At 49.3% G+C, this 115,343-nt stretch carries 96 protein-coding genes (2 of these 96 cut by a window edge); 62 read left to right on the forward strand and 34 right to left on the reverse strand.

The window, feature by feature from the left end; genetic code table 11:
- The 4 genes from MJ611_RS17820 to MJ611_RS17835 form a co-directional block, all read right to left on the reverse strand.
- On the reverse strand, nucleotides 1-2,965 hold the 5' portion of the coding sequence (locus MJ611_RS17820) for a TonB-dependent receptor (RefSeq protein ID WP_250431798.1). 287 nt of this gene lie to the left of the window's left edge; the window shows 2,965 of its 3,252 coding nt (coding positions 1-2,965); the start codon lies at nucleotides 2,963-2,965; its stop codon lies beyond the left edge, outside the window.
- A gap of 404 nt (nucleotides 2,966-3,369) precedes the next feature.
- Entirely contained in the window at nucleotides 3,370-6,501 is a 3,132-nt protein-coding gene (locus tag MJ611_RS17825; RefSeq protein ID WP_250431799.1) for a TonB-dependent receptor, read from the reverse strand.
- Nucleotides 6,502-6,710: 209 nt separating this feature from the next.
- Nucleotides 6,711-9,890, reverse strand: a complete 3,180-nt coding sequence (locus MJ611_RS17830) for a TonB-dependent receptor (RefSeq protein WP_250431800.1) — start codon at nucleotides 9,888-9,890, stop codon at nucleotides 6,711-6,713.
- 128 nt (nucleotides 9,891-10,018) lie between these two features.
- Nucleotides 10,019-10,660, reverse strand: coding sequence for a C40 family peptidase (locus MJ611_RS17835; protein WP_250431801.1), 642 nt, complete (start codon nucleotides 10,658-10,660; stop codon nucleotides 10,019-10,021).
- Between the two features lie 75 nt (nucleotides 10,661-10,735).
- Between MJ611_RS17835 and MJ611_RS17840 the strand changes: the two genes are divergently transcribed.
- Nucleotides 10,736-12,139, forward strand: coding sequence for an FAD-binding oxidoreductase (locus MJ611_RS17840; protein WP_250431802.1), 1,404 nt, complete (start codon nucleotides 10,736-10,738; stop codon nucleotides 12,137-12,139).
- Between the two features lie 92 nt (nucleotides 12,140-12,231).
- Here the strand turns inward: MJ611_RS17840 and MJ611_RS17845 are convergent, their stop codons facing one another.
- Together MJ611_RS17845 and MJ611_RS17850 are read right to left on the reverse strand one after the other, a co-directional pair.
- The gene (locus tag MJ611_RS17845) at nucleotides 12,232-12,525 is read right to left on the reverse strand and encodes a hypothetical protein (RefSeq protein ID WP_250431803.1); all 294 of its coding nucleotides are present in this window, start codon (nucleotides 12,523-12,525) and stop codon (nucleotides 12,232-12,234) included.
- A gap of 13 nt (nucleotides 12,526-12,538) precedes the next feature.
- Nucleotides 12,539-13,435, reverse strand: coding sequence for an alpha/beta fold hydrolase (locus MJ611_RS17850; RefSeq protein WP_250431804.1), 897 nt, complete (start codon nucleotides 13,433-13,435; stop codon nucleotides 12,539-12,541).
- Between the two features lie 153 nt (nucleotides 13,436-13,588).
- Between MJ611_RS17850 and asnB the strand changes: the two genes are divergently transcribed.
- The 3 genes from asnB to MJ611_RS17865 all read left to right on the forward strand — a co-directional run bounded on the left by asnB (nucleotide 13,589) and on the right by MJ611_RS17865 (nucleotide 17,894).
- The gene (gene asnB, locus MJ611_RS17855) at nucleotides 13,589-15,493 is read left to right on the forward strand and encodes an asparagine synthase (glutamine-hydrolyzing) (protein WP_250431805.1); all 1,905 of its coding nucleotides are present in this window, start codon (nucleotides 13,589-13,591) and stop codon (nucleotides 15,491-15,493) included.
- 97 nt (nucleotides 15,494-15,590) lie between these two features.
- Nucleotides 15,591-16,940, forward strand: a complete 1,350-nt coding sequence (locus MJ611_RS17860) for a UDP-glucose dehydrogenase family protein (RefSeq protein WP_250431806.1) — start codon at nucleotides 15,591-15,593, stop codon at nucleotides 16,938-16,940.
- Nucleotides 16,941-16,943: 3 nt separating this feature from the next.
- Entirely contained in the window at nucleotides 16,944-17,894 is a 951-nt protein-coding gene (locus MJ611_RS17865; RefSeq protein WP_250431807.1) for a UDP-glucuronic acid decarboxylase family protein, read from the forward strand.
- 172 nt (nucleotides 17,895-18,066) lie between these two features.
- Here MJ611_RS17865 and MJ611_RS17870 read toward each other — a convergent pair whose 3' ends face one another.
- Nucleotides 18,067-19,317, reverse strand: coding sequence for a tetratricopeptide repeat protein (locus MJ611_RS17870; RefSeq protein WP_250431808.1), 1,251 nt, complete (start codon nucleotides 19,315-19,317; stop codon nucleotides 18,067-18,069).
- Between the two features lie 108 nt (nucleotides 19,318-19,425).
- Between MJ611_RS17870 and MJ611_RS17875 the strand changes: the two genes are divergently transcribed.
- The 10 genes from MJ611_RS17875 to MJ611_RS17920 all read left to right on the forward strand — a co-directional run bounded on the left by MJ611_RS17875 (nucleotide 19,426) and on the right by MJ611_RS17920 (nucleotide 30,650).
- A complete protein-coding gene (locus MJ611_RS17875) occupies nucleotides 19,426-20,340 on the forward strand; it encodes a M20/M25/M40 family metallo-hydrolase (RefSeq protein ID WP_250431809.1) in 915 nt (304 codons plus the stop codon).
- A 246-nt stretch (nucleotides 20,341-20,586) separates the two neighbouring features.
- The gene (locus MJ611_RS17880; RefSeq protein ID WP_250431810.1) at nucleotides 20,587-22,839 is read left to right on the forward strand and encodes a sodium-translocating pyrophosphatase; all 2,253 of its coding nucleotides are present in this window, start codon (nucleotides 20,587-20,589) and stop codon (nucleotides 22,837-22,839) included.
- 95 nt (nucleotides 22,840-22,934) lie between these two features.
- Nucleotides 22,935-23,474 (forward strand): hypoxanthine phosphoribosyltransferase, encoded by a 540-nt coding sequence (gene hpt / locus MJ611_RS17885; RefSeq protein ID WP_250431811.1) that lies wholly within the window; start codon nucleotides 22,935-22,937, stop codon nucleotides 23,472-23,474.
- A gap of 129 nt (nucleotides 23,475-23,603) precedes the next feature.
- Complete coding sequence (locus MJ611_RS17890) at nucleotides 23,604-24,194, forward strand: adenylate kinase (protein ID WP_250431812.1); 591 nt, start codon at nucleotides 23,604-23,606, stop codon at nucleotides 24,192-24,194.
- Between the two features lie 46 nt (nucleotides 24,195-24,240).
- A complete protein-coding gene (gene obgE / locus MJ611_RS17895; protein ID WP_250431813.1) occupies nucleotides 24,241-25,233 on the forward strand; it encodes a GTPase ObgE in 993 nt (330 codons plus the stop codon).
- A gap of 298 nt (nucleotides 25,234-25,531) precedes the next feature.
- Entirely contained in the window at nucleotides 25,532-26,086 is a 555-nt protein-coding gene (locus MJ611_RS17900; protein ID WP_250431814.1) for a nucleotide exchange factor GrpE, read from the forward strand.
- A 3-nt stretch (nucleotides 26,087-26,089) separates the two neighbouring features.
- On the forward strand, nucleotides 26,090-27,235 hold the full coding sequence (gene dnaJ, locus MJ611_RS17905) for a molecular chaperone DnaJ (RefSeq protein WP_250431815.1): 1,146 nt from the start codon (nucleotides 26,090-26,092) through the stop codon (nucleotides 27,233-27,235).
- Between the two features lie 209 nt (nucleotides 27,236-27,444).
- Nucleotides 27,445-28,356, forward strand: coding sequence for an ABC transporter ATP-binding protein (locus MJ611_RS17910; RefSeq protein ID WP_250431816.1), 912 nt, complete (start codon nucleotides 27,445-27,447; stop codon nucleotides 28,354-28,356).
- Nucleotides 28,349-29,674: an ABC transporter permease gene (locus MJ611_RS17915; RefSeq protein ID WP_250431817.1), complete on the forward strand. Its 1,326-nt coding sequence runs from the start codon at nucleotides 28,349-28,351 to the stop codon at nucleotides 29,672-29,674. The genes MJ611_RS17910 and MJ611_RS17915 overlap by 8 nt, the downstream gene beginning before the upstream one ends.
- An 88-nt stretch (nucleotides 29,675-29,762) precedes the next feature.
- Entirely contained in the window at nucleotides 29,763-30,650 is an 888-nt protein-coding gene (locus tag MJ611_RS17920) for a ChaN family lipoprotein (protein WP_250431818.1), read from the forward strand.
- A gap of 511 nt (nucleotides 30,651-31,161) precedes the next feature.
- Here MJ611_RS17920 and MJ611_RS17925 read toward each other — a convergent pair.
- Nucleotides 31,162-31,509 (reverse strand): HesB/IscA family protein, encoded by a 348-nt coding sequence (locus tag MJ611_RS17925; RefSeq protein ID WP_250431819.1) that lies wholly within the window; start codon nucleotides 31,507-31,509, stop codon nucleotides 31,162-31,164.
- A gap of 159 nt (nucleotides 31,510-31,668) precedes the next feature.
- Here MJ611_RS17925 and MJ611_RS17930 point away from each other — a divergent pair, with 159 nt between their 5' ends.
- Entirely contained in the window at nucleotides 31,669-32,202 is a 534-nt protein-coding gene (locus tag MJ611_RS17930) for a DUF7935 family protein (protein ID WP_250431820.1), read from the forward strand.
- Nucleotides 32,203-32,295: 93 nt separating this feature from the next.
- Here MJ611_RS17930 and MJ611_RS17935 read toward each other — a convergent pair whose 3' ends face one another.
- The 4 genes from MJ611_RS17935 to MJ611_RS17950 form a co-directional block, all read right to left on the reverse strand.
- Nucleotides 32,296-33,384 carry an aminotransferase class V-fold PLP-dependent enzyme gene (locus MJ611_RS17935; RefSeq protein ID WP_250431821.1) on the reverse strand — a complete coding sequence of 363 codons (1,089 nt, stop codon included), beginning with the start codon at nucleotides 33,382-33,384 and terminating at the stop codon, nucleotides 32,296-32,298.
- A gap of 18 nt (nucleotides 33,385-33,402) precedes the next feature.
- Nucleotides 33,403-35,295, reverse strand: coding sequence for a phosphoglycerate dehydrogenase (gene serA, locus MJ611_RS17940; protein WP_250431822.1), 1,893 nt, complete (start codon nucleotides 35,293-35,295; stop codon nucleotides 33,403-33,405).
- Nucleotides 35,296-35,449: 154 nt separating this feature from the next.
- Nucleotides 35,450-36,586, reverse strand: a complete 1,137-nt coding sequence (gene bshA / locus MJ611_RS17945; protein ID WP_250431823.1) for an N-acetyl-alpha-D-glucosaminyl L-malate synthase BshA — start codon at nucleotides 36,584-36,586, stop codon at nucleotides 35,450-35,452.
- A 72-nt stretch (nucleotides 36,587-36,658) separates the two neighbouring features.
- On the reverse strand, nucleotides 36,659-39,610 hold the full coding sequence (locus MJ611_RS17950) for a glycoside hydrolase family 3 N-terminal domain-containing protein (RefSeq protein ID WP_250431824.1): 2,952 nt from the start codon (nucleotides 39,608-39,610) through the stop codon (nucleotides 36,659-36,661).
- Between the two features lie 417 nt (nucleotides 39,611-40,027).
- Here MJ611_RS17950 and mutL point away from each other — a divergent pair, with 417 nt between their 5' ends.
- From mutL to MJ611_RS17965, 3 genes are all read left to right on the forward strand, one after another.
- Nucleotides 40,028-41,854 carry a DNA mismatch repair endonuclease MutL gene (mutL, locus tag MJ611_RS17955; RefSeq protein WP_250431825.1) on the forward strand — a complete coding sequence of 609 codons (1,827 nt, stop codon included), beginning with the start codon at nucleotides 40,028-40,030 and terminating at the stop codon, nucleotides 41,852-41,854.
- 120 nt (nucleotides 41,855-41,974) lie between these two features.
- A complete protein-coding gene (locus MJ611_RS17960; protein WP_250431826.1) occupies nucleotides 41,975-42,736 on the forward strand; it encodes a rhomboid family intramembrane serine protease in 762 nt (253 codons plus the stop codon).
- 6 nt (nucleotides 42,737-42,742) lie between these two features.
- Nucleotides 42,743-43,654: a rhomboid family protein gene (locus MJ611_RS17965; RefSeq protein ID WP_250431827.1), complete on the forward strand. Its 912-nt coding sequence runs from the start codon at nucleotides 42,743-42,745 to the stop codon at nucleotides 43,652-43,654.
- Nucleotides 43,655-44,283: 629 nt separating this feature from the next.
- Here the strand turns inward: MJ611_RS17965 and mdh are convergent.
- Together mdh and tilS are read right to left on the reverse strand one after the other, a co-directional pair.
- Nucleotides 44,284-45,225, reverse strand: a complete 942-nt coding sequence (gene mdh / locus MJ611_RS17970) for a malate dehydrogenase (RefSeq protein WP_250431828.1) — start codon at nucleotides 45,223-45,225, stop codon at nucleotides 44,284-44,286.
- Nucleotides 45,226-45,389: 164 nt separating this feature from the next.
- Entirely contained in the window at nucleotides 45,390-46,724 is a 1,335-nt protein-coding gene (tilS, locus tag MJ611_RS17975; RefSeq protein WP_250431829.1) for a tRNA lysidine(34) synthetase TilS, read from the reverse strand.
- Between the two features lie 132 nt (nucleotides 46,725-46,856).
- Here tilS and MJ611_RS17980 point away from each other — a divergent pair, with 132 nt between their 5' ends.
- The 10 genes from MJ611_RS17980 (at nucleotide 46,857) to MJ611_RS18020 (ending at nucleotide 56,373) form a co-directional block, all read left to right on the forward strand.
- A complete protein-coding gene (locus MJ611_RS17980; RefSeq protein ID WP_250431830.1) occupies nucleotides 46,857-48,500 on the forward strand; it encodes an OstA-like protein in 1,644 nt (547 codons plus the stop codon).
- A 76-nt stretch (nucleotides 48,501-48,576) separates the two neighbouring features.
- A complete protein-coding gene (locus MJ611_RS17985; RefSeq protein ID WP_250431831.1) occupies nucleotides 48,577-49,419 on the forward strand; it encodes an outer membrane protein assembly factor BamD in 843 nt (280 codons plus the stop codon).
- An 11-nt stretch (nucleotides 49,420-49,430) separates the two neighbouring features.
- Nucleotides 49,431-49,757, forward strand: coding sequence for a DNA-directed RNA polymerase subunit omega (locus tag MJ611_RS17990; RefSeq protein WP_250431832.1), 327 nt, complete (start codon nucleotides 49,431-49,433; stop codon nucleotides 49,755-49,757).
- Nucleotides 49,758-49,762: 5 nt separating this feature from the next.
- Nucleotides 49,763-50,323 (forward strand): flavoprotein, encoded by a 561-nt coding sequence (locus MJ611_RS20660; RefSeq protein WP_317233153.1) that lies wholly within the window; start codon nucleotides 49,763-49,765, stop codon nucleotides 50,321-50,323.
- Complete coding sequence (coaBC, locus tag MJ611_RS20665; protein ID WP_317233154.1) at nucleotides 50,304-50,966, forward strand: bifunctional phosphopantothenoylcysteine decarboxylase/phosphopantothenate--cysteine ligase CoaBC; 663 nt, start codon at nucleotides 50,304-50,306, stop codon at nucleotides 50,964-50,966. The genes MJ611_RS20660 and coaBC overlap by 20 nt, the downstream gene beginning before the upstream one ends.
- Nucleotides 50,959-51,864, forward strand: coding sequence for a type IX secretion system protein PorD (gene porD, locus MJ611_RS18000; protein WP_250431833.1), 906 nt, complete (start codon nucleotides 50,959-50,961; stop codon nucleotides 51,862-51,864). Before coaBC ends, porD begins: the two co-directional genes overlap by 8 nt.
- Nucleotides 51,865-51,936: 72 nt before the next feature.
- Complete coding sequence (locus MJ611_RS18005; protein ID WP_250431834.1) at nucleotides 51,937-52,164, forward strand: hypothetical protein; 228 nt, start codon at nucleotides 51,937-51,939, stop codon at nucleotides 52,162-52,164.
- Nucleotides 52,165-52,270: 106 nt separating this feature from the next.
- A complete protein-coding gene (recN, locus tag MJ611_RS18010; protein ID WP_250431835.1) occupies nucleotides 52,271-53,950 on the forward strand; it encodes a DNA repair protein RecN in 1,680 nt (559 codons plus the stop codon).
- Between the two features lie 83 nt (nucleotides 53,951-54,033).
- Nucleotides 54,034-54,846 carry an enoyl-ACP reductase FabI gene (locus MJ611_RS18015; RefSeq protein ID WP_250431836.1) on the forward strand — a complete coding sequence of 271 codons (813 nt, stop codon included), beginning with the start codon at nucleotides 54,034-54,036 and terminating at the stop codon, nucleotides 54,844-54,846.
- Nucleotides 54,847-55,470: 624 nt separating this feature from the next.
- Complete coding sequence (locus MJ611_RS18020) at nucleotides 55,471-56,373, forward strand: glycosyltransferase (RefSeq protein WP_250431837.1); 903 nt, start codon at nucleotides 55,471-55,473, stop codon at nucleotides 56,371-56,373.
- 182 nt (nucleotides 56,374-56,555) lie between these two features.
- Here the strand turns inward: MJ611_RS18020 and MJ611_RS18025 are convergent, their stop codons facing one another.
- On the reverse strand, nucleotides 56,556-56,927 hold the full coding sequence (locus MJ611_RS18025; RefSeq protein ID WP_250431838.1) for a cupin domain-containing protein: 372 nt from the start codon (nucleotides 56,925-56,927) through the stop codon (nucleotides 56,556-56,558).
- Nucleotides 56,928-56,960: 33 nt separating this feature from the next.
- Nucleotides 56,961-57,191 (reverse strand): Kazal-type serine protease inhibitor family protein, encoded by a 231-nt coding sequence (locus MJ611_RS18030; protein ID WP_250431839.1) that lies wholly within the window; start codon nucleotides 57,189-57,191, stop codon nucleotides 56,961-56,963.
- 254 nt (nucleotides 57,192-57,445) lie between these two features.
- On the opposite strand from MJ611_RS18030, the gene MJ611_RS20590 reads away from it, so the two are divergent.
- From MJ611_RS20590 to MJ611_RS18050, 3 genes are all read left to right on the forward strand, one after another.
- Complete coding sequence (locus MJ611_RS20590) at nucleotides 57,446-57,835, forward strand: CsbD family protein (RefSeq protein ID WP_262921706.1); 390 nt, start codon at nucleotides 57,446-57,448, stop codon at nucleotides 57,833-57,835.
- A 175-nt stretch (nucleotides 57,836-58,010) separates the two neighbouring features.
- Entirely contained in the window at nucleotides 58,011-58,409 is a 399-nt protein-coding gene (locus MJ611_RS18045; protein ID WP_250431840.1) for a YtxH domain-containing protein, read from the forward strand.
- 237 nt (nucleotides 58,410-58,646) lie between these two features.
- A complete protein-coding gene (locus tag MJ611_RS18050) occupies nucleotides 58,647-59,069 on the forward strand; it encodes a YtxH domain-containing protein (protein WP_250431841.1) in 423 nt (140 codons plus the stop codon).
- 71 nt (nucleotides 59,070-59,140) lie between these two features.
- Here the strand turns inward: MJ611_RS18050 and lysS are convergent, their stop codons facing one another.
- Nucleotides 59,141-60,667 carry a lysine--tRNA ligase gene (lysS, locus tag MJ611_RS18055; RefSeq protein WP_250431842.1) on the reverse strand — a complete coding sequence of 509 codons (1,527 nt, stop codon included), beginning with the start codon at nucleotides 60,665-60,667 and terminating at the stop codon, nucleotides 59,141-59,143.
- Between the two features lie 235 nt (nucleotides 60,668-60,902).
- Here lysS and MJ611_RS18060 point away from each other — a divergent pair, with 235 nt between their 5' ends.
- The 15 genes from MJ611_RS18060 to MJ611_RS18130 all read left to right on the forward strand — a co-directional run bounded on the left by MJ611_RS18060 (nucleotide 60,903) and on the right by MJ611_RS18130 (nucleotide 84,419).
- Nucleotides 60,903-62,843 carry a DUF294 nucleotidyltransferase-like domain-containing protein gene (locus tag MJ611_RS18060; RefSeq protein ID WP_250431843.1) on the forward strand — a complete coding sequence of 647 codons (1,941 nt, stop codon included), beginning with the start codon at nucleotides 60,903-60,905 and terminating at the stop codon, nucleotides 62,841-62,843.
- A complete protein-coding gene (locus MJ611_RS18065) occupies nucleotides 62,840-63,541 on the forward strand; it encodes a 3'-5' exonuclease (RefSeq protein ID WP_250431844.1) in 702 nt (233 codons plus the stop codon). Before MJ611_RS18060 ends, MJ611_RS18065 begins: the two co-directional genes overlap by 4 nt.
- Before the next feature lie 763 nt (nucleotides 63,542-64,304).
- A complete protein-coding gene (locus tag MJ611_RS18070; protein WP_250431845.1) occupies nucleotides 64,305-64,862 on the forward strand; it encodes an NUDIX domain-containing protein in 558 nt (185 codons plus the stop codon).
- A 137-nt stretch (nucleotides 64,863-64,999) separates the two neighbouring features.
- Complete coding sequence (locus MJ611_RS18075) at nucleotides 65,000-65,794, forward strand: lysophospholipid acyltransferase family protein (protein WP_250431846.1); 795 nt, start codon at nucleotides 65,000-65,002, stop codon at nucleotides 65,792-65,794.
- Nucleotides 65,748-66,035, forward strand: a complete 288-nt coding sequence (gatC, locus tag MJ611_RS18080; RefSeq protein WP_250431847.1) for an Asp-tRNA(Asn)/Glu-tRNA(Gln) amidotransferase subunit GatC — start codon at nucleotides 65,748-65,750, stop codon at nucleotides 66,033-66,035. Before MJ611_RS18075 ends, gatC begins: the two co-directional genes overlap by 47 nt.
- Before the next feature lie 78 nt (nucleotides 66,036-66,113).
- Nucleotides 66,114-69,092 (forward strand): hypothetical protein, encoded by a 2,979-nt coding sequence (locus MJ611_RS18085; protein ID WP_250432026.1) that lies wholly within the window; start codon nucleotides 66,114-66,116, stop codon nucleotides 69,090-69,092.
- An 11-nt stretch (nucleotides 69,093-69,103) separates the two neighbouring features.
- On the forward strand, nucleotides 69,104-69,829 hold the full coding sequence (locus tag MJ611_RS18090) for an ABC transporter ATP-binding protein (protein ID WP_262921707.1): 726 nt from the start codon (nucleotides 69,104-69,106) through the stop codon (nucleotides 69,827-69,829).
- Nucleotides 69,829-70,380, forward strand: a complete 552-nt coding sequence (locus tag MJ611_RS18095; protein ID WP_250431848.1) for a cob(I)yrinic acid a,c-diamide adenosyltransferase — start codon at nucleotides 69,829-69,831, stop codon at nucleotides 70,378-70,380. Before MJ611_RS18090 ends, MJ611_RS18095 begins: the two co-directional genes overlap by 1 nt.
- A 30-nt stretch (nucleotides 70,381-70,410) precedes the next feature.
- Entirely contained in the window at nucleotides 70,411-71,484 is a 1,074-nt protein-coding gene (locus tag MJ611_RS18100) for a branched-chain amino acid aminotransferase (RefSeq protein ID WP_250431849.1), read from the forward strand.
- A 91-nt stretch (nucleotides 71,485-71,575) separates the two neighbouring features.
- Nucleotides 71,576-72,653, forward strand: a protein-coding gene (gene prfB, locus MJ611_RS18105) for a peptide chain release factor 2 (RefSeq protein ID WP_250431850.1) whose coding sequence is annotated in 2 segments (ribosomal slippage) — nucleotides 71,576-71,635 and nucleotides 71,637-72,653 — 1,077 coding nt in all. Because the reading frame shifts where the segments join, the coding sequence is not laid out codon by codon here.
- 633 nt (nucleotides 72,654-73,286) lie between these two features.
- A complete protein-coding gene (locus MJ611_RS18110; RefSeq protein WP_250431851.1) occupies nucleotides 73,287-76,478 on the forward strand; it encodes a SusC/RagA family TonB-linked outer membrane protein in 3,192 nt (1,063 codons plus the stop codon).
- A 19-nt stretch (nucleotides 76,479-76,497) separates the two neighbouring features.
- Nucleotides 76,498-77,886, forward strand: coding sequence for a SusD/RagB family nutrient-binding outer membrane lipoprotein (locus MJ611_RS18115; protein ID WP_250431852.1), 1,389 nt, complete (start codon nucleotides 76,498-76,500; stop codon nucleotides 77,884-77,886).
- A gap of 942 nt (nucleotides 77,887-78,828) precedes the next feature.
- Nucleotides 78,829-81,960, forward strand: a complete 3,132-nt coding sequence (locus tag MJ611_RS18120; RefSeq protein WP_250431853.1) for a SusC/RagA family TonB-linked outer membrane protein — start codon at nucleotides 78,829-78,831, stop codon at nucleotides 81,958-81,960.
- A 90-nt stretch (nucleotides 81,961-82,050) separates the two neighbouring features.
- Nucleotides 82,051-83,553: a RagB/SusD family nutrient uptake outer membrane protein gene (locus tag MJ611_RS18125; protein WP_250431854.1), complete on the forward strand. Its 1,503-nt coding sequence runs from the start codon at nucleotides 82,051-82,053 to the stop codon at nucleotides 83,551-83,553.
- A gap of 260 nt (nucleotides 83,554-83,813) precedes the next feature.
- A complete protein-coding gene (locus MJ611_RS18130) occupies nucleotides 83,814-84,419 on the forward strand; it encodes a ribonuclease HII (protein WP_250431855.1) in 606 nt (201 codons plus the stop codon).
- A gap of 83 nt (nucleotides 84,420-84,502) precedes the next feature.
- On the opposite strand, the gene MJ611_RS18135 is transcribed toward MJ611_RS18130, so the two are convergent.
- Both MJ611_RS18135 and MJ611_RS18140 read right to left on the reverse strand, forming a co-directional pair.
- Nucleotides 84,503-84,940: a response regulator gene (locus MJ611_RS18135; RefSeq protein WP_250431856.1), complete on the reverse strand. Its 438-nt coding sequence runs from the start codon at nucleotides 84,938-84,940 to the stop codon at nucleotides 84,503-84,505.
- A 55-nt stretch (nucleotides 84,941-84,995) separates the two neighbouring features.
- Entirely contained in the window at nucleotides 84,996-86,471 is a 1,476-nt protein-coding gene (locus MJ611_RS18140) for a sensor histidine kinase (protein ID WP_250431857.1), read from the reverse strand.
- 483 nt (nucleotides 86,472-86,954) lie between these two features.
- On the opposite strand from MJ611_RS18140, the gene gcvT reads away from it, so the two are divergent.
- Nucleotides 86,955-88,043: a glycine cleavage system aminomethyltransferase GcvT gene (gene gcvT, locus MJ611_RS18145; protein WP_250431858.1), complete on the forward strand. Its 1,089-nt coding sequence runs from the start codon at nucleotides 86,955-86,957 to the stop codon at nucleotides 88,041-88,043.
- A gap of 93 nt (nucleotides 88,044-88,136) precedes the next feature.
- The gene (locus tag MJ611_RS18150) at nucleotides 88,137-88,865 is read left to right on the forward strand and encodes a 2-phosphosulfolactate phosphatase (protein ID WP_250431859.1); all 729 of its coding nucleotides are present in this window, start codon (nucleotides 88,137-88,139) and stop codon (nucleotides 88,863-88,865) included.
- 152 nt (nucleotides 88,866-89,017) lie between these two features.
- Here MJ611_RS18150 and MJ611_RS18155 read toward each other — a convergent pair whose 3' ends face one another.
- The 4 genes from MJ611_RS18155 to MJ611_RS18170 all read right to left on the reverse strand — a co-directional run bounded on the left by MJ611_RS18155 (nucleotide 89,018) and on the right by MJ611_RS18170 (nucleotide 91,555).
- Nucleotides 89,018-89,344: a nucleotide pyrophosphohydrolase gene (locus MJ611_RS18155; protein ID WP_250431860.1), complete on the reverse strand. Its 327-nt coding sequence runs from the start codon at nucleotides 89,342-89,344 to the stop codon at nucleotides 89,018-89,020.
- A 23-nt stretch (nucleotides 89,345-89,367) separates the two neighbouring features.
- Complete coding sequence (locus MJ611_RS18160) at nucleotides 89,368-90,165, reverse strand: hypothetical protein (protein ID WP_250431861.1); 798 nt, start codon at nucleotides 90,163-90,165, stop codon at nucleotides 89,368-89,370.
- A 212-nt stretch (nucleotides 90,166-90,377) separates the two neighbouring features.
- Complete coding sequence (gene dtd / locus MJ611_RS18165; protein WP_250431862.1) at nucleotides 90,378-90,830, reverse strand: D-aminoacyl-tRNA deacylase; 453 nt, start codon at nucleotides 90,828-90,830, stop codon at nucleotides 90,378-90,380.
- 80 nt (nucleotides 90,831-90,910) lie between these two features.
- Nucleotides 90,911-91,555, reverse strand: coding sequence for a hypothetical protein (locus MJ611_RS18170; protein WP_250431863.1), 645 nt, complete (start codon nucleotides 91,553-91,555; stop codon nucleotides 90,911-90,913).
- Between the two features lie 138 nt (nucleotides 91,556-91,693).
- Here MJ611_RS18170 and MJ611_RS18175 point away from each other — a divergent pair, with 138 nt between their 5' ends.
- The gene (locus tag MJ611_RS18175; protein ID WP_250431864.1) at nucleotides 91,694-92,596 is read left to right on the forward strand and encodes an ATP-grasp domain-containing protein; all 903 of its coding nucleotides are present in this window, start codon (nucleotides 91,694-91,696) and stop codon (nucleotides 92,594-92,596) included.
- A 2-nt stretch (nucleotides 92,597-92,598) separates the two neighbouring features.
- Here the strand turns inward: MJ611_RS18175 and MJ611_RS18180 are convergent, their stop codons facing one another.
- A complete protein-coding gene (locus tag MJ611_RS18180) occupies nucleotides 92,599-93,474 on the reverse strand; it encodes a universal stress protein (protein WP_250431865.1) in 876 nt (291 codons plus the stop codon).
- 178 nt (nucleotides 93,475-93,652) lie between these two features.
- Between MJ611_RS18180 and MJ611_RS18185 the strand changes: the two genes are divergently transcribed.
- Nucleotides 93,653-96,364: a hypothetical protein gene (locus MJ611_RS18185; RefSeq protein ID WP_250431866.1), complete on the forward strand. Its 2,712-nt coding sequence runs from the start codon at nucleotides 93,653-93,655 to the stop codon at nucleotides 96,362-96,364.
- A gap of 381 nt (nucleotides 96,365-96,745) precedes the next feature.
- Here MJ611_RS18185 and corA read toward each other — a convergent pair whose 3' ends face one another.
- Together corA and MJ611_RS18195 are read right to left on the reverse strand one after the other, a co-directional pair.
- Entirely contained in the window at nucleotides 96,746-97,873 is a 1,128-nt protein-coding gene (gene corA, locus MJ611_RS18190) for a magnesium/cobalt transporter CorA (protein ID WP_250431867.1), read from the reverse strand.
- A 65-nt stretch (nucleotides 97,874-97,938) separates the two neighbouring features.
- Nucleotides 97,939-98,547 (reverse strand): IMPACT family protein, encoded by a 609-nt coding sequence (locus MJ611_RS18195; RefSeq protein WP_250431868.1) that lies wholly within the window; start codon nucleotides 98,545-98,547, stop codon nucleotides 97,939-97,941.
- A 103-nt stretch (nucleotides 98,548-98,650) separates the two neighbouring features.
- On the opposite strand from MJ611_RS18195, the gene MJ611_RS18200 reads away from it, so the two are divergent.
- The 6 genes from MJ611_RS18200 (at nucleotide 98,651) to MJ611_RS18225 (ending at nucleotide 103,736) form a co-directional block, all read left to right on the forward strand.
- Nucleotides 98,651-99,091: a sugar 3,4-ketoisomerase gene (locus tag MJ611_RS18200; RefSeq protein ID WP_250431869.1), complete on the forward strand. Its 441-nt coding sequence runs from the start codon at nucleotides 98,651-98,653 to the stop codon at nucleotides 99,089-99,091.
- Nucleotides 99,092-99,133: 42 nt separating this feature from the next.
- Complete coding sequence (locus tag MJ611_RS18205) at nucleotides 99,134-99,676, forward strand: hypothetical protein (RefSeq protein WP_250431870.1); 543 nt, start codon at nucleotides 99,134-99,136, stop codon at nucleotides 99,674-99,676.
- Between the two features lie 56 nt (nucleotides 99,677-99,732).
- Nucleotides 99,733-100,473: a YqjF family protein gene (locus MJ611_RS18210; protein WP_250431871.1), complete on the forward strand. Its 741-nt coding sequence runs from the start codon at nucleotides 99,733-99,735 to the stop codon at nucleotides 100,471-100,473.
- Between the two features lie 30 nt (nucleotides 100,474-100,503).
- Complete coding sequence (locus MJ611_RS18215) at nucleotides 100,504-101,601, forward strand: DegT/DnrJ/EryC1/StrS family aminotransferase (RefSeq protein WP_250431872.1); 1,098 nt, start codon at nucleotides 100,504-100,506, stop codon at nucleotides 101,599-101,601.
- A 2-nt stretch (nucleotides 101,602-101,603) separates the two neighbouring features.
- Nucleotides 101,604-102,563 (forward strand): glycosyltransferase, encoded by a 960-nt coding sequence (locus MJ611_RS18220; protein ID WP_250431873.1) that lies wholly within the window; start codon nucleotides 101,604-101,606, stop codon nucleotides 102,561-102,563.
- Nucleotides 102,564-102,758: 195 nt separating this feature from the next.
- Nucleotides 102,759-103,736, forward strand: coding sequence for an acyl-ACP desaturase (locus MJ611_RS18225; RefSeq protein WP_250431874.1), 978 nt, complete (start codon nucleotides 102,759-102,761; stop codon nucleotides 103,734-103,736).
- Nucleotides 103,737-103,812: 76 nt separating this feature from the next.
- Here MJ611_RS18225 and MJ611_RS18230 read toward each other — a convergent pair whose 3' ends face one another.
- On the reverse strand, nucleotides 103,813-104,091 hold the full coding sequence (locus MJ611_RS18230; RefSeq protein WP_250431875.1) for a DUF427 domain-containing protein: 279 nt from the start codon (nucleotides 104,089-104,091) through the stop codon (nucleotides 103,813-103,815).
- A gap of 164 nt (nucleotides 104,092-104,255) precedes the next feature.
- Here MJ611_RS18230 and MJ611_RS18235 point away from each other — a divergent pair, with 164 nt between their 5' ends.
- Nucleotides 104,256-105,356, forward strand: a complete 1,101-nt coding sequence (locus MJ611_RS18235; protein WP_250431876.1) for a vWA domain-containing protein — start codon at nucleotides 104,256-104,258, stop codon at nucleotides 105,354-105,356.
- Nucleotides 105,357-105,376: 20 nt separating this feature from the next.
- Here the strand turns inward: MJ611_RS18235 and MJ611_RS18240 are convergent, their stop codons facing one another.
- Nucleotides 105,377-105,562, reverse strand: coding sequence for a hypothetical protein (locus tag MJ611_RS18240; RefSeq protein WP_250431877.1), 186 nt, complete (start codon nucleotides 105,560-105,562; stop codon nucleotides 105,377-105,379).
- A 166-nt stretch (nucleotides 105,563-105,728) separates the two neighbouring features.
- On the opposite strand from MJ611_RS18240, the gene MJ611_RS18245 reads away from it, so the two are divergent.
- Nucleotides 105,729-107,246, forward strand: coding sequence for a sigma 54-interacting transcriptional regulator (locus MJ611_RS18245; RefSeq protein WP_250431878.1), 1,518 nt, complete (start codon nucleotides 105,729-105,731; stop codon nucleotides 107,244-107,246).
- A gap of 239 nt (nucleotides 107,247-107,485) precedes the next feature.
- Here MJ611_RS18245 and MJ611_RS18250 read toward each other — a convergent pair whose 3' ends face one another.
- Nucleotides 107,486-107,779, reverse strand: coding sequence for a hypothetical protein (locus MJ611_RS18250; RefSeq protein ID WP_250431879.1), 294 nt, complete (start codon nucleotides 107,777-107,779; stop codon nucleotides 107,486-107,488).
- A 157-nt stretch (nucleotides 107,780-107,936) separates the two neighbouring features.
- Between MJ611_RS18250 and MJ611_RS18255 the strand changes: the two genes are divergently transcribed.
- The 3 genes from MJ611_RS18255 to MJ611_RS18265 all read left to right on the forward strand — a co-directional run bounded on the left by MJ611_RS18255 (nucleotide 107,937) and on the right by MJ611_RS18265 (nucleotide 110,463).
- Nucleotides 107,937-108,674, forward strand: a complete 738-nt coding sequence (locus tag MJ611_RS18255; RefSeq protein WP_250431880.1) for a ZIP family metal transporter — start codon at nucleotides 107,937-107,939, stop codon at nucleotides 108,672-108,674.
- A 349-nt stretch (nucleotides 108,675-109,023) separates the two neighbouring features.
- Nucleotides 109,024-109,701 (forward strand): hypothetical protein, encoded by a 678-nt coding sequence (locus MJ611_RS18260; RefSeq protein ID WP_250431881.1) that lies wholly within the window; start codon nucleotides 109,024-109,026, stop codon nucleotides 109,699-109,701.
- Between the two features lie 69 nt (nucleotides 109,702-109,770).
- On the forward strand, nucleotides 109,771-110,463 hold the full coding sequence (locus MJ611_RS18265; protein WP_250431882.1) for a hypothetical protein: 693 nt from the start codon (nucleotides 109,771-109,773) through the stop codon (nucleotides 110,461-110,463).
- 162 nt (nucleotides 110,464-110,625) lie between these two features.
- Here MJ611_RS18265 and MJ611_RS18270 read toward each other — a convergent pair whose 3' ends face one another.
- The 5 genes from MJ611_RS18270 to MJ611_RS18290 form a co-directional block, all read right to left on the reverse strand.
- Nucleotides 110,626-111,813 (reverse strand): NRAMP family divalent metal transporter, encoded by a 1,188-nt coding sequence (locus MJ611_RS18270; RefSeq protein WP_250431883.1) that lies wholly within the window; start codon nucleotides 111,811-111,813, stop codon nucleotides 110,626-110,628.
- On the reverse strand, nucleotides 111,810-112,613 hold the full coding sequence (locus MJ611_RS18275; RefSeq protein WP_250431884.1) for a LamB/YcsF family protein: 804 nt from the start codon (nucleotides 112,611-112,613) through the stop codon (nucleotides 111,810-111,812). The genes MJ611_RS18270 and MJ611_RS18275 overlap by 4 nt, the downstream gene beginning before the upstream one ends.
- Entirely contained in the window at nucleotides 112,583-113,590 is a 1,008-nt protein-coding gene (locus MJ611_RS18280; protein WP_250431885.1) for a 5-oxoprolinase subunit C family protein, read from the reverse strand. Before MJ611_RS18280 ends, MJ611_RS18275 begins: the two co-directional genes overlap by 31 nt.
- Nucleotides 113,580-114,314: a 5-oxoprolinase subunit PxpB gene (gene pxpB / locus MJ611_RS18285; RefSeq protein WP_250431886.1), complete on the reverse strand. Its 735-nt coding sequence runs from the start codon at nucleotides 114,312-114,314 to the stop codon at nucleotides 113,580-113,582. Before pxpB ends, MJ611_RS18280 begins: the two co-directional genes overlap by 11 nt.
- A gap of 222 nt (nucleotides 114,315-114,536) precedes the next feature.
- The gene (locus MJ611_RS18290) at nucleotides 114,537-114,998 is read right to left on the reverse strand and encodes a peptidylprolyl isomerase (protein WP_250431887.1); all 462 of its coding nucleotides are present in this window, start codon (nucleotides 114,996-114,998) and stop codon (nucleotides 114,537-114,539) included.
- A gap of 185 nt (nucleotides 114,999-115,183) precedes the next feature.
- Between MJ611_RS18290 and MJ611_RS18295 the strand changes: the two genes are divergently transcribed.
- Nucleotides 115,184-115,343, forward strand: the beginning of a protein-coding gene (locus MJ611_RS18295) for a fasciclin domain-containing protein (protein WP_250431888.1). 491 nt of this gene lie beyond the right edge of the window; the window shows 160 of its 651 coding nt (coding positions 1-160); the start codon lies at nucleotides 115,184-115,186; its stop codon lies beyond the right edge, outside the window.

Consider the following 115,343-nt stretch of genomic DNA (forward strand, 5'->3'; position numbering starts at 1 on the left):
GCAGGCGCACATCCATACGGGTAGTATAAGGAGTAACAGCACCGTTACGCTCTGCATACTGGCCTCTTCTTGAGTTCAGGTACTCATCTTGGCTGATGTAAGCATCAAGCTGGTCCCATATCAATCCTGCATCACGTGTATCGTCTTTGCCTGCTACAAGTGCTATTTCGCTTGCATCACGCGGAATGTAGATCAGGTCGTTGCCAGATAAACCATCGCCGTTCAGGTCGCCCGAATAAGTATAAGAGAAACGGTTACCAGATGCTACTTCAAAGAAAGTTGAGATAGAAGTAGAAAGATGATTAAAGTAGTCTCTCTTGTAAGACAGTGCCAGAATGGCTCTGTGCTGGGTCAGGTAGTTAGAGTATGCTAACACGTTATCGTTCGGATCGCCGGAAATTTGGCGGTCTCTCCAGATAGACTGTGCAATAGAACCACCGTCGTTAACAGACTTCGAGTCAGAGTAAGTATAAGCAACGCTTGCAAATAAGCCACTTGTAAACGACTTCTGTAGCTGGCCAGTCAAAGAGTATGAGTAACCTTTATTGGTGTTCTCCATCACGATAGCATCAGATATGTTGCCATTTACACGGTTAAGGCCTACCAATTTAGAGTTCACATACACAGGGTTACCATTGTCATCTACTTTATAATAGATAGGGCGGTTATCAGCACCTTTCATGGAAGCAGAAGCGTTAGGTAAGTTAGCGTTCCTGTGGTATACCGAGTTAAGGTCTTTTGTATAGATACCTTCCAGGGTAGCTACCAGGCCAAATGGCAATTGCTTATCTACTGCCAGGTTGCTGCGGAATACCTGCGGGAATTTGAAGTTAGGGTCTGTAACAGCCAGGTTATAAGTAGCAGAAGCTGCACCGCCTTGTGGAATGTACGCTGTTACATCATCTGTAAACTTGTAGTTCTGTTTTGTATCCAGGAACGAGCCAAACAATACACCGTTGTTAGATGCCTGGTTAGAGATCCATACGAAAGGTACACGACCTGTGAAGATACCAGTTCCGCCACGTACTTGTGTGGTAGCATCGCCGGTTACATCCCAGTTAAAGCCTAAGCGAGGAGACCACAATACGCGTGTTTCAGGAGCTTTGCTAACATCTATTTTCTCCCCGTTACGGAAAGTAAGCGCTGCTGCAGCAGGGTTTTCTAAAAGGTCGGTGTTGATGATTGGCATATCAGCACGCAGACCTCCTGTTACTTTCAGGTTGTTTGTTGCTGACCACTCGTCCTGCACATAAAGGCCAAACTGCATGGCTTTGATAACTGCATACGGGAAGCCACCAGGCTGTGCAGAATATTGCAACTGGTATTCGGTAGCTTTTGCCGTGCCATTATTCACATCATCATAAAAATCCTGTAGCGATGCATAACGGTAGCGGCCATAGTAGTTAGGGGCAAAGCCGTTTCTGAATTTATAAGCCTCGTTTGCTGTACCAAGTGTAATAACGTGCTTGCCAGCGAAAATCGAGAAGTTGTTGCTCAGCTGGTAAACATCAGAATCTAAAACGTTGTTGGCAGAGAATGGCTCGTAACCGAATGATGTAAGTGTTGCCTTGTTACCGTTTTCGATATCAACAAGCGGGAAAATACCGCCACGGCTCTCACGGAAATCGCGGAAAGCAGTATAGCCGGCAATAAAGTTGTTCGCAAATTTATCACCAAAACGGCTGTTTAACTCAGCTATATACGAGTTAAGGTTGTTGTTGATGATGTAAGTAGAGGCTTTGAATGGAAGCGATGTAACGCTTGGCTGGCGGTTACCAGCCGGCGCTCCTGAGTTTGATGCAGGAATATCTTTCCAGGATTTCAGGTAGTTATACTTGAAAGAGAAAGTATGATTCTTGTTGATGTTCCAGTCGATCTTGGTGTTGATCTTGTTGTTCCAGGTCTCCATGTTGTAGTTTTCATATGGACCTGCATCGTAGTTGAATTTATCTTTCAGGAACTTGCTTAGCTGGTCTAACTGAGCTGCATCGGCAGCCGATACGTTAGAGCCTGTAAGGCCCGGACGAGAAGCCACGAAACTTGAACCTGGGCTTGACTGACGCTCCTGTTCATAGTTAGCAAAGAAGAATAACTTGTCTTTCAGGATAGGGCCACCCAAGCGGGCACCACGCTGCGAAAGTGTAAATTCCTGCTTTGGCATTTTGGTATCTCTCACGTTGCGGCCTACCAGTCTTTCGTCACGGCCAAACCAGTAAACCGAGCCAGAGAAATCGTTTGTACCTGAGCGGGTAACGGCGTTGATGCCTGCACCTGTAAAACCTCCTTGTCTTACATCATAAGGGGCAAGGTTTACCTGGATCTGCTCAATTGCATCCAATGATATTGGCTGTGCACTTGTTTGTGAACCAACGTTAGACTGCAGACCGAAAGAGTTGTTGAACAAAGCACCATCAATGGTAGTGTTGTTGTAGCTGCTGCTGCGGCCAGCAAAAGAGTTTCCGTTCGCCTGAGGAGTAAGACGCGTGAAGTCCTGGATGCTGCGGCTTAGAGTTGGCAACTTCTCAATCTGGTCGCGGGCAACGTTTGTGGCAGCACCTGTGCGGTCTGGATTGATTACATTGTCTTTTTTGCTTACGATCTCCACTTCGCCCAAAGCAATATCGCCTTGTGTAAGTTTGAAATCGAGGGACAGGTTCTGGCCAAGCTTAAGGTAAACATTATCCTGGCGCTGCTCTTGGAAACCAACATAGCTGGTTTTGATTGTGTAAGGACCGCCTACGCGCATGTTCTGCAGGTTGTAACGGCCATCGGCGTTGGTGCCGGCAACGTATTGGGTATTAGTTGGCGTGTGAATAGCTATAACCGTAGCTCCCGGTAATCCCATTCCACTGCCGTCTCTGATAACGCCGTTCATGGCAGAGGTGGTACTTCCTTGTGCCCAGCTAAACTGAGCAGTCAGCACTAATGCCAGAATAAGGCAAAACGTACTATAAAGTTTTTTCATAAAGGGGTTGATTGATTTTGGGCGCAAAAGTAGCTGGATGTATTTACATTACAATCTGGTAGAGATTAAAATTTTATTAACATTTCATTGTGTTATAACACTGAATGTAGATGGGGTAGGACTTACGGAATCAGGCATATTTATGTCTCTAAGAACAAAGCAGAGATTATTAAACTGCTGTAAAGCGCTGCTTGTTTATGGTTTTTGTTGCTTGAAGGTTAGAGACCGACTGTTTTAAGCTGAGGCAACACAAACTCAACCTCCTGTAGCAAATGAAGTAAGCGTACTTGCTATTCTGAAATACTAAACAGGCAGCAGTTATCTGCTACTATCATTGCAATCTTCCCATAAACAAAAAAGGCTCCGGAACCTGGAGCCTTTTTTGTTTAGTAGTATTTCTACAATTAGAAGATGTAACGAACACCTAACTGACCCTGCCATCTTGAGGCAAACGGAGATACATTGTATGCTCTGCTGTTAGGATTGTAAGTGAAAGTAGGTTCGTTTGTTGCTTTGTCTCTTCCTGCGTAACGTATCAGTTCATTCGCGTTGTTGTTAACGAAGTACTGACGGCCCCAATCTTTGTTGATCATGTTGCCTACGTTGAACACATCGAATGTTACCTGGAAAGTATGTTTCTTCTCAAGTACGCTTACGTAGAAGTCCTGCATCAAGCGCAGGTCAAACTGGTGTGTCCATGGCATACGGGCACCATGACGCTCCGTATACTGACCGCGACGAGACTTCAGGTACTCATCAGCTTCGATGAACGCATCAAGTGCTTCCCACTGCTCGTCAGCAGTTGCGATAACGTTTTTCTTGCTATCCAGCAGGTCAACAAGTCTGATTTCGCTTCTGTCGCGCGGAACATACATCAGGTCGTTTCCACGGTTACCATCGTTGTTCAGGTCCTGAGAGTACAGGTATGTAAATGGCTGACCAGACTGACCTTCGTAGAACAAGGATATTGAAGTTGCGAAGTTGTTAGCGTAACGGAAAGTATAACCTGTTGTACCTACGATTCTGTGACGTACATCGTAACGAGCATATTCCAGAGCCGGGTCGTTAGGGTTGTTCACGATCTGGTTGTATTCCCAGTTAGAAAGAGCTGTTGAGCTGGTACCGCTGTTTACATCTTTCGCCATACCATAAGTATAGGCAACCGAAGTGTTCAGGCCGTTAGTGAAGTTCTTGCGCAACTGACCAGTGATGCTGTAACGGTAGCCTTTGTTTGTGTTGTCCAGAAGGATTACGTTGGTATAACCACCGTTAACACGACGGGCAGAAGTTGAAGAAGCGTAAACATCACGCTTATCTACACCTGGAAGCGTGCCAGTTGGTTCTGTCAGGTTAAGGTTCTTGTAAACTACGTCGTTCAGTGTCTTGGAATAGATACCTTCTAAAGTAGCTACGATCTCGCCTGGCAGAGTATAATCAAAGGCAAGGTTGCTTCTCCATACCTGAGGAAGTTTGAAGTCTTCAGAAACTACGTTTACTTCAACAGTTTTGTCAGATGCACCAGCGTTACGCTGCTCTTCTACTTCAGTTACGAATTCAGCAGGGTTGTTCTGGAATACAGTTCCGAACATGGTACCTGTGTTAGTAAACTGGTTAGACAACCATACGAAAGGTACACGGCCAGTAAAGATACCAGTACCACCACGCACCTGGAATGATCTGTCTTCAGTAGGAGTATAGTTAAAACCAAAACGAGGAGCCCAAAGGATTTCACCACCTGGCGTGCGGTCTGTTCTAAGACCTGGATAAAGTGCACCAAAGTCTGCTTCGAACTTCTCATTACGATCAGGAGTATCCGGGAACACCGGAAGGTCAGCACGTAAGCCAAGTGTTAACTTCAGCATGTCAGATACTGTGTACTCATCCTGTGCATAGAAACCAAGCTGCATCGCATTGAATTCAGCAGCCGGAAGCGGGTTGTTCGGATCAAGTGAGTAAGTTGCCTGAACACGGCTGGCCTTACCTGTGTAGAAGTCTTCAAGGCTGTTAAAGTCCCAACGACCGTTCATGTTGTTGATGAACAGGTTACGGAATTTGAAGAATTCGTTGTGTGTACCAACTGTGATGTTGTGGCTACCTAACTGGTAAGTGAAGTTGTCAGTAAATTCAAAGATGTCCTGATCAAGCTCGTTAGCTGTAGATGAACGCTGTGCACCAAATTCAATAGTACCAACTGCGTCATTGATTGTTACCTGAGGGAACATGCCACCAGCGATGCTGCGGTTGTCTCTGATACGTGAGTAACCCAGGATCATGTTGTTAGACATGTTGTTGCCAAAACGGCTGTTCAGTTCAGCTACAGAGCTGTTTGTTTTGCTTTTGAACTGGTACGCATTGTTGCCAAGGCGCACATAGCTACGGCTTCTGGAGATGTTGTCATCAAAAGCGTCAACAAAGTTGTGACGGATTGTGAACTGATGGTTGTTGTTGATGTTCCAGTCGATACGTGCGAAAACTTTATTGCTTTCAGTTTTTCTGTCGATAGTTCCGAAAGAACCAACGTCATAACCATACGTGTCCTGAACGAAGTCAGCCAGTTGCTGTACAGTTGCTGCCGGAATCTGAGATTCTGCAGAGCCTGGAGCAAAACGAACCGGCTCAGAAATACGGGTAGCGTCGTAGTTGAAGAAGAAGAAAAGCTTATCTTTCAGGATAGGACCGCCTACACGTGCACCATACTGGTAGTTGCTGAACTCGTCAGCCTTTACTCTTGGGCCTTCTACAGCCTTACCAATTGTGTTCTGGTTACGTCCGAAGCCGTAAAAAGAACCTGAGTAATCGTTAGTACCTGAACGGGTAACGGCGTTGATACCACCACCTGTAAAGTTACCAAGCTTCACATCGTAAGGAGCTACTACTACTTGAATCTCCTGGATCGCATCCAGAGAGATGGGTTGCGTACCTGCTGAACCACCTGGTGTACCGCTGCCGGAAAGACCGAATACGTCGTTGTTCACGGCACCGTCGATGGTGATGTTGTTGTAACGGTTGTTTGAACCACCAATAGAGTTACCAGATGCCTGTGGCGTAAGACGGGTGAAGTCTTGCAAGCTTCTGCTAAGAGTTGGCAATTGCTCAATCTGCTCACGCGATACGTTTGTAGCAGCACCGGTACGGTTCTGGTTTAAAACATCATCCTGCTGACCAACAATCTCAACCTCGCTAAGCTGGCGGCTGTTTTCTGAAAGGGTAATATCAACGCGGCCGGTTTGACCTAAGCTCAGCATGATGCCGTCAACGCGTTGCTCCTGATAACCAACATACGTTGATCTTACTGTGTATGGGCCGCCTACACGCATGTTCTGGATGTTGTAACGTCCTTCAGCGTCTGTGCCGGCTACATACTGTGTGTTAGTAGAAGTGTGAACAGCAATTACCGTTGCGCCTGGTAATCCCATTCCACTCTGGTCTTTTACTGTTCCGCTCATGGCGGCAGTTGTTACACCTTGTCCATAGCTGTAGTGCATAGTCAGCACCATAGCCAGGAAAAGACATAGCGTACTATAAAACTTTTTCATAAAAGGGTTGATTGATTTTGGACGCAAAATTAAGTTGACTTTTACACTTTCCAACCTTTTATGTATTAATTTATTATTAACTATACAGGGGTTTTAGGCTTGTACAGAAGCATTTATATGATTATATTGCCAGCGTTAATTGAAGGTGAAACAACAAAAACGGCAGGATGAGAGTCCTGCCGTTTTTGTTGTTTATTGTATGTTATAGCCTAGTTAAAGAGGTATCGCAAGCCCAATTGCCCCTGCCATCTGGAGGAGAACTGGGAAATGTCGTATGACCTGCTGTTCGGGTTGAAGGTAAAGCGCGGTTGCCCGGTTGCCTGATCAAAACCAGTCAGTGTAATGATTTCCCTGGCGTTGTTATTCACGAAATACTGCCGTCCCCAGTCCCTGTTAAAGAGGTTGCCTACGTTGAAGATATCAAAGGTTAACTGGAACGTATGTTTGTTTTCGCCGGCCTCGAAGATAAACTCCTGCATCAGGCGCACATCAAACTGGTGTGTCCACGGCATGCGGGCTCCGTTGCGTTCGGCATAATCGCCACGGTTCTCATCCAGGTAATCGTCGCCGTTAATAAAGTTATCAAGTGCCTCCCACTGCTCTTCCGGGCTATAGGTTACACCCGAAGCCCGATCAGTGAGTGGCACCAGGTTGATATCTTCTCTGCTTCTTGGTATGTACAACAGGTCGTTGCCAAAGTTACCATCCCCGTTCAGGTCGCCGCTGTACAGGTAAGTGAAGGGCTGCCCTGACTGCCCCTCGTAAAACAGTGAGAGGGTGGTAGCAAAGTTATTGGCATAGCGTATCGTGTAGCCGCCTGAACCGATAAGGCGATGGCGTATGTCATACCTGGAGTAGCCCAGCTCGGGACTATTCGGGTTGTTCACGATCTGGTTGAACTCGTAGTTAGACAAAGCGGTAGAACTGGTGCCACTGTTTACATCCTTCGACTTTCCATAAGTATAAGCTATCATGGTATTCAGGCCGTTGGTAAAATTTTTCTGCAGTTGGCCCGTAATGTTGTAGCGGTGGCCTTTGTTGGTGTTGTCAAGCAGGATCACGTTGGTAAAATCCGGATCTACGCGTATACTTCGTGTAATGCGCCCTCTGGAATCCACTACAGGGTCACCTTCGGCATCGGTTACATAGTAAACGGCACGGTTGTCAGCTGGTCCGCGAAGTGTACCAGTCTGCGGTCCCAGGTTCAGGTCCTTGTATACCACATCATTCAGGGTTTTAGTATAGATACCCTCCAGAGTGGCAATTATGCCTAATGGAAGAGTATAGTCGGCGGCGAGATTGCTTCGCCATACTTGTGGCAATTTGAATTCATCTGTAATCAGGTTGATCTCAAAAGTTTGGCTTGCTGTCGGGTTAACGGCAATCTGGTTGTTCGGATCCGATATAAACTCAAAGCCCTCAGATGGTGCCCGTCTGTCGATGGTGCCAAGTATAAGACCGTTGTTAATAAACTGATTTGACTGCCATACAAAAGGCACGCGGCCGGTAAAGATGCCGCTACCCCCGCGTACCTGCAGCCCCTCAACAGTGGTAGGAGAAAAGTTGAAACCCAAACGCGGAGCCCACAATACCTGCCCGCTCGGGGTCTTGTCGGTTCTGTAACCAGGGAAGGATTCTTCGACTCCAATGTTACGTCCTGGCTGATCCGGGAAAACGGGGACATCGATGCGCAGACCCAGCGTCAGCTTCAGGGCATCGGTGGCAGTGTACTCATCCTGAACATAAAAGCCAAGCTGCATGGCGTTGAACTCAGCTGCCGGACGTGGATCGTCTGGGTTGAGTGAATAGGTAACGCGGGCACGGTCAGGGCGGTCTTCAAAGAAATCTTCCAGGCTTCGGAAATCCCAGCGGCCATTTAGGTTGTTGATGAACAGGTTGCGGAATTTGAAGAACTCGTTGTGCGTACCTATTGTAAAGTTGTGCTGGCCGAGTATGTAAGTAAAGTTATCAGTGAACTCAAAGATGTCCTGGTCCAGCTCATTGGCTGTAGAGCTGCGCTGAGAGCCAAATTCAAAGGTCCGGTCGTTATCCACGATCGTCACCTGAGGGAATAATGCTCCCAGCGTTTGCCTGTCCTCCCGGATGCGGGAATAGCCTAGTATCAGGTTATTGGAAATAGTGTTGGAGAAACGGCTGTTTATTTCCATCACCGAACTGTTGGTTTTGCTGTTGAACCTATAGGCGTTGTTGCCATACCTTAAAAAGTTGCTGCTTCTGGAGATGTTGTCGTCAAAGGCATCAACATAGTTGTGGCGCAGGGTAAGCTGATGCACTGTGCTCAGGTTCCAGTCGAGACGGGCAAAGTACTTGTCACTTTCTGTCTTTCTGTCTATGTCGCCAAAAGATCCGACGTCATAATCGTAGGTTGTGCTTACAAAGTCAGCGAGCAGCTGCGCCTCATCCAGCGTAATTCTCGACTCAGCCGAGCCAGGTGCAAAACGAACGGGTTCTTCGATGCGGTTGGCGTCGTAGTTAAGGAAGAAGAAGAGCTTGTCTTTAAGTATAGGGCCACCCACCCGGATACCGTACTGGTAGTTGCTGAATTCATCTGCCCGAACCCTTGGGCCTTCTACAGCCTTGCCTATAGTGTTTTCGTTGCGTCCGAAACCATACAGAGAACCGCTGAACTGGTTAGTGCCGGAACGGGTTACAGCATTAATACCGCCGCCAGTGAAATTGCCCAGTTTCACGTCGTAAGGAGCCACCACCACCTGGATCTCCTGGATCGCATCCAGTGAGATGGGTTGCGTACCTGCTGAACCACCTGGAGTACCGCTGCCGGAAAGGCCGAACACGTCATTGTTCACGGCACCGTCGATGGTGATGTTGTTGTAACGGTTATTGCTGCCTGCGATGGAATTACCGGATGCCTGTGGCGTAAGGCGTGTGAAGTCCTGGAGACTTCGATTTAGGGTTGGGAGGCGTTCTATTTGTTCGCGTTGCACGTTGGTTGCAGCACCGGTACGGTCTACATTGAAGACGTCGTTTCGAGCTCCTACCACTTCCACCTCGCCCAGTTCGCGGGCACTCTCCGATAGGGCAAGGTCCACCCGGGCTGTTTGGCCCAGGCTAAGGGTAATATTTTCGACCCGCTGCTCCTGATAACCTACATACGAAGTTGTGACGGTGTAGGGGCCTCCCACACGCATGTTCTGTATGTTAAAGCGCCCTTCTGTATCGGTGGTAGCAACGTATTGCGTACTGGTTGGGGTATGAATAGCTATAACAGTTGCGCCGGGTAAGGCAGTGCCGCTCTGATCCCTGATAACGCCGGTCATAGCGGCGGTTGTTGCTCCCTGTGCCCATACCAGCTGCGTAAGCAGCGTCAGCAGAAGGCCAAGCAGCATTCTTTCGTAAAAAATTTTCATAATACTTAAAGCAGTTTGGTTAACTAATTACCTATCAACTGCTTATAAGTACGTAGGTTTTAACTATTTTACCCGGTAAATAAATAAAAATTGGTGATTTAAAGTATTAAGATATAGGGAGTTATACTTTAAAAGGGTTCAGGGCGTACGGCTTTGATAAAGATTTTCTGATAATGCTCTGAGAACAGGTTATTTTCGATAACACCAAGCGAGGTAGAAGCATGAATGAATTTTATTTCCTGGTCGCTGACCACTTCTGTTACCATGCCCACATGGGTGATGTTGTTGCTGAACTTGTTGGCCCCAAAAAATACAAGGTCCCCTTCACGAATATCTTTTATGCGTACTTCACTGCCAAACCGGCTTTGCTCCTCCGAGGTGCGGGGCAGGATCACATCTATACTTTGGAAAGAGGTGCACAGCAGGCCGGAGCAGTCCATGCCTACGCGTGTGGTGCCTCCCCAGCGGTATGGGGTGCCGGTGTAGGAGCGTGCCGTTTTGATGACGGTCTCGATGTTTTGGTCTACCAGGCGCGGGTTGCTTATGCGGGTGCGGCTGGTGCGGTCTTTGGTGGCAATGGTTTTGTTGTGGCTTCTTCTGCGGGAAGCCTGCTTCCCGGCCTTACGTGCCTGGCGTTTTTCTTCCGCTATCTGCCGTGCTGACTTGTAGGTTTCGCCACGCTTGCTGAAAACTGGTTGCGACGACTGACAGGAAGCCATCACGATCAGGAAAAAGATAAATAAAAGGGAAGTGGTAAAAAGTGTTCTCAAAGCGTAAATTAGTAATAGGTAGTAAAACAAAGTATAACCAATGGCTAAATTAAACATTAGCCATACTATATAAAAATGAAATTTAACCCAGTTACTCCCGAAATAGCCGCAACGCTAGCTGGCATTGTAGGGCAGGAGCACGTAATAATGCCTGCCTCCGAAGACGACATGCAGCGCTACACGCACGACGAAACCGAGGACCTGCGCTACGTTCCGGAGATAGTGCTTAAACCTGCTAACGCTGACGAGATCAGTCGTATTATGCAAGTATGCCAGTTAAACAATATACCGGTTACGCCCCGTGGCGCCGGCACGGGTTTAAGTGGCGGCGCGCTGCCGGTGCACAAGGGCGTGGTGCTGTCTACAGAGCGGCTGAACCGGATTCTGGACATAGACGAGCGTAACCTGCAGGCCACCGTGGAGCCAGGCGTGATCACACAGGTGTTTCAGGAGGCAGTGATCGCGAAGGGCCTGTTTTACCCGCCAGACCCGTCGAGCCGGGGCAGCTGTTTTCTGGGTGGCAACCTCAGCGAGTCTTCCGGCGGGCCCAGAGCAGTAAAGTATGGCGTAACCAAAGATTATGTGCTGAACATGGAAGTGGTGCTGCCGTCAGGCGAAATTACCTGGACGGGTGCTAATGTGCTGAAATACGCAACCGGCTATAACCTGACACAGCTGATGGTGGGCAGTGAAGGAACGCTGGGTATTATCACTAAGATAGTGTTTAAGCTCATCCCGTTCCCGCCTCAAAACCTGGTGATGCTGGTGCCTTTCCGGAAGGAAGAAGAAGCCTGTGCGGCTGTTTCTAAAATTTTTATGGCAGGCATGGTGCCCTCAGCGCTGGAGTTTATGGAGCGAGAAGCCATCGAATGGGGACTCCGGTACCTGCAACAGCACATGACCATACCTGAAGATGTTCAGGCGCACCTGCTTGTTGAATTAGATGGCAACGACATGGACCTGCTGTATAAAGACGCGGAGCGGGTGTATGAAGTGCTCGAGCAGTTTGATATAGGCGAGATACTGATTGCGGATAACGAAAAGCAGAAAGAAGAGCTCTGGCGCCTGCGCCGGTGCGTGGGGCATGCCGTGAAAAGTAACTCTGTTTATAAAGAAGAAGATACCGTGGTGCCGCGCGCCGAACTGCCGGTACTGCTGAAAGGAGTGAAGGAGATCGGAGCCAGGTATAACTTCAAGTCGGTGTGTTACGGCCACGCCGGGGATGGCAACCTGCACATCAACATCGTGAAAGGCCATATGTCGGATGACGACTGGAACAACAAGCTGCCCGAAGGTATAAAAGAGATTTTCCGCTTGTGCGTATCCTTGGGAGGCACCATTTCCGGGGAACATGGCATTGGCCTGGTGCAGCGGCCATACATTGATATCGCCTTAAATGAAGTACAGCTGCGGCTCATGCGGGGCATCAAAGAGCTGTTTGATCCGAAAGGTATACTTAATCCGGGAAAGATATTCTAGCAACTTCAAAGTATAAAACAGCAACAGGCGCCAATTTATACTTGGCGCCTGTTGCTGTTTTATACTTTTCCTGTCTGCTCCAAAAGCAGGATCTAAGACTTCTTATTATCCGGCTTCTTTGCAGTATTCTCCTTTTTGTATGCGCTTTGCTGCTCGGCCATGTTCTCATCCAGCTCACGCAGGTTGTGCCACGACTCCATCAGGTTGCGGTGCGACTCGTTTAAAGGAGCCTGTTGCTGGGGTTCGGATTGGGGTTGGGGTTGGGGTTGCGCCTTTGCCGAAGGGTTATGCATGGTATAAAGCTGTTCCTGTGGCTGCTGCGCGTCCTTCTCGGTAGATTGATGAGCACGCAAAACAGCTTCTTCTAAGGATTTATTCGTCTTCATGGTGTACTAGGGGTTATTGGTGTAATTCAGGTTGCCGCTTCTTCTGTTCTTCTTTTATAAAGTTGTTCACGTAACTGGCTACTTCCTCGGCATTCTCTTCCTGCAGAAAGTGTCCACTGTTCTCGAAGTGCATCACGTAACATTCGTGGAAGAATTTCTTCCATTTTTGCAGCGCCTCTATTTTCACAAGCTTATCCTGCTCGCCCCAAAGTATGAGCGTAGGGATGTCCTGTATGCGTTTTCGCTGGCGCCATAATTCGTCGTACCACTTGGTTACGCCTACCAGCTCGCGAGCACAGGCAAGCGAACGCACATGCTCTTCCGGGTCTCCCAAGGCTTTGATGTATTGCTGCTGAATAGATTCCGGTAGCTTACTTTGTTCGCCAAACAGCTCGTGGACCAGCGTTTCGGTAGAGACGTTCAGTTTAGAGTGCAGGAATTTGCCCAGCGGGCCAACCAGGTACTTGCTTGCTTTACTATAAGTATAGTGGTTTGAAAGCGACCAGGTCCAGGTGTTCAGCATCACGATGCTTTGCACGTTAGACGGATGTTTGATGGCATAGGCCAAACCAATGGGGGCGCCAAAATCGTGTACCATCAACGTAATGTCTTTCAGGTTCAGGTGCTCCATCAGCGCTTCAAAGTTGGCTGCGTGGGCCCTGGGCTTGTAGCTGAAATCAGCAGGTTTGTCAGACAGGCCAAAGCCTATCAGGTCCATGGCGATGCAGCGGTAGTGTTTGCTGAGGATCTTGATTAGGTTTCGGTAAAGGAAAGACCAGGAAGGTGTTCCGTGGATCATCACGATCGGTGCTCCTTCCCCTTCATCTATATAATGCATTCTGCCCGCCTCTAACTCCAGATATTTCGATGTAAATGGATATTCTTTCGTATCCAGCCAGTCTGGTTTCATAACAATTCAGGGTGTTTGGTTTAAAGGTATACTTGAGACAGGTGTATGGGTTGTTAATATTGATGAAAAAGACCCGTGTTCTGACAAATTTTCAGGGCAGCGGACTTATGGCATACGGCAGGTTAAGTATAAATTGTACCTTTACAGGGAGCTATGTGTGGAATAACGGGGGTATTTGCATTTACAGAGGCCGGACGAACGGCCCTGGACAGGCTGCAGGCGGCTGCGGAGGCGTTACGTCACCGCGGGCCAGATGGAGCAGGCTTGCTGGTGCGCGGAGATGTAGGGCTGGCTCACCGAAGGCTGGCCATTATAGGTCTGGAAGAAGCGGCCTGCCAGCCGATGCAGGATGCCAGCGGGCGCTTTTCTATTGTGTATAATGGCGAAGTTTTCAACTACAAAGAGCTCCGCAGAAAGCTGCAGGATGCCGGTTATTCGTTCCGGACCACTTCCGATACGGAGGTGGTATTGCAGCTTTTCCTCAAAGAGGGGCCTGATTGTCTGAAGAAACTCAAAGGCTTTTTTGTTTTTGCGATCCACGACGCGCAGCACGATTCCCTCTTCATTGCCCGGGACAGGTTCGGTGAAAAGCCGCTGTTATACTATAAAGATGCAGATAAATTCCTGTTCGGTTCGGAACTGGGTGCGCTGCTGGAACTGGGTGTTCCACGTGAAGTGGATTATACTTCGCTCTACCAGTACCTGCAACTGACCTATGTGCCCGCACCGGCATCGATGTTAAAAGGCGTTAAAAAGCTGTTGCCAGGACATTTTCTATACATCCAGAACAATAAGGTGCAGCAGCAGATGTGGTATCGCCTGCCTTTTGACGCAGCTAAGGCGGCTACCAATCCCCTGAACTATCCGCAGCAGCAGGCAAAACTAAAGCAGGTGCTGGAGCGTGCCGTGGTTGATCGCCTCACGGCCGACATACCCGTAGGAGCATTTCTGAGCGGGGGCATAGATTCTTCTGTTGTCGTAGCCCTGGCTGCAAAGCATGTGCCCCATCTGAAAACCTTTTCAGTGGGTTTTAAAGACGCTCCTTTCTTTGACGAAACGCGCTATGCCCGTTTAGTAGCCGCTAAGTATAAAACAGATCATACAGAGATCAATCTTACCACCCAGGATCTGCACGGACATCTGTATAACATGCTGGATTCCTTAGGAGAGCCTTTTGCCGACTCGTCGGCGCTGGCTGTGTACGCCCTGAGCAGCCATGCGGGACGTGAAGTGAAAGCGGTGCTTTCCGGTGACGGAGCAGACGAACTGTTTGCAGGCTACAACAAGCACATGGCAGAGTTTCAGCTACTAAGAGGCGGCGCCAAAATCGAGGCAGTTGAAAAGCTTTCCTTTTTATGGGATGTGCTGCCCAAATCGCGCCAATCGTTTGCTGCAAACAAAATAAGACAACTACAGCGTTTTGCCGCCGGTGCCAGGTTAAACCCGTCGGATCGCTACTGGTTATGGGCTACCTGGGCAAATGAGGCAGAAGCAATTAATTTGCTCCACGACCGGTACAGGGCCACCGTAGCAGGGCGTTTATACCAGGCCCGCAAGCGCAGATTATTATCTTGCCTCGAAAGCAACCACTACGACCTGAATAGCGTACTCTGTGCCGACTGGCAATTGGTGCTGGGAAATGACATGGTACCCAAAATAGATTTGATGGGCATGGCCCACGGCCTGGAGGTTCGAAGCCCCTTCCTGGACCATCGGGTAGCCAAGTTTGCTTTTTCGCTGCCGGTTTCTTCTAAAATAGATGCCTCTATCCGGAAAAAGATCTTGCAGGACACTTATAAAAGTATGTTGCCCCCCGAGCTCTACAAACGCCCAAAGAAGGGGTTTGAAGTTCCTCTGGCCGACTTTTTAAAAAATGAGGCAGCTGACCTGATGCAGCAATATATGTCAGATGAGCTTATTATAGCACAAGGTATATTCGATGTACATCAGATAAAAAAGTTGCGCAAAAGCTTTGCAGCATCAGCGGCAGGGAGCGTGCAGACACAAGTATGGAGCCTCCTGGTATTTCAGCATTGGTGGAAAAAATGGATTATGTAACACCAACCTTCCTGCTTTAAGTCATATATTTGAAGCCCTTTACGGGAAGTTAAAAGTATAAAGTGTAAATTTGTAACCTCAACCTATTAGTTAAAATATGAGAATAGCTGTAGTTGGTACTGGATATGTAGGCTTGGTAACAGGCACCTGTTTTGCCGAAGTTGGTATTGATGTGACCTGCATTGACATTGACGTAAACAAGATTGAAAACCTGAAAAAGGGCATTTTGCCTATTTACGAACCAGGTTTGGAAGAAATGGTAATGCGCAACACGCAAAAAGAGCGCCTTTCTTTCTCTAACGACCTTGCAACCAGTATCCAGGGTTGTGATGTGGCTTTCATCGCAGTAGGTACACCTCCGGGCGAGGACGGGAGCGCCGACCTGAAGCACGTTCTGGCAGTAGCAAGAGCCATTGGACAGCATATGACCAACTACGTCGTAGTGGTTACCAAGAGTACCGTGCCGGTTGGCACAGCAAATAAAGTTAGAACTGCCATTGAGCAGGAATTGGAAAAACGTGGTGCAAACATCCCGTTTGATGTGGCCTCTAACCCAGAGTTCCTGAAAGAAGGTGCAGCCATCGACGACTTCCTGAAACCAGACCGTATTGTGGTTGGTGTTGCCTCGCAGAGAGCGGAAGAAGTGATGAGCAAGCTGTACAAGCCATTCTTGATGAACGGTCACCCGCTCATCTTCATGGACATTCCTTCTGCTGAAATGACCAAGTATGCAGCCAATGCCATGCTTGCAACCAAGATCAGCTTTATGAACGACATCGCCAACCTGTGCGAGATTATGGGCGCTGACGTGAACATGGTGCGCAAAGGCATTGGCAGCGACGTACGTATTGGTAACAAATTTATCTATCCGGGCATTGGCTACGGTGGGTCCTGCTTCCCGAAAGATGTAAAGGCCCTGATCAAAACTGCCTCTGAGAACGGATACGAAATGCGGGTGCTGAAATCTGTGGAGGAAGTAAACGAGAATCAGAAGTCGGTACTTTTCAACAAAATAAACAACCACTTTAAAGGCGAACTGGCTGGTAAAACGTTTGCGGTTTGGGGCTTGTCTTTCAAACCTAAGACCGACGACATGCGTGAGGCGCCGTCGCTTGTTATCATCAACAAACTGCTGGAGCAGGGTGCTAAAGTAAAGGCCTATGACCCGGTTGCCATGAAAGAGGCTTCTCACACGCTCGGCAATACCGTAGAGTATGGCAAAGATGAGTATGAAACGTTGATTGACGCGGATGCACTGTTGCTGGTAACAGAATGGCCGGAGTTCCGCTCTCCGAACTTCAACGTGGTAAGCAGACTGATGAAGGATAAAGTGGTATTTGACGGAAGAAACATCTACGACGCCGCCGAAATGCGCGAAAAAGGCTTCGTGTACTACGGGATAGGTGTAAAACAGCAAGTAGAAGAAGAAAAAGTTACACTAGGCTAAAACATGACCAAAAAACGCATTTTAATTACAGGTGGAGCCGGTTTCCTGGGTTCTCACCTTTGCGATAGATTCCTGAAAGAAGGCTATCATGTGATTGCGATGGACAATCTGATCACAGGCAGCCTGAGCAACATCGAGCACCTTTTCAAATTACAGGATTTTGAGTTTTACCACCACGATGTATCCAAGTTCGTGCACATACCTGGTAAACTCGATTATATCCTGCACTTTGCATCTCCGGCAAGCCCGATCGATTACCTCAAAATTCCTATCCAGACGCTGAAAGTAGGATCTTTGGGTACACACAACCTGCTTGGCCTGGCTCGAAACAAGAAAGCGCGCATTCTGGTAGCGTCTACGTCTGAAGTATACGGCGATCCGCTGGTGCACCCGCAGACGGAAGATTACTGGGGTAACGTAAACCCGGTTGGCCCACGTGGCTGCTACGACGAGGCAAAACGCTTCCAGGAGGCCATCACAATGGCCTACCACATGCACCATGGTTTGGAAACCCGCATTATCCGAATTTTTAATACCTATGGCCCACGCATGCGCCTCGATGACGGCCGTGTGCTGCCTGCTTTCCTGAGCCAGGCGTTACGTGGTGAGCCACTGAGCATTTTTGGCGATGGGTCGCAAACCCGCTCGTTCTGCTATGTGGATGACCTGGTAGAAGGCATTTACCGTTTGTTGCTGAGCGATTACCCGATGCCGGTGAATATTGGCAATCCATCGGAAATCACCATCAAGGAATTTGCGGAGGAGATCTGTAAACTGACCGGAGTTGAGCTGAAGGTAGAATACCAGCCACTGCCGAAGGACGATCCGCAGAAGCGTCAGCCGGACATTACAAAGGCAAAAGAAATTCTGGGCTGGGAACCGAAGGTTGATCGGGCAGAAGGCTTACGAAGAACCTTGGAATACTTTAAAGAGGCATTGCACGTGCCTGTATAATAATAAAAAGAAGAAGGCCCTTTGCGAAAAGGGCCTTCTTCTTTTTATTACTGGTAATACTTTCTATAGAAACTACGCCAAGTATAAACTAACTCTATAAGTATACTTCAGAAACAGATAATGGTAGTTTGCAACTGTAATTATACTTATTGTATGCTAGTGGGAAGTAGCACTACTTGATCTTCTTATTTGCCTTCAGAAACGCCCGGGCCTCTTTAAAATTAGCCGATTTCTTCTCTGTATTGTTCAGCACGATGGTATAGTAGCGTTTTGCAGTCACCAGGTCTTTCTCCTGCTTTGCTATGCGGGCCAGGTTCAGGTAAGAGTTGATAAAATAGCCGGATTCCCGCTCTCCGGTCATTTCCGCGAACATGATGGTGTTCTGGTAATACGCTTTCGCTTTTTCGAAATCTCGGTATTTGTTCTGGTTAACGTAGGCAAGTATGTAGGAAGCATAGCGCCCGCTGATTGCCTCATAGCCCGGCATCTTCTGATCGAGTTTGCTTAAGATGTCCAGTGACTCGCGCTCTGCCAGGGTAAAATGCCCCTGCACAAACAGCATGCGGGCATAAAAGCGCTGAAAATAAGCATTGTCGGGGTACTTGGTGGCCAGTTCACGCGAAAGTTTCATGGCCTCTTCCATGTTATTTTCCTCGTTAGCGTAGATCTTCATGAGGAAGTACTTGGATTCAGTACCCGTATAAAAGCCATTGTTGGCTACATAGCGAAGCTGTTTCAGGCCAAGGCGCTTGTCTCCGTCAGGGAAGAACACCAGCACCGGGCGCAGGAAAGGATAGTTTTCATGGATCCAAATGGAGTAATAGTTAAACAATGCCTCGCCGAAAAGGAACTCCGGGCTCAGGCCGTTGCCTGCCTTGGCGATCTCCATATACTCCAGTGCGCGTTTGCTGGCTACGGTTGCTTTGCGCCAGTTGCTGCGCTCGGAATGCAACCTGCCGGTAAAGCCATTGGCTGCTGCCAGGAAAAAGGCTGCCTCAACGTTTTTCTCGTCCTTATCATACAGCCGCTCTGCCTTTACAATGGCCGTATCCATGTAAGCGAAAAAAAGGTCGTCGTACTTGGTGGTTTGTATGTTGGTAGGAACAATCTTCCACCACTGGCTCAATCCTAATAAGAAATAGGGCAGGGGATGCTCCGGATAGCGGCGGCGCAGCGATTTAAATTGTTTTTCAGCTCGTTCATACTTGAAGTTATACATGTTATCAACCGCTCCCTCCAGCTCATACTGTATGTCTCTGTCGAGCAGGAGCATGCCTTTAACATTGCCTGCGCTCGGGATAACCTCGATAGATCCGATGGTAACCTCGCGCATGTTGGTGGTGTCAGGCTTCGCTCCTTTCCCCTGAGCCGAAGCAAGGGCGGGTAAAAGGCAAAAGAGCGAAACGTAAAAAAACTTCTTCATGAAAAATAAGTTTGTCCGAAGCAAAGGGTAGAGCTGTTTACTAATGATGCCAGACGCTAAAAGTACAACAAATATGCTAATTTTGAATCCCAAAAATAAAATATAGCGATGAGACTTCTTGAGCAACTTTGCAATATACATGCGCCATCAGGCAACGAGAAAAATATGTCAGAATTCCTGCTTAACTATATTGAGGAGCATAAAGTTCAGTGGAAAACACAGCCGATCATAGTTAAGGGCGAAGGATTTCAGGATTGTATTTTGCTGATATTCGGCAATCCCCGCACAGCCATATTCGCGCACATAGATTCTATTGGTTTTACGGTACGCTATGGAAAGCAGCTGGTCCGGATTGGCGGCCCTGACCTGGAGACAGGTTACCGCCTGGTAGGGGAAGACAGCCAGGGAAAAATTGAATGTACACTGCAGTACAACGAAGAGCAGGGAGAGCTTACCTATGAATTTGAGCGGGAGATAGAGCGTGGAACGGAGCTTGTGTTTAAGTGCGATTTCCGGGAAACAGAAGACTCGGTGCAGTCGTGCTACATGGATAACCGCTTAGGAGTGTGGAGTGCGCTGAAAGTAGCGGAAACACTGGAAGATGGCATTATTGCTTTCAGTGCCTGGGAAGAGCACGGTGGTGGATCGGTAGCTTACCTGGCCAAGTATATTTATGAAACCTACGGTGTTCGGCAGGCACTTATTTCGGATATCACCTGGGTGACAGAAGGGGTGTATCCTGGCAAAGGCGTGGTTATTTCACTCCGGGATAGCCTGATTCCAAGGCGTGCTTACGTGCAGCACATTGTGGGTATTGCTAAGGAATCCGGTATACCTTTTCAGCTGGAGGTGGAAGGGGCAGGCGGCAGCGACGCCAAAGAGTTGCAGCACGGGCCATACCCCTGGGACTGGTGCTTTGTAGGCGCTCCCGAAGACAATGTGCATTCGCCCGACGAAATTGTGCATAAAAAGGATATCGAAAGTATGGTAGCGCTCTACAAAGTGTTAATGGAGAAACTATAGTTACGCTATCCAGGAAGTATAAATTACCGGAGGCTGACCAGAAATGGTCAGCTTTTTTTATGCACAAAAGCTGTTTTTCTACGGGCGGATGTGCAGGAGTATGCGGCTTTTGCTATATATACCGCAACTTCCTGAGGTATAGCCTGCTGAGAGGAACTGCTTCCTGTGAAATCATTTGGAAAAGTCAACTCAATATCTTTTCTTTAATAGCTATATTAGTATTCTCTTCACCCTTAAACCCTTTCAATGGAACCTATTCTTTACGCTATTCCCGGATTTGGTCTGGCAGCGCTGCTGTATACCTTTATCCGGTCTGCCTGGGTGACAAAGCAGCCCCATGGCAACGAACGCATGAGTACCATTGCAAAACACATTGCTGATGGTGCCATGGCTTTCCTTAAATCAGAGTACAAGGTGTTGCTGTACTTCGTGGTGATTGCCTCTGTATTTTTGTTTTATCTCGGCTATACTGGTGAGAAATCGCACCCGCTTATTGTAGCGGCTTTTGTTATTGGTGCTGTGTTCTCGGCTACAGCCGGCTTTATCGGTATGCGCATTGCAACAAAAGCCAACGTGAGAACAGCTGAGGCGGCACGCAGCAGCCTGTCAAGAGCCTTATCGGTATCGTTTGCTGGTGGCTCGGTAATGGGCATGGGTGTGGCCGGTCTTGCTGTACTTGGTCTTGGCTCTTTATTTATTGTGTTCTACTACATGTTCGTGTACAGCACCGGCGCCGATGTTAACGGCATTGAGATGGAGCGGGCGCTGGAAGTACTCACCGGTTTCTCGCTGGGCGCTGAAAGTATAGCCCTGTTTGCCCGAGTTGGGGGTGGTATCTATACCAAAGCTGCTGACGTGGGTGCTGACCTAGTGGGTAAAGTAGAGGCAGGCATTCCAGAAGACGACCCGCGTAACCCTGCTACCATTGCCGATAACGTAGGTGATAACGTAGGTGACGTAGCAGGTATGGGCGCCGACCTTTTTGGCTCTTACGTGGCTACCATCCTGGCAACGATGGTGCTGGGACGGGAAGTGATCGTTGAAGATAATTTCGGTGGTTTGTCGCCGGTTATACTTCCAATGTTCATCGCAGGTCTTGGTATCCTGTTTTCCCTAATCGGAATGCTGTTTGTGCGGGTAAAGGAAGGCGGCAACGTACAAGGCGCCCTTAACCTGGGCAACTGGATTTCCGTGATCCTGACAGCTGTAGGTGCCTATTTTGCCATTCACTGGATCCTGCCTGAGTCGATGAACCTTCGTAACTTTGAATTCTCCAATACCGATGTGTTCATAGCCGTAATCGTAGGCCTTGTGGTTGGTACGCTGATGAGTATCATCACAGAGTATTACACGGCCATGGGCAAAAAGCCTGTTAACTCCATTGTACAACAGTCTTCTACCGGGCATGCTACAAACATTATTGCCGGTCTGGCCGTGGGGATGCACTCTACGGTTATGCCGATGATCGTGCTGGCAGCCGGTATCGTGTTTTCGTATGCGGCGGCAGGCCTCTATGGTGTTGCCATAGCAGCCGCCGGTATGATGGCTACAACCGCCATGCAGCTGGCCATTGACGCCTTCGGCCCAATAGCTGATAACGCAGGCGGCATTGCCGAAATGAGCGAACTGCCGAAAGAAGTACGCGGTCGTACCGATATTCTGGATGCCGTGGGGAACACTACTGCTGCTACCGGTAAAGGCTTTGCCATTGCTTCGGCTGCCCTTACGTCGCTGGCGCTGTTTGCCGCTTTCGTAGGTATAGCCGGTATTTCTGCCATCGACTTGTACAAGGCACCTGTACTTGCCGGCTTATTTATCGGCGCGATGATCCCGTTCATCTTCTCAGCGCTGGCAATTTCCGCGGTAGGCAGAGCGGCCATGGCCATGGTGCATGAGGTACGCCGTCAGTTCCGCGAAATTCCGGGCATAATGGAAGGTACCGGGCAGCCGGAGTATGAAAAATGCGTGGCGATCTCAACACAAGCCGCTATCCGGGAAATGATGTTGCCGGGTGCTATCGCCCTTATTGTGCCGGTTGTAGTTGGCTTTGGCTTGAAAGGCGTGTTCGAGGAAACCTCGTCAGCCGAGATTCTGGGCGGTCTGTTGGCAGGTGTAACCGTTTCGGGGGTACTGATGGCGATGTTCCAGTCAAATGCCGGCGGCGCCTGGGATAACGCAAAGAAATCCTTTGAAAAAGGCGTGATGATCAACGGCGTGATGGAGTACAAAGGCTCCGATCCGCACAAAGCTTCTGTAACCGGCGATACGGTAGGCGATCCATTCAAGGATACTTCCGGTCCAAGTATGAACATCCTCATCAAGCTGATGTCTATTGTGTCGCTGGTAATTGCGCCACACATTGCGCTGGAGCAGAAGCCTCCGATTCCGGAAGAACCAAAACTGAACCAGGAAACACAGCAGTTAAGCCCGGAAACCGGCAAATTAAACAGCGAAGCTGCAACTACGGTAAGTATAAAAGGGCTGGTAGTACGTAACTAAGCTAAGCAATTTATAGTTAAGATAAGCCCAACCTTAGCGTTGGGCTTATTTTTTATTATCCTTACCTTTGTCTGATTCATCAACTATACACCAACATGGATCCTCGTACGATCAAGCTGCACGATTGTGAATTTAGTACCTATATTTTTGAAGAGGAGATAATTGCCCGCATCAGCATGCTGGCCGAACAGATCGATCAGGACTATGCACACAAAAAGCCTTTGTTCCTGGCGGTGCTGAATGGTTCGTTTATGTTCGCCTCTGATCTATTAAAGCGCGTTACTATTCCCTGCGAGATTTCGTTTATTCGTTTGTCGTCGTACCAGAACATGCAGAGCACTGGTAAAGTGAAGGAAGTACTCGGGCTGACGGAAGACGTACATAGCCGCCATGTGGTGGTGCTGGAAGATATTGTTGACACCGGCCATACAGTGCACAACCTTCTGCAGCAGCTCAACGAGCGCGGACCTGCCTCCATCGAGGTAGCCACACTGCTCATGAAGCCGGAATGCCTGCAGCACGACCTGAATATTAAGTATGTGGCCCGATCCATTCCCAACGATTTTGTTGTAGGCTACGGTCTGGATTATAATGGCCTGGGGCGCAACCTGCGCGATATCTACAAGATCGTGTAGCAACTTAACTGAGCAGTATAACCTCTTTGGATTTTACTTAAAGTTGAGGGCAAAGCGCCTTTATTAGAAAAAGTTAAACAGTACTGTAATATTATACTTAATTTTGCCTTTTATTCTTAATCAGAAACTATGCTCAATATCGTCTTGTTTGGCCCTCCGGGAGCCGGGAAAGGTACACAAAGTCAAAAGCTGATTGACAAATACAACCTCATACACCTCTCGACAGGTGACTTGCTCCGTTCAGAAATCGCTGCCGGTACCGAGCTGGGGCTGAAAGCAAAATCACTGATGGATAATGGGCTGCTCGTGCCTGATGAAGTAGTGATCGGTATGATCGCCAGCAAAATACAGGAGAACAAGCATGCAAACGGTTTCATCTTCGATGGTTTTCCGCGCACTGTACCGCAGGCACAGGGGCTTGACAAGTTGCTGTTTGAGAATAATACCGAAATCTCCTGCATGATCGCCCTGAAAGTGGATGACGAGGAGTTAACTAAGCGTCTGCTGCTGCGTGGCCAGACCTCAGGCCGTCCAGACGACCAGAACGAGGAGTTGATCCGCAAGCGCGTGCAGGAATATAATACCAAAACTACCCCAGTGGCAGATTACTACGCCGGCCAGGGTAAGTTTTATGCGGTAGATGGCATCGGCGAGATCGACGAGATCTTTGCCCAGCTCTGCAAGCACATCGATTCTTTGCTGGAAAAGCAGAAGAAGTAAGAATAAGACAAAGCAAATAATCAAAGTATAATTACGCATACCCGGTTTGGCATCATCCAACTTTATAGATTACGTTAAGATCTGCTCGCGCTCCGGACACGGAGGGGCGGGTTCCGCACACTTGCACCGCGACAAGATGACTGCGAAAGGCGGTCCTGACGGCGGCGACGGCGGCCGTGGCGGCCACGTTATCCTGCGCGGCAACTCGCAGCTCTGGACGTTGCTGCACCTGCAGTACCGCAAGCACGTGATCGCCGAAAACGGTCATAATGGTGGCCCAAGCCACTCAACCGGAGCTCAGGGTAAAGATGAAGTGCTCGAGGTGCCGCTGGGTACCATCGCCCGTAATTCCGAGACCGGTGAGTTTATGTGCGAGATCACCGAGGATGGCCAGGAAATCATACTTACCCCGGGTGGCCGTGGGGGCTTAGGCAATGCCCATTTCAAATCTGCTACCAACCAAACGCCCCGCCACGCACAGCCTGGCGAGGAAGGTATAGAGGAGTGGGTGATCCTGGAGCTGAAGCTGCTGGCCGACGTTGGCCTGGTGGGTTTCCCGAATGCCGGTAAGTCTACTTTGCTGTCTGTTGTTTCGGCGGCCAAGCCTAAAATTGCCAACTATGCTTTTACCACCCTGGAGCCTAACCTGGGTGTAGTGGCCTACCGCGACTACAAGTCGTTTGTGATGGCTGATATCCCCGGTATCATAGAGGGCGCCTCAGAAGGGAAAGGCCTGGGAATTCGTTTCCTACGCCACATCGAGCGGAACTCCATGTTGCTGTTTATGGTTTCCTGTGAGAGTGCCGACATTGCCGGAGAATACAACATCCTGCTAAACGAACTGGAAAAGTATAACCCCGAGTTGCTCGATAAAAAGCGTATCCTGGCAATTACCAAGTCAGATATGCTGGACGAGGAACTGGAAGAAGAAATGCGCAAGACATTGCCGGAAGGCTTGCCAGCCGTGTTCATCTCCAGTATAACGGGTAAAAATATCACCCAATTAAAAGACTTGATCTGGGAAGCACTCAACAGCTAGACTCAGCCAGAATATGAAAAATTGGATCGGTAGAGGCTGCAAAGCTGTCTACCGATTTTTTTTAAATGTGTGAATGGGTGAATTTTGAATGAGTTAATTACTCTTTACTCCTGTTGTTATCCTGTAAAGGATCTTGTGGGACGGGAGGATAAGCAGTAACGACAAAGTATAAAATTGGGATTCTCCTACCTGATTCACTCATTCAGAATTAACCTGTGCCATTCTGGCACAAGCTTGCCTTTGGCAAGACAATTGAAAAGATAAAGAAGACCTATTAACCTAACTTTTTTAAGGCATTATGTCAGATAAAGATATTAAGAAAGAGCAGGAAAACGAGGAACTGCAAGAAAACACTGCCAATACGGAAGAAAACGGGCAGGATCAGGATCAGGAAGTCGCTTCGGAAGAAGGAGCTGCCCTGGCCGAGCTTGCAGAGATGAAAGATAAATACATCCGCCTGATGGCTGAGTTTGAGAACTTCAGACGCCGTACTGCCAAAGAGCGCATCGAGCTTTCCAAAACTGCTACACAAGACCTGATGAGCGAGCTGCTTCCTGTACTGGATGATATGGAGCGTGCCCGTAAGTCGATGGAAGAAACGAAAGACGTAGATGCCATGCTGCAGGGTCTGGAACTGGTTTTCCATAAACTGAAGCATGTAACGCAACAGAAAGGTCTGAAAATAATTGAGATTCATCAGGGCGACGAATTCAACAGCGATCTTCACGAGGCAATTACCCAGATACCAGCGCCGTCAGATGATCTGAAAGGCAAAATCATCGACGTGATCGAGAAGGGGTATACCTTGAATGACAAAGTGATCCGTTTCGCTAAAGTTATTATAGGAGCGTAAGCAATGGCTAAGAGAGATTACTACGAGGTGTTGGGGGTGGCCAAAGGTGCCAGCCAGGAGGAGATCAAGAAGGCTTACCGCAAGCTGGCCATCAAATACCACCCGGACAAAAACCCGGACGATCATACGGCAGAAGACAAGTTTAAGGAAGCTGCTGAGGCCTACGAGGTACTGAGCGACGACCAGAAGCGTGCCCGCTACGACCAGTTTGGTCACCAGGGCATGAACGGCGGCTTCGGCGGTGGCGGCATGAACATGGAAGATATCTTCTCTCAGTTCGGCGACATCTTCGGTGGCGGCAGCCCGTTTGAAAGCTTCTTTGGCGGCGGACGCCCAGGTGGTGGCGGTCGACGCACGCGCAAAGGAAGCAACCTGCGCATCAAGCTGAAGCTGAACCTGGAAGAGGTAGCTAATGGCGTAGAGAAGAAGATAAAGGTGAAGCGCCATGTGGCGTGCAGCACCTGTGGGGGCAACGGTGCCAAGAACGGTACCGACATGCAGACCTGTAACTCGTGCCAGGGTTCGGGCCAGGTGCGCAAGGTAGTAAATACCATGCTGGGCCAGATGGTTTCAACGCAAACCTGCCCTACCTGTAACGGTGAAGGCAGAATTGTAACCAAGAACTGCGACGTATGCCATGGCAGCGGCCGTGAGCTTCAGGAAGAAGTGATCACGATCAACGTGCCGGCCGGCGTAATGGATGGCATGCAGCTGTCTATGGGCGGCAAAGGCAACGTGCCGGAGCGTGGTGGTATACCAGGTGATTTGCTCATCCAGATCGAGGAAGAGCCGCACCCAACCCTGAAGCGCGATGGCAACAACGTGATATTCGACCAGTACATCAGCTTTGTGGATGCCGCACTTGGCGCTGATATTGAGGTGCCCACCATTGGCGGTAAGGTGAAGATCAACATCAAACCGGGTACGCAAAGCGGTGAGATCTTCCGACTGCGTGGCAAAGGTATCAAAGACATCAACGGGTATGGCAAAGGCGATCAGCTGATCCATATCAACGTTTGGACTCCGAAGAGCCTGAGCAGTGAGGAGCGTGCTACGCTGGAGCGCCTGCGCGATTCATCTAACTTTGCGCCGCACCCGGGCAAGAACGACAAAGGGTTTTTCGAGAAAGTTAAAGACTATTTCCAATAAGCATTACCCTCTATAGTTTAAATTTAGCTGGAGCCTGCCTTCCCTTTCAGGAATGGCAGGCTTTTTTGCGTAAAAGGATTTGTCTGCCGTAGCACGCCTCTTATCGGGTTCACACTGCCACTGGTCGATAAATATAGACTCTAACATATATAAAGTTGTCTCTTACTCGCATTAGAACTATTTTTGATCAACACTAAAGGTTATCAGCATTGAGCATCCTTAAAATAGACGGCGTATCCAAGCGTTACGCCAACCACACCGCCCTTGACCATGTAAGCTTCGACATCCCGCAGGGTTGTATCTTTGGCTTGCTGGGCCCCAACGGAGCCGGTAAAACATCCCTTATCCGCATCATCACCCAGATAACGGGTGCCGACACAGGCGAAATATACTTTAAAGGCGAGCGCCTGCGACCTGACCACATCAAAGACATGGGCTACCTGCCCGAAGAGCGGGGCCTGTACAAAAAGATGAAGGTAGGCGAGCAGCTGCTATACTTAGCCCAATTAAAAGGCCTGACAAAAGACGAAGCCCGGCAGCGCATCAAGGCTTGGGTGAACCGATTCGAGATACGCGACTGGCTCGACAAGAACATTGAAGACCTTTCGAAAGGGATGCAGCAGAAGGTGCAGTTTATTGCCACGGTGCTGCACGAGCCTTCGCTCATCATCCTTGACGAGCCTTTCTCCGGCTTCGACCCGATCAACGCCAACCTGATCAAGGATGAGATCCTGCGGTTGCGGGATAATGGCGCTACTATCATTTTCTCTACGCACCGCATGGAGTCGGTAGAGGAACTGTGCGACAACATCGCCCTCATCAACCGATCCCGTAAGGTGCTGGACGGGCCGGTGCGGGAAATCAAGAACGCTTACAAAACAGATACCTACCAGATCATAGGCAATGGCAAGCTCATGGTGCTGTCCCCGGACTTTGAGGTGCTGGAGCAGCACGAGAACCACGGTGTGTTCCGCGCTGCCATTAGGCTCCTGAATAACACCAGCCCAAACGACCTGCTCCGTTACCTGCTCGACAAAGTAGAGATACACTCGTTTGTAGAGCTGGTACCAAGTATAAATGATATTTTCATCCGAAAAGTAAAAGAACCGCAACATGCATAAAATATGGTTAATTGTACAGCGCGAGTACCTGACCCGGGTACGTAAGAAGAGCTTTATCATCATGACCTTCCTGACACCGCTGTTGCTGGCTGCCTTTATGGTAATACCTGCCTGGCTTGCCACCGTGTCGGATAGCGCCGATGTGGTGATGGTGCTGGACGAGAGCGGCAAGTTTGCCAACAAGCTGGAGAACAAAAAAGACCTGCAGTTTATGACGCTGCACGGCGATCTAGAAAATGCCAAGGAAGTATACCGCCAAACCGACAATACGGCGCTGCTTTACATTCCGCCCCTTGACATCGAAAACCCGGAGGGCATCAAAGTATACTCCAAGAAGAACACCAGCCTGCAGACCAAGATCCGGCTGGAGAACATGCTGGAGAAGGAAATCGAAAACCAACGGTTTGTAGCCTCCGGCATTGACCGTGCGCTGCTGGATAAAATGAAAGCCGAGGTATCTGTAACCACAGTAAAGCTGAGCGGCAAGGAGGAGGAAGACAACAACGCTTTCGTAACCTCTGGTGCGGGTATCATCGGGGCAGTGATCATCTACTTCTTTATTTTCCTGTATGGGGTGCAGATCATGCGCGGCGTGATCGAAGAGAAGACAAACCGAATTGTGGAGGTGATGATCTCGTCGGTGAAGCCTTTTCAGCTGATGATGGGCAAGATCATCGGTATAGCCGGTGTGGGCCTGACGCAGTTTCTGTTGTGGGTTATACTTTCTTCGATCGTTGTTACAGGAGTACAGGCTGCTTTTGGCATTGATGCGGCGCCAACGCCAATAGAGCAGATCGAGGCTGGGCGTGCAGAGGCAACAGGCGAGGAGGTAGTGCAAGAGCAGAACGATACAGCCATGTTAGCCGACGTCAGCAATGCCATTGCCAACCTGAACTTCCCGCTGCTCATTGGCTGCTTTTTGTTTTACTTTTTAGGGGGATACCTGCTGTACGGCTCATTGTTCGGGGCCATAGGCGCCGCCGTCGACAACGAGACCGATACGCAGCAGTTTATGTTCCCGATCACGATACCGCTCATAATATCCTTTATTATGTCGTACACGGTGGTGCTGAAAAACCCGGATGGACCGGTTGCCTTCTGGATGTCGGTGATCCCGTTTACCTCGCCGATCGTGATGATGGTGCGCGTACCGTTTGGCGTGCCAGCCAGCGAATTGCTGCTGTCTATGGCGCTGCTCGTGGCAGGCTTTATCTTCACTACCTGGATCGCCTCGCGTATCTATCGTGTTGGTATCCTGATGTATGGCAAAAAGATCAATTACAAAGAACTGTCGAAATGGTTGTTTTACAGAGTATAAACACCTGACCAAAGTATACCATAGCCGGTGCCTCAGGTGCCGGCTATTTTTTTGTATTTTGCGTTAGGTATCCTTATCGATCGTACTCATGAAGAATCTGATTATTCTAACCTTGTCGCTGCTGATGACAACTCTTTTCACTTCAACTGCTTCTGCACAGGATAAGCCCGCTTACCAGCTGTTTACAGCCAAAGGCAAAAGTATAAAGTATGGCAAAATGCTGGATGAGCTGGAGAAGGCCGATGTTGTGCTGTTCGGAGAACAGCACAACGACCCGATCGCGCATTGGCTGCAACTGGAAGTATCTAAAAGCCTGCACAAGGTTCATCAGCAGAATTTTGTACTTGGTGCAGAAATGTTTGAAGCTGACGTGCAACTGGTGCTGGACGAATACCTGGCCGGACAGGTACCGGAAACCAATTTTGAGCAGGAGGCCAGGCCCTGGCCCAACTATAAAACAGACTACAAGCCGGTCGTGCGGTTTGCCAAGGAAGCCAATATCCCGTTCATTGCTACCAATGTGCCGCGTCGCTATGCTGCCATGGTCTCTGCGGGCAGCCTGAAAGCACTTGATGGCATAACGGCAGATGCTAAAAAGTATATCGCTCCGCTACCCATAACTGTGGACATGAACCTGCCGGGCTATAAAAACATGCTGGCGATGTTTGGCAGCAGCAGCCACGGCAATACCCGCAGCGAAAACATTGTGCAGGCACAAGCCTTGAAAGATGCTACCATGGCGCACTTTATACTTCAGCAAACGGGCAGCAGCAAAAAACTGCTACACCTGAACGGCGCCTATCATTCCGACAACTTCGAAGGCATAGGCTGGTACCTGAAACAGGGTAATCCGCAGATCAAAACACTTACCATTACCACCGTGCTGCAGGAGGACCTGGAGAAATTACTTAAAGAGAACGAGCAGAAAGCAGATTTTATACTTGTAGTTCCAGCAAGTATGACGAGGACGTTTTAGGGAGTTCTGAGTTCTGAGTCACGAGTTGTCCAACCACCCCTGCCCCTCCTTGTCTAAGGAGGGGAGCTTGGTCTTACTTATACTTATACTACAAGTATAGTTTCATAGCTGCTGTTGGTCATCCCCCTGCCCCCTTCAAAGGGGGACTTGGTAGAAGTTGCATAGCAGCTTACGAAGCAGTGTTATTTCCAGTCCTTGAGTTGAGCGCCTATGCGAGTTTTTCCGGTATCGCGGCAGCGATATTGCGACGCAGGAGCAAAGGAAAAGCTCCCAGCGCGATGCCCGAGGACGAGGCCCCGCGGCCCTGAGCGCACCAAAGCTAAAGATGAAACGAGCAGTAGGTAAGGCTGAGGAATGAAAGTAGCTACAAAGCAAAGGCTTGCTTGCTACAAGTATAAACTTAAGCTATAGTATAAGATTTCTAGCTCTGCTCGAAATGACAAGTATGAAAACAACAAAGCCCGGCTTGTACAGCCGGGCTTTGTCTATCAAAAGAGAAAGAAGGTACTTTTTATGCTGAAAAAGAGCTGCCGCAACCGCAGGTGCTCTTCGCCTGTGGGTTGTTGAAAACAAAGCCGCGGGCATTCAGGCCATCCTGGAAATCCACTTCCATGCCAAGCACATACATTGCATGCTTCTTGTCCATGATCAGGTTCAGGCCATTGATGTTGAAAACCTCGTCAGAGTCTTTTACTTTATCAAAGCCCAGCAGGTAAGACATACCGGAGCAGCCACCACCTTGCACACCCACGCGCAGGCCGTATTCTGCAGGTACATTCTTTTCTTGCATAATATTTCTAACCTCAACCAACGCTCTCTCAGTTAGAGTTATAGGTGCAGTTTTAGTTTCTGTTGCCATAGTAAATGCTTTTCAATGTAGAGACACAAAGTTATACAAATTCCGCGTAAATATGCGCCTGCTGTCTCCTGTAATAGCTAAACAGCCTCAGGCCACAAATGATTCATGCAGACTTAAATTAATTTTTTACGATATTTATACTTTCTAAGAGCAACGAAAATGGACGAAAGCACAACAATTATACTTGATATACTGAAGATCACCATACCTGCACTTATTGTTGCAGGCGCCATGTACCTGCTGGTAAAGAAGTACCTGGACAAAGAACAGCGGGTACGCATCCTGGAACTACGTATGAAAAGCGCTGAAACAGTACTGCCGATCCGCCTGCAGGCTTATGAGCGCATCGTGCTCCTGCTCGAGCGCATTACGCCAAGCAACCTGCTGTTGCGTGTCAGCGGGTCCGGCCATTCAGCTGCCGATTACCACCGCATGCTGCTTACCGAAATCCGTAATGAATTTAACCATAACCTATCGCAGCAGGTGTACATGACCGAGCAGGCCTGGCAACAGGTAAAACAGGCTAGGGAAGAAGTCGTGAACCTGATCAACAAATCTTTCCAAAGTATGGAAGACAAGTCGAAGGGCACCGACCTGGCCAAACGTACCCTGGAAAACATACTTGCCTCCGAAGTAGACCCCACTGCCCGCGCCATCAGCTTCTTAAAGCAGGAGATAGGACAAGTTTTTTAAAGGTAGAGAAGTAGAAAGGTAAAAAGGTAAAGAGGGGTAAGGCTATACTTTATTATTTTTTACTTCTCTACCTTTCTACTTTTTTACCTTTTTTCATCCTACCAGCTCTTCCAACTTGTAAACAAGCGCCTGTACCTGAGCGACAGAGTGCGCCGGGAAATTGGCGATCCTTACCTGGTTTTCTTTACGGTTACCGTAGCCGCTGCCAATGGCCATGTCGTAGGGCGACAGGTGTTTGTTGATCTCTGATGTGGGAAGTATGGTGTTGGCCACGATGGTTGTTGTCGAGCGATGTGCCGGCTCCTGAACGGCAATGTCAAAATTGGTGCTGCGCTCCAGGTAATCGTAGATCAGGCTGGCTTTGGTCTCGGTTTCCTGCCGGATTAGGCCAATACCTTTCTTGTTCATCTCTTCTACCACCTGGCCCAGCAGGTAAATATTCAGTACGTTTGGTGTCTCCGGGGTCTGGTGTGCCTTGGCTTTGCTGAGCAATGAAGTGAGGCTGTGATAGGAGCCCACTGAAAAGCCATTTGCCTGCAATGCCTCAGCCTTGGCCATACATCGGTCGTTTACCAGCCATACTCCTAAGCCGGCCGGCAGTCCAAAACATTTCTGTACTGAGAAAAAGGCAGAATCTATCAGGCTATAGTCAATGTCCGGAATGGGCATGGAAGAGACAGCATCGACAAAGATCAAGGCGTCGCTGGTTGTTCTAGCGCGTACTGCGTGCACATCCGTTACCGGCATGCTCACGCCGGAGCTGGTCTCGTTGTGCGTCAGGGCGATTAGCTCTGCAGAAGCAGGTATAGCTATACTTTCCAGGTGAAAGCCTTCACCAAAAGGTACTTCATACTTGCTGGCTTTGCGCCCCAACTCCTGAGCAATCTCATAAAAACGGTCCGAAAACGAGCCGTTCACCAGGTGAAAGCTCTCTTGCTCCACCGTGTTCTGGATAGAACGTTCCCAGATCTCGTTTGCCGAAGAAAGAAACAGCACCTCATAGTTATCAGGCAGTTGTAGTAATTGTCGCAGCCCGGAAACCGCATGGGCATAGATATCCTTGAACTGCTGGCTGCGGTGCGAAATGCTGCCGATCTTGTTTTCCATGGCTGAGGCCATGTGCCGGGGCACAGTAGGATATAATTCGGAAGGCCCGGGAGTAAAAAAGACTTTGTTTTCCACGCTTTCTGTCGTTTTGGGTTAGTACAGGATCCGGAATTTGATGGTGGCTGGTATGCGCTTCAGATCATTCACCAGCTCTTTATTGTACGCTTTGTCGATATCCGTGATCACGTAACCGATCTGCTCGTTTGTTTTCAGGTATTGTCCCAGAATGTTGACCTGATTTCCTGCCAGCACGCTGTTTATGTTAGCCAGCACACCCGGCACGTTCTGGTGGATGTGGATGAGGCGGTGTGCATTCTTGAGCTCCGGCAGCTGTATGTTCGGGAAGTTAACGCTCTGGTAGGTATTGCCCGTATTGATGTACTCCATGATGCGGTTCGGAACAAAGGTGCCGATGTTCTCCTGCGCCTCGCTGGTGCTGCCACCTATATGCGGGGTAAGTATAACGTTGGGCAAACCGCGCAACTCGCTCACAAATTCCTCGGCGTTAGTGGCGGGCTCATGCGGAAACACGTCCACGGCAGCTCCTCTTATTTTGCCCGATCTCAATGCTTCTACCAGGCTCGGCATGTCTACCACGTGGCCCCGGCTCAGGTTCAGGAATATGGTTCCGTCTTTCATGGCGGCAAATTCCTCGGCACCCATCAGGTTTTTGTTACTGGCGCGGCCATCTACGTGCAGCGTCACGATGTCGGCAGTCTCCAGCAGCTGTTTTAAACTATGGCATTTGCGGGCATTACCCAGTTGCAGCTTTTCTACCACGTCGTAGTAGTATACTTCCATACCCATGGCCTCGGCCAGCACCGAAAGCTGTGCCCCAATGTTGCCAAAGCCCACTATACCTAACTTTTTGCCGCGCACCTCCACACTGCCCTGCGCCGATTTGTCCCAGATGCCCTGGTGCATTTTCGTACTCTTATCGAATGTATTGCGGCACAGCATGATGATCTCGCCCAAGGCAAGTTCCACGACGCTACGCGTGTTGCTGTAAGGTGCGTTAAATACGGCCACACCGGCATTCAGGCAACTGGTCAGGTCTATCTGGTTCGTGCCGATGCAGAAGGCGCCAATGCTCATCAATTTGTTGGCGTGCTCCAGTACCTTCTTGGTAACCTGGGTTTTAGAACGTATGCCAAGTACAGACACATTCTTAATGCGTTCGCAAAGCTCCTCCTCGCTCAGGGCACCGGGTACGGTCTCGATCTGGTAGCCCTCTAGCTTAAACAATTCCACAGCTTTGGGATGGATGTTCTCCAGGAGCAGCACCCGAATGCGGTTTTTGGGGTAGGAGATGGCCATGGGCAGCTGGTTCTGGTACAGAAATTCATCCAGGCTGGGGGCTACATGCTCTGCTTTGGCCACTACGTTGTCGCGCACTACGTTCTCGGTAAACGCATAGAACTTGTTGGCCAGACCTGCTTCTTTTATCTCATAATCGGTGTAGCCGTCGCCCAGCACATACACGTCGCCTTGCAGGGCGAGCGTCTCCAGCAGCTTTATTTTCCCCTTATCCAGGCACAGCACGTTCTCCTCATCAAACCCGATGATGTTACCATGTTCATCAAAGCGAAAGGTATTGGCAAACACGTTCTCTTCTTTGATGCCATACTCGGTTACGATAGGCGTGATGAATTCTTTGAACCCACTCGACACGATCAGTACGTTATCGGCGTATTCCCTAAAGAAGTCCTTGTTACGCTTTACCGACTCGGATACCCTGTTCTGAAGCCGTTGAATAAGTGCCAGCAGGTGCCGCTTGTTTGCCCTTAACAAAGAAAGCCTTTTGTGGAGCCCTTCGGTAAAGGAGCTTTTGCCTTCCATGGCGCTGTTGGTCAGGTTCCGGATCTCTTCCAGCGTCTGCTCTTTGTTAGGATCGTCGTGCAGGGCAATCTCGCCCAGTTCTTCCAGGGCCTCTACCTGTGTGAAGGTGCTGTCAAAGTCGATAATGAAATACTTGTCTTTGTGCATAAGGAAGCTGTTATAGTTTGGCTGTTGCTCACAGGGGGGCAGTAGGAAGGATGACCCTACCTGAGAAGTGACGGAGACTTACTACAAGTTAAACAAAAAATCCGGTAGCATTTTCTGTTACCGGATTTAAGTTAATTTGTTCTGTAAAAAGTAGTTAAATCGTGGCCAGTTGGGCAGCTATGATCTTCTGATAGAAGTTTTCGTACAGCGGCACGATCTTCTCAATGTCAAAATCATGTGCGCGGGCCAGGGCGTTCGCTTTAAACGTCGGCAAGTGTTCCCCATCCAGTACATACAGGGCGTGTTTCACCATGTCGTCAACGTCGCCGATGTTGCTTACAAAACCTGTAACGCCATTGATGTTTAGCTCGGGTATACCTCCGGCATTGGTAGAGATAACGGGAACCTCGCAGGCCATCGCCTCCAGGGCTGCCAGGCCAAAGCTTTCCTTCTCGGAAGGCATCAGGAACAGATCTGCAATTGAAAGCACCTCCTCCACGGCTTCCAGTTTGCCCAGGAAGCGCACATCGTTGCAGATGTTGAGCTCGCGGCACAGCTTTTCCATCTTAGGTCGGTCAGGTCCATCGCCTACCAGCAGCAGCTTGGACGGCATCTTTTCTCTTACACGGGCAAATATCTGGATCACATCTTCCACGCGTTTTACTTCGCGGAAGTTAGACGTATGCACCAGCAGCTTTTCATTGTTCGGGCTGATGGCCATCCGGAAGTGCTCTTTTTTCTGACGACGGAACTTCTGCAGGTTGATAAAGTTCGGGATCACTTCAATGTCACGCTCGATCTGGAAGAAATCGTACGTTTCGCTGCGCAGGCTCTCCGATACGGCCGTTACCCCATCCGATTGGTTGATGCTGAACGTTACCACAGGCTCAAAGGAGGCGTCCTTGCCCACAAGGGTAATATCCGTGCCGTGCAGGGTGGTGATTATAGGGATGTTGATGCCTTTCGTTTTCAGGATCTGCTTGGCCATATACGCAGCCGAAGCGTGCGGAATGGCATAATGCACGTGCAGCACATCCAGTTTCTCGAACCGCACAATGTCTACCATTTTGCTCGCAAGCGCTAACTCATAAGGCGGGTACTGGAAGAGCGGGTAAGAAGGAATGTATACTTCGTGGTAAAATAAATTCTCGTTGAAAAAGTCGAGGCGGGCCGGCTGGCTGTAGGTGATAAAATGTACCTGGTGGCCTTTCTGGGCCAGCTCTTTGCCAAGTTCAGTGGCTACCACGCCACTGCCGCCGAAGGTAGGGTAACAGACGATACCGATTCTCATAGTATATGTTTGGCTATTTGCTAAGAAAGCGCAGCCTATCCGTGCTGCGCTTTCTTAACTGTAAGCTCTGGTTTATGTTTTAGGTACTATGGCTTTATACACCAGGTCATGTATTCTGGTGCGGATATTATACTTCACAAGTTTAGAGTTCCCGGCATCCGGGTACACCCGGTTCGACAGGAAAATGTAGATCAGCTTGTTTTCAGGGTCTACCCAGGCGCCGGTGCCGGTAAAGCCGGTGTGGCCAAAGGTGCTGGCAGGTGCCAGGTTTGACGTAGGCCCGATTCCGTCCGGATCAGGCTTGTCCCAGCCCAGCCCGCGGCGGCTATTGGTATACTGTCTTTTGGAAAATTCCTGCACTACTTTGGTCGTGAAGAAGTTATGGCCGCCGTAATTGCCGCTCTGCAGGTTCATCTGCAATAATATCGCCAGATCGTTGGCATTGGAAAAGAGGCCGGCGTGGCCGCCAACACCGCCCATCATGGCCGCTCCCTGGTCGTGCACCGTACCCCAGATCAGGTTCTGGCGGAAATACCTATCGTCTTCTGTCGGAGCGATGATCTCGCGCGGATGTTTCAGCAGCGGGTTGTAGGTCATGGTGCTCAGCCCGAGTGGTCCGTAGAAGTTCTGGTCTAAGAATTCGTTCAACGGCTGGTTTAGTAACTTTTCAGCCATACGCTTCATGATGTAAAAGCCCAGGTCACTATACTCGTATTCGTATGTCTTGGCCCCTTTCTTCTTTGGCGTAAGCTTGGATTTAACTGTCCAGGCCCAAAGGGAGTCTTCCATCGTTTTGATGGAATAAATGCCAGGGATCACCTCGTTGGTATAATCGTCGTTGCGGGCACTGGCGTAGAACGTCTGCTTCAGATGCAACTGGTCTATGGTTTTCTGCCAGTGCGGCAGACCGGGCTTCAAACCAGCCTGGTGTGCCAGCACATCCCGGATGATCAGCCCTGACTTGTTCGTGCCTTTCAACTCCGGCAGATAAGTCGATACCTTCTCATCGAGGCTGATCTTGCCCTGGTCTTTCAGAAACATCACAGCCTGTAAGGTGGCAGCTACTTTGGTTATGGATGCGATGTCGTAGACAGTTTTGTTAGTTACCGGCTTTTTGGCATCGTACGTATACGTGCCGTACGCTTTGTTGAAGATAACGGTGCCATCCTTCACGACCAGCACCTGGGCGCCTGGCGTGGCCGCGTAAGCAATCGCCTCCAGCGCCACGTTGTCGATCTGCGCCAGTACCTTAGAATCCATGCCTACACTTTCAGGCACGCCATACTTGAGGCGGCCTAAAGTAGGGGTAACGATGCCCATGCCGGCTTTATACTTGGCCGATGCTGTGATGGGTAACTTGCCTTTGGCTGCGCGTGCGCCGAACAGCACCTGCGGTACCAGTGACTGCGAGATTGTATTGTCTTCGTAGCCGGCTACCAGCCACTTGCTTCCTTCAAAGAACTGCAAACTATAAGCATTGCCCATTACCACAACCACCACTTTTTTGTTCGTGCGCTGCTCCAGGTACTGGATAAAAGCCCGTGTTCCAAGGCCAATGCCAAAGTCCTTGAAAGGGGTGTTGTTCATGTTATGGATGCTTACCACCACCACATCATCATCCTGCAGTTGCGGAATGAGCTTGGTGAAGGCAGAGTCCGGTGCAAAGCGGTCTTTGATGGTAAAGCTTTTAACCGGCGCGTAGCTGCCAAGCGTCTGCTGAAATACGTTATCACGATCAGCACCGATGGCTACGGAAGCAATGCTCAGGGTATCGAGGTTACGGAAAGGCAGTAAGCTGCCTTTGTTCTGTACCACAGTTACCGCATGTTCGTAAAGTTGTTCCTGTACCACGTTGCTCAGCGGCCGGTCTATCTCTTCCTTCAGGTTTACCAGCGACACAGGTTTATAGTTGTTCAGCCCGGCCCAGTACTTGGCATGCAATATTTTGCGTACGCGCTGTTCGATATCCACAGGGTTCAGTTTGCCGGACGCAATCGCTTCCCGGATCTTTGTTACTGCAGCGGGCACATCCTCCGGAAAAAGCAGCACGTCGTTGCCTGCCATCAGGGCTCTCAGGTCTACTTCGCCTGGTCTATAGTATTTGCTTACGCCTTTCATGTTTAGGGCGTCTGTAAATACAAGGCCTTTGTAGTTCATTTTCTCCTTCAGCAGGCCGGTTACCAGCGGGCGTGAAAGGGTAGTGGCCAGGTTACGGGTGCTGTCGATGCTTGGCATGTACAGGTGCGCTACCATCACGCCCATCACGCCGGCTTCAAAAGATCGTTTAAACGGGTAGAGCTCTACTTCCGTCAGGCGTTTGATGTCGTGCTTTATGACCGGAAGGGCCAAGTGCGAATCGGTGTCGGTGTCGCCGTGGCCGGGGAAGTGCTTGGCTACTGCGATGATGCCATGGTCCTGCAGGCCCTCGATGTAGGCGATACCGCGGCGGGTAACTTCTTCTTTCGATTCTCCGAAGGAACGGTTACCGATCACCGGGTTGGCAGAGTTTACGTTCACGTCCAGCACAGGCGAAAAGCTTACGTTTACGCCCAGGCGTTTCATCTTCAGGGCGATCTCACGGCCCATCAGGTAAATATAGCGCTCGTCATCCAGCGCGCCCAGCGTCATCTGCTTGGCAAAGTGCATGCTGCTGTCGAGGCGCATGTTCAGGCCCCACTCGGCATCCATGGCAATCAGCAACGGTACTCTGGCCTGTGCCTGGAAACGGTTGTTCAGCTGGGCCTGGCGCACCGGACCACCCTGCATAAACATGAGTCCGCCTATGCCATATTGGGCAACAAGGTTGTCTATTTCGCGGAAGTGTGCTTCGTTTTTGTTGGAGTAGGCGGCCACCATGAAAAGCTGGCCGATGCGCTGGTCCGGAGTAAGAGCGTTAAAGACGCTGTCTACCCAATTTTTCTCTTTCACGCTCACCACGACCTCTTCTGACGACTTAAGCGACATCAGAGGCCCCATCCCGAGAAAAATAAGTATAAGCAACCCTAAACTAAAACTCTTCAACATCCTGCACTGGTATTATATGTTATTGGAACAAGTCGAAAATAAGCCTATTTTTGCAGAAGACAGGACAGAAATAAGTGAAGTGCACTTGTTATCGCACTGCCCTCAGCTGATCAGAAAAGAAGGTAATGCTCTGCCACCTGACTTACTGCCAGAGGTAGTTCAGACCAGGCTTCTACAGGTGTTAACGCTACACCACCAGAATTCATACACGCAACTTTTGCAATAATCAGGAAAGTAAGCAAGCTGGCTTTTACAGAACTTTTCCAGCCTCTTTTCGCAATTGGTCTGTAAATTAGTAATAATTTTAATTCTGAATAAGTTCTGTTTTTACAAAAAAGTAAATCTCAAAAACCTCACCATACTTATACAGGTACTGAGACTTGAGTAAAAATTACCACAAAAGAAGGAATATACCGGATGCCCGATATTATAAATTTACTGCCTGATTACCTTGCCAATCAGATAGCCGCCGGAGAAGTGGTGCAGCGCCCCGCCTCGGTGGTGAAGGAGCTGCTGGAAAATGCCATCGATGCCAGGGCTACCAGCATTCAGCTGATTGTGAAGGAGGCGGGCAAACAACTGGTGCAGGTGGTGGACAATGGCATCGGCATGTCGGAAACGGATGCCCGCATGTGCTTTGAGCGCCACGCTACTTCTAAGATCAGCTCTACCGAAGATCTTTTCCGGATCCGGACGATGGGTTTTCGCGGAGAGGCCATGGCATCGATTGGGGCGGTGGCGCAGGTAGAATTGAAAACCAGAACACAGGCAGCCGATACCGGCACACGCATTCTTGTGGAAGGCTCCACGGTAACGCTGCAGGAACCAGCTGTGGTACCCGCCGGAACTTCCATCGCGGTTAAGAACCTCTTCTTTAACGTGCCGGCCCGGCGCAATTTTCTGAAAACAAATGCCGTAGAGATGCGCCATGTGCTGGACGAGTTTCAGCGGGTGGCACTGGCCTACCCGGAGGTAAGTATGACGCTGTACCACAACGACATGGAGGTGTTCAACCTGCCGGCCGGCAAACTGAGCCAGCGCATTGTCGGGGTGTTTGGGAATAACTACAAAGAGCAGATGGCTTACTGCGAGGAAGATACTTCTTTCCTGAGCGTGCGCGGCTACATCGGCAAGCCGGAGTTTGCCCGTAAAACCCGCGGCGAGCAGTTCTTCTTCGTTAATAACCGCTTTATCAAGAGCGGTTACCTGAACCATGCCGTGATGACGGCTTTTGAAGGCCTGCTGCCTAAAGAGAGCCATCCCTTTTATGTGCTCTTTATTGATATAGAGCCCGAGAAGATCGATATAAACGTACACCCGACCAAGACCGAGATCAAGTTCGAAGACGAGAAAACGGTGTATGCCATTGTACATGCTGCCGTCCGGAAATCGCTGGGGCAGCACAACATTGCACCTTCCCTAGACTTTGAGGGTGACGTGAACTTTGCCCCTTTGCAACCCATACGCCTGCAGGGCGGGGGGCAGAGCGACTTTGATGCAGGTAGTAGCTTTAACGGCTTCAGTACGCCTGCTTCGCCAAAACGTGCCAGCACCGAAGGCTGGGAGCAACTGTACGAACCATTGAGGCAGCAACCGGCAGCAGAGGAGCGCAGAACGTCGGCCTCTACCACAATGAGCCTGCTCGACGATGCCTTTGCCGCTGAAGCTCCGGCTGCAACCAACAAGGCCGTGCAGATCCATCAGAAGTATTTGCTGGTACAGGTAAAATCCGGTGTCCTGATCATCGACCAGCAGGCGGCGCAGGAGCGTATCCTGTACGAAAAGTATATTGCCTCGCTGCAGAAAAAAACTGGCGCTTCGCAGGTGCTGCTCTTTCCGCAAACCTTAGAACTATCGCCTGCCGACGCTGTTTTGCTCAAGGAAATGGCAACTGAGTTTAAGGACATGGGCTTCCAGTTTGAAGACTTTGGCGGCAATACCATCATCCTGAACGGTATACCGGCCGACATACAGGCTGCCAACGAGAAAGAGCTGCTGGAAGAATTGATCGAACAGTATAAAAACAATTTGGCTACGCTGAAGCTTGATAAAAAAGAGAACCTGGCCCGTGCCATGGCCAAACGCCTGGCCGGCAGAATGCAGACCCGGATGTCGGACCTGGAAATGAATTCTCTCGTAGACAAACTTTTTGCATGCCAGGTGCCCAACTATACGCCGGGAGGCCAAAAGACGCTGGTAATTATGGAGCTTAGCCAGCTGCACGAGCTTTTCCTGAAAGGCTAAAACTGATTGTTAAATTGTTGATTGTTGAATGGGCGCTTTTCTGCAGGGCTAAATTGTAGAAAACCGTGCAAGCTCAGCTAATCAGCACGATAAATAAAGAAGATGTTCAACATAACCCCTATGGTCAGGAACCTCCTGATCATAAATGTGGTCGTATTTATACTTCAGGACAACCTGTTTGATTCCCGGCAGTTTGCCTTGTATCACTTTGGCTCGGAGTACTTCAGGCCGGTACAGCTTTTCACCCACATGTTCATGCATGGCAACTGGGCACACTTGTTCAGCAACATGTTCAGCTTGTTTATCTTCGGGCCTTTGTTGGAGCGTTTCTGGGGACCACAGCGCTTTCTGGCATTTTACCTGATTACGGGTCTCGGCGCCAGCCTTTTATACTCTGGCGTGAGGGCGTATGAGCTGAACCAGATCGGGAGTGAGGCAACACAGTATATTGAGAGCCCGACGCCAATGGGTTTTTATACTTATATGGAGGAGCACTACCCGGGCGGTTTCGACAAGCGTTTTGCCATTGAGTACCAGCGTAACCCGGACAGCGAAGCATATATAGAAGAAAGTAAGAAAGCTGTTCGTTACGTATACGACAGAGCCTTTAACACGCCGCTGTTGGGTGCTTCAGGGGCCGTGTTCGGTATCCTGATGGCCTTTGGCATGCTGTTCCCGAACCTTGAATTGTTCCTGTTGTTTCTGCCGATACCGATAAAGGCAAAATACTTTGTGCTTTTTTACGGGGCTTACGAGCTTTATGCCGGGTTTAACCGTGTACCAGGCGATAACGTGGCGCATTTCGCACACCTCGGAGGGATGTTGTTTGCGTATATACTGGTAAAAATGTGGCAAAAGAATGATTATCAGGACTACTATTAAACCGCAATGAGCATTTTTGAAGATATAAAAGATTCTTTCCGCCGGCCAAACAACATCCTTAAGCAGCTGATCCTGATCAATGTGATCGTTTTTGTGACACTGATTGTGCTCAAAACGGTTTTGTACCTGATCGGCAGCTCCTGGATGTACAATGCCCTGATGCGGTATGTCGCGCTGCACGCCAGCCCGATGATGTTTATCACTCGTCCGTGGACCCTTGTTACATACTTTTTTACACACGAGGGCTTTCTGCACATTATCTTTAACATGCTCAACCTGTACTGGTTCGGGCAGCTGATCCGCGAATACCTGGGCGATAAGAAATTGCTGAGCCTGTACGTGCTGGGAGGTATAGCCGGCGGTGTGCTTTACATGTTGAGCTATAACTTTATTCCATACTTTGCCGACCGGGCTGCCATGTCGCAAATGATCGGTGCCTCGGCGAGTGTGCTGGCTATTGTGGTAGGGGCGGCTACTTTATTGCCGAATTATACTTTCAACCTGATCCTGATCGGGCCGGTTCGCATCAAGTACATTGCTGCTTTTCTGGTTATACTTTCTATTTCGGGCGCTGTAGGCGATAACGCCGGTGGGAACATTGCGCACCTGGGTGGTGCTTTCATGGGGTGGTTGTTTATCAAACAGTTGCAGCGCGGCAGCGACATGGGACGACCAATACATGCGATACTTAATTTCGTGACGGGCATCTTTAAGCGAAGGCCAAAACTGAAAGTAACGCACAGGCAACCAAGTACTGTAGGTAGCGGGGCTTCCTCCTCTTCTTACACAACGAGTTATGGAGGCAAGCCAAGCCAGATGGAGATAGACCGCATTCTGGATAAGATCTCCAGCTCCGGCTACGAAAGCCTTTCCAAAGAAGAAAAGCAAAAGCTGTTTCAGGCAAGTCAGAAGGATTAAGTATAACTGTAGAGGAATTTATACTTATAGTTGAAGTTTATACTTTGCGCCGGCAAGCCTTTGCTCCGTAGCAGTCTTTGATCCTCAGTCTTACTTGCCTAAATTTTCATTTTATACTTTTGGTTCGCTCACGGCCGCGGGGCCTCGTCCTCGGGCATCGCGCTGGGAGCTTTTCCTTTGCTCCTGCGTCGCAATATCGCTGGCGCGATACCGGAAAAACTCGCATAGGCGCTCAACCCAAGGACTGGAAATAACACTGCTTCGTAAGCGGTTATGGAACCAGAACCCATTGTAGGGACAGGTCGCGACCTGTCCGTGCTATACCTGCAACTATAGAACTTATACTTCCAATCATAGCTACAACCAAGTTCCCCTCCTTGGATAAGGAGGGGCCAGGGGTGGTTGGATAACTGCTACGATGAAAGTAAAGCTTAACGATAGCAACAGGCTGAATTCCCCTCCTCGGAGGGGGCAGGGGTGGGTTTATACTTTAGCAGTATAAACTCACTCTCGTGTTGTTAAGAAGCAAGCCCATCAGTATAAGACATCACATTTACCTAGAGTATAAAAACCAAAGCGCCGCTCCTTTGCAGAAGCGGCGCTTTGGTTATCAATAAGTAATTTTATACTTAAGCTTTGGCAGCGTTGATGTTGTCAAGCGCATCCATTACTTCTTTTACGTGTCCGCGGGAAGTTTCCAGCAGTTGCTTCTCCTCATCGTTCAGTTGCAGCTCGATGATCTTCTCGATACCGTTCTTGCCAAGTATAACCGGCACGCCCAGGTATACACCATCGATGCCATACTCGCCTTCCAGACGAACGCAAACCGGGAATACACGACGTTGGTCACGAACAATAGCTTCTACCATCTGAGCAGCTGCTGAACCCGGAGCATACCAGGCAGAAGTACCCATCAGTTTTACAAGCTCGCCGCCACCATTTTTGGTGCGCTCAACTATAGCGTTCAGTGTTTCTTCGTCGATAAGCTCAGTTACCGGGATACCGCCAACTGTAGTGTAACGCGGAAGCGGAACCATCGTATCGCCGTGGCCACCCATCAATACTGCCTGGATGTCCTTTGGAGATACGTTCAGTGCCTCAGCAAGGAATGCTCTGTAACGTGCCGTATCCAGGATACCAGCCATACCCATTACTCTTGTGCGTGGCAGCTTAGAAGTAATGTGTGCAGCGTAAGTCATCACGTCAAGTGGGTTAGAAACCACGATGATGATGGCGTTAGGAGAGTGCTTTACAATGTTTTCAGTTACTGATGTAACGATACCTGCGTTTGTAGAGATCAGGTCGTCGCGGGTCATGCCCGGCTTGCGTGGCAAACCGGAAGTGATTACTACTACATCAGAATCAGCAGTTTTGCTGTAATCGTTGGTTACGCCAACAGTGCGTGTGTCGTAAAGGTTGATGGGGGCTTTCTGCCAGATATCAAGCGCTTTGCCCTCAGCAAAACCTTCTTTAATATCCACTAGTACTACTTCGTTCGCGATTTCGCGGTAAGCCAGCACGTCAGCGCATGTTGCACCCACGTTACCTGCTCCAACTACAGTTACTTTCATTGTCGGATACTTTATTTGGTTTGAGAATTCGGTTAACTCCGGTAAAATTAGAAAAATCTATTTGGAAAAACTTTGTTTTTGGACAAAAGACTATTAGACAAAAGTCAATGGATTTTTGGGTTTTCTACCATGGCGTCTTTTGTCCTTTGTCAAAATTTTCTTTGTCAAGAAGCCGTAGGCTTCATCGTTATCTCCAGCACCCGCTCGGTCTTATCGGTTACTTTAAAGCGGTTGTCCAGGCGCTGGCCCACAATCCAGGCAATGGACTGGTCAGACACTAATACCAGCGTTTGGCTTTTAAGGTTGGCTGGTACCTTTTTGTCAATCAGGAAATCGCTGATCTTTTTTTTGCCGTTCATGCCAAGCGGCACAAACCAGTCGCCTTCCTGCCAGCTGCGCAGCTTCAATGGGAACCTGAGCTGGTCAGCGTCCAGGGCGGCTACATGCGGTTTGGTGTTAAGCTTATACTTGTCGGCGGCTATACTTCGGATGGTGAAGTATAAATTACCGGCTTCCGCCTCTGTCTGCCCCTCGGCGATGGTTATACTTCCGAAGCTGCTCAGATTCCTGGGCGTGATTACCAGCTGGTCGCGGTCTTTCACCAGGGTATGGGTAGGGGAGTCGAACTGCTTGCCCGAAAGGCCATCCAGCGCCTCTACGAGCTCCAGTACCACGCTGTAGCTGAAGTTATACGGGCGCAGCAACTCGTGCAGCACTACCGGCAGGCCTGTAGCATTTTGTAACGGCAGCAGCGAGATGTAAGTAGCGTTCTCGGCTTCTTTTATACTTTGCTCGCGCAGGTTTTCGATGTAGGCAGCCACGATACTTTCGGCATGGCTCACGCGCTCTGCCGTGTGCTGCATGGTTTCTTCCAGGTTCGGGTTGATCTCTTTCAGAACCGGAATTACCTCGTGACGGATTTTGTTGCGTTGGTACTTGGTTGTCTCGTTGGAGGTATCCTCGCGCCAGATCAGCCGTTCGGACGTCACAAAATCATAGATGTCGTCTTTGGTAAGGGTAAGCATTGGCCGGATGATGTGCCCGTTTTTAGCCGGAATGCCATGCAGGCCGGCAATGCCGGTACCTTTGGTCAGGTGAAGCAATATGGTTTCGGTCAGGTCGTTGCTATGGTGGGCGGTGGCGATATAGTCGTAATTTTCCTGCTGGCGCACCTGCTCAAACCACTGGTAGCGCAGCGTGCGGGCTGCCATCTGGATCGATAGTTTTTCCTGCTCTGCGAAAGCGCGGGTGTTAAAGTTCTCGGTAAAGAAAGACACGTTGTACTGCTTGGCCAGCTTTTTGGCGAACAGCTGATCTGCCTCGGCGTCTTCGGCACGCAACCCGAAGTTGCAATGAGCAATGGCGAAAGTATACTTGAGCTGGTGCAGCACCTCGCAAAGCACCACCGAGTCGATGCCGCCACTTACGGCAGCCAGTATCCGGCTTTCAGGTTGGCAGAGTTGGTGCGACTGGATTAAACCTAAAACTTTCTGTAGCATAAGGCAGTGGCTGGTAATTTTTTTCTAATTTTGAATTTATACTTGACAAAAGAACTTTTTGACGAAGGACAAAGGAGGGAGGAGTTCGTTGGTCTTTTGTCAAAGTGTCTTTTGTCTTTTGTCAGATAAAGAATGAACATCACAAAACTACTGTATTCTCTTGTGTTTACGCTGTTTTCGCTGACAGTTTTGGCCCAGCAGCGGCCAGCTGCGCAGCAACGGCCACAAACACAACAGCAATCAGATAAAGTAGAGCTACAAGGCGCCGACTCGCTGGAGGGCGTTACCATCAACGGGCAGCGGATCACGAAGCTCCTGGGCAACGTAGTTTTCAAGCAGAAAGAGACGTTCCTGTATGCTGACTCCGTGTACCAGTACCGCGACAGCGACATGCTGGAAGCGTTTGGTAACGTGCGTTTTAACCAGGCTGATACCGTGACGATGACCGGCAGCCGGGCTACTTATGATGGCGCCAAGCGTACGGCACGCATGAGCGGCGGCGTAACCATGCAGGACCCGCGTATGACGCTCACCACCCCCAGCCTCGACTATGATTTTGAAACCCGTACGGCAACCTACACCGAGGGTGGCACCATCGTAGACCCGGAAAACCGCCTCGAAAGCCGCCGCGGCTCCTATGATACAAAATCCAAAATGTTCACCTTTCAGCAGAACGTAAAGGTAAACTCGGCTGATTATACCATTACGGCGCAGAACATGCGTTATAACACGCTGAGCAAGATCGTATACTTTCAGGGACCAACGTATATCAAAGGGCAGCAGGGCGATTTGTATGCTGAAACAGGTACTTACAACACCATTACCAAAGTCTCCCGGTTCGGGCGCAATGCTTATATCCAGACGCCGGAGTACCGTTTAGGGGGCGACGACCTGTTTTATGACGAGGGCAGGGGATATGGCACCGCCAAAACGAACGTGTCCCTGAAATCGCTTAAAGACGATGTTACCATACGCGGGCAGGTTGGCCGTTACTGGCGCGACCAGGGCGTGGCGAAAGTGTCAGGCAGCCCGGTTATGGAAACCATCATGGATGGCGATACCCTGTACCTGTCAGCAGACAGCCTGATCTCGCGCGAGGCCAAAACGCCGGATGCCAAAAGTATGCTCTTTGCCTTCAACAACGTAAAGATCTTCAAGAAGGACCTGCAGGGCAAATGCGACTCGCTCAGTTACAACCGCACCGACTCGGTGATGTACATGAACGTGAAGCCTATACTTTGGAGCGAAGAGAGCCAGCTGGTTTCCGACACCATCCGCATTCACCTTCGCAACAAGACCATCGATAAGATGTACATGTTCAGCAATGCCTTCATCACTTCCGAAGACTCGCTGCGAAACTATAACCAGGTAAAGGGCCGTGATATGACTGCCTATTTTCAGCAGGGTGATATCCGGCGAGTGGATGTAAATGGCAATGGCGAGAGTTTATACTTTGCCCTGGAGGGAGATACCACCCTGACAGGTATGAACAAAGCCATCTGCAGCAACATGGTTCTGAAGTTTGCAGAAAATAAATTGAAGACCATCTCGTTCCTGGTAAAGCCGGACGCCAGTTTCATTCCGCCGCATGAGTTAAAGGAAAGCGACAAACAGTTGGAGGGCTTTACCTGGCTGGCAGATCAGCGACCGGCTAAGAAGGATATTCTGGCCACACGGACCCCGATAGCACCTCGGGTGCAGCCTAAAAAAGCTACAAAAACCAAAAGCACCAAGGACTCCGGCAAATCAAAAAGGCAGGCTAAAAGCAAAAAATAACACATCACAGCAGACCTTTACCGGATAATTTTTCAGTTTTGTAAATCACGTGGATATTCTATAATTTTGCCCGTTCATGAATAGAGGCTTTTTACATACCGTTGTACTGATCGGATTATTGCTCGTAGCCGCTGGCTGCAGCAATTTCCAGAAGCTTTTAAAAAGCGACAACGTCGACAAAAAATACCAGGCAGCGCTACAGTATTACGAAAAGGAGGATTACTACCGCGCCAGCCAGCTGCTGGAGCAGGTAATGCCACTGCTGAGCGGTCGTGAAGAGGGAGAACGGGCCCGGTTCCTGTTTGCCAATTCACAGTTCAAACAAGGGGATTATATCCTGAGCGCCTACCAATTTAAACTGTTCTACGAAACTTACCCGCGCAGCGAACTGGCCGAAGAAGCCATGTTCCTGTATGCACAGTCGCAGTACAAGCAGTCGCCGACCCACAGCCAGGACCAGACCAGCACATTAACGGCCATAGAGGCCTTGCAGGAGTTCCTGGTGCGCTACCCAACGAGCAAATTTGCCGAAGAAGCAAACGGGATGATCGAAAAACTGACGGCAAAACTGGACCAGAAAGCATTTGAAAGTGCCCGTTTATACTACCAGCTGCGTTATTTCCGCTCAGCGGTAGTGGCCTTTACCAATTTCCAGCGCGAGAACCCTTCTTCGCCATATGCCGAGGAGGCTGCTTTTCTGAGACTGGATGCACAATACAGGTTTGGCCTTGAAAGTGTGCCTGACAAACAGCAGGAACGTTTTATGGAGGCGGTAGATTATTACCAGAGCTTCATCGATCAGTATCCTGAGAGCCGTTTCCTGCGTAGTGCCGAGCAGGTGTATGAGAATACACTGGCTGAACTTGAAAAGGTTAAGAAAACAAATACCGCAAACACAGCAAATACCGCAAATAAATAAAATAAGAATATATGGCATCAGTTCCATCATCAATCGTTACCCGCAACATGGCGGACTTTGCAGAGCAGACCGGCAATGTATACAAGTCTGTTGCTGTAATTTCCAAGCGAGCGAACCAGATCTCTGTGAAGTTGAAAGAAGAGTTGAACTCTAAGCTGGCCGAGTTTGCCACTACTGTGGACAACCTGGAGGAGGTATTCGAGAACCGTGAGCAGATCGAGATCTCTAAATACTACGAGCGTTTGCCAAAGCCTACCAACCTGGCTGTTGAGGAATTCCTGGAAGGAAAAGTTTACGTGCGTACTCCTGACGAAGAGACAGAAGAGCCTTCATTCTAAACCGGATGCTCCGGCACAAGAAAATCATACTGGGAGTTTGCGGAAGCATCGCGGCCTACAAAGCTGCCCTGCTGGTCCGCCTACTCGTTAAATCAGAAGCAGAAGTTCAGGTAATCCTGACAACTTCTGCTTCTGACTTTATTACCCCTCTTACTTTAGCCACTTTATCGAAGCGGCCTGTGCTCAGCCAGTTTGTAAAAGACGAGAGCGGCGTGTGGCACAACCACGTGGAACTTGGCCTGTGGGCAGATGCCATGGTTGTGGCTCCGGCCAGCGCCAATACCATAGCCAAGTTCGCTAATGGCTTCTGCGATAACCTGCTTAGTGCTACCTATCTATCGGCGCGTTGCCCTGTTTTTGTGGCGCCTGCCATGGACCTGGATATGTACCGGCACCCGGCAGTGCAGGCCAACTTTACAAAGCTGCGAGGTTATGGCAACCACATTATAGAGGCAGGTTACGGCGAACTGGCGAGCGGTTTGGTGGGGCAGGGACGTATGGCAGAGCCGGAGGAAATTGTACAAGTGTTAGAGAATCATTTTTCAGGTGTTGGACAAATCGTTTAACGGCAGGAAAGTTATACTTACTGCAGGCCCTACCTACGAACCGATCGACCCGGTGCGGTTTATCGGGAACCACTCTACCGGTAAAATGGGATTTGCCTTGGCAGAGTGCTTTGCGAGACATGGAGCGGAAGTACACTTGGTTGCAGGCCCGACAAACCTGAAAGCACAAGATCCGGCCATAGAGGTGACGCATGTTACCACCGCCGATGAAATGTACGAGGCGGTTCGCCGCCTGGCACCGGCAGCCGATATCTGGGTATTTGCCGCTGCCGTGGCAGATTATAAGCCGAAAGCCGCCTCAGCAAAGAAAATAAAAAAAGCGGGCGACGAACTGACCATTGAGCTCGTTAAAAACGTTGATATTGCAGCAGCGCTCGGCAAAGAAAAGCGTACTGATCAGTTCTCGGTTGGTTTTGCCCTGGAGACGGATAATGAGACCGTTAACGCCCGGGAGAAACTGCAGAAAAAGAACCTTGACATGATCGTGCTGAATTCCCTGAATGATCCGGGGGCTGGTTTTAAGCACGATACAAATAAAATCACTATTATTGAACAGGAAGCGACCACGGCTTTTGAACTCAAATCGAAAACGGAGGTGGCGCAGGATATTGTAAATCTTATCTGGGAGCGGGTACATGCTTAAGAAACTACTTGTTATGCTGTTTGTCTGCTTTGCGGCCCTGGGAGCAAAGGCTCAGGAGTTGCAATGCGAAGTTGTGGTAAACAGCGAACAGGTACAGTACACCGACCGTCAGCTGTTCACGGACATGCAGAACCGCATTTTCGAGTTCATGAACAACCGTCGCTGGACAAACCAGGCGTACAGCGTAGATGAGCGCATCAAGTGCAGGCTGCTCATCAACCTGACTGAAATGCCCGAGATCGGTACGTTCAGGGCGAACGTGCAGGTGGTTTCGGTAAGGCCAGCCTACGGCACCGGATACGAATCCACACTTTTCTCTTTCATTGATAAAGACTGGCTGTTTCAGTACAACGATGCGCAGCCACTCGATTACGTGGAGAACAACTTCACCTCCAACCTATCTTCCATGCTGGCCTTTTATGCCTACATGATCATCGGCATGGACAACGACAGCTTTGGACGATTGGGCGGAGCCCCGGCCTACGATAAAGCGCGAAGTATACTTAACCTGGCGGCATCGCAAAACTCGGTGTACCCGGGCTGGAAGCCTTTCGAGAGCAACCGCAACCGCTACTGGATGATCGATAACCTGCAGGACCCGCAGTTTCTACCGTTCCGTGAAGGCATCTATGCCATGCACCGCCAGGGCCTGGACCTGATGGCAGAGAATCCGGAGAAGGGGCGCAAATCGGTGTTGGTTGTACTGCAGAATATCCAGAAGCTTTCGCAGCAGAAGCCGGGAGCTGCCATTATCCGCTCTTTCTTTGAGGCCAAGTCTGACGAACTGGTAAACATGTTTAAAACGGCTGCCCCCGCCGACAAGCAGGCTGCTTTTACCGTCCTATCGCAGGTAGACCCTACCAACAACAGCAAGTACGAGACTTTGCTAAAACGCTAAAATTTTTAGGATTTCATTAAATTGGTGTAACTTCACAGTGGCAGAACACCCTGCTGTGATTATACTTATTCTATGGGCAAGCGCCAGGTCCGTGTCTTCCGAAAAGATCTAGAACAACGTTTACCCGAACTGTTGCAACAACCAGCGGTTCAGGTGGTATTGCGCAACAAAGTGGTACTGACAGGTGCACTCTCAAGTATGGAAGATAAGCTGCAGCTAACTGATAAGCGTTCGGGTAAACATGATTTTACGCCGGATCAGATAGAAGAAATCATCTTTGATGTGGAAGCGCCTTATTAAAGTATAACCTATACTTCAACCTTCAAGAAAATATTAACAGAAATAACGAACTTTAGCATAGGCAAAAAGTCTTACATCTTATGTCTATAGTCTCGGGACTACATTTATGCTGATAGATCTTAAAATAAAGAATTACGCCCTGATCGAGAAACTGGAGATGAACCCGTCACCGGTGCTCAATATTATTACAGGCGAGACCGGAGCCGGTAAATCCATTATGTTGGGAGCCATTGGCTTGCTGCTTGGCAACCGGGCCGATACCAAACTGCTTTTCAACCAGGATGAGAAGTGCGTGATTGAAGGTGTGTTTGATATCTCCTCTTACAACCTGCAGGAGGTATTTGCCGCCGAAGACTTGGACTTTGATAACCAGTGCATCCTGCGCCGCGAGATCAGTCCGAGCGGTAAGTCGCGCGCTTTTGTGAACGACACGCCGGTAACCCTGGACGTGATCCGCAAGATCGGCGAAAACCTGATGGACGTGCACTCCCAACACGACACGCTGCAGCTGGGTGATACGAGTTTCCAGCTGAACATCCTGGACGTGTATGCAGGCAATACTTCGCTTGATATTTATGCCGGCAATACTTCTTACCTGAAGACCTACTATACTTCATACCGCAACTATAAAAAGCTGGAGTCAGAGTATAAGAAGCTAGAGGACCAGCTGGCGCAGTCGCAGAAAGAGCTGGATTACCATACCTTCCTGCTGAACGAGCTGGAGGAGGCAAGCCTGCAGGAAGACGAGCAGGAGAGCCTGGAAGCAGAGCTGAAGCAGCTGGAAAACGCCGAAGATATCAAGCTGAAGCTGACGCAGGCAGTGCAGTACCTGACTGAGTCGGAGTTCAACATTACCTCTGCGCTGAAAGACACGGCTTACCTGATCGGGCAGCTGGCGCAGTTCGGACCCAAGTATGACGAGCTGCGTACCCGCACCGAAAGCTGCATGATCGAGCTGCAGGACATTGCCGGAGAACTGGAAGACGCCGAGCGCAAAACAGAAGCCGACCCGCAGCGTGCCACGGAGGTGAGCGAGCGCCTGAACCTGATCTATACTTTGCAGCGCAAGCACCAGGTGCAATCAGTAGCTGAGTTACTGGCCATACAGGAGGAGCTGTCGCAGAAGGTGGGTAACGTACTGAACCTGGATAATGCCATCGCCAAAACCAAAAAGGAAATGGAAGCAGCTTACGCCGAGGTGCTGGAACATGCCGAGGTATTATCGGAGAGAAGGAAGTCCGCTTTTGGTAAATTTGAGCAGGAATTACACGACCTGGTAGCGGAGCTGGGAATGCCAAATGCACGCATTGTAATTCAGCACAAACCGGCCGCACCTTCTGCTACGGGTACCGACGAGATCAGCATTCTGTTCAGTGCCAACAAAGGCTCTACGCCGCAGTCGCTGGTAAAAGCGGCTTCCGGTGGTGAATTCTCGCGCCTGATGCTGAGCGTGAAATACATGCTGGCCGATAAAACGGCTCTTCCGACCATCGTGTTTGACGAGATCGACACCGGTATATCCGGTGAAGTGGCTGTGAAGGTAGGCAAGATGATGCAGCAGATGGCTCAGAAACACCAGATCATTGCCATTTCGCATTTGCCGCAGATCGCGGCTCAAGGCGATTCGCATTATTTTGTGTACAAGCACGACACCGAAGACCGTACCATCAGCCGCATTAAAAAGCTGAACGACGAGGAGCGCGTAAACGAGATCGCACACATGATCGCGGGGGCTAACCCAAGTGCCAACGCGTATCAAAGTGCCAAAGAGTTGCTTTCACTATAACGAGTTATTGCTATATTGCTGCTGTTTTTGCGGCCCGACCGGAAGAACCCTGAAATTAGCAACGAACACATAATCATTAAGACATGTCCTATAATCTGCTTAAAGGAAAGAAAGGAATCATTTTTGGTGCGCTGGACGAGAAGTCTATTGCCTGGAAAGTAGCTATGCGTGCAAAAGAGGAAGGCGCAGAGTTTGTGCTGACCAACGCGCCGATTGCCATGCGTATGGGCGAGATCAACAAGCTGGCGGAGGCGTGCAACGCTCAAATTATACCTGCCGATGCTACGTCTGTAGAAGATCTGGAGAACCTTTTCACGAAGGCGCAGGAGATTTTAGGAGGTAAGATTGACTTCGTGCTGCACTCTATCGGTTCAAGCCCGAACATCCGTAAAGGCAAATCGTACGGCGACCTGAACTATGACTGGTTCCAGAAAACACTTGATATTTCGGCGCTTTCCTTCCATAAAGTAATGCACGTAGCAGAGAAGCAGGACGCCATGAACGAGTGGGGCTCTATCGTAGCACTTTCGTACATCGCAGCGCAGCGCGTGTTCCCTGACTATACGGATATGTCGCATGCCAAAGCGGTGTTGGAGTCTATTGCCCGCAACTATGGCTACCGTTTAGGTCGCGCTAAGAAGATTCGCGTGAACACTATTTCCCAGTCTCCGACCAAAACTACGGCCGGTACCGGTGTAGGTGGCTTCGACGCCTTCTTCGACTATGCAGATAAAATGTCGCCGCTTGGCAATGCTCCGGCAGAGGCTTGCGCAGACTACTGCATCAGCCTGTTCTCGGACCTGACCCGCTACGTAACCATGCAGAACCTGATGCACGACGGTGGCTTCTCTTCCATGGGTATCTCTGAGGATATCGTAGAACTGATTTCTAAGTAATTTGAAGATTTGAAGATGTGGAGATTTGAACATGATTAATTCGAACTCTGCATATATAAAACAAAAGCCTCTGGTTTGCTCCGGAGGCTTTTGTTTTATACTTATGATTGAAGAAGATGAGGATATATAATTACCTTTTTTATAAGTCTTACCAGTTAACTAACGCGTCGAGAAACTTTGATGATCTTCCAGTAAAGGCGATAAGTTTTGTAGTTCTTTGCCTAATGCTCAACATCTTTACTGTAGCATTACTTTTAGAAGGATTTGGGCTAGCTGATATTACTTTTAATAAGAAGTATAAGTATGCCTTTTCACTAGCATTGGTCTTACTCACATTTTTCTATTATTGCCAAGGCAAACGGTATCAAAGAGTTATAGATCACTACTCAAGAGTTGAACGAGAAACTCAGATTGGTATACACCCAATACTTGTGATTGCAGTTTATTATTTCTCAAGTTTTGGTTTGTTGCTGCTATCCGGATTGTTTAAAAATGGTGACTGGATTTTTAGTAAGTAGGTAAATGTTTAAGCACATTATACCTGAATAGGCTCATTACACATCTTAGTCAAGTTGTTATAGCAAAGTATAGCTACATCAGAGACTTAATGCCACTCAATGGAAAATGAAAATAGCCTTCGTACATAGCGGAAAAGCCTACCTGCCCGAAATAAAGGCCTATGTAAGGTACTTTAATGCGCAGGAGGGGTATGAGGCAGAAGAACTCTTTGCAGACGACAAAGAAAGTATAAAAAGCTACAACGTGATCTGGCGCTTTCAGGGTGTGGATCTGCAAGGTACATCCAAAGATCAGATTCTGATACACGAGTATAATTCGCTTTCTGTCGGAAGATTCCATTCACAGAAAGATCTGCTTAAAAAGCTGCTGAACGTAAAGCCGCAGGGGCGCATTTTTCTGAATCAGGCGGTAAAAGACAAGTATAACTTCCGCGATAAGGTGCCTTATTTACTCCGAGACATGGGCATCGCGGAAGAGTTCTTCCTAAAGCAGGAGCAGAAGGATTATGATTTTGTGTACATCGGTACCATGGCTGCTTCCAGAAGTATAGCTGTGTTTCTGGACCACCTGATTAAGCACTTTCCAAAATATAAAGTGTTGCTTATCGGAGAGCCTTCTGCAGAACTATACCAGCAGTACAGCAAGTTCAGTAACATTACGTTTACCGGCAGACTACCTTATGCGGAGATGCCACAGGTAGCCTCAAAAGCAACGTATGGGCTGAACCTAGTGCCGGACGTATTCCCTTACAACATCCAAACATCCACTAAGCTGCTCGAATACTGCGCCCTAGGCTTAAAGGTGATTTCGACAGATTATACCTGGGCCAGAGAATTCCAGAACCAGGTGCAGGGGAAGTTCTTCTTTGTAAATAAGGACCGGTCGAATTTCAAGCCGGAGCAGTTGGAGCGATTTGATTTTCAGACGCCGGATGTAAGGGCATATACCTGGCAAAATATACTTCAGAGAGCAGGGCTGCTGGCTTTTCTGGAATCGTTGAAAAGGTAATGTCGCTAGATTTTGGAAACAAGTGAGTCTGGAGACTCACTCCTATAGATTTGGCACGGAACTGAGTTCCGCGCCAGGAAAGTAGCCATCAAGTATAAAATAAAAGCCCGGTCTACTGCCCGGGCTTTTATTTTATACTTGGCGATAACAAATCTTCTCATCCCCAAATCTCCAAATCAACTCTACTCCTCCTCGCGATGAACGGTGTTGATGTCGAAGGCCGGCACGCATACCGACCAATACTCGGTTTCTTCATCGTATGGGTTGGCGTAGCGCACGCGGGCGCCTGCTTTTATCAGGATGGTTTCACCGGCTCCTACTTCCACCTCTTCACCGTCTATCTCGATAAGTTTGCGGCCGCGCAGCACAATGGTCACCTCGTCAAATTCAGGGTTCTGGTGCGGTTCGCTCCAGTGCGGTGGGGCCACCATATGTGCAACGCTAAAGGAGCCGGTACGCGTAGAGGCATGCCCAAAATGTTCTTCTATTAACTTGCCGTCGGCGGTGGGCACCCGGAACGGTTTGGTCTGTTTCAGGTATCTTTTCTGGCTCATTGTTCTGTGTTTAAAGTATAAGAAGGTAGTCGCCTACTTGCTGTCGGCGCAGGGTCCTTGTGTAGTAGAAGTAACGCCAGCTCTAGAGGCTTCGCAGGCATTACCGTAGGTTTTGCCATCGCAGCCACAAACCGGATCGTACTGCATGGTGCATATCAGCTCCGGGTTTATTTTGCTCTGATCGATGCAGGGTGTCTGGGCATTTTTGCAGGAGAAGGCACCGGCAAGTATGGCAAAGGGAACGGCTACTAAAATTTTTTTCATAGTTGGTTAAGTGTATAGAAATTAAAGGTTTATACGTGAAAGAAACCAGCTTTGGACTTTGCGGCAAAAAGCACCGCGAAGTTGTACCAGCCAGCGGTGTCAGGAGCAATTCTAACTTAAGCAGCCTTACCCCGTATGTATGTTGACGGTGTAAAATTAGAGATAATTACGAAAGATTATTTCTTTTTGTACTTCACGACAAAGTATAAACTTCACCGGAACAGACTCTAAAAAACTATGATATGTTAAACAACATGAATGACGACAAAGGAAAGATCCTACTGGCGACTTTGGCTGGAATTGGTGCAGGTATTGTAGCAGGTGTATTGCTGGCCCCGGACAACGGCCGCACCACTCGTGGCAGCGTAAAACGCAGCATGTATAAAGTTGGGGATGATCTTCAGCGCACGATCAAGAACTGGATGGATAGCCTGGAGAATCGTAACGTTACCGGACCGGGCAGCAGCCTGGTAATGCGTGGCTCCTGGGATGATGTGAAAGGACAACTGAAGAAGAACTACGGCGACCTGACAGATGACGATCTGATGTATGTAGAAGGTCAGGAAGACGAACTGCTTGGCCGCCTGCAGCGCAAGCTTGGCAAGACCAAAGATGACATCGTACGTCTGATCTCGAATCTATAGAAGATACCTAATACAGAAAAAAGCCCTGCAATTAATTGTTGGGCTTTTTTTTCTGCAAAAAAACAACTATAATAGAATTCAGTAGTATAGTTATAACTTAATGCTGCCCTTAATCGTTATTAGGGCAACAGACGTTTTAAAAGGATAAACAATAATCTTATAATCAATAAAAACTATGAAAGACAATAGCGGAAAGGTATTATTAGCCTTACTGGCTGGCGCTAGCGCCGGCGTTATTGCTGGCCTGTTAATGGCTCCGGATACTGGCGAAACAACCAGAAAAGGAATATCTAAGTGGGCTGGTAAGATGAGCAAAGACCTGGAGAAAAACCTGCAGGCTGGCCTTGAAGAAATGAAGAAGATGAGCAGCACACTGGGTAAAACTGGTGGCTCTACCGGTGGAGACACTGGCTCAACTGGTGGCGGTAGCACATCAGGTGGCGGTGCTGGTTCATCAGGTGGAAGAACATCTGGTGGTACAAGTGGTGGCGCGGGTTCAACTGGTGGTTCTGGATCAACAGGTGGTGGAGCCGGCTCTACAAGTGGCACAGGCTCTAGTGGCGGCAACGCATAATAAGGCCTAAGCCTTACCAAAAAGACACGCTTTGCCGGGGTACGTGCTTCATGCACATGCCCGTGGCGGCTACATCTTATATAAGAGGAGCTTCCCCAAAAAAGGGGAGGCTCCTCTTATTTTTTGCGCGGCCTGTTTCAGGTTATACAGTTTAACCTTCAGCCTCTTGTCTCGTTAATTAATGAAACAGCCAGTCATGGCTTCCGGTAAATTATGTAACATTAAAGTAAACAAACTATGAAGACGCGAATGGATTACAGATCGTTGGGGGAAGACAAGGCCACATATAGCAATACAAATTCATCTGTCCGCCAGGTAAGACAGAAAGAAAGCACAGGTTATGAAAGCAGCCGTGGCAGAATTGGTAGCAGTAGCAGATCTGGTAGTACTGGCGGTGGAGTGGGAGCAGTGGCCGTAAGCCTGCTGGCCGGAGCCGGTGTGGGCGTATTAGCTGGCATGCTGATGGCACCACAAAAAGGGCAGGTAACCCGCAGAAGGGTAGCCGATTCTGCCTCCTGGCTTGGTCGTGGCATTACGGACGCCTTCAGCACCAGCAAAAACAAAGTAAACTCCTGGACCAGCAGAAGCAAAAATGCAAATAGAAGCGCTTCTGCAGAACAAAACGGGCAGAGCGGTACAAGCGCCAACAGAGGACGGTAAACAAGAGTAAGTATAAAAGAGAAAGGCCTGCTGATCATCAGCAGGCCTTTCTCTTTTATACTTTATACTTCTTATTCTTCTGTTTTTTCCGGCTTCATCTGCGGGAAGAAAAGCACATCCTGTATCGAGTGTGAATTCGTCATGATCATGCTCAGGCGGTCGATACCGATGCCCAGGCCAGCGGTTGGCGGCATACCGTACTCCAGGGCGCGCAGGAAGTCTTCGTCCAGTACCATGGCTTCCACGTCGCCGCGGCGGCCAAGCTCCAGCTGCTCCTCAAAACGGGCACGCTGATCGATCGGGTCGTTCAGCTCAGAGAAGGCGTTGCAGATCTCTTTGCCATTGCAGATCGCTTCGAAGCGCTCTACCAAGCCTGGCTTGCTGCGGTGCTTCTTGGCTAGCGGGCTCATCTCTACCGGATAGTCGGTAATGAAAGTTGGCTGAATCAGGTTTGGCTCGCAGGTCTCGCCGAAGATCTCGTCGATGATCTTGCCTTTGCCCAGTTTCGGATCGATCCTGATGCCCAGTTTCTCGGCAGTAGCACGGAGCTCCGGCTCCTCCATTTCAGAGATGTCGATCTTGGTGAAGTGCTCGATCGCTTCGAACATCGTGAAGCGTTTCCACGGACGCTGGAAATCGATCACGTTGTCGCCTACCTGTACTTTGGTAGTGCCGTGCAGGTCCATGGCTACTTTCTCCACCATTTCCTCCACCAGGTCCATCATCCAGCTATAGTCTTTGTAGGCTACGTAAAGCTCTACCTGCGTAAACTCCGGGTTATGGAAACGGCTCATGCCTTCGTTGCGGAAATCTTTCGCAAACTCGTACACACCGTCAAAACCACCCACGATCAGGCGCTTTAAGTACAGCTCGTTGGCAATGCGCAGGTACAGGGTCATGTCCAGCGTGTTGTGGAACGTTTTGAACGGACGGGCAGCTGCGCCACCGTAAATAGGCTGCAGGATTGGTGTTTCCACCTCCAGGTAACCTTTGTCGTTCAGGAAGTTGCGCATAGAACCTACCAACTGCGAACGCTTCTTGAACGTTTCACGCACGTGCGGGTTCACCACCAGGTCCACATAACGCTGGCGGTAACGCAGCTCCGGATCCGTGAAACCATCGTGCACAATCTCGTTACCCTGCTCGTCGATCTCACGTTTTACGATCGGAAGCGGCTTCAGCGATTTGGCCAGCAGTTTCAGCTCGGTTACGTGCACCGAAATCTCGCCTACCTGCGTTACGAACGCATAGCCTTTGATGCCGATGAAGTCACCAATGTCGAGCATTTTCTTGAACACCGTGTTGTACAGGTCCTTGTTTTCGTCCGGCGCAATATCGTCGCGCGAAACATAGATCTGGATACGGCCGGTGCTGTCCATCAGCTCCGCAAAAGAGGCTTTGCCCATAATGCGGCGGCTCATCATACGGCCTGCCAGCGTTACTTCCTGGTAGTTGTTCTTTTCCTTATCGAAATTCTCTTTTATTTCCTTGGCAGTGGCAGTAACTTCAAAGAGTTCAGACGGATAAGGGTTGATACCCATTTTTTCCAGCTCTTCGCGCTCATGGCGTCTGCGTAGTTCCTGTTCGCTGAGTTGCATGCGATTATCTACTATAAGTGACAGAGTTAAATAAGGTGCAAAATTCGGAAATTATCGGCAGCTTTTAAACACATATTTTCTTATACCTGGTAAAAAGCGAATACAAGTATAGTAGAGTAAGTATAAGGCAGAGCAGACGGCTCTTTTTCATGCTGTTATACTTTGGCTTTTGCCACTTCCGTATACTTGCAAAAGCAGGTGAAATCCTGTAAATTGTAGTTATAGCTATACTTGTATGAAGCCCTCCAATACGATTCAGGAACGCGTGCACGAGTTTCTGCGGCAGTATCCTCCTTTCAATATGATCAGGGAAGAGCAGCTCCGCAAGCTGGCTTCCCAGGTGCGGGTGATGTACTTGGAGGCCGAGCAGGTGCTGTTTACGCAGGATGATCCGGCGCACGCCTACTTTTATGTAGTGCGGCAGGGCTCCGTCAGGCTGGAGCAGCGCACCGAGGAGGGTGGTCAGCGGCTGGTGGATGTTTGTGATGAAGGTGATCTGTTTGGCGTACGCGCCCTGATTGCCCGTAAAAACTACTCCTCAACAGCTACGGCGGCTGAGGAGTCGCTGGTGTATGCCGTACCCATTGCCTTGTTTGAGCCTATTCTGAACGAGAGCCCTGAAGTAGCTTTATACTTTGCTGCCGGCTTTGCGGCAGGTGCGCCGGTGGTGCGCAGCAGTATGGCCGATACGAACAAAGCCCGTGTAGGCCTTGGCACGAGTTATACTTCTCATCCGGTTATCAACCATCTGGAAGATGTGGTAAAAGTAGGGGCAGGAAAAGGCCTGGTAGCCTGCACACCGGACACTTCCATCCGGCTGGCTGCCCAGATGATGAGCGACAAAGACTCCAGTTTCATGCTGGTGACGGATGAGCAGAACTGGCCGCTGGGCATCACCACCGATACCGATATGCGGAAGCGGGTAGTGGCTGGTCTGGTGTCCATCAACGATCCGGTAGAGGAGATCATGTCGGCGCCTGTGATCACCATTGCCCCGGATCCGCCTATGGCTGATGCGCTCATCCACATGATCCGGCACAAAGTAAAGCACCTGTGCATGACCGAAGATGGCACCGCTCAAAGCAAAGCGGTAGGTGTATTGACTGAACACGATCTGCTGCTGGCGCAGGGAAACAACCCGGCCGTACTCATCACCGAAATAAGGCAGACCAAAGACATCAACAGCCTGCCCGCCATCCGCGACCGTGCCGAAGAACTGGTGCTCAAATACCTGGAGCAGGAGGTGAGTATTTCGTTCATTGCCAACATCATCACCGAAATAAACGATGCCATTATCGTGCGGGCGCTGCAGCACGCCGAACAGGAACTGGGCGAGCCGCCGTTGCGCTACTGCTGGCTGTCGCTGGGCAGCGAAGGCCGCGAGGAACAACTGCTGCGCACCGACCAGGACAATGCCCTGCTTTTTGAAGACCAGCACGCGGCCGGGGAGAAGGAGGCGCAAGCATACTTCCTGAAGCTGGCTGATATTGTAAATGAGATATTGATCAGCTGTGGGTTTGAAAAATGCCCTGCCGATATGATGGCGCGCAACCCCAAATGGTGTCAGCCGCTGCATACCTGGAAGCAATATTTTTACCACTGGATACACGAACCCACAGAAGAATCGCTGCTGCATGCGTCCATCTTCTTTGATTATCGCCCTGTGTACGGCGATTTTAATCTAAGCAGGCAGCTGACGTCCTACATTTACGAGCACATCTCGCAGGAGCATATTTTCCTGCCTTACCTGGCCAAACATGCCCTGCAAAGCCCGCCGCCGCTCAGTTTCTTCCGGAATTTTATTGTGGAGCGGGGAGGGGAGCACAAAGACAGTTTCGATATCAAGCTGCGGGCCATGACTCCCCTGGTAGATGCGGCCCGGGTGCTGACGCTGGACAACCATATTACCGGCGAGAACAACACGTTCAAACGTTTTGCAAAATTGGCCGAACTGGAGCCGAAAAACGCGCTGCTGTACCAGGAGGCAGCCATGGCCTACGAGATCATGATGCGCTACCGGGCCCTGAACGGACTGCGCAACCATACTTCCGGCCGCTACCTGAACCCGAACCAGCTAAACAAACTGGAACGGCAGGCGCTCCGCAACACCTTCAAACCCATCAGCGACATACAGGAACTATTGCAGGTGCGCTTTCAACTAAGCTATCTGGGATGAGGGACTGGCTGAAGCGCTTAATTGGCAGAGAAGCAGAGGCAATTACGGCGGCGACCCCTATGTTTTGGCAGCAGTACACCGCGGCTATGGCGGAGCAGGCTTCCGCTAAGACGCCGCTTGTAGAAGTTGATTTTGTGGTATTTGATACCGAGACCACCGGCCTTGATCCTAAAATTGATCGGGTGCTGTCGATAGGTGCAGTGCGGGTGCATGGCGGACAAGTGCTCATCTCAGAAAGCTTTGAATGCCTGGTAAAGCAGGAAGAGACGCCACAACTCAAGAGTGCCGAAGTACATGGTTTGCTCTCCAAACAGCTGGAGGAGGGACTGCCGGAGCAGGATGCATTGGAGGCTTTCATCCGGTTTACAGGCAACGCGGTGCTGGTAGGCCAGCATGTAGCTTTTGATATTGCGATGGTGAACCAGATGCTCAGGCACCAGGGTATAAATGACAAGCTGCGCAACCGAAGTATAGATACCGCCCAACTGGCCATTCGCCTGGAGCACCGCCGCGGCGACCACCATACCTTAAAGCCCGCCGAGTACAGTCTGGACGCCCTTTGCGCCAGGTATAACCTCCCCACCGACGACCGCCACACCGCCTCCGGCGACGCCTTTGCCACCGCGCTGCTGCTGCTCAAGCTGCTCTCCCTGGCTAGAAAGAGGAAGATTTATACTTTGGGGGAGTTGGTGAAGTAGGGGGGAATTACGAATTACGAATGGAAAGTAGTATCTGCTGTTACGCATTTCCCAATCCGGAACCTTTGCTGCTGCGAATCTCCTAATCCGCGTGTGACTTTCCCCTGCCTTCTCCTAATAACAGGTAAGATAGTTTCACATCTCTTCCTGTCATTTCGACCAGCGGGAGAAATCTGATACGAGCAAAGTATAAACCCACCCCTGCACCCCTCTCTAGAGGGGAATTTCCGCCTTTGCTTTAGGTAAGACTATCCTTTCAAAATGATCCAACCACCCCTGCCCCTCAGAGCTGCGCTCGCTAGTTTCGAACTCGCGTTCTCACTAGTCTAAGGAGGGGAGCTTGGACGTTGCTTTATTTACAGGTATAAGTTTCATTGCTGCAGGTATAACACGGACAGGTCGCGACCTGTCCCTACAAATGGTTTCCAGTTTCATAGCCGCTCACGAAGCAGTGTCGTTTCCAGTCCTTGAGTTGAGCGCCTTCTGGGTTTCCGGTGCCCGTAAGAGCATTGCGACCGAAGGGTAGCAAAGGAAAGCTAGACAGCGCGATGCCCGAGGACGAGGCCTCGCGGCCTAAGAGCGCACCAAAGTATAAAATGAAAGTATAGGCTTATAAGACTGAGGAACAGAAGCAGCTACGAAGCAACAGGCTTGCCGGCTCAAAGTATAAACTCCAGCTATTAGTATAGATTCTTCATCACTATTCTAAACTACAAATTCAAACTAGCAATCAATTATATTTGCAGCGAATACACCTACAGCTATGATAGACGAACAACACAACCCCTGGACAACCCTTTCCTCGAAAGACATTTACCAGAACCCCTGGATAAAGGTGCGGGAAGATCAGGTGCTGAATCCCCGCGGCGGAGAAGGAATTTACGGCGTGGTGAGCATGAAGAACAAAGCCATCGGCATCATTCCCATCGATGACGAAGGCTATACGTACCTGATCGGCCAGTACCGCTACCCGCTGAATGAATATTCCTGGGAAATACCCATGGGTGGCGGCCTGATCGAAAACGATATCCTAGAATCGGCGAAACGGGAATTGCAGGAGGAAACCGGCTTTACTGCTACTAAATGGACCAACATTGCGCGGCTTCATACTTCCAACTCGGTAACGGACGAGGAAGGCTTTGTTTTCCTGGCAGAGGAGCTTACGGCCGGCGAAACTGCTTTTGAAGAGACCGAAGAACTGCACATCAAACGGGTGCACCTGGATGAGGCCGTACGCATGGCCATGAACAATGAAATAACAGACGCTATCAGCGTGGCAGGGCTGCTGAAGGCGGCATTGCTGTTGCGCAGCCAACAATAATAGCTGCAAGTATACCTGGTTCAGGAGGGTTGTCTGTTATAAATACGGCTGCCGGTTGAACTATTCCCATGTGAAAGGTGTGCCTAGTGTAGGAAGAGCAAATTGATAACTGACGGATTATTGTTACATTTGAGAGCATGAAGCCCCTGAAATATATAGCACATCGAATCTATACAACCTGGTGCGTTACCTGGTTTATACTTCCGTTTGTGGTAACGTATCCGGCTCAGGTAATACTGCTGCGCAAACAGCGTTGGTATCGTCATGTGCACAACATTAACCGGTTCTGGTCTTCGTCGGCGCTGCGCATGTTTCTGGCTCCTATCTCGGTAGAGTGGCGTGCGCCATTCAGCGCCCAGAAACAGTATATTTTTACGCCAAATCATAGTTCATACCTGGATATTCCGATGCTGCTGCATACTATTCCGGGTTTCCTTAACTTTGTAGGCAAAAGCTCGCTGTGCAAAATTCCGCTGTGGGGCAAAGTATACGAACGGCTCTATATTTCAGTAGACCGCAAAAGCGCCGTCAGCAGCGCCAAGAGTTATATAAAATCAGTACGAACGCTGGAAGAAGGACGTAACCTGGTGATTTTTCCGGAAGGAACGATCCCGAAAACGGCCGGACAACAGCTGATGGCATTTAAAGACGGGCCGTTTAAGCTGGCCATTGAAAAGCAGCTGCCGGTAGTGCCCGTAACAATGCCCTATAACCAAAACTTTTTACCGGACCTGGACGGTAAGCTGAAAGTGCGCTGGCATCCGCTCAAAATCGTGCTGCACGAGCCGATCGAGACGAAAGGCATGACGCTGCAGGATCTGCCGGCACTTAAAGAACAGGTATTCCAGGTTATTCAAACAGAAATTACGAAACACAATAAGACGCATGTCAACGGATATTCAGACCATCAGAAAGTTAGCGCACTTAGCTAGGCTTGAGTTTAACGAAGAGAAAGAGCAGGAAATGCTTCAGGACCTGAACAAGATCCTGAATTGGGTGGATCAGCTGCGCGAACTTGATACCGAGAGCGTGGAGCCGCTTATCCATATGTCAGAAGAAGTAAACGTACTGCGCGACGACGAGGCCCACAACGAGGTTAGCCACGAAGAGGCCCTTCGGAACGCACCTAAAAAAGACTCCGATTATTTCAGGGTACCGAAAGTGCTGGAATAATCTGTTCACCTCTATATGAGTAAAATTAAGTTTTGGAAAAACTGGGATAGGGATAGCAGGTATCCCTATCTTTTTTTGATGCTATTGGCTGTAGCCACGCTGCTGCTGGGCATCTACCACTATTTTACCGGTGATACTTATGCCTACGCCTGGGACAAGCTGTCGGAGCTGCAGGTGGTGCAGGTGCCTGTGCAGGAGCTTACGCGTCTGCTGGAGCCCTTCACGCTGTACGCTGACGGGTACCTGATCACAGAGCAGTATGATATTGCGGCGCCAGTCGTAAATACGTCGGCCGCAGTTATTTACCTGGTTATACTTGCCATTTGCGTGGCATTTTATACGGCTGCAATCAGCACCATGCGGCAGCTTCCATACTTTGGTGGCATCCTGCTGCTGATGCTGTTCCTGGCTTCCTTTAACCTAGACTTGCTGGGTATTTTTGGCAACGGGGCCAGCCAGACCATGCTGCTGGTTTGCATCGCGCTGCTGGCCATTGTAAGCTATGCTTTTCAGGCGTTTTACCCGAACGTGCGGCTTACGTGGCGTGTGCTGGCACTGCTCGGCGTGATGGCATTACTAGCAGGGCTGATCTTTACGGAAGCAAAATTTCCTGCTGCACTTACCGCGCTGCATCTGGTTAACTACAGTGCCCTTGGTTCTATTGTAGCCACGTTGCTTTTCATGATCTGGGTTTCTTACGAGAACGTAAACGCCCTGCTCTGGATCAATACGCAGGCTAAAACGCCGGAGCGCAGGTTTAGTATGTGGCAGTTTATGCTTGTAAGTATACTTTACCTGCTCAACCTCTTGTTGCTGTACCTGCGCCACGTAGGCTACATTCAGGCCGATCTGTTTTATGTGAACGCCTATTTTATCCTACTGCTCTCGGTTGTGGCTGGTTTCTGGGGTATGCGTCAGCGGGAGTCTATTTACGGTAAATTGTTTCCGTTTAAGCCAACAGGTGCAATCCTGTACCTGGTGTTTGCCATCATTACGTTTCTGAGCATAGGCTATGCCTTCGCTACTGCCAACGATTCCCTGACCGTACTTTACCACGACCTGATCGTGTACACGCACCTGGCGTTTGGGTTCATGTTCTTCATCTACGTGATGTTCAACTTCGGCAGGCTGATGGAGCAACGGTTGCAGGTGTACAAAGTGGTGTACCAGCCCAAGCGGTTGCCGCTGTACACGCTCTTCACGATGGGGGCTATCATGCTTGCTATTCTGGTGATGCGGACGCAGTACCGTACTTACTTTTATGCCTATGCTGGGTATTATAATTACCTGGGCGATCTTTACAAGGCTACCAACAACGATATTCTGGCCGAGCGCTTTTACCAGGAGAGCGACCTCTACGATGTGAACAACGTGAAGGCCAATTATAGCTTGGCAGGTATGTACCGGGCAACCGAACAGCGCAACAACGAGATACTCAGGATGAAGGAAACGCTGGAGAAGCGACCGAACCCAAGGCTGTATGTGCGCCTGGCTAACCTGTACGACGAAAAAGAATACTTTTTTGAAAAACTGTACGTGCTCCGGCAGGGGGTAGCGGCATTCCCCGAGAGTGGCGAACTGTACAACAACCTGGCGCTCCTTTATACCCAGACAAGTATAGCCGACAGCGTAGCCTACTACTTTGACCTGGCACAGAAGCATACGTCCAACGACGACTTTATCCGCAGCAACCGACTGGCATACTACACCAAGCAAGCCATGCCGAAGCAGGCAGAAGCGGTGCTGGACGAAGGGCGTAACGGCAAGTATAAAACACTGCGCAGCAACATGGCCGTACTGCGCCAACTGCTTGGCCGTGAGCCGGAAGAGAAAAAAGCTTTTGCCCCAGACTCTCTGGAGCAGGTAGAGGATTTTACGCTCTTTTACAACAATGCCCTGAGCACCCTTGGTACTGGCGATACGACACTGCTGAAGCCAGTGAACCGTTACTTGGCCTCCCGTGCCAATAACCTGTTCATGGAGGATCTGCTGTACCTGAAAGGGCTGGTGCACCACTACAACGGTCGTCCGAAAGAAGCCAGAAGTACCGTAGAGAACCTGGCGTTGGCATCTTCGGAGCGCAGCGGCTATTACTACAATGCGCTGGGCATCTGGATGATGGAAGAACAGAACTATGCGGCAGCGGCAGCCTACTTTAAACTGGCTAAAGACCATGGCTTTAAGCAGGCATACCTCTCGCATGGGTATGCCCTGGCACTGGCCCATCAGCCGGAGGCCGCCAAAGAAGCTCTGAAAGAGGCAGGCTTTACCGAGGTTGAATCGGCAATAGAAGTAGCGCAAACGTTGCTGGCCGTTCTGGAGCAGGACCCGCAGACCATCGCCGCTCAAGCCCCCGATGAGGATAAAGTACAGTACCTGCTCACGTACCTACCTCACTTAACCACCGCAGAGCTGAATGCCATTGTTAATTCTGTTAAGGACAAGGAAATGCGCAGGCAGGCACTTGTTGCCAAGATAGACTACTACATGCAGAAACAGCAGTGGCGCCTGGCGAACGAAGCCATTAAAGAGGCCTCGCCGGTGCTGCAGCCGGAAGGGGAGCTGCGTTCGCAGTTGAACCTGCAGCAGATGAGGCTGTGGCTCTACACCAGGAACTACGACGTGCTGCTCAGCCGCATGGACAACCTGCACCTGACCCCACGCGACAAGCGACAGAAATTATACTTCAGAGCCAAAATAGCAGAAGTTAAAGGCCGCGACCGCGAGGCTGCAGAACGGTACAACCAAGCCCTGAAAGCACTGCTCTACGATGAGGAAGTGGTGGAGTCGGCAGCTGTTTTCTTTGCCAAGCAGAGCCCGCGTGATATGAAGTCGTATAACGTGTTGCTGGATGGCATCACCTATAACCCGTACTCGCCGAGGCTGTACAAAGCCTATGCCCTGGAAAGTATAAACCAGGGGTTGGGCAGCTATGCGGAAGAGGCTTTGGTGTCGTTGCGCAATTTGCTTCCTGCCTCGGAATATAGTACATTTATAAAGAAATACGAGAAGCAGCGCGAGGCCGCAGAAGCACGTGCTGACGATTGGCAACTATAATCTGAGCCTGCATGAGCACGATCATCGAGACACACGATATCTCCAGGGTATACCACATGGGCAGCGAAACCATCCACGCCCTGAAGTCGGTGTCCATCACCATTCAGAAAGGGGAGTACGTTGCTTTTATGGGCCCGTCCGGTTCCGGAAAGTCCACCCTGATGAACATCATCGGCTGCCTCGATACGCCTTCCGGCGGACAGTATATCCTGAACGGGCAGGACGTGAGCAACATGACGGATAACGAACTGGCGGAAGTACGAAACAAGGAGATCGGCTTCGTGTTCCAGACGTTCAACCTTTTGCCTCGCCAGAGTTCCCTTGAGAACGTGGCCCTGCCGCTGATCTATGCTGGCTACAGCAAATCGCAGCGCGAGGAACGGGCCCAAAAGGCGTTGGAGAGCGTAGGGCTTGGCAACCGGGGCAAGCACAAGCCAAACGAGTTGTCAGGTGGTCAGCGCCAGCGCGTGGCCATTGCCCGGGCGCTCATCAACAACCCGAGTATCATACTTGCCGATGAGCCTACCGGTAACCTCGATACCAAAACCTCTTACGAGATCATGGAGCTGTTCGAGAAGCTACATTCCAAAGGCAACACGATCATCATGGTAACGCACGAAGAGGATATTGCAAAGTATGCGCACCGCATCGTGCGCCTCCGTGACGGACTGGTCGAGACTGACTCTCCGAACCTGGACGTTACCACGGCATCTACCCTACAGGCTGAACAACACTAATGAAAATATACACCAAAACCGGCGACAAAGGCACCACCTCGCTTATAGGTGGCACCCGTGTAGCCAAATCGCATTTACGCATCGAGTCTTACGGCACCGTAGACGAACTTAATTCTTACATCGGACTGGTGCGCGACCAGGAAGTTAACAAGGGACGTGCAGATATTCTGAAAGAGATCCAGGACAGGCTTTTCACCATTGGCTCCGTCCTGGCTACCGATCCGGATAAAAACGTTAAAATGGGGACCCCGGACCTGCACGAAGAGGACGTTGTACTGCTGGAACAAGAGATAGACAAGTATACAACGGAAGTGCCCCCATTGCGTGCCTTTGTACTGCCGGGAGGAAATCAGTCGGTATCGTTCTGCCATGTGGCCCGTTGCGTTTGTCGCCGTGCCGAGAGGCTGGTGATTCGTCTGCAGGAAGAGTCTCCGGTAGATGACCTGGTTATTATTTACCTGAACAGGTTATCGGATTACCTGTTCGCCCTTTGCCGCAAAATGACGTATGAACTACAGGCTGAAGAAGTGGTCTGGAAGCCCCGCGTCTAAGGCATCATGTAGAAAACAAAAACTATCGCTATGTCAGTTGATACGCTAACGATACCAACTCAACGTGTGGCCAAGTCGCGCATTTCAGAGCTGGACTACAACAACATTGAGTTCGGGAAGATCTTTTCCGATCATATGCTGGTGGCCGACTTCAGGGACGGCGCCTGGCAAACACCCGAGATCGTACCTTATGGCAACATGCCGTTGAGTCCGGCTACGTCGGCACTGCACTACGGCCAGTCTATTTTCGAAGGGATGAAAGCCTACCGCAGTGCAGAAGGCGAGATCCTGCTCTTCAGGCCATACGATAACTTCAAAAGGCTCAATATTTCGGCACAACGCATGTGCATGCCTGAGATACCGGAAGAAATTTTTATGCAGGGGCTGGAGCAGTTGATCCGCCTGGATGCTGCCTGGGTACCGCCTACAGCAGGCTGTGCTCTTTACCTCCGCCCGTTCATGTTTGCTACGGATGATTTTATCGGGGTGCGACCTTCTTCCAACTACCGCTTTGCTGTATTCACCTGCCCGGTGGGTGCCTACTACGGCCAGCCGCTGAACGTAGCCATTGAGCCGAACTATGTGCGCTCTGCAGAGGGTGGCGCTGGGTTTGCAAAGGCTGCCGGCAACTATGGCGCAGCCCTGTTGCCTGCCCGTAAAATGCAGGAGAGAGGCTACCACCAACTCATCTGGACAGATGCCTGCGAGCACAAATACATCGAGGAATCAGGTACGATGAACGTGATGTTCGTGATCGATAATGTATTGGTAACACCCGCTGCGGGCACCACCATCCTGGATGGCATTACCCGCAAAAGCGTGCTGCAACTGGCACGCGACATGGGTATAAAAGTAGAAGAACGCAAAGTAGCCGTTGAGGAGGTAATAACAGCCCAGAAAGCAGGCAAACTGCAGGAGGCGTTTGGTACAGGTACTGCGGCAACCATTGCACAGATTGCGTCCATCCACTATCAGGACACTGACTATGAATTGCCGCCAATCGAAAGCAGACGGGTTTCCAACAACGTTGCTGCCGCTCTCGACAGAATTAAGACTGGCCAGGATACGGACCCTTACAACTGGGTACATAAAATCAGCCTTTGAGTTTAAATGTGCGACATGCTGAAGTATAAACCAGCTGGTTTATACTTCAGCATGTTTGGCTTTAGAGCATAACAAAGTATAACCACAGCAAATGACAACCGAACAAGTAAAAGATTTAAAGGCACGCGTAGAGGCCTTGAGGAGGTATCTTTGACTACGATACCAAGAAAAAACAAGTAGAAGAAACAGAAAAGCAAACTACTGCCGCCGATTTCTGGGATGACCCCAAAGAAGCCGAAAAGATCCTGAAAGAAGTGAAATCGGTAAAAACATGGACCGACCATTACGACCAGGTAGAGAAGGCTGTAACCGATTTTGAAGTGCTCTTTGATTTTTACAAGGAAGGCGATGTAACAGAAGAGGAGATACAGCAGGAGTATAAAAAGGCGTCTGAAGCGGTAGAAGGACTGGAGTTTAAGCGCATGCTGAGCAGCGAAGAAGACCAGTTAAGCGCCATTCTGGAAATAAATCCGGGCGCCGGCGGCACCGAAAGCCAGGACTGGGCCGAAATGCTCATGCGTATGTACATCATGTGGGCTGAGTCGCATGGGTTTGGAGTGAAACAGATCAACTACAACCCAGGCGAAGGGGCAGGTATAAAATCGGCTACGCTTGAAGTAACCGGCGACTTTGCCTATGGTTACCTCAAGTCCGAGATCGGGGTACACCGCCTCGTGCGCATTTCCCCGTTCGACTCGGGTGGCCGCCGCCATACTTCGTTTGCTTCGGTGTTTGCCTATCCGGTGGTGGATGATACCATCAACATAGAGGTTAACATGAGCGATATTGAATGGGATACCTTCCGCTCAGGTGGTGCCGGTGGGCAGAACGTAAACAAAGTAGAAACAGCTGTGCGCCTGAAGCACAAACCTACCGGCATTGTGATCGAGTGTCAGATCGAGCGCTCACAGCTCATGAACAAAGAGCACGCCATCCGCATGCTTAAATCCAGGCTCTACCAGATAGAGATGGAGAAACGGAACGCTGAACGCGACCGGATCGAAAGCACCAAGAAACGCATCGACTTCGGCTCCCAGATACGCAACTACGTGCTGCACCCATACAAGCTCATCAAAGATATTCGTACAGGGGTAGAGCGAACCGATGTGCAGAATGTGCTGGACGGGGATCTGGATGAGTATATCAAAGCGTACCTGATGCAGGCGTAATTAGCATCTTTAACTCAACAAAAAGGCACCGGAGACGGTGCCTTTTTTATTTTAACCTTCCGGATAAAGCCCTTGAAGATTTTAATAGTTTTTTAAGTGAACAGGCACTACAGATTGGTTAACTTCTGGAAGTATAAAGTATAAGGTGTCTTGGTCTATTATATGTGTGTTAAAGTATTGAGGAATAAGTAGATGTAAAATAAAATTACTCATGCTGCAGGAGATAATATACAATTAGCACATCTACTTTAGCTTCTAAAATGCGTATACAATTTAAGTATAATAAGAATTTATTGTAGTATATAGATATGGTTGTGAAGCCATGCTTAAACCATATAACAATTGAAAACCTTTAAGTGCAGTGCTTATAGTTAGAGCTTTACAAACATACAAATAGAGCGATACAGAGAGTTACTCTCCTTCTTTACCAGCATTACACTTCAAAGGCACTCCTCTATGCGGGGCAGTCACATGTAAAGTGCGTCCTGTTCCTTTGTCGTTAAGTTGTTCAGGAAAACCAAATCATCTTTTCTTCAAAAAGCTAGTTCCCGTGTTGTGGAAGAAGGCTCCGTTAATTACGCCAGTGCGAAAAGTAAAGCAAAATTTTACATGTAAAATCATAATACCACTGTCATGAAAAGACTATTACTTTTAAACTTCATCCTTGTGTTTGTCCTGCTGCAGCAGGCAATGGCGCAAGGCAGAACTGTTACGGGTACGGTAACCGATGCAGCCACAGGCGAAGGCTTACCTGGCGTAGCTGTTCTGGTGCAGGGCACAACGGTGGGTACTACTACCGGTGCAGATGGTGCTTATACAATCAATGTACCCGAAGGGTCAAATACCTTATCTTTCCGTTTTATAGGGTATACCACTGTCACACGTAACATTGATAACGCTTCTACCATCGATGTAACGATGAACGTTGATACCCGACAACTCGAGGAGGTGGTGGTAACAGCCATAGGTATTGAAAGGGAGCAAAAAGCCCTGGGTTATTCGGTGCAGCAGGTTGGTGCCGAACAGATCGAAAAGAGCACTACACCAAACCTGGTAAATGCCCTGAACGGTAAAGTGGCCGGTGTAAACATCATTAGTGCGAGCGGCGCACCAGGTGCACCTGCTAAAATTAATATCAGAGGCAATACGTCTATCATAGGCTCTAATACCCCTCTCTTTGTTATCGATGGTGTTCCGATAGATAACTCCTCAAGTTTTACAGGGAACCCGGATAATGGCGCTAATAACAACCTGCTGGGAGGAGTTGCTGTTTCTAACCGGGCAGTGGATATCAACCCGGACGATGTGGAATCTGTGAGTGTACTGAAAGGGCCTGCTGCCACAGCGCTTTATGGTATACGAGCCGGTAACGGTGCCATTGTTATCACTACCAAAAAGGGGCAGAAGGGCAAAGCCGTTATTAACTATAGCACCTCTTATACTTTAGATAGGGTAAATCAGCTGCCTGAACTGCAACGACGTTATGGCCAGGGCTCCGGAGGTGAGTTTACGGGTACGTTTCCAGGTTTTAACAGCGTGCTGTCCTGGGGGCCACTGCTGGATACCATGCGCTTTGATGGTCAGCCATACCTTTACGACGTGAATGGTTTCCTTGTAAGCCAGAATGATCCGACAGCAACCGAAAAACGCGCTATAGCTTACGACAACCTGGACAATTTCTTCGAAACAGGCCACACCTGGAACAATACCCTCAATCTGTCAGGTGGCACCGATAAAGCAGATTACTATGTTTCTTTGTCGCATTCTACACAGAACGGGGTAGTGCCAAAAAGCGAATTCGACCGTACCTCCATCCGTATCACAGGTAGTACACAGCTTTCTGAAAAGCTGAGCACCTTCGGATCTGCTAACTACATCAAATCAGGGGGCAAGCGTCTGCAGCAGGGCTCTAACGTTTCCGGTGTTATGCTTGGGCTATTGCGTGCGCCTATTTCTTTCGACCTGACCAATGGTATAGACGATGATCCGGCTGACAACCCGGCTTCTTATGTGCTCCCTGACGGCAGACAACGTACTTACCGGGAGGGAGCAGGCTATGATAACCCATTCTGGAGTATTAACCGAAATCCATTTGAAGATGATGTAAACCGCCTGATTGGCTATATTGGAGGTGAGTATAAATTCACAGACTGGTTCTCTTCAACGCTGCGAGTAGGTACAGACTTTTATAATGACAGGCGAACAGGTGGACTTGATATCTTTTCCAGAGCTGCTCCTGCAGGACAGACCTTTGAAGAGCAGATTTTTAACAGGGATTTCAATACAGATCTCCTGCTGACATTTAACAGGGATTTCTCTGAAGATCTGAATACCAGATTAATTCTGGGGCATAATTACTTCCTGTCAAGATTCCAGCGTCTTTTCTCTCAGGGTAGTACGTTAGCCAACCCGACATTCTTCGATTTGTCAAATGCAGCCAGCATCATTGCCCGTGAAAACCAACGCGACATTGAAAGGGTTGCTGCTTATGCAGATGCTACTATCTCTTATAAAGAGACATACTTCCTGAACCTGACAGGCCGTAACGAATGGTCTTCTACACTACCATCCAGTGACAATTCTTTCTTCTACCCTGCTGTGAGTTTTGGCTTTGTGTTTACAGAGCCCCTTGGCCTGGCCGATGGAACAACGCTGCCATTCGGTAAGTTCAGGATCTCATACGCAGTAGCAGGTAACGACGCTCCTGCTTACTCACTGACCACGCCTTATGTAAGACCAGCCTGGGGCGATGGTTGGACAGCAGGTATCTCTTTCCCATTCAGAGGGGTGCCAGGCTATGCTATTGCCACGCAACTGGGTAATCCGGATTTAAAGGCTGAAAAGAACAAATCGTTTGAAACAGGTCTGGACCTGCGCTTTTTTGAGAACCGCTTAGGTCTTGACTTTACCTATTACCGCAACGTTTCAGAAGATCAGATTATCCCGGTTGCTTTCTCTGCTACCTCAGGTTTCCTTACCAAGGTGTTGAACGCGGGAGAAATCGAGAATAAGGGTGTTGAAGTTGTTTTGAGAGGAACACCGGTGCAGACAGACAATTTCAACTGGGATGCCATTGTCAACTTTACCAGGAACAGAAGTGAGGTAGTAGAGTTAATAGAAGGTGTCGAAAGTATCACACTAAATGGTTTCACCAGGCCAACATCCAGAGCGGTAGTAGGGGAGCCTTACGGCGTGCTGTATGGTGGTAAATGGGCCCGCAACGAGCAAGGGCAAATACTCATAGGAGAGGATGGGTTCCCATTCCCGGCCGATGAAGAAGGCATTATTGGTGACCCGAACCCTGACTGGACAGCAGGTATCACAAACACTTTAAGCTATAAAGGTATAAATCTGTCTTTCCTGTTTGATATTCGGAAGGGCGGAGACATCTGGAATGGTACGGAAGGTATCATGCGCTTTTTTGGAACAAGTAAGGCTACAGAAAACAGGGGAGAATTGTTTGTTTTCGAAGGTGTAAAGGAGGATGGTACACCAAATACGCAACAGGTTGTGCTGGATGAGAGCTGGTATACCGGTCAGGGCGGTGGCTTCGGCGTTGTTGACGAGCAGTTCGTCGAAGAAGCATCATGGGTTCGACTCAGAGAGCTGACATTAGGATACAATCTGCCAAGTGGATGGTTGGAAGGATCACCTATATCAGCCGTGAATGTAGCCTTCACCGGCCGTAACCTCTGGCTAGATACAGATTATAGCGGTATTGATCCAGAAACCAACCTGACTGGAGCGTCCAATGGCTTTGGCCTGGAGTACTTTAACATGCCAAACACGAGAAGCTACGGTTTAAGTTTACGGGTTACCTTTTAGCACATAAAGCAATACAACTATGATACTTAGAGATATTTTCAAATATATAGCTGCCGTGGCTTTGGTCGGCTTTGTTTCATCTTGCGATCTTGAGGAAACAAATATAGATCCGGATAATCCAGCTGATGCCGATGTAAACCTGATTTTACCTTCTGCACAGGCTGGCTTTGCTTATGTGCAGGGAGGTGACCTGGGCAGGTACTCCAATGTGCTTACCCAGCACCTGGCTGGTGTGGGGCGTCAGCACCTGGTTATTGGCAGATATCAGATTAATGAGACAGATGTCAACAACCTGTGGCGCTTCAGCCTTTATCCAATCATGGAGAACACCAGATTGGTGATTGACAAAGCAACAGAAGAGGGCTCTCCTCATTATTCGGGAGTGGCGAAAGTCATGCTTGCCAATATGATCGGTGTTACAACAGATGCTTGGGGAGATGTTCCTTTTTCACAGGCTTTTCAAGGTGACGAAAACTTCAACCCAATCTATGATCCTCAGGAGCAGATTTATACTAATGTTCAAACGCTTCTGGATGAGGGAATAGCAGAGCTTCAGGCAACAGAAAGTTTCCGATCACCGGATGAAGATGATCTGATATATGGTGGTGATTTGACTAAATGGATCAAGGCTGCTTATACTTTAAAAGCCAGGTACTATAATCATCTCAGCCAGGTGGATCCTCAGCAATCTGCACAGCAGGCTTTAGCAGCACTTCAAAATGGTTTTACCAGCAACGCAGATAATGCGCTCTTCCTGTTTGGGTCATCTGAGACCGAGGCCAATCCATATTACCAGTTTAACGAGCAGCGTGGCGACGTGGTAATGGGAGAATTTTTTGTTGAGCTGCTGAAAAGCCTTAATGACCCGCGCCTTCCTGCCTTTGTGGCCCCGCTTGACACAGATGCGGAAGGTAATCCGATCTATGAAGGTGCAACTGCCGGAGTGGCTGAAGACGGATCTCCAATGGGACCTTATTATGCTTCTATCGATTCACCTGTGCCCGTTATTACTTACTATGAAGCTAAGTTTATAGAAGCTGAAGCCAACCTGCGACTAGGAAACAATGCGGAAGCAGCTACAGCTTATAATGAGGCCGTTAGAGCAGCACTGGAGAGTGTAACAGGAACAGCTGATGAGGCATATTTAACCCAAAATGCGAGTGCAACTGCGGGTACTATTTCTCTTGAGCAGATCATGACCCAGAAATATATTGCTATGTTCACGAACATAGAGGCATGGACAGATTATCGAAGGACAGGTTTTCCAGAAATTCAAACGGCTCAAAATGCTTTGGGCCCATTCCCTTTAAGGTTCCCATACCCACAATCAGAACGCTTACTTAATGCAGCCAACATACCTACTGGTGCTGTTGGAGTAGGAGATCCGGTTTGGTGGGACAGGCCTTAATTTGTAATCTTAGTTTTACTCATATTGATTATGGTTTTAAAAATAAAACAGATGCTTAACTCATTCTAATCTGCTTAGGTTACCGTATCCGCAATCAGAACTGTATGCCAATGCGCAAAATACAAACGGTGTCTGGTGGGACGACGGTTCAGACAATTAGAAGGATTATAGTATAGAGATAAAAAGCCCGGTGCACCTGCACCGGGCTTTTTGTTTGTCGTTATCTACGGCATGAACTCATGCTCAGGCTGTAGCAGGGTTAGCGTTTACGTTTATATAAATTATCGGAGTTATACTACATGCTGAGATCTATTAAGTAGAATTGATTTTCTCACAGTTTCTAATCGTTTTTCTTTAAGTAAGAAAAAATTTAAAGTATAAGAGACGGCGTTATGGATATGGAACAACAGAATAACGGATAGCATCTGTTCTCAAAAGAGAAGTTGATACAGGGTGATTTGTGTTTAAACATTATTTGTGTCCAGACTGCTGAATGTGCCCAAAAGAGGTATGCAGGTTACATCAGTTAAGCAAAATGCAGGCGAATCTCTGAACGAGCTGTCGAACTTATTCAGTTCATGTAACTTATCTCTGAGGTGCAAAAAATATGCTTGCTATTGCTTTTATTTGAATATATCCATATTATTGGAGACTGAAAAGAAGCGGAGGTAAGGCTGTTGGGTTACGTTCGTAATTGTACATAAAAAAGCTTCTTTTCTTTGCCCGGATCTGGTGTTGTTAATTAATCGAACAACAGAGAGGCAAAAGTACCTGCTAACGATAATCAATATAAAAGTATAAAAGGTACATCCTGCCTAGTAGGATGTGCCGGGCCACTGAAGTTGAATTCGCCTTACAAAAGGCGAACAGGGATTTCTTTGTGCTTCTGAAAGCTAAACTATTCTAATCTTTAACTATTTAATTTACCTTAATCACAAACCAATGAGAAAACTATTACTTGTAAGTTTTGCTCTGGTATTTGTCCTGCTGCAGCAGGCAATGGCCCAAGGCAAAACTGTGTCTGGTACGGTAACTGACCAGGCAACTGGTACAGGGCTTCCGGGCGTTGCTGTACTTGTAAAAGGTACAACCGTAGGTACTGCCACAGGCGCAGACGGAACTTACTCTCTTAATGTGCCTGAAAATGGCAACACCCTAGTGTTCCGCTTTATCGGTTACAAAACCGTTGAGCGTCCTATTGGTACTGCTAGCGCTATCAACGTTACACTTGAAGTGGATCAGCGCCAACTTGATGAAGTAGTTGTTGTGGGTTATGGTACACAGCAGAAGAAAGACGTTACCAGCTCTATTGCTCAGGTAAAAGGTGAAAGCATTTCTCAGCTTGCTACTCCGTCTTTTGATCAGCAGCTGGCTGGCCGTGCTTCAGGTGTACAGATCACACAGCCATCCGGTATCCTTGGTGCTCCTCCTAAGATCAACATTCGTGGTGTAAACTCAATTAACTCGAACACGCAGCCACTTATTGTTATCGATGGTGTACCTGCAACTTCTGGCGACCTGGGTGGATTTACGCCTACCAACGCACTGGCTGACATCAACCCGAACGATATCGAGTCATTCGAGATCCTGAAGGATGGTGCTGCTACAGCGGTTTACGGTTCACGTGCTGCTAACGGTGTTATCCTGATCACTACCAAAAAAGGTAAGTCTGGTCAGGCTAAATTTGCTTATGATGGCTGGGCTGGTACTGCAAAAGCTATCGAGCTGCACGACCTGCTGAATGCTCAGGAATTTGTGGACATCACAAACGAAAAGTATAAAAACATTGGCCAGACTTCGCCTGCTGTAATGGGTGAGTATGATACAGACTGGAACAAGGAAGTATTCCGCACTGCTTTCCAGCAGAGCCACGCTTTCTCTGCTAGTGGTGGTACTGACAGAAACTCATACTACTTCTCTTTAGGCTATTCTAACCAGGAGGGTATTGGTCGTGCTAACAGCTTAGAGCGTTACACTGTACGTTCTAACATGTCTACTAAAGTAACCAAGTGGCTGGATTTCGGTCTACAGGCTGGTTTGTCAAGCCAGATCAACCAAGGCCCGCTTACAGGTGCTAACAGCTTGTCTGGTAACATCTTCAGCGTGATCCGTATGCACCCTAACGTACCGGTGTTAGATCCAAATGACCCTACTGGCTACAACATTGATGATGTAAACACAAGATCTCTTGGCCGTGGTCCAAACACTGCAACTATTGCAAACGGTATCCCTAACATCCGTTTCGTATTGGATAACAACCTGCGTAAGTCTACTACATACCGTGGTTTAGGTAACGTATACCTGGACTTCAAACTGGTTGATAACCTGCGTTTCAAGACGTTACTTGGTGCCGACCTTACTTTAGTTGATGACTTCCTGTTCAACGACCCACGCCATGGCGACGGTCAGGGATCTAACGGTGTAGTTTCTCAGGCTTACTCTCCTATCAAAGCATGGAACTGGCAGAACATCCTGAGCTACAACAAGACTTTCAACGAGGTACATAACCTTGATCTGACTGCAGTTCAGGAATACAACAAATACAGAAGCAGTTTCTTCCAGGCTCAGGGCACTTCCCTGTCTGATCGTTTCTTCAACGAGAACCTGGTAAGCGGTACATTTGCTAACCAGTTTGCATTTGGTGGTATTGGTGAAAACGGTCTTGCTTCTTATCTGGGTCGTTTCAACTATAACTATGCCAGCAAATACTACATTGGTTTCTCAATGCGTGCTGACAAGCTTTCCAAGCTGTCTGAAGACAACCGTTGGGGTTATTTCCCAGGTGTATCTGCAGCCTATAGAATCTCTGAGGAAAGCTTCTTCAAGAACTCAACTGCCCTTGGTTTCATCTCTGACCTAAGAATCAGAGGTAGCTTCGCTGAAGTTGGTAACATCGGTATCCCTGGTGGTAACTATCCATACCTTGGCTCATTCGGCCCAGCACAGTATGGTTCTATGAACGGTATTGCCTTCAACAACACAGGTAACAAGAATTTGAAGTGGGAATCACAGAAAATCTATGACGCTGGCCTGGATGTTGGTTTATTAGATGGCCGTCTGAACCTGGAAGTAGCTTACTGGATGAAAGATAACACGGATGTTGTACTTGCTGCACCAACCCCTCCATCACTAGGTGTTCCTAACAACTCTATTATTAGAAACGTTGGTACTGTAGTGAACGACGGTCTTGAATTCGGCATCTCAGGTACTATTATAGATAAGTCTAACTTCAGCTGGAGCTCTAATCTGAATTTCTCTACCCAGCGTAACGAAGTGAAAGCACTGGTAAATGACCGCGACATTGTGTATGATTATACTATCACACGTGTAGGTGAGTCTATTAACTCGATCTATGGCTACCAGTACGAAGGCGTTAATAGTTCAAATGGTAACCCAATTTACCGTAAAGCTGACGGCTCGCTGGTACAGGGTAACCTGACTGCTGCTCCTGGCAAATCAGCTGGTGTATACTATGGCTATGATCCTGCCAACCCAAGCGTACTTGGTAATCAATCGTCCCTGACAGCTGCTGACAAAACTATCCTGGGTACTACACTACCTAAGTGGTTTGGTGGTTTTGATAACAACTTCAAGTATGGCAACTTTGACATGAACGTGTTTGTTCGCTTCTCTGGCGGCAACAAGATCATGAACCGTACTCGTCAGGACCTGTTAACAATGGCATTTGAGAACAACGGCAGAGAGATCCTTGGCAGATGGCAGAGCCCTGAAAACCCAGGTGATGGCCAAACTCCGAAACTGGCTGCCGGTGCAGGTTACAGCAACTTCATCAACACGAACGGCGAATCTTCTTCTCGTTTCGTTGAGAGCGGTAACTTCCTGAAAGTTGGTAACCTGGCTTTAGGTTATACACTGCCTAAGACAATCACTGAGCGTGCCAACATCGAGCGCCTGAGAATCTACGCACAGCTGCAGAATGCATTCGTGATCTCTGATTACAGTGGCCTTGATCCTGAAACTTATACTAACCTGAACAACGGCAACATGGGTGTTGACTGGAATGGTCAGCCACAGCAGCGTGTGTTCACTGTTGGTTTAAACCTTGGTTTCTAATTTCTAATTATCCTTACAATGAAAAATAGATCTTTTCTTAAAAATAGACTGAAGTTAGCTTTATTAGCGCCGGCGGTTTGCTTTTCGCTGATGATGACTTCATGCGAAAAAGAAGTTACAGAACTTGACCCTTACGACCGTTTAACTGAAGTTAGTGCCTTTACTACTCCTGAGCGTATCGAACTGACAATGGCTGGTGTTTATGACGCAGCTCAGAGTGGTTTCTATGCTGGTGGTGCGGTACGTGGCTATCCTTTTGGTGCGGCACACGTTGAGCAAGGCGATAACCGCGGCGAAGACATGCTGAACCTGGAGGCCTTCTACGCTATTACGTACGAGTCTACCTACAATGCAGCTTCTGCTAACAACGTGTACCACTTCGAGACGCTTTATTCAGTAATCAACAAAGCTAACGTAGTGATAGAAGGTGTTGAAGGAGCCGTAGCTAATAGCGTTATCTCGGCAGAACAAGGTGCTGCCTACGTGGCTGAGGCACGTTTCCTGCGTGCACTGTCTCACCACGAACTACTGGTGCACTTTACACGCCCTTATAACCACACAACTGATGCTTCGCACCCAGGTGTACCTTACAGAACGTTGCCTGTAAACACCCCAGAACGTGTTGAAGAAGCAAGAATGCAGCCAAGAGGAACTGTAAAAGAAGCTTATGCTAAAGTGCTGGAAGATCTGGACTTTGCTGAAGCTAACCTGCCTGAAGCTGGTTCTAAGAAAATTTCTAGGGCTAAGAAAGGTGCCGCCATTGCTCTTAAATCTAGAGTTAAACTGCACATGGGTGACTGGGCTGGCGTTATTGCAGAAGGTAACAAACTTATCACTGGCACAGAGTCTTTCACAAGCCCTATTGGTGGTTACGCTCTGACGGCATCGCCTGAAGGACCGTTTGCGAACAACGCTAGCAACTCCGAGTCGATCTTCTCATTTGAGAACTCTGCTAATGACAACGCCAGTGTAAACGGCTCCCTAGGTCAGATGTATAATGCTGGTACTGGTGGCCGCGCCCTGGTAGCTATCAGCCCGATTATCTGGAACGCTTCTTTCTGGCCTGAAAAAGATGCACGTCGTGCAATCACAACCAGCACAGCAAGAGCAATCTATACTAACAAGTATAGAGATGCTACTACACAGTCTGACTGGTCTCCGATAGTACGCTATGCTGAAGTATTACTGAACGTTGCAGAAGCTGAAGCAAGAACCGGCAATAACGACAGAGCGCTTGCGCTGTTGAATGCTGTTCGTGGAAGATCTACTGACCAGTTATACACTGGCATCACTGGCGATGAGCTGGTACAGGCTATCATCAACGAGCGACGTATTGAGTTCTTAGCTGAAGGCATGCGTTGGAAAGATATCCATCGCCTGGCAAAAGAAAGTAAGTTCGCTCCTGCTGGTATACCTGCCAAAGTAGCGGCTGCTAACCTGAAGCGTGAAGATTATGTTGCTGCAAGTGGTACTGTAAGACCAGATGCCATTAAGATCGCAGCCATACCTTACGAGGATTTCCGTTTCATCTGGCCACTTCCAATTTCTGAGACCAGTGCTAACCCAATACTGGAGCAGAACCCAGGATACTAATTTAGTAACTGTTTTATATGCAAAAGCCTGCCAATGTATATTGGCAGGCTTTTCTTTTGAATTATACTTAAGACTCAAAACCGAAAGGTACAAAAGTGAAAGTTGCCATACCCTATGCTCTAGCTTTCTGTAATTTTTATACTTGTAAAAGGTTTTCTCTGCCCGTTCAACACAGGTGTGCTTTTCTACCCCTGTAAAGAAACTAAACAGCCCTGTAAACTGGTTTGAAGATATGCTTATCTTTGGGCATTTATACTTGTATGACACTGATATCGAACCATAGCGGATATACCTGGGAGGCAGGCGTTGATGAGGCTGGTCGGGGCTGCCTGGCTGGGCCGGTGGTAGCGGCTGCAGTTATACTTCCTGCCGATTACAAACACGACCTGCTGACAGATTCAAAGCAGCTAAGCAAGAAACAGCGGGAATTATTGCGGGAAGATATTTACCGGGATGCAGTGGCCTGGTCTGTCGCAGAAGCTACACCTGCTGAGATCGATGCGATAAATATTCTGCAGGCCACTTTTCTGGCTATGCATCGGGCTGTAGAAAGGTTATCGCTTGCGCCGGAGTATTTGCTGATAGACGGTAACCGCTTTAAACCTTATGGGGAAATACCACACACCTGCATGGTAAAGGGAGACGGGAAATACCTCTCTATTGCAGCTGCTTCCGTACTGGCCAAAACGCACCGCGATGACCTGATGTCCGAGCTTGCGAAAGAGTACGCTTTCTATGGTTGGGATCAGAATGCAGGATATCCTACTAAAAAGCACCGGGAAGCTATTGCAGCGCATGGCGCATGCCTGCATCACAGGCAATCGTTTACCCTGCTGGCGGAGCCGCTTCCACTTTTTGAAAGCTGAGATTTGCAACTAGTTACCTGCCCGGTTAGCAGGAGGGATGAAGTATAAACATCACCTCCCTGAGGGCATTTCGCAAGTATAGCTTATTTCAGCTTGATCAGATCCAGGAACAGGCTAAAGCTGTCAAGTGAAGAGTGGCTGTTTTCGAAGCTGTCGAAGGTAAGAGGCTTCACGATATAACCTGTCACATTTAGCTTCTGTGCTGCAAAGCGGTCCGTCTCTTCATTGGAGGTTGTCATAATGAAAACCGGGATGTGGCTGAACTCTGGTTCGCGGCGCACCTCTGCCAGAAACTCAAGCCCATTCATTTTAGGCATGTTGATATCAAGCAGGATGACACTAGGTGCCGGTGTGATTTTCGGAGTGCCTCCTTCGCCACGTAGCATCGATAAGGCTTCCCGCCCGTTACGTGCCACATGAATAGGGTGGGTAATATTTATTTTTTTAAGTTCTCGCTCAACATTCATGATATCCAGATAGTCGTCTTCTACTAAAAGGATATTTACTGTTTTATCGGTCATGCTTTTAAATCAGATAAAATATTACTGTAAAACAAAAGTAAGGAATTTATAACTGTTATTCCTGATTCTTTGGCCAGCTAAAGCTAAAAGTAGCTCCCTTGCCTAACTGTGACGCTACCCAGATCGATCCACCCTGACGCTCAACGATCTTTTTAACGATCGCTAAACCAACGCCTGTGCTCTCGACAGCGTCGCGTTCCTGTAGTGTCTGGAAAATAACAAAAATACGATCGTGGTACGCAGGGTCTATGCCAGGGCCATCGTCTGAAACGGAGAACGTATAAAACGAATCGCTGCTATCCTGACACGTAACGTGTACATGCCCGTTCAGATTGTGGTGATACTTCAAAGCATTGCTGATGAGGTTAGAAAAAACCTGATGCAACTGCGTTCGATTTGTATGCAGTACCGGCAGATGGTTTTGCACCTCTACTTTAAACCCAGCAGGCGGCGTAAGCATGTCAACTACTTCTGTAAGCAATTCGTTTACGTCCACATCCTCTGTTGCGTGTTTGGTACGACCAATGCGGGCAACATCAAGTATACCGTTGATCAGGTTCTCCATGCGGTGCACACGCACGCGCATCATCATCAGGTATTCCTGCACGTTTGGCGGCAACTCCTTGCCCATGTCTTCTTCTACCCAGCGCGACGCTACTTCAATGCCACGGAGAGGTGCCTTCAGGTCATGCGATACTACGTAGGCAAACTGGTCCAGCTCCTTGTTCTTCTTCTCCAGCTCGGTAAAGGTTTCGTCAATGGTGTTGGACATCCGGTTGAGTGAGTATGAGAGCTGGCTGAGTTCGTCGTTGGCCGTGTCCACGATCTGGGTTTTATACTCACCCTTGGATATACGATCTGCCAGGGTCACCATCTTCATGATCCTGCCCGAGATAAGGCGCGTAATATAGAACGCCCAACCAAGGCCGAGTAGTACCGACACAATAGTAAGGATAGTGGAAACATGTCGGGTATTTTCGATACTGTCTCCAAGCCGCTCGCGTCTGGTTTCGCGTACCTGGTATTCGAAAGAGTTAAACTCGCGGAAAGCCGTACGTATAGTGTCCATCACTAATTTTTCGCCTAGTACCAGGCTATCGATCTTGGCGTTTAGTGCGTTACGGGCTGCAGGTATGGTATCAGTGGTTCTAAGCGAAATGAGCGGTTCGGCATATAGTTTCTGCCACCGCTGATGCGACTGTACGATCTCATTGATCTTTTTTGTCTGATCCGGAGAGTTGGCAGTATAATTTTTAATTTCCGTAAATAGTGCAGGGAGCTGGTCTTTTGCTTCTACGTATGGCTCCAGAAACGTTTTGTTGCCATTCAGCATATAACCGCGCAAACTGGATTCCATATCGATGATGTTACGCTGCAACGATGCCGAGTTACGCACCACGATCTGTGAGCGGGATACCCATTGTGTGTTTTCCACCACGTCTTCAGACAGACGGAAGTTGACGAGTGCAACAGCTAAAAAGAGAATAGAGATCAGGACGAACCCGATGAATAGCTTAACAGATAACTTCATTTAGTTTTTACCTAACGCGATGCAAGACTGGGTGTACTGCCAACTGCTGAGAGCTGCAGCAAATGAAAGCAACGGCTTGTTATCTTTCAAAACTATAAAAATATACCCAAAGGAGGTGCCAGTTCCGGAGAGAAAGCGGTAAAAATGATGGCACGTAAAGTATAGCGTTAGATGCCTGTTGGGGCACAGCCGGAAGTTGTAAATTGAAAATCATCGTTTTTTGGCTAAAAGCAATAAGTAACCAATACGCCTCTTTCTGTGCAGGGTTATGGTTCGTTTCTGTATTTAGATTGAACTATAGAAAGAAAATTCGCCTGCTCAACCTTCAATTTATATACTTACTGAAAACACGGGCCGCGCGGGAAGCCAAGTATGCGCAGCCGAAAGTAAAACCTTGGATGAGTTAAAAGCTTTAATTTTTACAAGCGTATTAAATTTATTTACATTTGCCTGTAACTACTTGATTTAGCAGATAACGAACCAATGGAACTAAAGAAAATTGCTTTAAATGATGTGCACGAGGCACTGGGTGCTAAAATGGTGCCTTTTGCAGGATACAACATGCCGGTGCGCTATTCATCAGATTTAGAGGAGCACAACACGGTGCGCAATGCAGTAGGTATATTTGATGTGTCGCACATGGGTGAGTTTATGGTAAGAGGCCCACAGGCGCTGGACCTGATCCAGCGTGTTACCTCGAACGATGCCTCTAAACTTGCTGATGGTAAAGTGCAGTACTCGTGCTTGCCTAACGAACAAGGCGGCATTGTGGACGATCTGCTGGTATATCGTTTCGGCGAAGAAGAGTATATGCTGGTGGTGAATGCCTCCAATATTGACAAAGACTGGGAGTGGATCAACAAGTATAACACGCAGGGTGCTGAGATGGAGAACATCTCTGACCAGATATCGCTGTTCGCTGTGCAGGGCCCTAAAGCCATAGAAGCACTGCAGTCGCTGACTTCTATTGACCTGGCGAGCATGGTATACTATACTTTTGATAAAGGGGTGTTTGCCGGTGTGCCTGATGTGATCGTATCGGCTACAGGCTATACCGGTGCCGGTGGTTTCGAGATCTATGTGAAGAACGAAGACGCCAAGCGTGTGTTTGACGCTATCATGGAAGCAGGCAAGCCTTTCGGTATCAAGCCGATCGGTTTGGGTGCCCGCGACACGTTGCGCCTGGAAATGGGCTTCTGCCTCTACGGAAACGACATCAACGATACCACCTCGCCGCTGGAGGCGGGTCTGGGCTGGATCACCAAATTCGACAAAGAATTTACGAACTCTGAAAACCTGAAAGAGCAAAAAGCTGCCGGTGTTAGCAAAAAGCTGGTAGGTTTCGAGATGGTAGACAAAGCCATTCCAAGAGCTCATTATGAGATCGTAAATGTCGAAGGCGAACAAGTGGGAGAGGTTACATCCGGTACCATGTCGCCAACGCTGGGCAAAGGCATTGGCCTTGGCTACGTGCAGCAGGAACTGAGCAAGCCAGGCACAGAAATTTATGTGCGCGTACGCAACAAAGACATGAAAGCACAGGTGGTAAAACTGCCGTTTGTGAAGAAATAAGTAATTGCTGATTGCTGGTTGTTAATTGTTGTTCGCATTGCCGGACAATACGACAATCAACAATCAGCAATGTAACAATCAACAATTTGATCAATGCCAAGTATAGATGTTTGCTATAGCCCGGAGCTGTTGCACTTGTATGATCTGAAGGGGAAGGCTGTAGTGGCAGTAGATGTGTTGCGTGCTACCTCTACCATGGTAACAGCGTTTGCGCACGGTGCTGCCGATATTATTCCGGTGATGCAGTTGGAGGAGTGCCGTACATTTGGAGAGAAAGGTTGCCTTACAGCTGCAGAGCGCGACGGCATAAAGGCCGAAGGTTTTGACCTGGGCAATTCGCCGTTCGGCTACATGAACGGAAACATTGAAGGCCGTACCATCGCCATTACCACCACCAACGGCACCCGCGCCATCCGTTTGTCTGAAGAGGCAGACGAAATTATAGTTGGCTCGTTCCTGAACCTGCAGGCGGTGGCGCAGCACCTGAAAGAGCTGCAGCTGGATGTGTTGGTGGTTTGTGCCGGCTGGAAAGGCAAGTTTAACCTGGAAGACACTCTTTTTGCCGGAGCGCTGGTAGAAAGGCTGCAGTATGAATTTGAATCCGAAAATGACGCTACACTCGCCTCGCTATACCTGTACCATACAGCCAAGGCTGATCTGCTTGCTTTCCTGAGGCAGTCGTCGCATGTGCGCCGCCTGGAGAACCTGGAGATACACAAGGATATCGAGTTTTGCCTGCGCCACGATGAGTACGATGTGCTGCCGGTGTGGAAGGAGGACCGCCTGGTGGACCTTAGGGCAGTTAAAGAGTTAGAAAGTTAAAAAGTTAGAGAGTTAGAAAGTAAAACAAAGAGGCCCGACTCAAGTGAGCGGGCCTCTTTGTTTCTATTATTTTTGATGGTGTTGTAATTTCTTACCTCTCTAAACTTCTAACTTTCTAACCCTCTAACTCTCTAACTCCAAAACTCTTTAACTCACTTCAGTTTCTCATTCTGCTTGTGGCGGTCACTGTCGCGGGATGTTTTCTTTTCGAGATTTTTCTGTAGTGCCTCGGTCAGGTTGATGCCGGTTTGGTTTGCCAGGCAGATCAGCACGAAAAGAACATCGGCCAGCTCATCGGAGAGTTGCTTGCCTTCGTCGCTTTTCTTAAACGACTGCTCCCCGTACTGTCGTGCAATAATACGGGCCACCTCGCCAACTTCTTCGGTAAGTATAGCCATGTTGGTCAGCTCGTTGAAATAGCGCACCCCATTTTCTTTTATCCAATTGTCTACAATCTGCTGCGCTTCGGCTATGGTCATGGTTTATACTTTTATACTATAGATTACCTGCCAAATTTAACCACAAAATCTATATATGGAACCCCTATGGCAATTTCGTTGGAGATCTCCCGGTTATTTAAAAAGGCCAGGTCAACTGTTATGCGCTCACCCATAAAGCGAAGCCCATAAGAAAGTATGCCATAGTAGTTGTTATCGGGCACCAGCCAGTTTTCAGTAACGAAGGCAATGCGGCGGCTGGCACGTTTCATGCCGCTTAACGTGATAAAGGGCTTGGTGGAAAAGTCTCCGTCTACAAAACCATAGCCTACTCCCAGAGTGGCATTATTATCGGAGTTGCCGTAAGTGGCGATACCATAGCCCATGCCTAATCCTGAAAACTCTATTTCATCGCCCATAACATTGGCATAAAGTATACCACCGCCGGCACGCCATTTCTCACTTATCTTAAAAGTAGCCTTGGGTGTAATATAAAAGCCGGGGTTCCCGGTGAAGGTGGAAATCAGCTCAAAGCCGCCTCCCATAGTTATGTTATCCGTTAAGCCGACATTAAAGGAGTTGAGCACCAGGTAGGTGTTTTGGTAATAAGCCTCGCCTTTCTTCAGGCTGAAAGCAGACGGGCCAAAAAGATAGCGTGTGGCATTCGGGTTTTCGAACCAGTACTCGCCATTCCGCATGCGGTTATCTTCCAATACCTTTGTGCTTTTGATCTGGGAGTGGGGAATAACTATTTCGCCGGCACTTTCGGTGCGCAGAATAATGCCTGATTCGTTTTGCCCTACATAAATCCCCTGAATGACAGAACCATCCCGGGTTTCTACCATCCAGCGTTTGCCGACCACACTTTTCGAAATTGTTGTGTCTGTCTGAGCCTGAGCAGGCAGGGACGCAACAAAAAACAGGCAGTAAAATAGCAGGCAGCTTGCCACTACGTGCTGCACTTTTGAGTTACAGAAAGGGGAGGCCATATAGCTATAAGGTATGCAGTTACCCAGTATGAATAACTATATAAATATAACTATAAAATATAGAAATATCTAATAAGGCTAATAAATTATTCTTTGTTTTTAGAGTCGATGAAAATCGTTACAGGGCCATCGTTCAGGAGTGCTACTTTCATGTCTGCTCCGAACTCGCCGGTTTGTATTGATTTGCCTAAGGCAGCTTCCATGTAGCCCACAAACTTCTCATACAACGGAATGGCAATGGCCGGAGGCGCTGCGTTGATGTACGACGGGCGATTGCCTTTTTTGGTAAGAGCAAAAAGTGTAAACTGGCTGATGGCGAGCACATCGCCTCCTACATCCTGCACGCTCAGGTTCATTTTGCCTTCTGCATCGCCGAATATGCGGAGCTGTGCCACTTTGCTTGCCATCCATTTCAGGTCTTCGTCGGTATCGTCGGCAGTGAAGCCCACGAGCAGCAACAAGCCTGGGCCTATTTGCCCTTTTATCTTTTTATCTATCTCTACAGAAGCCTGTGTTACCCGCTGTATAACGATGCGCATGTTCTAAAGTATAGTTTGTGCGGCAAAGGTAGGGCTTCAGATCAGAATTGTAAACCAGGAGGAAATTAACAATTTAACCATTAGTCCACATACCCTTCGTAGAGGATGCGGTTCACTTTGCCGCTTTTAAGATAGAAGCGCAGCGAAGAGGGAGCTCCTTCGCGGGAGGTGGCCACAATCTCGCTGGGAGTTTGCAGGATGCGCACGTCAAAGTTCTTGAGTTTGGCCATTACTTCAGCCTGGCTCATGCCCACACGCATGTTGTTACGCAAGGTAACGCCACTGTTGCGGATATCGGCCATTTGCAGGAGCAGGTCTCCCGTTTGGGTAGGGGCATAAAACTCAATGGCAGATTCGCCGAAGCGGATGGTATAAATGGTGTCGGTAACCTCCGCGCTGTGTATATTCTCGATGCCTTCCGCGTCTAAGGTAAAGTCAGCATTGATGCGGGCAAAGTAGGCATCAAGCTTCCGGCTCTGTTTCTGATCGGCTACAAATGGGTTGTCCAGGATGGAAACAGCGGCAGAAGGACGACGCGCAGCCATGGTATCAGGCTGTAATTTTGGTACGGCGCGCTCACGGGGAACGTCTTCACGCTCCGTGTTGTCTGTTTCAGTACTGCACGCCCCGGATAAGGAGCTGACTGAAAAGAGCAACACCAGCACAAACAGGCGGGCAGAATGACTGCACCTGCAGCAAAGGCTGTAGTTGAGCGGGAAAAACATGTATAACGTGCTTTAAATAGAAGGCGAGAACTATACTTACATACGTGAGCAGCCCTCTTAAAAGTTTTAGCAAAAGTAACTTTTACCAGTAGTTTCTGCGGAGGAGAAAGTATAATTTCGCAACAAATATCAACAATTATGCAAACACTACAAATAGCGTTGGTAACTTGTCAGAGCCTTGGCAGTTATACCCACAACGCCGACAGCGAAGATGAGCGCCTTTTCAACTTTTTGCAGGAAAAAGGACTGGATATCTCGTTCCAGGTATGGGATGATGAGCAGGTGGACTGGACAGCGTTTGACGCCATTGTTATCAAATCTCCCTGGGATTACTTCGATAAAATAAACGCCTTCTACCAATGGCTGGATAAGCTGGAGCAACTGGATTGCCACGTGCTGAACCCGGTAAAAACCATTCGCTGGAACGCCGACAAAGTATACTTTAAGGACCTGCAGGAAGAGGGCATTGCCGTAGTGCCAACGTATTGGCTGGAGCAGGGCACGACCTTCGATGCGGAGGCTGTTTTCAAAGCACTCGATACAGATAAGATCATTGTAAAGCCACGCGTAAGCGGCGGCGCAAAAAATACCCTGGCGTTAGACAAAGAAACAGCGGCTGTAAGTATAGCAAGTATAAACGGACTGCTGGAGCAGGAGCCTTTCCTGGCACAGCCATTCCTGCCGGAGATCAAGACAAAAGGGGAGTGGTCGTTCCTATTCTTTAACGGAGAGTATAGCCACACCGTCCTTAAAACAGCCAAGCCCGGCGACTTTAGGGTACAGCACTTCTTTGGCGGCACGATCCATACACCGGAGCCACCAGCTGCACTGTTGGAGGCGGCCCACAACTTAGTAGATAAATTTGCCTCAGACTGCCTGTACGCCCGTGTGGATGGAGTAGAACTGAACGGCGAACTGGTGCTGATGGAGCTGGAGCTGATCGAGCCTTTCCTATTCCTGGCAACCAGCGAAGGTGCCCTGGAGCGCTACTACGAATCCCTGATGGCACAACTGGAGGTGCTGGCAGACAGCCGCAGCTAGGACTATGCTTCGCTGTGAAACACCAGCAAAGGCAGCTCTGCGTGTAGCACCAGCTTTTTTGCCAAACTCGGACTGAAGATACTGGCCAGTATATCCCGTTCGCGGGTAGTCAGGGCCAGCACGTCTATACTTTCCTTTTTAGCAAAATCCTGCAGGGTATCTGCTACGTTGTCGCCTTCCAGTAACATAAAGTGTACATTGCCACCTGTGCTGCTCTGTAGCTCTTGCTGCAGAGCAGCCAGCTTTTCACGGTCTTTCTTATCGCTGTGCTCCGACACATGAACGCAGTAAGTAACAGGTTGTAAAGGCTCAAGCAGCTGCAGCAAATCGGCTATCGTCTGGGTATCTGTCGCATCAAAATCAGTGGCATAAAGCACTCTGCTGATCCGGTGTGCCTCAACATGTTGGGGTACAGTAAGTACGGGCACCCGGATGTCCTGCACGAGCTTGGTGGTAACGGTGCCGAAGAAAGATCGGGCCAGGTTAGATTCGCCTTTTGTACCCATGATAACCAGATTGGGATGGAAGCGCTCGATCTGCTCCGGTATCCTGTCTTCCGGCAGGCCATGTATGAACGTACGGTCCAGGTGCACGTGGCCTGCTGTGGACCGGGTGCGGCTTAGCAAGCTTTCGTAGAGCGCATCAAACTGCTGCTGTGCCTCTGCTTCGTTGCGGTGCAGTACGCGTTCTGTTACCACATCGGAAGGAGATAAACCTGCCGTAGAAGGAGTGTCCGGATCGGCATCGGCCAGGTAGTCCTGGAAGCAGTGCATGAGCAGGATGTGTGCATCAGGTACTGCGGCCGCCAGCGACAGCGCATACTGGCAGGCGTTGGTGGTGCTTTCAGACAGATCTACAGGGAGGAGAATTCTAAACATGTGCTGGCGTATATGTGTTGCATGCTGTATATACGTGCAGTAATCCTGCTAATGTTGGTTATAGTTAGATATGATAATGCTTAATAATGTGCTTCCTGGCGGGATACGCACGGGCAGTTTATTCATAATCGGGATTTTTTAATATTTCCGTTAATTTTGTAGCCTGAAAACACCTGGCATGCCGAAACGCATCTTATTCTACTTTATCGGGTTTGTTCTGCTGGCATCGCTGGCTTATTACGGCTTTAGCCGGTGGAAGGACTCCAGGGAGAAGGTGGACCTTTGGTCGCTGGTGCCTGAGAACGCAGCCTTTGTAGTAGAAACCAACAACCATACAGCGCTTGTAGAGCACCTGAAAGAAACAGGGCTCTGGGAAAACTTCTCGATGCTGCCCTTTGCACAGCGCTTTGAAGATAACCTTGCCTGGCTCGACAGTGTGGCGCCCGGTAACCAGCGCCTGGCCCGTTTCCTCGACAAAAAGAACATCCTGACCTCTGTGCACGTGGTGGGCAAGTCGGACATAGATTTTGTATACTATGTGCCGGTGAAGTCGGTAGGCGAGCACCGCTTCCTGCGCACCCTGACGGAGAATGTAAATAAGAGCGGTTTTTTTAAAGAGGATTCACGGGACTACCAGGGTTTTCTGCTGACGAACATCAAGAACACGCAGCTGGGCAGCAGCTTTACCTATTTCTCCTACCACAACAACATTATACTTAGTCCTTCGCCTGTGCTGGTAGAGGAGATCGTGCGGCGCATTAACCGGGATAACCCAACCTCCCTTGCGGCCGAGTTCAAGACCACAAATTACCTGAACCAGCCCGGCGTGTTTGCCAATGTATTTGTGAACTACAGGGCATTGCCCGAGGTGCTGGGCTTGTTCGTTCAGGAAGACCTGATGCCGCAGGTGCGATACCTGGCCAGTTTCTGCCGGAACGGGATGCTGGAGTTGAAGCTGGAGCGGGACAAGCTTTTCCTGAATGGTTTCTCGAACCCGGAGAACCTGAAAGACTCTTTTTACGCAAGGTTGCAGCCTGCCAGGGCGCAGCCTGTACAGGTAAAAGAATATTTGCCTTCCCGCACGGCTATGCTCTTTCATTTTGGGGTAGAGGAGGTTGCCCGCCTGCGTGACAAGACGAAGGTAAAGGAAGTAGCCAATGCCCCTTTGGTGGATAGCCTGGCTCATACTTTCAGAAAAGAAGTGGCACTTGCTTATCTGGAAGCTTATAACATCAATTCCAGCCCGGAGAAGATCGTGTTTGCTCGGATGGAGGACCCGAAAAGAACTCTTAACCTGCTGAAGCAACTGCAGGCCAAATCGACTTCGGGTAGCACGAACGCGCTCACCGAACAGTACGGGAGTTATACCCTGCAGCTCCTGCATGTACCGGAGCTGCCTTCGCAGCTTTTCGGAAATTTGTTTGCCGGGTTCGAACAGAGTTATGTGGTGCAGGTAGATAATTACCTCGTTTTTGCCTCTGAAATGGCAACGCTTCGTTCCCTGCTGGATGATATCTCTACGGAAAGTGTATGGGGCAAATCAGTGGCGCAGAAGGCATTTCTGGAGGAGACATTGCAGGAAGGTAACTTCAGCGTGTTTCTGAATACCGTAAATGCCTGGTACATCCTGAGCCGCTACATGCAGGACGAAAGCCGAGAAGACCTGCTGCAGAACGCAAACCTGATCAAGCGTTTTAATCAGGTGAGCCTGCAGTTCTCTAAAGTGGAGCAGCAATACTATACCAGCTTTCTGCTCAGAAGGCAGGAAAGAACATCAGGACCAGACAAAGATGGCTTTGAGGAGGAACTGGTGCTTGAGTTTAAGAACAGGCTAACCTCCCGACCTTTTGCTATACAGAATGCCATAGACCGAAGCCGTGAGGTAGCGGTGCAGGACTCGTCGCATGTGCTGCACAATGTTACCGCCAGCGACAAAGAAGGCTGGACCGATACCCTGAGCAGTGCCATCCGGGGCACCATACAACAGCTGGAGGTTGGGCCGGAGAAGAAGCTTCGTTATGCCTTTGCTACCTTCAACCGCATTTATGCCGTGGATAACGAGGGGAACGACCTGGAAAACTTCCCTTTTAACGTAAGCGATTCGTTGCAGCTACAGCGCCTGTCGGTGTTTGACTATGAGAAGAACGGTAACTACCGCCTGCTGGTAGACGATGAACTGGGTAACCTATACATGTACGACATCCGGGGCAACGGTATCGTTGGCTGGCAGCCACGCCGCATGGATTACCGCCTTGCTTCAGCGCCCCAGCACCTGCGCGTAGGTGGCCGCGACGTTATCCTGGTACTCCTCGAAAACGGTTATGTGTATGCTTTGAACCGCGAAGGAGAAACGTTGCCCGGGTTTCCATTCAGTTTGCGTTCTCCGGTTACCTCGGATGCGGTGGCCAGGCTTGGAGCGGATCTGCGCAAATCAGAAGTGACGGTAGTAACCCGGTATGGTGAAGTGGTGGTATTTAACCTGCAGGGGCGGGTGCTGCGCCGGCAGCAGTTGTTGCGCCCAAGCAAGCGCGCCATGTTCGACCTGGTGCCTGAAAACAGCGGCAAGTCTTTTATCATCGTGCGCCAGGACCAGGGCAAGGTAGCCGTATTTGACCAGGATATGAAAGAGATCTTCGAGAAGCGGTATGTTACCTCGGCTCCTAAACTGGTGCAGTATTTCCACTTCGGCGGGGATAACAAAATATACGCCATCACAGAAACAGGCCCGCAGAAAACATACCTCTACGATGCCGAAGCTAACATCATCGGCAAGCGCTCCCTGGAGAGCAGCCAGCCCGTAACGATTTACTACAACGAGGCGTCCAATAACTATACTTTATACAAGGTGTTCCGCCGCGAATTGAAGAAGGTAAGCTTCCGGTTGGAGTAGGGGAAGTTTAATTGCTGCTCCGGCAGGTGCGGTCTGACAGGCTTGTGCAAAGCAGACGGTTCTATCAAGAAAGGCCAATTCTCCTTCTTGGGAGGGGTGCAGGGGTGGGTTTATACTTTTAACAATATACAACCATGGCGCGAGCGTCCTCGCTCGTGACGAACTATAGCGGGGCCTCCGGCCCAGTCGAGTCAGAGACTAAACATCATATTTAGACACGGGAATAATTCCCGCGCCAGAAAAAGCGGGTAACGCCAGTTACAAACTGGCCTCATTTTATACCACAAGTTACGCTGTCGCTAAACTTGCAGCATGACAGGTAGATAAGTAAATCACCCCTTCTTGTTCTTAGGAGGGAGCAGGGAGGTAACAAACCAATCTCTAAAACTTCCTGAACCAGCCTTTGCGCCAGAAGAAATATAGCTGCACCAGCACCAGCACCACCATCAGCAGCATCAGGATTGGGTAGGAATAGGGCTGGTATAGCTCCGGCATACTGTAGCGGTATACTTCGCCTGTTTCCGGATTCTCGCGCGAGAAGTTCATGCCATAAAGCCCGGCAATAAAGCTCAGCGGGATAAATATGCCGGAGATGATGGTAAGCACTTTCATGATCTCGTTCATGCGGTTGCTTACCGTCGACATATAAAGTTCCACCAGGCTGGATACCATTTCTTTCTGGTTATCGATGAGGTCGATGAGCTGGATGGTATGGTCGTACGCGTCGCGGAAATATACTTTCAGGTTGTCCGGAATTACATCTTCATCCATGCGGAGAATTTCGGTCATTTTATCGCGCTCCGGCCAGGCAATGTGGCGCAGTTTTACCAGCTCGCTCCGGATGGCAAGCACCTGGCGCAGGGTTTGTTTGGAAGGTTCGTCCAGAACCGTCTGCTCCAGCTCTTCTACATAAGCGCCTATAGAGGCCATTACCGGAAAGTAGTAGTCGAGCACCACGTCGGATATCGCGTAAGCCAGGTACATCGGGGGGCGTTGCCGCACCGTACCTCGGCCGCTCCTGATCCGCTCACGCAGCGGGTCCAGGTTGTCTTCGTAATCACTCTGCAAGGTAAGCACGTAGTTCGGCCCGGTGAACATCGACAGCTGCACATCGTCCAGGGTGTGGTACTCTTTGGACCAGCGCAGCATGCGTGTGATGATAAAAAGCCTGTTCTCATACTCATCTACCTTCGGTCGCTGGTAGTCGTTGATCACGTCCTCCATCTGCAGGCGGTGTATGGGGAAGTCCTGCGTCAGTTGTTCCAGTATGCTCAGGTCACCGTAACCTCTTATGTCGATCCAGTGGGTGGCATCCGGGCATTCCTGCATTTTCTTCAGAAGCTGCGCATAAGTCTGAAGCTCCTGCTCCTCAAAGTAGGCATCTTTGAACGACATCAGGAAAAAGCGGGGAGCGAAGGCGCCGGCAGGCACATAAAGATAACCGGGGCTTTTACCTGGCTTGCGTTCCAGAATTCTGTTGGGAGAACGATGGCGTTTACGTTTGGACATAAGTAGCATAAAGGGTGCTGCAGAAAAGCAAGGTATGAAAAATTTTGTACAGGTAGCTGCTGTGGTTATGCCTGCTCCACTTCCGAGACTGTTACGGCATCCAGATCTTCCAGTTTAGCCGTGATTTCTTCCTGCAGCTTGCGCCGTACTTCCAGGGTCAGGCGGCAATCCAGCTCGAACTGCTGGTCCCGCACGGCCAGTTCATACTCTTTCACCAGGCTCATCACATCGTTCATCTGCGGATACTGGAAATGCACCTGCAGAAGCGCCGCTTCGTGTTTTTCTACGATGGCGGCGTTGGCAATGGCTTCGGCGGAGGCGGTTTTATAGGCGTTGATCAGGCCGCTGACGCCCAACTTGGTGCCGCCAAAATAGCGTACCACCACCACCAGCACATTGCTCAGGTTGGCCGAGCGGATCTGGCCCAGGATCGGGTCGCCGGCCGAGTGGTTGGGCTCGCCATCGTCGTTGGCGCGGTAGCGGCTTTTGTCGGCTCCCAAACAATAGGCATAGCAATGGTGGCGGGCATCGAAGTACTGCTTCTTCAGCCCTGCCATGATCTCCTTCACCTCTTCTTCAGAGTAAACGGGGAAGGCCAGGGCAATAAATTTGCTGCCTTTCTCTTTGTAAAGGCCTTCTGAGGGGGCGGCTATGGTACGATAGGTATCTTCCATGATGATTTTCGCCTGCGGGCATCTGCAAAGTTAAGCTAAAACGGGCAGGGGCAAAGCCGCAGGCAGAATCTCCTACTGAAATATGGGGAAATATGGTTAATTTGTGGCAGCACTAAATTATCTACGATTGTCAGCAGCACCTTATCTTTTACAGTTCGATCGCATCGGGAGCCCCGCTCTTGGTTACATTGCTACGACGCAGTATGCCGAAAACCTGCCGTTTAAGGTAAAGCGTGTTTTCTGGACCTATGGCACCCCCGAAGATGTGCTGCGCGGGCAACATGCCAACAAGGCTACTGAAGAAGTACTGATTGCTGTAACCGGAAGCATAACGGTAACAGCCGACATGGGAGCCGGTAAGGAGGAAACCTTTGTGCTGGATACGCCCACCACCGGTTTATACATCCCAGCCATGTGCTGGACGCGCCTATCATTTGCACCCGGCACCATCGCCCTCTGCATCGCTTCCACCGATTTCGACGAGGAAGACTACATCCGGGAGTATGCTACTTTCAAGCGGCTGGCGGGGCATATTGCGCTGTAGTATTGGAAGGTATTAGTGTTCTATTATAGTTGGGGACTATTTATGAAAATACTCTTAACCTTAATCATGTTTTACTTTGCAACTACCTGTTTTGGGCAAGTTGAGAATGTTGGTTCTTTTCACCCTGCTTTGCAGAAAGCTTTGAAGGATTTAAGAAATGATAATGTTGATACAGTTTTTACATACCACTCTTATTGTACTGGTTGTGAGACATTAGGTGCGAAACAAGATTGTGAAGGATATATAGATGCAGGGATAATCTGGAGCAAAAATGGCAAGACTTTTTCCAGAACAATATTTTGCGACCAAAGGGAAAGTAAAACTGAACAGAGGAACTCAGAGGCCTTAGCTTATTTCATAGCAAACCGTCTCCGGATCACAACTAGAAAGCCTTTACCAAATCAGCAGTTCTATCCACCCCTATCTGTCCACTATGATGCTGAAGACTTTTCATTATTTCTAAATGGAGAATTATTTGAAGTTCGTTTATTTAAAGAGCAAAAAGAGGAAAGAGTCTGGAGAAAATATAGTTGGATAAAGCCTACTATGATACTTGCAGAACTTTATAAGAAAGAAATGAAGTAAAACAGCTGCTAATTAAATATTTAAGACGCCTAGGCCCTACCTTCAAACATACAAAGATGAGTTTCCTAAAAGCAGAGTGGCGAAAGCTTGCCATAGCAAATTATGAGATAGATCCTGCTTTGCTGAAGGAGCACCTTCCCTTTGGCACGGAGCTCGACCTTTGGAACAACAGGTGCTACGTAAGCTTGGTCGGGTTCATGTTTTTAAACACCCGGCTGCTGAATCTCAAAATACCTTTTCATGTAAACTTTGAAGAAGTAAACCTCAGGTTTTATGTGAAGAGGCTGGAGAACAAGGTATGGAAAAGGGGCGTGGTGTTCATTAAGGAAATTGTTCCCAAGCCGGCACTTACCTTTGTTGCCAACACGGTATACAAAGAGAATTACCAAACGCTGCCCATGAAACACAAATGGAAGGAGACCGAAAGCGAAAGGCTGGTGGAGTATAGCTGGAGGAAAAACACCAGGTGGCAGACCTTTAGCGTAAGGGCAGCAAAACAGGCAACCGGGATAGCGCCAGGAAGTGAAACCGAGTTCATAACGGAACACTATTGGGGCTACGCAAAAGTAAGCAACTCAAGAACAAATGAGTATGAGGTAACCCACCCACGATGGAACGCATATGAGGTGTCAGGTTATACTATAGATGTTGATTTTGGAGAGGTTTATAGCAAAAAGTTCAGCTTCCTGAATCAGCAAACACCTGTTTCAGTAATGCTTGCAGAAGGATCTGAGATAACTGTTGAAAACAAAAAGATCATAAGCCAGAAACCCATAACTGCAGTCATTACTCATTAAGATTTGCCAGATAAACCTCTTAAACCAAATATGACCCCATACTTTGAATTCAGGGATTTTCCGGAAGGTATAACCACCGCCGTTGAAGCGGCGCTGCTGCGGGCGGCGCGTAGCAACCGGTTTATACTTGGCGAAGAGGTGGGAGCTTTTGAAGAGGAATTTGCTGCGGCTACCGAGGCAACGTATAGCATAGCTGTTGGCAACGGGCTGGATGCGTTGACCATTGCCCTGAAAGCCGTAGGTGTGGGTGCCGGAGACGAAGTGATCCTGCCTGCCAACACCTTTATCGCGACGGCCAACGCTGTGGTGCAGGCCGGGGGCACACCTATACTTGTGGAGCCTGATAGTTTTACATACAACCTGACCGCCGCCGCCGAGAAGGCGGTTACAGCAAGAACTAAAGCCATACTTCCGGTGCACCTCTACGGGCAGGCCTGTGAGATGGGGCCACTGGTAGAGCTGGCAACGAAGTATAAACTGGCTATAGTAGAAGATTTTGCGCAGGCACAGGGGGCTAGCTGGGCGGGGCAACCGGTGGGCAGTTTCGGGAAGGCAAACGCCACCAGCTTTTATCCCACCAAAAACTTAGGTGCCTTGGGCGATGCCGGAGCCATTACCACTTCCGATGAGACAGTTGCCGCCTTTGCCCGGAAGTACCGCAACTACGGTGAGAGTGAGAAATACCACAACGAACTGATCGGGGTAAACTCGCGGCTCGACACGCTGCAGGCGGCGGTGCTTCGAGTAAAACTGCAACACCTCGACAATCTGAATGCTGAGCGGCAGCGACTGGCGCAAGTATACCTGCAGGAGCTACAAAGTATAGACGACCTGGTGTTGCCAAAAACGGCACCCAACTGCAGCCACGTCTACCACATTTTCAACATCCGCACCCCACAGCGCGACCAGCTGAAAGTATGGCTACAGGAGCGAGGTATACACACGGCTATTCATTACCCGGTGCCGATCCACCTGCAGCCGGCATATACTTTCCTCAAGTATAAACCCGGTGATTTTCCGGTGGCGGAAGAACTGGCCGCTACCAGCCTGAGCCTGCCGCTCTTCCCGGGCATGCGTTATGAGGAACAGGAGCACGTCATCCAAAGTATAAAAAGCTTCTTTAAGTAAGTATGGCTGCTCCGCTTGTCTCTGTTATCTGCCTGTGCTTCAACCACGAGCGCTTCCTGAAAGAAGCGCTGGATTCGGTGCTGGCCCAGACGTACCCGCACCTGGAGATCATCGTGGTGGACGACAGCAGCACCGACCGCAGCACCGAAATCATACTTGCCTACCAGCAGCAATACCCCCAGATCAAATTCATCAGCACCGCCACCAACCTGGGCAATACCAAAGCCTTTAATAGGGGCTGGCGTGCCTCCTCCGGCGCCTACATCATCGATTTTGCTACCGACGATGTGCTGCTGCCCGACCGTGTAGCCCAACAGGTAGCGGCTTTTGCTCAACTCGACGAAAGCTACGGCGTGGTGTACTCCGATGCCGAGTACATTGATGATGAATCGGAGCACATCGGCTATCACTGCCGGCGCAATGCACAGGGCACGGTAATTTCGTTTGCTCCCTCAGGCGACCTGTTCCGCGACCTGTTGCGCCGGTACTTTGTTTGTCCGCCTACCATGATGGTGCGCCGCAGCGTGTTCGAAGACCTGAACGGCTACGACGAATCGTTGGCCTATGAGGATTTTGATTTCTGGGTACGCTCCTCCCGCAAGTATAAATATTACTTCCTGGATGCTGTGACGACACGGCGCCGGGTACATGCCCATTCTCTGTCAAGGGCCTGGTACCGACCGGGCAACCCGCTCATCGCCTCTACTGTAAAAGTATGCGAAAAGGCTTTGCAACTGGTGCACACGCACGAAGAGCGACAGGCCCTGGCCGACCGGCTGAAGTACGAAGCCCGCCATACCTACTTTACCGGCAACTACAAAGAGGCTGCTGCTTTTCTGGAACTGCTGCGCCAGGTGGGAGAGCTTTCGCCGGCTTACCGGTTGTTGTTGCTGCTCAACAAGTATAAAATCGACCTGCGTATTTTCCGCAAGCTGTACTATAAGTGGCGGTATCAGGAATAATTGCACTATTATTTGTTACTTTTTATGGAAAAGTAAATCATGGAGTAAACACTTTGTAGTTTTTACGTAAAGAATAGTTCAGGGTATTTAACGGAAAATATTAACATGCAGTGAGTTAACAAATTGTTAATGAGCTGCTGTATGCATCGTTTTAAATATGTATATTTGCTTTTAATTAAAAATTAAACCTTAAAGATGATCACAGCTGTTGCCTCCCGTATTGAAGTAATGAGATGGATGGAAGATTTTGTAAGCGAGAAAATTACAGAATTCCTGAAATCAGTAGAAGATAGTTGGCAGCCTGCGGACCTACTGCCAGATGCGCGTTTGGACAGTTTTTTTGAGGAGATTCGTGAACTGCGTGAGCGTGCCCGTGACCTGTCGTATGATCTGCTGGCCGTGCTGGTAGGCGATACCATTACAGAAGAGGCGCTGCCTACCTACGAGAGCTGGCTGATGACCATTAAAGGCATGCCGCAGGAAGACCAAAGCCCCTGGATGAAGTGGAACCGCGCCTGGACGGCCGAAGAAAACCGCCACGGCGATCTGCTGAACCGTTACCTATACTTGTCAGGCCGCATCAACATGCGCGAGATGGAAGCTTCTACGCAATATCTGATCGCCGATGGTTTCGACCTGCAGACAGACAATGATCCTTACCGCAGCTTTGTGTATACCAGTTTCCAGGAAACAGCTACCAACCTGTCGCACCGCCGTGTAGCACAGATCGCCAAGAAGCAAGGCGACGGCATGCTGGCCAAACTGTGCGGTTATGTAGCGTCGGATGAGGCCCGTCACGCAAAGGCTTACAAAGCGTTTGTAGGGAAGATCTTTGAGGCAGACCCAAGCGAAATGATGCTGGCCTTTGAAGACATGATGCGCAAGAAGATCGTAATGCCGGCTCACTACATGCGCGAACTCGGGGTGGACATGGGTAAAACCTTTGGTCACTTTACAGATGCTGCGCAGCGTATCGGCGTTTATACTTCCGCAGACTATACCGACATCCTGGAAGACCTGATCAAAGAGTGGAAAATAGAGACTGTTTCCGGCCTGAACGAGGCTGGCGAACGTGCCCGCGATTACGTGATGGCCTTGCCTGCCCGCTTGAAACGTGTTGCTGAGCGCATGAAGGTGCCGCAACTGGAGTATAAATTCCGCTGGATAGACTAATCCGGAAAAAGATAAAACAAAAAGGCCTGCTCGTCAAACAGCAGGCCTTTTTGTTTACAGCTTAGCTTATTTCTGGCTAATCCTTCATGGTTATACTTTCATCAAACGTTACATAGTCCCTGACCTTGTTGCCCTCTGCTTTGGGGTTAGGGTAGTAACGTGCCGCATCTAGCTTCACTTTCCCGTTCACTTTTATATGATAATAAGAGGCCTCACCCTGCGGATCGGTAGTATGGGTTTCGCTTCGTTCAAAATACTCCTGCTTTACAGAATTAGGAGGAAAGTAGAGGCTGCTACCCTCTTTAATGGTTTGGTCGCTTTCAGCAATCACAACGTCGTTCCAGATGGCTTTCATAGGTTATTATAGCTTAAAATTCGTACAACTATCATTTACAGGGTTTCATAAGCTATAGTTTTGTTCTTCTGTAAGAAATAAAGTTAGCTGCAGCTACGTACATAAAATAGCTGCGAGAACATTAGCTGCCTTAGCGTTGTTTACAAGTATAAATTCCCAATATCATGGCTTTAGGATTCCGATTTACAGAATACATACCCCCCGAGGATAATAAACCCAGTTTCGAAACCCTTTTAAAGCTGTTTCTGCAGCTCGTAACTATATCTTCCGGCGATGTGGCAGAGGCGCTTGCCTGGCTCAACTCCCTCGATAAACAGTACAATCTAACCAGCGACGAGTATGGCATGGGCGATTTTATCGAGGACCTTAAAAAGAAGGGTTATATCGAAGAGAACCCGCAGGAAGGGGGCGCTTTCCAGATCACGGCCAAGAGCGAACAGGGCATACGTAAAAGTGCCTTGGAGGAGATCTTTGGCAAGCTGAAGAAGAGCGGCAAAGGCAACCATGCCACGCCCCACACCGGCATTGGCGACGAACCCAGCACCGACCGCCGGGAGTACCGCTTTGGCGATGCCCTGGAGCAGATCTCGATGACCGACTCCATCCGCAATGCCCAGATCAACCACGGCCTTTCTGATTTTTGGCTCACTGAGCAGGATTTGGAAGTGACCGAGACAGAGCATAAGAGCCAATCGTCTACGGTGCTGATGATCGACATTTCGCACTCGATGATCCTGTACGGCGAAGACCGCATTACGCCAGCTAAAAAAGTGGCGATGGCGCTGGCAGAACTGGTAAAACAGAAGTACCCGAAAGATACGCTGGATGTGATCGTGTTTGGCAACGATGCCTGGCAGATCGAGATAAAGGACTTGCCATACTTAGAAGTTGGTCCTTACCACACTAACACGGTAGCAGGACTAGAACTGGCCATGGACATCCTGCGCAAGCGCAAAACACCAAACAAGCAGATCTTCATGATCACGGATGGTAAGCCCACCTGTCTGAAAGAAGGGCTGCGTTACTACAAAAACAGCTTCGGCCTGGACCGCAAGGTGGTAAACAAAACGCTGAACCTGGCAGCGCAATGCCGCCGTCTTAAAATTCCGATCACCACCTTTATGATTGCGACAGACCCGTACCTGCAGCAGTTTGTAGAGGAGTTTACCAAGGTAAACAACGGGCAGGCATATTACAGCGGCTTGCAAGGTTTAGGCCACCTGGTGTTCCGTGACTACGGCCGCAACCGTAAAAAGAGTTTTTAATTTGGGGTACGATCAGTTAGTTAAGCATCATGATTTTTGCTTCTGGACTTCAGCCAACGTGCAATAAGCTGAACCAGGAACGACAGGCCGATCAACCAGTTAAATGTAACGGTGCTGATCTGATGATTAAGCCTAAGCAATAATCCTGTGATGATCATCAGAATAGCCAGGAAGAACAGAAGTGTAGATGCGGATAGCTTTTTCATACGTTAAATATAGGCTTAAATTATTCCTATAAGGTTTAACTATGAAAAACTAAGCAGCAAATGTTTTCGCTTTCGGATTGAGAAATCCGAATTAAGTATAAAAGCAATCATTAATTAGTAGCCGTAAGAAACGGTTACTGATAACTGTTAACTGATAACTGAAAGAATGAATTATAGAGACATCCCATCGGAGAATTTACTCAAGATAAAGACGCTGGGGCAGTTGAAGGCTGCCGGATATGAGCCACAATCGGTAAAGCAGGAGCTGCGGCAAAACCTGATCAAAAAGCTGCAGCAGAAAGAGGACGTGTTCCCGGGCATCTGGGGCTATGAAGAGACGGTAATTCCGGACATGCAGCGGGCCATACTTTCGAAGCACCACATCAACCTGCTGGGCCTGCGCGGGCAGGCGAAGACCCGTATTGCGCGCCAGATGATCGACCTGCTGGATGAGTACATTCCGGTGGTGCAGGGCTCAGAACTGAACGACGACCCGTTGCAGCCATTGTCGCGTTTTGCGCAAGATTTGATACACGAGCACGGCGACGATACACCCATCCATTGGATGCACCGCTCTGAGCGCTACACCGAAAAACTGGCCACACCCGATGTATCGGTAGCCGACCTGATCGGCGATGCTGACCCGATCAAAGCAGCGACCATGAAGCTGCCGTACTCCGACGAGCGGGTAATCCATTTCGGTCTAATCCCACGTTCGCACCGGGGCATTTTCGTGATAAACGAGCTACCCGATTTGCAGGCGCGTATCCAGGTGGCGCTTTTCAACATCCTGCAGGAAGGCGATATCCAGATCCGTGGCTTTAAGGTGCGTTTGCCCCTGGACATCCAGTTTGTGTTCACGGCCAACCCCGAAGACTATACCAATCGCGGCTCCATTGTAACGCCGCTCAAAGACCGTATCGATAGCCAGATCATCACGCACTATCCAAAAACCATAGAGACTGGCAAGAAGATAACCAAACAGGAGGCTCGTGTGAAAGAGGGACAGCAGCTGGTGCAGACCAACGAGATCATCAGCGACCTGATCGAGCAGGTGGCGTTTGAGGCCCGCGACAGCGAGTATGTAGACCCGAAAAGCGGTGTATCGGCCCGATTGACTATCTCAGCGTACGAGAACCTGTTGAGCGCTGCCGAGCGTCGGGCGCTGTTGAACGGGGAAAGTAAGACCTACATCCGTGTGTCGGATTTCCTGAACACCATTCCGTCGGTTACGGGTAAGGTGGAGCTGGTGTACGAGGGCGAGCAGGAAGGGGCCGGCCACGTGGCGCAGGTGCTTATGGGCAAAGCCATCCGCACGCAGTTCCTCAAGTACTTCCCCGACCCTGACAAGGCCAAGAAAAACAAGGCTACTCCAAGCCCTTACAAGGACATTGTGAACTGGTTTGGCGAAGGCCATACCCTGGATATCCTGAACGATGCCACGGCAGCCGCCTATAAAAAAGCACTGAAGCAGGTGCCGGGGCTGGAAGAACTGGTGGAGAAACAACAGCCGGATGCAAAAGGCGATGAGAAGCTGTTTATGATGGAGTTCGCCCTGCACGGTTTGGCCGAACACAGTCAGATCAGCAAGAACCGCCTCAGCACCGGCCTACAATTTAAAGACATCCTGAGCGGTATGTTCACGATGCCAAGCTTCGGCGAAGAGGAGGACGAAGACTATTAGGAGTTAGAGAGTTAAAAAGTTAGAGAGTTATACTTGTTGAGGCGCAGTTTCTGCGCCTCATTTTTTTGTGGCTGTTTCTTCCGAAGTATAGAAACGCTCATACTAATACCTGTTGATTAGTGCGCACAGGAATTTTGTGTCTGTATGCAGATTCCCCTCCCTGGAGGGGGTGGGGGTGGGTTTAGGCTGCAGGTAAATGGTAAACCAGATGCATGCGCATCTTCCAGTTGATCATGGTATTATACTTCTTCCAATAGTGCCGTAGCTATACTTTGCCACTCTTCCTCCAAGGTTTGCTGTGGCCTTTTTCTTCCGGCTTTGCGGTACCAGTAATCGGCATTCCAGGTGTCGCCTTCTTTACGGTGCAGGTAAGCGTGTATCCAGGCAGCTGTTTGGTCAGGCAGGTCTTGTATCAGTACATGCGCCTTTTCCCAGTTACCTTTTGCCTCGTGCCACAGCGCCTGCAGGTATACCGAAAGTTCCGGTGGAGGCGCAGCTTCCGGGAGGCTTTGTTTAAAAGTAGCGAGGTTCATGTGATGAGATAATTAATGTATTACGGCGTTTCACGGATTCAATTTATACTTATGTAATTACAGATCAGGTTCATCTGCAAGGGATATTCTTTACAAAGTATAAAAGCTGGTTTTTTTATTTTAAACTCAACAGTGCCTGGCTAAGTATGCTATCCCTATGGAAGACCACGTATCCCTCTGGCCGATTCTGGCGATGGCTATTATTCATTTTTTCGCGAACAAGCTGCGGTTCCTTGGAGGTGTGCCGCGCAGTATCTGGCTTTCAGCGGCGGGCGGAGTATCCGTAGCGTATGTGTTTCTGCACCTGTTTCCCGAACTGGGCGAAGGGCAGGAGCATGTGGAGCGCGTGCTTAGCAGGGTTGGGAGTTTTCTGAGCCACCATGTATACCTGATGGCCCTGATCGGGCTTGTCATATTCTATGGGCTGGAGCGCATGGTAGTAGAAAACCGGTATAAATATCAAAAGAAGAAAGAGGAAGAACCGCGGCACGGACACGGCATTTTCTGGCTGCACATCGGTTCGTTTGCCCTTTACAATGCCCTGATCGGCTACATCCTGTACCAGCGGGAGGAGGGCTCTGTGCAAAATATGCTTTTGTTTTCGGTGGCGATGGCCCTGCACTTTATCGTCAACGACTTCGGCTTGCAGGAGCACCACCAGGAGAGTTACCGCCGCGTGGGGCGCTGGGTACTGGTTGCTGCGCTGGTAGCAGGGTGGGCCACAGGCTTTGTGGTGGAACTGCCCGAAACGCTTGTTGTGCTGGTAATGGCCTTTGTAGGTGGCGGCGTAATCCTGAACGTGCTGAAAGAGGAACTACCCGAAGAGCGCGAAAGCCGCTACTGGGCCTTTTTGTTGGGAGCAGGGTTGTATTCGGTTCTGTTGCTGGCACTGTAACTACGAGAGTTTAAACCACAAAGAAAATATAACAAAAGCTTGAGTAACGCTTTCCCCTAATCTTTACTTCTCAAGCAAATGCCCAGTTGGCTTTACCCATCTGATCAGGAATTGTACACGCTGTTGATCCCCATCTGCCAAAGCTAGTATCCAGTTTACTAAAATAATTTATATTAAAAATCTTTAAAATTACAATTCCGTTAAGTAATACATTGATAATCAGCAGAATACTGCTGCTATTACACTTACTCTACTCTTCAAATTCACCCCGACCCTTTTGATAACTTATTCTCTGCTGCTCAGGCAAAGAAAGTAGTATTGTATTTATTTAAATCAAAAACGATCAGCTATGAGAACATTATCATTTTTCAAAACTGTCTTATTTTTAGCATCTGTTGCTCTCCTTATCGGCTGTGAAAAGGAATCAATGTCTGATCTGAAAATCACTACAGAGGAAGCGCTCGGCAGAGTAGGTGATAAGATTGAGCGTCCACTTACCGGCACTTTTTCCTCCTCTTCCATACTTATCGGTGACACTGCAGCAGGATGGGATCCTAGACACCCAAGCAACACACCTGCTTTCTACCCTGGAGAAGGCGAGGGCAATCTTAGCCATATGGGTAAAGATTATGTCATGTACAACCATTATGCTTATGGCCATAAAGGTGATACCGCAATAGGTAGAACTGTACCGATCACTGATTATTTTTCATTAGACAAATTAAGGGAGTTTGGTTTTACGGAAGCGGAGTTGGAAGAAATTGAAGCGGAAGAAGTTGGTGTAATTATTACCGACAAGCATGGAAATTCAATCTGGCTAGAAGGTACTGGCAACTTTCCAAAAGTAGAGGGCATGCCGCAACGCAGGCTTCTTATGTGGGAGTATGAAATTATTGGTGGTACAGGCAGATTTGAAGGTGCTGAAGGTCAAGTTACTCTTAACGGCTATACTGATTTCACAGTTCATGCAGATCATACAATTACAACCAGTGATGAATTTACGCTTGATGGGGTAATTATATATTGAAGATTACCTACTCTATAAGGCTAAGCAGGATAACTGTGTTCACTATTCATCTTAATCAAATAATCAACTATGAAAACAGCAGCATTTTTCAAAACTGTCTTAATGTTAGCCTCTGTTCTTTTCCTTCTCAGTTGTGAGAAGGAATCGATTTCTGAATTGAAGGTCACCAAAGAGGACGCACTCGGCAGAGTCGGTGATAAGGTCGAGCGCCCGCTTACCGGAACTCTATACACCTCATCCACTTTTTACCCCGACATTGAAGGAGGATGGGATCCGGAAAATCCAACCAACGTACCTGCTTTCTATCCTGGAATGGGGGAGGGAAACGTTAGTCATTTTGGAAAAATCTTCACCATGTTCAACCAGCATGCTTATGGTTATTCAGATCCGCCAACAGATCCGACAACCGCACTAGGTAAAAGCATACCAATAACTGAGCATCTTAGCTTAGACACATTGAAATCGTATGGCTTTACGGAAGAGGATCTGAGCGAAATTGAAGCGGCAGGAGTTGGTGCGATCATTACTGACAAGCATGGAAACTCAATCTGGGCGGAAGGCACATCCCAATATATATCATTACCGGACAACCCACAACGCGATCTTGTGATTTGGGAGTATGAAATTACTGGTGGTACAGGCAAATTTGAAGATGCTGAAGGTCATTTTACCCTCAAGGGTTATACTGACGTCATAATGCATGCGGATGGTACAGTTACAACTAAGGATGAATTAACGATTGATGGGGTAATTATATATTGAACAAGTGTTTTGAGTTAGATATCAATGCTATTATGATACTCCTGCCATGATTTATTTTTGGTAAGTCAAGGCAGGAGTATCGTAACCATTAATCTTTCATCCTGTTTTACAACACGATGAATGTTGCTGTTTAACTTCCATAATCATACCGGAATGCTTCTATCAGAACAGCTCCGGCAATTGTTTAAGCAAAGTGTAACCGCCCATCCAAGCCATTACCAGCACCACCAGTATTCCGAAGATGGTCAGCCAAAGCGGGTGGCGGTAATCGCCTATGATCTTCTTTTTATGTGCAGCGATAAGGATAGTTCCCAGGGTAATGGGCAGGATCAGTCCGTTTAAGGCACCGGCAAGTATAAGCAGGCGCACCGGCCTCCCGATGGTTACGAAGATGATCGTTGAGATAACAATGAACGCAATGATCACCCAGTTTTCATACTTAGCAATGCCTCTGTTAAAGGACTTGATAAAGGAAACCGAAGTATAAGCCGACCCTACAACCGAGGTAATGGCCGCCGACAGCATCACCACACCAAACAATTTATACCCTATCGTACCTGCTGCCAACTGGAACACGGAGGCAGGCGGGTTGCTCTCGTCCAGCGCAAGCCCTTTGCTGATCACGCCCAGCGCTGCCAGAAACAGGAAAATGCGGATGATGGAAGCCACCGTAATGCCCGATACCGCGCTGGTGGTAACCTCCGGCAAAGCGTCCCGGCCTTTTATACCTGCGTCGAGCAGACGGTGGCCCCCTGCAAACGTAATATAGCCGCCTACAGTGCCCCCCACCAGCGTAACAATGGCGATGATGTCTATCTGTTCCGGTACAAACGTCCGGAGTACGGCCTCACCAACCGGCGGGGAAGAGGTGATGGCCACGAACACGATGAGCAGGATCATGAGCAGGCCCATGACCTGGGCGAAACGGTCCATTACTTTGCCGGCTTCCCTTACCAGGAAAATAGCGATCGAGATGCTTGCCGCAAGTATAGCGCCCGCCTCTGCCGAAATGCCCAGCAGCACGTTAAAGCCAAGTCCCGCACCGCCTACGTTGCCGATGTTAAAGGCCAGCCCGCCCAGCACAATAAGTATAGCAATGAACAGACCTAGCCCGGGAAGTATGGCATTGGCAATGTCTTGGGCCCGCTTTTCCGAAACGGCAATGACGCGCCATACATTCAGCTGCGCCCCGATATCAAGTATGATGGAGGCAAGTATAACAAAGCCGAAGCTCGCTTTAAGGGACTGGGTAAAGACGGTGGTTTGGGTGAGGAAGCCGGGACCAACGGCGGAGGTGGCCATCAGGAACGCGGCGCCCAGCAGCACGCTCCAGTTGCGGGTTTGTTTCATCGGCTATGCGGCGGCTGTATAGTTATACTTTCTTTTTCGAGCACCTGCTGGATGTAGCGGGCAAACTCCAGGGCATGAGGCCCGTCGCCGTGTATGCAAACGGTATCTGCCTGAATCACCACTTCTGTTCCCTGCTGCGAAAGCACTTTGCCTTCCTGCACCATCCGCACCACCTGCCGCACGGCCTCCTCCTGGTTGGTGATCATGGCGTTTGGCAACCGGCGGGAGGTAAGGGTGCCGTCCAGCTGGTAGGTGCGGTCGGCAAATACTTCGTTGGCCACTTTCAGCCCCAGCTTATTTCCTGCTTTGATCAGCTCGCTTCCGGCCAGGCCATACAGCACCGTATCCGGACATACTTTGTACACCGCCTCTGCAATGGCCTCTGCTAAGCCCGCATTAACAGCCGCCATGTTGTACAGCGCCCCGTGTGGCTTTACGTGGTAGAGCGCTCCGCCTGCAGCCTTTACAAATCCGGAGATAGCACCTATCTGGTACACGACCATATCAAAGGCTTCCTGTGGCGAGATGGCCATTTCGCGGCGGCCAAACCCAACCAGGTCCGGCAGGCCGGGGTGTGCCCCGATGGCTACGTTCTTCTCCAGGGCAAGCTGCACCGTTTTTCGAATCACGGCAGGATCGCCGGCATGAAAGCCGCAGGCAATGTTGGCCGATGTTACATAAGCAAGTATGGCCTCGTCGTTGCCCAGGGTATAAGCGCCAAAGCTTTCGCCCATGTCGCAGTTGAGGTCTACGGTAAGCGGTGCGTTTTTCAATGATTTATCTTGGTTCGTATTGCCCATGCAAGCTGTTCGATTTTTTGTTCCTGTTCTATGTATAGTTGCTGCGCTTTTTCGAGCGATACTTCTTCAAAGCGGATGTGTTTGCCGGGCTGTACCTGCGCCAGCTTCGGGAGATCGGCGGTGATGACCTGTGCGATGCGCGGATAGCCGCCCGTAGTCTGGTGGTCGGCCATGAGCACAATGGGTTGCCCTTCGGCGGGCACCTGTACCGTACCGAAAGTAACGGCACTGGATATCAGTTCTTGGCTATCGGTAAGAGAAAGTTGTTCACTTTGCAGCCGGTAGCCCATCCGGTCCGACTCCGTAGTTACCTGAAATTTTTCGGACCACAGGTACTCCTGGCTGCTTACGGTGAACAGATCGTACTCCGGCCCTTTGATTGCCCGGATGCTGGGGTTCTCTTCGTAGGCCGGGTACAGCTCAGCGCCGGGTGCCCAACTGGCTTGTTTGTGGTTGCTTTGGCCTATACCTGCGCTCAGCTCCTGTATGTATGCTGCTGTTTTTTCATTGGCTCCTTTACAGGAAATCACATCACCGGTCTGTAAAGCCCTGCCCTGGAAACCACCAAGGCCGGCACGCAGGTATGTGGCGTAACTGCCCATTACTTTCGAGACATCAAAGCTGCCCGCTACAGCCACGTAGGCGCGGCAGCCAAGCACAGGTGCTCGAAAAGAAAGCGTGCCGCCTTTTTTTACCAGAATAGGCCGCCACAGCTTCACCGGTTCTCCGTCTATACCTGGGGAAAGGTCTGCTCCTGTAATAGCAATGAGGTGATCTGCTTCGAAGTATAAGCTCGGGCCCAGCAATGTTATCTCCAGGGCCGCTGCCTGCTGCTCGTTCCCGACCAGCAGGTTCGCTATGCGTAGGGCCACCTTGTCCATGGAGCCGCTTACAATAATGCCTTCCTTCTGATAGCCATACCTGCCCGTGTCCTGGATGGTGGTGAGGAGGCCGGGTTTCAGCACCTTAATGCTCATGTTGCCGCTCCTTTCTTTGCTCGTATTCTTCCGGGGTAATGGCCACAAACTTAACCGTGTCGCCGGCCTGCAGCAGGCTGGGATGCTCGCTTGCCGGGTTAAAGAGCGACAGCGGCGTGCGCCCAATCAGCTGCCAGCCGCCGGGTGTTTCGATGGGGTAAATGCCTGTTTGTTTGCCGGCAATGCCCACAGAGCCGATGGGTATAGCGGCGCGTGGCGTATCTTTTCGGGGAGCAGCGATGCGCTCATCCATACCGCCTAAGTACGGAAAACCCGGCGCAAACCCAATCATGTATACCTGGTACGTGCCGCCGGTATGGATGGCAATCACCTCTTCCGGCGAAAGCTGGTTATGCTCGGCTACAAAGGCTAAGTCAGGACCAAAATCGCCCCCGTAGCAAACAGGTACGGTTATTTCCCGCGAAGTAAAACTTTGGGTTTGTTTTTTCAGGTGATGGAGTATCTCCAGCAGTAGCAGGCGCACCTTTTCATACGGGTCGAGCCGGCCTTTTTCGCTGAGCAGCCAGGGATTGTAGTAAACGGTAACGGTAGTGAAGGCAGGCACCTGCTCGATCAGTCCCGGGAAAGGATGCTGTTGCAGGAAGGCAGCAAAGCTCCTTACTTTGGTATGCGTCTCCAGGTCGATCGTATCGCCGAACTGGAGTACGATGGCAGCATCGCCAAGCGGGTACATTTGAAAAGAAGGCAGGTCCTGTTGCTTCATGCGTTCGTATGCTATACCCGGTCTACGAAATTGAGCAGGTATGTGGAGCTCCACAACCAAAGTAAAGAAAAAACTCAAGAGATAATAGCTTCCTGCCTGTGCTTTAACCGGCGTTTAAAAAGTACATGAGCCGGATGTGCCTGGTTGAAGTATGAAGTGCAGCACAACAAATAAAGAAGGCCGCTGTGGTAGCGGCCTTTTTCTATGTGTCAGTGAGTGATCTTATGCTTCTTCGTTCACTACAATTCTGTCAATTCTGTCGTTGGCTTTGATCTGGTCGATCACGTCCAGGCCTTCTACCACCTTACCAAATACCGTATGGTTGCGGTCGAGGTGAGCAGTGTTTTTGCGGTTGTGCACAATGAAGAACTGTGAACCACCGGTGTTGCGGCCTGCATGCGCCATTGAAAGAACACCGCGGTCGTGGTACTGGTTTTCGCCAGTCAGCTCGCAATCGATCTTGTAACCCGGGCCACCCGTGCCTGGTATGCCTTTTGCACCTTCGCGCGTGTTAGGGCAGCCACCCTGTATCACAAAATCAGGAATAACGCGGTGAAACGTAAGTCCGTCGTAAAAGCCTTCTTTGGCCAGCTTTATAAAATTATCTACCGTTTTAGGAGCGTCTTTCTCAAAGAATTCTACTTTCATTACACCCTTCGGGGTATGGATTTCAGCGGTTTTCATACTTTCTGTTATTTATCTGTAAAACAATATCCAGAACAAAAGTACACATTTTATAGTTTAAGAAGCCTACTGAGGCTCCTGTTCTGGCATGCACCCTGCTTGCGGACATGTCCGCTTATACGGGAGTGCAGCGCCAAGGGAGGGGTTAGAGTGGAAATTACATACGTATAAATCCAGGTTAAACTATGAAACGAATAAACTTAATTGCCGGTGGATTGGTGCTGTTGCTTGGCACTACTGCCATTAGCTGTAGTGACAAAGACCAGCGCCAGGAAAGCCCGCTTACCGAAGAGAGTACGGACGCCACGTCCAGGGAAGGAGCTCGCAATATAAACCCTGCTTCGC

This window comes from Pontibacter ruber (assembly GCF_023630205.1).
Classification (GTDB): domain Bacteria; phylum Bacteroidota; class Bacteroidia; order Cytophagales; family Hymenobacteraceae; genus Pontibacter; species Pontibacter ruber.

Bases quoted from the DNA above. Each gene is read 5' to 3' on its own strand.
- MJ611_RS17825 (WP_250431799.1), bottom strand. From the start codon at position 6,501: ATGAAAAAGTTTTATAGTACGCTATGTCTTTTCCTGGCTATGGTGCTG.
- MJ611_RS17830 (WP_250431800.1), bottom strand. From the start codon at position 9,890: ATGAAAATTTTTTACGAAAGAATGCTGCTTGGCCTTCTGCTGACGCTG.
- MJ611_RS17840 (WP_250431802.1), top strand. From the start codon at position 10,736: ATGAAATTTAACCCAGTTACTCCCGAAATAGCCGCAACGCTAGCTGGC.
- MJ611_RS17845 (WP_250431803.1), bottom strand. From the start codon at position 12,525: ATGAAGACGAATAAATCCTTAGAAGAAGCTGTTTTGCGTGCTCATCAA.
- MJ611_RS17850 (WP_250431804.1), bottom strand. From the start codon at position 13,435: ATGAAACCAGACTGGCTGGATACGAAAGAATATCCATTTACATCGAAA.
- asnB (WP_250431805.1), top strand. From the start codon at position 13,589: ATGTGTGGAATAACGGGGGTATTTGCATTTACAGAGGCCGGACGAACG.
- MJ611_RS17860 (WP_250431806.1), top strand. From the start codon at position 15,591: ATGAGAATAGCTGTAGTTGGTACTGGATATGTAGGCTTGGTAACAGGC.
- MJ611_RS17865 (WP_250431807.1), top strand. From the start codon at position 16,944: ATGACCAAAAAACGCATTTTAATTACAGGTGGAGCCGGTTTCCTGGGT.
- MJ611_RS17870 (WP_250431808.1), bottom strand. From the start codon at position 19,317: ATGAAGAAGTTTTTTTACGTTTCGCTCTTTTGCCTTTTACCCGCCCTT.
- MJ611_RS17875 (WP_250431809.1), top strand. From the start codon at position 19,426: ATGAGACTTCTTGAGCAACTTTGCAATATACATGCGCCATCAGGCAAC.
- MJ611_RS17880 (WP_250431810.1), top strand. From the start codon at position 20,587: ATGGAACCTATTCTTTACGCTATTCCCGGATTTGGTCTGGCAGCGCTG.
- hpt (WP_250431811.1), top strand. From the start codon at position 22,935: ATGGATCCTCGTACGATCAAGCTGCACGATTGTGAATTTAGTACCTAT.
- MJ611_RS17890 (WP_250431812.1), top strand. From the start codon at position 23,604: ATGCTCAATATCGTCTTGTTTGGCCCTCCGGGAGCCGGGAAAGGTACA.
- MJ611_RS17900 (WP_250431814.1), top strand. From the start codon at position 25,532: ATGTCAGATAAAGATATTAAGAAAGAGCAGGAAAACGAGGAACTGCAA.
- dnaJ (WP_250431815.1), top strand. From the start codon at position 26,090: ATGGCTAAGAGAGATTACTACGAGGTGTTGGGGGTGGCCAAAGGTGCC.
- MJ611_RS17915 (WP_250431817.1), top strand. From the start codon at position 28,349: ATGCATAAAATATGGTTAATTGTACAGCGCGAGTACCTGACCCGGGTA.
- MJ611_RS17920 (WP_250431818.1), top strand. From the start codon at position 29,763: ATGAAGAATCTGATTATTCTAACCTTGTCGCTGCTGATGACAACTCTT.
- MJ611_RS17925 (WP_250431819.1), bottom strand. From the start codon at position 31,509: ATGGCAACAGAAACTAAAACTGCACCTATAACTCTAACTGAGAGAGCG.
- MJ611_RS17930 (WP_250431820.1), top strand. From the start codon at position 31,669: ATGGACGAAAGCACAACAATTATACTTGATATACTGAAGATCACCATA.
- serA (WP_250431822.1), bottom strand. From the start codon at position 35,295: ATGCACAAAGACAAGTATTTCATTATCGACTTTGACAGCACCTTCACA.
- bshA (WP_250431823.1), bottom strand. From the start codon at position 36,586: ATGAGAATCGGTATCGTCTGTTACCCTACCTTCGGCGGCAGTGGCGTG.
- MJ611_RS17950 (WP_250431824.1), bottom strand. From the start codon at position 39,610: ATGTTGAAGAGTTTTAGTTTAGGGTTGCTTATACTTATTTTTCTCGGG.
- mutL (WP_250431825.1), top strand. From the start codon at position 40,028: ATGCCCGATATTATAAATTTACTGCCTGATTACCTTGCCAATCAGATA.
- MJ611_RS17960 (WP_250431826.1), top strand. From the start codon at position 41,975: ATGGTCAGGAACCTCCTGATCATAAATGTGGTCGTATTTATACTTCAG.
- MJ611_RS17965 (WP_250431827.1), top strand. From the start codon at position 42,743: ATGAGCATTTTTGAAGATATAAAAGATTCTTTCCGCCGGCCAAACAAC.
- mdh (WP_250431828.1), bottom strand. From the start codon at position 45,225: ATGAAAGTAACTGTAGTTGGAGCAGGTAACGTGGGTGCAACATGCGCT.
- tilS (WP_250431829.1), bottom strand. From the start codon at position 46,724: ATGCTACAGAAAGTTTTAGGTTTAATCCAGTCGCACCAACTCTGCCAA.
- MJ611_RS17980 (WP_250431830.1), top strand. From the start codon at position 46,857: ATGAACATCACAAAACTACTGTATTCTCTTGTGTTTACGCTGTTTTCG.
- MJ611_RS17985 (WP_250431831.1), top strand. From the start codon at position 48,577: ATGAATAGAGGCTTTTTACATACCGTTGTACTGATCGGATTATTGCTC.
- MJ611_RS17990 (WP_250431832.1), top strand. From the start codon at position 49,431: ATGGCATCAGTTCCATCATCAATCGTTACCCGCAACATGGCGGACTTT.
- MJ611_RS20660 (WP_317233153.1), top strand. From the start codon at position 49,763: ATGCTCCGGCACAAGAAAATCATACTGGGAGTTTGCGGAAGCATCGCG.
- porD (WP_250431833.1), top strand. From the start codon at position 50,959: ATGCTTAAGAAACTACTTGTTATGCTGTTTGTCTGCTTTGCGGCCCTG.
- MJ611_RS18005 (WP_250431834.1), top strand. From the start codon at position 51,937: ATGGGCAAGCGCCAGGTCCGTGTCTTCCGAAAAGATCTAGAACAACGT.
- recN (WP_250431835.1), top strand. From the start codon at position 52,271: ATGCTGATAGATCTTAAAATAAAGAATTACGCCCTGATCGAGAAACTG.
- MJ611_RS18015 (WP_250431836.1), top strand. From the start codon at position 54,034: ATGTCCTATAATCTGCTTAAAGGAAAGAAAGGAATCATTTTTGGTGCG.
- MJ611_RS18020 (WP_250431837.1), top strand. From the start codon at position 55,471: ATGAAAATAGCCTTCGTACATAGCGGAAAAGCCTACCTGCCCGAAATA.
- MJ611_RS18025 (WP_250431838.1), bottom strand. From the start codon at position 56,927: ATGAGCCAGAAAAGATACCTGAAACAGACCAAACCGTTCCGGGTGCCC.
- MJ611_RS18030 (WP_250431839.1), bottom strand. From the start codon at position 57,191: ATGAAAAAAATTTTAGTAGCCGTTCCCTTTGCCATACTTGCCGGTGCC.
- MJ611_RS20590 (WP_262921706.1), top strand. From the start codon at position 57,446: ATGAATGACGACAAAGGAAAGATCCTACTGGCGACTTTGGCTGGAATT.
- MJ611_RS18045 (WP_250431840.1), top strand. From the start codon at position 58,011: ATGAAAGACAATAGCGGAAAGGTATTATTAGCCTTACTGGCTGGCGCT.
- MJ611_RS18050 (WP_250431841.1), top strand. From the start codon at position 58,647: ATGAAGACGCGAATGGATTACAGATCGTTGGGGGAAGACAAGGCCACA.
- lysS (WP_250431842.1), bottom strand. From the start codon at position 60,667: ATGCAACTCAGCGAACAGGAACTACGCAGACGCCATGAGCGCGAAGAG.
- MJ611_RS18060 (WP_250431843.1), top strand. From the start codon at position 60,903: ATGAAGCCCTCCAATACGATTCAGGAACGCGTGCACGAGTTTCTGCGG.
- MJ611_RS18065 (WP_250431844.1), top strand. From the start codon at position 62,840: ATGAGGGACTGGCTGAAGCGCTTAATTGGCAGAGAAGCAGAGGCAATT.
- MJ611_RS18070 (WP_250431845.1), top strand. From the start codon at position 64,305: ATGATAGACGAACAACACAACCCCTGGACAACCCTTTCCTCGAAAGAC.
- MJ611_RS18075 (WP_250431846.1), top strand. From the start codon at position 65,000: ATGAAGCCCCTGAAATATATAGCACATCGAATCTATACAACCTGGTGC.
- gatC (WP_250431847.1), top strand. From the start codon at position 65,748: ATGTCAACGGATATTCAGACCATCAGAAAGTTAGCGCACTTAGCTAGG.
- MJ611_RS18085 (WP_250432026.1), top strand. From the start codon at position 66,114: ATGCTATTGGCTGTAGCCACGCTGCTGCTGGGCATCTACCACTATTTT.
- MJ611_RS18090 (WP_262921707.1), top strand. From the start codon at position 69,104: ATGAGCACGATCATCGAGACACACGATATCTCCAGGGTATACCACATG.
- MJ611_RS18095 (WP_250431848.1), top strand. From the start codon at position 69,829: ATGAAAATATACACCAAAACCGGCGACAAAGGCACCACCTCGCTTATA.
- MJ611_RS18100 (WP_250431849.1), top strand. From the start codon at position 70,411: ATGTCAGTTGATACGCTAACGATACCAACTCAACGTGTGGCCAAGTCG.
- MJ611_RS18110 (WP_250431851.1), top strand. From the start codon at position 73,287: ATGAAAAGACTATTACTTTTAAACTTCATCCTTGTGTTTGTCCTGCTG.
- MJ611_RS18115 (WP_250431852.1), top strand. From the start codon at position 76,498: ATGATACTTAGAGATATTTTCAAATATATAGCTGCCGTGGCTTTGGTC.
- MJ611_RS18120 (WP_250431853.1), top strand. From the start codon at position 78,829: ATGAGAAAACTATTACTTGTAAGTTTTGCTCTGGTATTTGTCCTGCTG.
- MJ611_RS18125 (WP_250431854.1), top strand. From the start codon at position 82,051: ATGATGACTTCATGCGAAAAAGAAGTTACAGAACTTGACCCTTACGAC.
- MJ611_RS18130 (WP_250431855.1), top strand. From the start codon at position 83,814: ATGACACTGATATCGAACCATAGCGGATATACCTGGGAGGCAGGCGTT.
- MJ611_RS18135 (WP_250431856.1), bottom strand. From the start codon at position 84,940: ATGACCGATAAAACAGTAAATATCCTTTTAGTAGAAGACGACTATCTG.
- MJ611_RS18140 (WP_250431857.1), bottom strand. From the start codon at position 86,471: ATGAAGTTATCTGTTAAGCTATTCATCGGGTTCGTCCTGATCTCTATT.
- gcvT (WP_250431858.1), top strand. From the start codon at position 86,955: ATGGAACTAAAGAAAATTGCTTTAAATGATGTGCACGAGGCACTGGGT.
- MJ611_RS18150 (WP_250431859.1), top strand. From the start codon at position 88,137: ATGCCAAGTATAGATGTTTGCTATAGCCCGGAGCTGTTGCACTTGTAT.
- MJ611_RS18155 (WP_250431860.1), bottom strand. From the start codon at position 89,344: ATGACCATAGCCGAAGCGCAGCAGATTGTAGACAATTGGATAAAAGAA.
- dtd (WP_250431862.1), bottom strand. From the start codon at position 90,830: ATGCGCATCGTTATACAGCGGGTAACACAGGCTTCTGTAGAGATAGAT.
- MJ611_RS18170 (WP_250431863.1), bottom strand. From the start codon at position 91,555: ATGTTTTTCCCGCTCAACTACAGCCTTTGCTGCAGGTGCAGTCATTCT.
- MJ611_RS18175 (WP_250431864.1), top strand. From the start codon at position 91,694: ATGCAAACACTACAAATAGCGTTGGTAACTTGTCAGAGCCTTGGCAGT.
- MJ611_RS18180 (WP_250431865.1), bottom strand. From the start codon at position 93,474: ATGTTTAGAATTCTCCTCCCTGTAGATCTGTCTGAAAGCACCACCAAC.
- MJ611_RS18185 (WP_250431866.1), top strand. From the start codon at position 93,653: ATGCCGAAACGCATCTTATTCTACTTTATCGGGTTTGTTCTGCTGGCA.
- corA (WP_250431867.1), bottom strand. From the start codon at position 97,873: ATGTCCAAACGTAAACGCCATCGTTCTCCCAACAGAATTCTGGAACGC.
- MJ611_RS18195 (WP_250431868.1), bottom strand. From the start codon at position 98,547: ATGGAAGATACCTATCGTACCATAGCCGCCCCCTCAGAAGGCCTTTAC.
- MJ611_RS18205 (WP_250431870.1), top strand. From the start codon at position 99,134: ATGAAAATACTCTTAACCTTAATCATGTTTTACTTTGCAACTACCTGT.
- MJ611_RS18210 (WP_250431871.1), top strand. From the start codon at position 99,733: ATGAGTTTCCTAAAAGCAGAGTGGCGAAAGCTTGCCATAGCAAATTAT.
- MJ611_RS18215 (WP_250431872.1), top strand. From the start codon at position 100,504: ATGACCCCATACTTTGAATTCAGGGATTTTCCGGAAGGTATAACCACC.
- MJ611_RS18220 (WP_250431873.1), top strand. From the start codon at position 101,604: ATGGCTGCTCCGCTTGTCTCTGTTATCTGCCTGTGCTTCAACCACGAG.
- MJ611_RS18225 (WP_250431874.1), top strand. From the start codon at position 102,759: ATGATCACAGCTGTTGCCTCCCGTATTGAAGTAATGAGATGGATGGAA.
- MJ611_RS18230 (WP_250431875.1), bottom strand. From the start codon at position 104,091: ATGAAAGCCATCTGGAACGACGTTGTGATTGCTGAAAGCGACCAAACC.
- MJ611_RS18235 (WP_250431876.1), top strand. From the start codon at position 104,256: ATGGCTTTAGGATTCCGATTTACAGAATACATACCCCCCGAGGATAAT.
- MJ611_RS18240 (WP_250431877.1), bottom strand. From the start codon at position 105,562: ATGAAAAAGCTATCCGCATCTACACTTCTGTTCTTCCTGGCTATTCTG.
- MJ611_RS18245 (WP_250431878.1), top strand. From the start codon at position 105,729: ATGAATTATAGAGACATCCCATCGGAGAATTTACTCAAGATAAAGACG.
- MJ611_RS18250 (WP_250431879.1), bottom strand. From the start codon at position 107,779: ATGAACCTCGCTACTTTTAAACAAAGCCTCCCGGAAGCTGCGCCTCCA.
- MJ611_RS18255 (WP_250431880.1), top strand. From the start codon at position 107,937: ATGGAAGACCACGTATCCCTCTGGCCGATTCTGGCGATGGCTATTATT.
- MJ611_RS18260 (WP_250431881.1), top strand. From the start codon at position 109,024: ATGAGAACATTATCATTTTTCAAAACTGTCTTATTTTTAGCATCTGTT.
- MJ611_RS18265 (WP_250431882.1), top strand. From the start codon at position 109,771: ATGAAAACAGCAGCATTTTTCAAAACTGTCTTAATGTTAGCCTCTGTT.
- MJ611_RS18270 (WP_250431883.1), bottom strand. From the start codon at position 111,813: ATGAAACAAACCCGCAACTGGAGCGTGCTGCTGGGCGCCGCGTTCCTG.
- MJ611_RS18275 (WP_250431884.1), bottom strand. From the start codon at position 112,613: ATGGGCAATACGAACCAAGATAAATCATTGAAAAACGCACCGCTTACC.
- MJ611_RS18280 (WP_250431885.1), bottom strand. From the start codon at position 113,590: ATGAGCATTAAGGTGCTGAAACCCGGCCTCCTCACCACCATCCAGGAC.
- pxpB (WP_250431886.1), bottom strand. From the start codon at position 114,314: ATGAAGCAACAGGACCTGCCTTCTTTTCAAATGTACCCGCTTGGCGAT.
- MJ611_RS18290 (WP_250431887.1), bottom strand. From the start codon at position 114,998: ATGAAAACCGCTGAAATCCATACCCCGAAGGGTGTAATGAAAGTAGAA.